The sequence below is a fragment of the Streptomyces sp. NPDC050264 genome, assembly GCF_040655895.1.
In the GTDB taxonomy this organism is placed as follows: domain Bacteria; phylum Actinomycetota; class Actinomycetes; order Streptomycetales; family Streptomycetaceae; genus Streptomyces.
This window is the reverse complement of the sequence record NZ_JBFAKV010000011.1, coordinates 199,107-303,609: the sequence shown is the minus strand read 5'-3', so window position 1 is coordinate 303,609 and position 104,503 is coordinate 199,107. Positions and strand designations below refer to the sequence as shown.

At 69.7% G+C, this 104,503-nt stretch carries 84 protein-coding genes and 6 pseudogenes (1 of these 90 running past the window's edge); 66 read left to right on the top strand and 24 right to left on the bottom strand.

All coding sequences use genetic code 11. The features are described from left to right. The first annotated feature begins 120 nt into the window (after positions 1–120). Positions 121–6,924, top strand: a complete 6,804-nt coding sequence (locus AB0J02_RS22220) for a polymorphic toxin-type HINT domain-containing protein (RefSeq protein ID WP_363195451.1) — start codon at positions 121–123, stop codon at positions 6,922–6,924. A gap of 6 nt (positions 6,925–6,930) precedes the next feature. Continuing rightward, on the top strand, positions 6,931–7,320 hold the full coding sequence (locus AB0J02_RS22215) for a hypothetical protein (protein WP_363195450.1): 390 nt from the start codon (positions 6,931–6,933) through the stop codon (positions 7,318–7,320). Between the two features lie 226 nt (positions 7,321–7,546). Here the strand turns inward: AB0J02_RS22215 and AB0J02_RS22210 are convergent. After that, positions 7,547–8,128, bottom strand: a pseudogene (locus tag AB0J02_RS22210) (site-specific integrase); the annotation flags it as partial. On the opposite strand from AB0J02_RS22210, the gene AB0J02_RS22205 reads away from it, so the two are divergent. After that, positions 8,115–8,789, top strand: coding sequence for a hypothetical protein (locus AB0J02_RS22205; protein WP_363195449.1), 675 nt, complete (start codon positions 8,115–8,117; stop codon positions 8,787–8,789). The pseudogene AB0J02_RS22210 and the gene AB0J02_RS22205 overlap by 14 nt on opposite strands. A 231-nt stretch (positions 8,790–9,020) precedes the next feature. On the opposite strand, the gene AB0J02_RS22200 is transcribed toward AB0J02_RS22205, so the two are convergent. Together AB0J02_RS22200 and AB0J02_RS22195 are read right to left on the bottom strand one after the other, a co-directional pair. After that, on the bottom strand, positions 9,021–9,152 hold the full coding sequence (locus tag AB0J02_RS22200; RefSeq protein WP_363195448.1) for a hypothetical protein: 132 nt from the start codon (positions 9,150–9,152) through the stop codon (positions 9,021–9,023). 548 nt (positions 9,153–9,700) lie between these two features. Continuing rightward, positions 9,701–10,366 (bottom strand): hypothetical protein, encoded by a 666-nt coding sequence (locus AB0J02_RS22195; RefSeq protein ID WP_363195464.1) that lies wholly within the window; start codon positions 10,364–10,366, stop codon positions 9,701–9,703. 747 nt (positions 10,367–11,113) lie between these two features. Here AB0J02_RS22195 and AB0J02_RS22190 point away from each other — a divergent pair. Further along, on the top strand, positions 11,114–11,563 hold the full coding sequence (locus AB0J02_RS22190; protein ID WP_363195447.1) for a MarR family transcriptional regulator: 450 nt from the start codon (positions 11,114–11,116) through the stop codon (positions 11,561–11,563). Here AB0J02_RS22190 and AB0J02_RS22185 read toward each other — a convergent pair. The 3 genes from AB0J02_RS22185 to AB0J02_RS22175 are packed head-to-tail and all read right to left on the bottom strand — an operon-like array spanning position 11,547 to position 15,146. Continuing rightward, a complete protein-coding gene (locus AB0J02_RS22185) occupies positions 11,547–12,629 on the bottom strand; it encodes a substrate-binding domain-containing protein (RefSeq protein WP_363195446.1) in 1,083 nt (360 codons plus the stop codon). The genes AB0J02_RS22190 and AB0J02_RS22185 overlap by 17 nt on opposite strands. A 37-nt stretch (positions 12,630–12,666) precedes the next feature. Further along, positions 12,667–13,884: an MFS transporter gene (locus AB0J02_RS22180; RefSeq protein ID WP_363195445.1), complete on the bottom strand. Its 1,218-nt coding sequence runs from the start codon at positions 13,882–13,884 to the stop codon at positions 12,667–12,669. 23 nt (positions 13,885–13,907) lie between these two features. Next, entirely contained in the window at positions 13,908–15,146 is a 1,239-nt protein-coding gene (locus tag AB0J02_RS22175) for an ATP-grasp domain-containing protein (RefSeq protein WP_363195444.1), read from the bottom strand. Between the two features lie 206 nt (positions 15,147–15,352). Between AB0J02_RS22175 and AB0J02_RS22170 the strand changes: the two are divergent. From AB0J02_RS22170 to AB0J02_RS22075, 20 genes and pseudogenes are all read left to right on the top strand, one after another. Then, positions 15,353–15,656 (top strand): annotated as a pseudogene (locus AB0J02_RS22170) (urease subunit gamma). A gap of 29 nt (positions 15,657–15,685) precedes the next feature. Continuing rightward, on the top strand, positions 15,686–15,997 hold the full coding sequence (locus AB0J02_RS22165; protein ID WP_363195463.1) for an urease subunit beta: 312 nt from the start codon (positions 15,686–15,688) through the stop codon (positions 15,995–15,997). 65 nt (positions 15,998–16,062) lie between these two features. Then, positions 16,063–17,817 carry an urease subunit alpha gene (locus AB0J02_RS22160; RefSeq protein WP_363195443.1) on the top strand — a complete coding sequence of 585 codons (1,755 nt, stop codon included), beginning with the start codon at positions 16,063–16,065 and terminating at the stop codon, positions 17,815–17,817. Positions 17,818–17,888: 71 nt separating this feature from the next. Next, positions 17,889–20,354 (top strand): PEP/pyruvate-binding domain-containing protein, encoded by a 2,466-nt coding sequence (locus AB0J02_RS22155; protein ID WP_363195442.1) that lies wholly within the window; start codon positions 17,889–17,891, stop codon positions 20,352–20,354. Next, positions 20,344–21,543 (top strand): hypothetical protein, encoded by a 1,200-nt coding sequence (locus AB0J02_RS22150; RefSeq protein WP_363195441.1) that lies wholly within the window; start codon positions 20,344–20,346, stop codon positions 21,541–21,543. The genes AB0J02_RS22155 and AB0J02_RS22150 overlap by 11 nt, the downstream gene beginning before the upstream one ends. Next, positions 21,540–23,228 carry an alkaline phosphatase family protein gene (locus tag AB0J02_RS22145; protein ID WP_363195440.1) on the top strand — a complete coding sequence of 563 codons (1,689 nt, stop codon included), beginning with the start codon at positions 21,540–21,542 and terminating at the stop codon, positions 23,226–23,228. Before AB0J02_RS22150 ends, AB0J02_RS22145 begins: the two co-directional genes overlap by 4 nt. Continuing rightward, positions 23,213–24,256 carry a hypothetical protein gene (locus tag AB0J02_RS22140; RefSeq protein ID WP_363195439.1) on the top strand — a complete coding sequence of 348 codons (1,044 nt, stop codon included), beginning with the start codon at positions 23,213–23,215 and terminating at the stop codon, positions 24,254–24,256. The genes AB0J02_RS22145 and AB0J02_RS22140 overlap by 16 nt, the downstream gene beginning before the upstream one ends. Then, on the top strand, positions 24,253–24,819 hold the full coding sequence (locus AB0J02_RS22135; RefSeq protein WP_363195438.1) for a hypothetical protein: 567 nt from the start codon (positions 24,253–24,255) through the stop codon (positions 24,817–24,819). The genes AB0J02_RS22140 and AB0J02_RS22135 overlap by 4 nt, the downstream gene beginning before the upstream one ends. After that, the gene (locus AB0J02_RS22130) at positions 24,816–25,358 is read left to right on the top strand and encodes a deoxycytidine triphosphate deaminase (RefSeq protein WP_363195437.1); all 543 of its coding nucleotides are present in this window, start codon (positions 24,816–24,818) and stop codon (positions 25,356–25,358) included. Before AB0J02_RS22135 ends, AB0J02_RS22130 begins: the two co-directional genes overlap by 4 nt. Before the next feature lies 1 nt (position 25,359). Beyond that, positions 25,360–26,361, top strand: a complete 1,002-nt coding sequence (locus tag AB0J02_RS22125; protein WP_363195436.1) for a fatty acid desaturase family protein — start codon at positions 25,360–25,362, stop codon at positions 26,359–26,361. After that, positions 26,345–27,367, top strand: coding sequence for a DUF6001 family protein (locus AB0J02_RS22120; protein WP_363195435.1), 1,023 nt, complete (start codon positions 26,345–26,347; stop codon positions 27,365–27,367). The genes AB0J02_RS22125 and AB0J02_RS22120 overlap by 17 nt, the downstream gene beginning before the upstream one ends. Before the next feature lie 33 nt (positions 27,368–27,400). Next, positions 27,401–27,931: a DUF6031 family protein gene (locus AB0J02_RS22115; RefSeq protein WP_363195434.1), complete on the top strand. Its 531-nt coding sequence runs from the start codon at positions 27,401–27,403 to the stop codon at positions 27,929–27,931. Between the two features lies 1 nt (position 27,932). Next, a complete protein-coding gene (locus AB0J02_RS22110; RefSeq protein WP_363195433.1) occupies positions 27,933–29,162 on the top strand; it encodes an aspartate aminotransferase family protein in 1,230 nt (409 codons plus the stop codon). Between the two features lie 31 nt (positions 29,163–29,193). Continuing rightward, positions 29,194–29,640: an SRPBCC family protein gene (locus tag AB0J02_RS22105; protein ID WP_363195432.1), complete on the top strand. Its 447-nt coding sequence runs from the start codon at positions 29,194–29,196 to the stop codon at positions 29,638–29,640. Beyond that, complete coding sequence (locus AB0J02_RS22100; RefSeq protein ID WP_363195431.1) at positions 29,637–30,731, top strand: SDR family oxidoreductase; 1,095 nt, start codon at positions 29,637–29,639, stop codon at positions 30,729–30,731. The genes AB0J02_RS22105 and AB0J02_RS22100 overlap by 4 nt, the downstream gene beginning before the upstream one ends. Further along, the gene (locus AB0J02_RS22095) at positions 30,728–31,924 is read left to right on the top strand and encodes a hypothetical protein (protein WP_363195430.1); all 1,197 of its coding nucleotides are present in this window, start codon (positions 30,728–30,730) and stop codon (positions 31,922–31,924) included. Before AB0J02_RS22100 ends, AB0J02_RS22095 begins: the two co-directional genes overlap by 4 nt. Continuing rightward, the gene (locus AB0J02_RS22090) at positions 31,924–33,282 is read left to right on the top strand and encodes an O-acetylhomoserine aminocarboxypropyltransferase/cysteine synthase family protein (protein ID WP_363195429.1); all 1,359 of its coding nucleotides are present in this window, start codon (positions 31,924–31,926) and stop codon (positions 33,280–33,282) included. Before AB0J02_RS22095 ends, AB0J02_RS22090 begins: the two co-directional genes overlap by 1 nt. Further along, positions 33,279–34,049 (top strand): gamma-glutamyl-gamma-aminobutyrate hydrolase family protein, encoded by a 771-nt coding sequence (locus AB0J02_RS22085; RefSeq protein ID WP_363195428.1) that lies wholly within the window; start codon positions 33,279–33,281, stop codon positions 34,047–34,049. The genes AB0J02_RS22090 and AB0J02_RS22085 overlap by 4 nt, the downstream gene beginning before the upstream one ends. After that, complete coding sequence (locus AB0J02_RS22080; protein ID WP_363195427.1) at positions 34,046–35,197, top strand: homoserine O-acetyltransferase; 1,152 nt, start codon at positions 34,046–34,048, stop codon at positions 35,195–35,197. Before AB0J02_RS22085 ends, AB0J02_RS22080 begins: the two co-directional genes overlap by 4 nt. Positions 35,198–35,296: 99 nt before the next feature. Next, positions 35,297–36,415: a substrate-binding domain-containing protein gene (locus AB0J02_RS22075; RefSeq protein ID WP_363195426.1), complete on the top strand. Its 1,119-nt coding sequence runs from the start codon at positions 35,297–35,299 to the stop codon at positions 36,413–36,415. Here AB0J02_RS22075 and AB0J02_RS22070 read toward each other — a convergent pair. Further along, positions 36,372–36,842, bottom strand: a complete 471-nt coding sequence (locus tag AB0J02_RS22070) for a MarR family transcriptional regulator (RefSeq protein ID WP_363195425.1) — start codon at positions 36,840–36,842, stop codon at positions 36,372–36,374. The two genes, AB0J02_RS22075 and AB0J02_RS22070, sit on opposite strands and share 44 nt — an antisense overlap. A 404-nt stretch (positions 36,843–37,246) precedes the next feature. Here AB0J02_RS22070 and urtA point away from each other — a divergent pair, with 404 nt between their 5' ends. The 5 genes from urtA to urtE all read left to right on the top strand — a co-directional run bounded on the left by urtA (position 37,247) and on the right by urtE (position 42,084). Continuing rightward, positions 37,247–38,500, top strand: a complete 1,254-nt coding sequence (gene urtA / locus AB0J02_RS22065) for an urea ABC transporter substrate-binding protein (protein ID WP_363195424.1) — start codon at positions 37,247–37,249, stop codon at positions 38,498–38,500. Between the two features lie 98 nt (positions 38,501–38,598). Further along, entirely contained in the window at positions 38,599–39,486 is an 888-nt protein-coding gene (urtB, locus tag AB0J02_RS22060; protein WP_363195423.1) for an urea ABC transporter permease subunit UrtB, read from the top strand. Then, positions 39,483–40,616 (top strand): urea ABC transporter permease subunit UrtC, encoded by a 1,134-nt coding sequence (gene urtC / locus AB0J02_RS22055; RefSeq protein WP_363195422.1) that lies wholly within the window; start codon positions 39,483–39,485, stop codon positions 40,614–40,616. The genes urtB and urtC overlap by 4 nt, the downstream gene beginning before the upstream one ends. Then, positions 40,613–41,386 (top strand): urea ABC transporter ATP-binding protein UrtD, encoded by a 774-nt coding sequence (gene urtD / locus AB0J02_RS22050; RefSeq protein ID WP_363195421.1) that lies wholly within the window; start codon positions 40,613–40,615, stop codon positions 41,384–41,386. Before urtC ends, urtD begins: the two co-directional genes overlap by 4 nt. Before the next feature lie 5 nt (positions 41,387–41,391). Further along, positions 41,392–42,084: an urea ABC transporter ATP-binding subunit UrtE gene (gene urtE / locus AB0J02_RS22045; RefSeq protein WP_363195420.1), complete on the top strand. Its 693-nt coding sequence runs from the start codon at positions 41,392–41,394 to the stop codon at positions 42,082–42,084. Between the two features lie 291 nt (positions 42,085–42,375). On the opposite strand, the pseudogene AB0J02_RS22040 reads toward urtE, so the two are convergent. Further along, positions 42,376–42,948, bottom strand: a pseudogene (locus AB0J02_RS22040) (SPASM domain-containing protein); the annotation flags it as partial. 311 nt (positions 42,949–43,259) lie between these two features. Between AB0J02_RS22040 and AB0J02_RS22035 the strand changes: the two are divergent. The 7 genes and pseudogenes from AB0J02_RS22035 to AB0J02_RS22005 all read left to right on the top strand — a co-directional run. Continuing rightward, entirely contained in the window at positions 43,260–44,333 is a 1,074-nt protein-coding gene (locus tag AB0J02_RS22035) for an MBL fold metallo-hydrolase (protein ID WP_363195419.1), read from the top strand. 61 nt (positions 44,334–44,394) lie between these two features. Beyond that, entirely contained in the window at positions 44,395–45,204 is an 810-nt protein-coding gene (locus tag AB0J02_RS22030) for an alpha/beta hydrolase (protein WP_363195462.1), read from the top strand. Beyond that, positions 45,201–46,007 (top strand): SDR family oxidoreductase, encoded by an 807-nt coding sequence (locus AB0J02_RS22025; protein WP_363195418.1) that lies wholly within the window; start codon positions 45,201–45,203, stop codon positions 46,005–46,007. Before AB0J02_RS22030 ends, AB0J02_RS22025 begins: the two co-directional genes overlap by 4 nt. A 62-nt stretch (positions 46,008–46,069) precedes the next feature. Continuing rightward, on the top strand, positions 46,070–47,065 hold the full coding sequence (locus AB0J02_RS22020) for an alpha/beta hydrolase (protein WP_363195417.1): 996 nt from the start codon (positions 46,070–46,072) through the stop codon (positions 47,063–47,065). Positions 47,066–47,088: 23 nt separating this feature from the next. Then, positions 47,089–47,571 carry a cupin domain-containing protein gene (locus tag AB0J02_RS22015; RefSeq protein ID WP_363195416.1) on the top strand — a complete coding sequence of 161 codons (483 nt, stop codon included), beginning with the start codon at positions 47,089–47,091 and terminating at the stop codon, positions 47,569–47,571. Positions 47,572–47,622: 51 nt separating this feature from the next. After that, positions 47,623–48,471: an alpha/beta hydrolase gene (locus tag AB0J02_RS22010; protein ID WP_363195415.1), complete on the top strand. Its 849-nt coding sequence runs from the start codon at positions 47,623–47,625 to the stop codon at positions 48,469–48,471. A gap of 107 nt (positions 48,472–48,578) precedes the next feature. Continuing rightward, a pseudogene (locus AB0J02_RS22005) lies at positions 48,579–48,692 on the top strand (DUF1275 family protein); the annotation flags it as partial. A 322-nt stretch (positions 48,693–49,014) separates the two neighbouring features. Here AB0J02_RS22005 and AB0J02_RS22000 read toward each other — a convergent pair. Continuing rightward, entirely contained in the window at positions 49,015–51,789 is a 2,775-nt protein-coding gene (locus AB0J02_RS22000; protein ID WP_363195414.1) for an AAA family ATPase, read from the bottom strand. Between the two features lie 57 nt (positions 51,790–51,846). Then, positions 51,847–54,690: an AAA family ATPase gene (locus tag AB0J02_RS21995; RefSeq protein WP_363195413.1), complete on the bottom strand. Its 2,844-nt coding sequence runs from the start codon at positions 54,688–54,690 to the stop codon at positions 51,847–51,849. Positions 54,691–55,319: 629 nt separating this feature from the next. Between AB0J02_RS21995 and AB0J02_RS21990 the strand changes: the two genes are divergently transcribed. Next, positions 55,320–55,529, top strand: a complete 210-nt coding sequence (locus AB0J02_RS21990) for a DUF6243 family protein (RefSeq protein ID WP_363195412.1) — start codon at positions 55,320–55,322, stop codon at positions 55,527–55,529. Between the two features lie 242 nt (positions 55,530–55,771). On the opposite strand, the gene AB0J02_RS21985 is transcribed toward AB0J02_RS21990, so the two are convergent. Together AB0J02_RS21985 and AB0J02_RS21980 are read right to left on the bottom strand one after the other, a co-directional pair. After that, the gene (locus tag AB0J02_RS21985) at positions 55,772–56,092 is read right to left on the bottom strand and encodes a response regulator (RefSeq protein WP_363195411.1); all 321 of its coding nucleotides are present in this window, start codon (positions 56,090–56,092) and stop codon (positions 55,772–55,774) included. Then, positions 55,995–57,215: a metallophosphoesterase gene (locus tag AB0J02_RS21980; protein ID WP_363195410.1), complete on the bottom strand. Its 1,221-nt coding sequence runs from the start codon at positions 57,213–57,215 to the stop codon at positions 55,995–55,997. Before AB0J02_RS21980 ends, AB0J02_RS21985 begins: the two co-directional genes overlap by 98 nt. A gap of 344 nt (positions 57,216–57,559) precedes the next feature. On the opposite strand from AB0J02_RS21980, the pseudogene AB0J02_RS21975 reads away from it, so the two are divergent. From AB0J02_RS21975 to AB0J02_RS21955, 5 genes and pseudogenes are all read left to right on the top strand, one after another. Further along, a pseudogene (locus AB0J02_RS21975) lies at positions 57,560–57,968 on the top strand (class I SAM-dependent methyltransferase); the annotation flags it as partial. After that, positions 57,968–58,132: pseudogene (locus tag AB0J02_RS21970) on the top strand (MerR family transcriptional regulator); the annotation flags it as partial. The pseudogenes AB0J02_RS21975 and AB0J02_RS21970, both read left to right, overlap by 1 nt. 321 nt (positions 58,133–58,453) lie before the next feature. Beyond that, the gene (locus AB0J02_RS21965; RefSeq protein WP_363195409.1) at positions 58,454–60,331 is read left to right on the top strand and encodes a phosphotransferase; all 1,878 of its coding nucleotides are present in this window, start codon (positions 58,454–58,456) and stop codon (positions 60,329–60,331) included. Continuing rightward, complete coding sequence (locus tag AB0J02_RS21960) at positions 60,328–61,575, top strand: hypothetical protein (RefSeq protein WP_363195408.1); 1,248 nt, start codon at positions 60,328–60,330, stop codon at positions 61,573–61,575. Before AB0J02_RS21965 ends, AB0J02_RS21960 begins: the two co-directional genes overlap by 4 nt. After that, a complete protein-coding gene (locus AB0J02_RS21955) occupies positions 61,575–62,552 on the top strand; it encodes a hypothetical protein (protein WP_363195407.1) in 978 nt (325 codons plus the stop codon). Before AB0J02_RS21960 ends, AB0J02_RS21955 begins: the two co-directional genes overlap by 1 nt. A 625-nt stretch (positions 62,553–63,177) precedes the next feature. Here AB0J02_RS21955 and AB0J02_RS21950 read toward each other — a convergent pair. Beyond that, complete coding sequence (locus AB0J02_RS21950) at positions 63,178–63,858, bottom strand: hypothetical protein (protein ID WP_363195406.1); 681 nt, start codon at positions 63,856–63,858, stop codon at positions 63,178–63,180. Between the two features lie 146 nt (positions 63,859–64,004). Here AB0J02_RS21950 and AB0J02_RS21945 point away from each other — a divergent pair, with 146 nt between their 5' ends. Together AB0J02_RS21945 and AB0J02_RS21940 are read left to right on the top strand one after the other, a co-directional pair. Further along, positions 64,005–64,634 carry a class I SAM-dependent methyltransferase gene (locus tag AB0J02_RS21945; protein WP_363195405.1) on the top strand — a complete coding sequence of 210 codons (630 nt, stop codon included), beginning with the start codon at positions 64,005–64,007 and terminating at the stop codon, positions 64,632–64,634. A gap of 287 nt (positions 64,635–64,921) precedes the next feature. After that, positions 64,922–66,046: an ADP-ribosylglycohydrolase family protein gene (locus tag AB0J02_RS21940; protein WP_363195404.1), complete on the top strand. Its 1,125-nt coding sequence runs from the start codon at positions 64,922–64,924 to the stop codon at positions 66,044–66,046. A gap of 562 nt (positions 66,047–66,608) precedes the next feature. On the opposite strand, the gene AB0J02_RS21935 is transcribed toward AB0J02_RS21940, so the two are convergent. Both AB0J02_RS21935 and AB0J02_RS21930 read right to left on the bottom strand, forming a co-directional pair. Further along, positions 66,609–66,791, bottom strand: coding sequence for a hypothetical protein (locus AB0J02_RS21935; RefSeq protein WP_363195403.1), 183 nt, complete (start codon positions 66,789–66,791; stop codon positions 66,609–66,611). Between the two features lie 176 nt (positions 66,792–66,967). Next, positions 66,968–67,975 carry a WYL domain-containing protein gene (locus AB0J02_RS21930; protein ID WP_363195402.1) on the bottom strand — a complete coding sequence of 336 codons (1,008 nt, stop codon included), beginning with the start codon at positions 67,973–67,975 and terminating at the stop codon, positions 66,968–66,970. A gap of 194 nt (positions 67,976–68,169) precedes the next feature. On the opposite strand from AB0J02_RS21930, the gene AB0J02_RS21925 reads away from it, so the two are divergent. Then, entirely contained in the window at positions 68,170–68,979 is an 810-nt protein-coding gene (locus AB0J02_RS21925) for an aldo/keto reductase (protein WP_363195401.1), read from the top strand. Continuing rightward, on the top strand, positions 68,976–70,079 hold the full coding sequence (locus AB0J02_RS21920; protein ID WP_363195400.1) for a winged helix DNA-binding domain-containing protein: 1,104 nt from the start codon (positions 68,976–68,978) through the stop codon (positions 70,077–70,079). Before AB0J02_RS21925 ends, AB0J02_RS21920 begins: the two co-directional genes overlap by 4 nt. Positions 70,080–70,203: 124 nt before the next feature. Here AB0J02_RS21920 and AB0J02_RS21915 read toward each other — a convergent pair whose 3' ends face one another. The 3 genes from AB0J02_RS21915 to AB0J02_RS21905 form a co-directional block, all read right to left on the bottom strand. Then, entirely contained in the window at positions 70,204–71,280 is a 1,077-nt protein-coding gene (locus tag AB0J02_RS21915) for a hypothetical protein (RefSeq protein WP_363195399.1), read from the bottom strand. A 62-nt stretch (positions 71,281–71,342) separates the two neighbouring features. Continuing rightward, on the bottom strand, positions 71,343–73,550 hold the full coding sequence (locus tag AB0J02_RS21910) for a hypothetical protein (RefSeq protein ID WP_363195398.1): 2,208 nt from the start codon (positions 73,548–73,550) through the stop codon (positions 71,343–71,345). Positions 73,551–73,620: 70 nt separating this feature from the next. Continuing rightward, the gene (locus AB0J02_RS21905) at positions 73,621–74,049 is read right to left on the bottom strand and encodes a hypothetical protein (protein ID WP_363195461.1); all 429 of its coding nucleotides are present in this window, start codon (positions 74,047–74,049) and stop codon (positions 73,621–73,623) included. 956 nt (positions 74,050–75,005) lie between these two features. Here AB0J02_RS21905 and AB0J02_RS21900 point away from each other — a divergent pair. From AB0J02_RS21900 to AB0J02_RS21865, 8 genes are all read left to right on the top strand, one after another. Then, a complete protein-coding gene (locus AB0J02_RS21900) occupies positions 75,006–76,205 on the top strand; it encodes an ATP-binding protein (RefSeq protein WP_363195397.1) in 1,200 nt (399 codons plus the stop codon). A 20-nt stretch (positions 76,206–76,225) separates the two neighbouring features. After that, on the top strand, positions 76,226–76,609 hold the full coding sequence (locus AB0J02_RS21895) for a roadblock/LC7 domain-containing protein (protein ID WP_363195460.1): 384 nt from the start codon (positions 76,226–76,228) through the stop codon (positions 76,607–76,609). Further along, entirely contained in the window at positions 76,602–76,997 is a 396-nt protein-coding gene (locus AB0J02_RS21890) for a DUF742 domain-containing protein (RefSeq protein ID WP_363195396.1), read from the top strand. The genes AB0J02_RS21895 and AB0J02_RS21890 overlap by 8 nt, the downstream gene beginning before the upstream one ends. Further along, positions 76,972–77,577 (top strand): ATP/GTP-binding protein, encoded by a 606-nt coding sequence (locus tag AB0J02_RS21885; RefSeq protein WP_363195395.1) that lies wholly within the window; start codon positions 76,972–76,974, stop codon positions 77,575–77,577. The genes AB0J02_RS21890 and AB0J02_RS21885 overlap by 26 nt, the downstream gene beginning before the upstream one ends. Then, positions 77,574–78,929, top strand: coding sequence for a cytochrome P450 (locus AB0J02_RS21880; RefSeq protein WP_363195394.1), 1,356 nt, complete (start codon positions 77,574–77,576; stop codon positions 78,927–78,929). The genes AB0J02_RS21885 and AB0J02_RS21880 overlap by 4 nt, the downstream gene beginning before the upstream one ends. 351 nt (positions 78,930–79,280) lie before the next feature. After that, on the top strand, positions 79,281–80,453 hold the full coding sequence (locus AB0J02_RS21875) for a tryptophan dimethylallyltransferase family protein (RefSeq protein ID WP_363195393.1): 1,173 nt from the start codon (positions 79,281–79,283) through the stop codon (positions 80,451–80,453). Positions 80,454–80,524: 71 nt separating this feature from the next. Further along, positions 80,525–81,898: a tryptophanase gene (locus AB0J02_RS21870; protein ID WP_363195392.1), complete on the top strand. Its 1,374-nt coding sequence runs from the start codon at positions 80,525–80,527 to the stop codon at positions 81,896–81,898. Between the two features lie 538 nt (positions 81,899–82,436). Continuing rightward, positions 82,437–83,192, top strand: coding sequence for an alpha/beta fold hydrolase (locus AB0J02_RS21865; protein ID WP_363195391.1), 756 nt, complete (start codon positions 82,437–82,439; stop codon positions 83,190–83,192). Between the two features lie 156 nt (positions 83,193–83,348). Here the strand turns inward: AB0J02_RS21865 and AB0J02_RS21860 are convergent, their stop codons facing one another. After that, positions 83,349–84,305 (bottom strand): hypothetical protein, encoded by a 957-nt coding sequence (locus AB0J02_RS21860; RefSeq protein ID WP_363195390.1) that lies wholly within the window; start codon positions 84,303–84,305, stop codon positions 83,349–83,351. Beyond that, entirely contained in the window at positions 84,302–86,056 is a 1,755-nt protein-coding gene (locus tag AB0J02_RS21855) for a CotH kinase family protein (protein ID WP_363195389.1), read from the bottom strand. The genes AB0J02_RS21860 and AB0J02_RS21855 overlap by 4 nt, the downstream gene beginning before the upstream one ends. Positions 86,057–86,455: 399 nt before the next feature. Between AB0J02_RS21855 and AB0J02_RS21850 the strand changes: the two genes are divergently transcribed. The 4 genes from AB0J02_RS21850 (at position 86,456) to AB0J02_RS21835 (ending at position 90,308) form a co-directional block, all read left to right on the top strand. Next, positions 86,456–86,983 carry a hypothetical protein gene (locus AB0J02_RS21850; protein ID WP_363195388.1) on the top strand — a complete coding sequence of 176 codons (528 nt, stop codon included), beginning with the start codon at positions 86,456–86,458 and terminating at the stop codon, positions 86,981–86,983. Between the two features lie 159 nt (positions 86,984–87,142). After that, on the top strand, positions 87,143–87,751 hold the full coding sequence (locus AB0J02_RS21845; protein WP_363195387.1) for a class I SAM-dependent methyltransferase: 609 nt from the start codon (positions 87,143–87,145) through the stop codon (positions 87,749–87,751). A 178-nt stretch (positions 87,752–87,929) separates the two neighbouring features. Next, complete coding sequence (locus tag AB0J02_RS21840) at positions 87,930–88,541, top strand: hypothetical protein (protein ID WP_363195386.1); 612 nt, start codon at positions 87,930–87,932, stop codon at positions 88,539–88,541. Between the two features lie 156 nt (positions 88,542–88,697). After that, positions 88,698–90,308, top strand: a complete 1,611-nt coding sequence (locus AB0J02_RS21835; RefSeq protein WP_363195385.1) for a Na+/H+ antiporter — start codon at positions 88,698–88,700, stop codon at positions 90,306–90,308. Positions 90,309–90,421: 113 nt separating this feature from the next. Here the strand turns inward: AB0J02_RS21835 and AB0J02_RS21830 are convergent, their stop codons facing one another. Next, a complete protein-coding gene (locus AB0J02_RS21830; RefSeq protein WP_363195384.1) occupies positions 90,422–90,802 on the bottom strand; it encodes a hypothetical protein in 381 nt (126 codons plus the stop codon). 137 nt (positions 90,803–90,939) lie between these two features. On the opposite strand from AB0J02_RS21830, the gene AB0J02_RS21825 reads away from it, so the two are divergent. The 7 genes from AB0J02_RS21825 to AB0J02_RS21795 all read left to right on the top strand — a co-directional run bounded on the left by AB0J02_RS21825 (position 90,940) and on the right by AB0J02_RS21795 (position 99,022). Continuing rightward, on the top strand, positions 90,940–91,809 hold the full coding sequence (locus tag AB0J02_RS21825; RefSeq protein ID WP_363195383.1) for an AraC family transcriptional regulator: 870 nt from the start codon (positions 90,940–90,942) through the stop codon (positions 91,807–91,809). Positions 91,810–91,974: 165 nt separating this feature from the next. Beyond that, positions 91,975–92,838 carry an ABC transporter ATP-binding protein gene (locus AB0J02_RS21820; RefSeq protein ID WP_363195382.1) on the top strand — a complete coding sequence of 288 codons (864 nt, stop codon included), beginning with the start codon at positions 91,975–91,977 and terminating at the stop codon, positions 92,836–92,838. A 123-nt stretch (positions 92,839–92,961) separates the two neighbouring features. Then, complete coding sequence (locus tag AB0J02_RS21815; protein ID WP_363195381.1) at positions 92,962–94,026, top strand: iron-siderophore ABC transporter substrate-binding protein; 1,065 nt, start codon at positions 92,962–92,964, stop codon at positions 94,024–94,026. A gap of 32 nt (positions 94,027–94,058) precedes the next feature. Beyond that, the gene (locus tag AB0J02_RS21810) at positions 94,059–96,158 is read left to right on the top strand and encodes an iron ABC transporter permease (RefSeq protein ID WP_363195380.1); all 2,100 of its coding nucleotides are present in this window, start codon (positions 94,059–94,061) and stop codon (positions 96,156–96,158) included. Between the two features lie 52 nt (positions 96,159–96,210). Next, entirely contained in the window at positions 96,211–97,311 is a 1,101-nt protein-coding gene (locus AB0J02_RS21805) for a peptidase C39 family protein (protein ID WP_363195379.1), read from the top strand. A gap of 81 nt (positions 97,312–97,392) precedes the next feature. Next, positions 97,393–98,625, top strand: coding sequence for a GNAT family N-acetyltransferase (locus AB0J02_RS21800; RefSeq protein WP_363195378.1), 1,233 nt, complete (start codon positions 97,393–97,395; stop codon positions 98,623–98,625). A gap of 16 nt (positions 98,626–98,641) precedes the next feature. Continuing rightward, positions 98,642–99,022, top strand: a complete 381-nt coding sequence (locus AB0J02_RS21795) for a hypothetical protein (protein ID WP_363195377.1) — start codon at positions 98,642–98,644, stop codon at positions 99,020–99,022. Positions 99,023–99,127: 105 nt separating this feature from the next. On the opposite strand, the gene AB0J02_RS21790 is transcribed toward AB0J02_RS21795, so the two are convergent. The 3 genes from AB0J02_RS21790 to AB0J02_RS21780 all read right to left on the bottom strand — a co-directional run bounded on the left by AB0J02_RS21790 (position 99,128) and on the right by AB0J02_RS21780 (position 103,249). After that, entirely contained in the window at positions 99,128–100,360 is a 1,233-nt protein-coding gene (locus AB0J02_RS21790; RefSeq protein ID WP_363195376.1) for a cytochrome P450, read from the bottom strand. A 283-nt stretch (positions 100,361–100,643) separates the two neighbouring features. Then, entirely contained in the window at positions 100,644–103,004 is a 2,361-nt protein-coding gene (locus AB0J02_RS21785; RefSeq protein ID WP_363195375.1) for an MFS transporter, read from the bottom strand. Between the two features lie 53 nt (positions 103,005–103,057). Further along, complete coding sequence (locus AB0J02_RS21780; RefSeq protein WP_363195374.1) at positions 103,058–103,249, bottom strand: hypothetical protein; 192 nt, start codon at positions 103,247–103,249, stop codon at positions 103,058–103,060. Between the two features lie 251 nt (positions 103,250–103,500). On the opposite strand from AB0J02_RS21780, the gene AB0J02_RS21775 reads away from it, so the two are divergent. After that, positions 103,501–104,503, top strand: partial view of a damage-control phosphatase ARMT1 family protein gene (locus AB0J02_RS21775; protein ID WP_363195373.1) — the 5' portion only. It continues 173 nt past the right edge of the window; only the first 1,003 of its 1,176 coding nucleotides appear in the window; its start codon is at positions 103,501–103,503; its stop codon lies beyond the right edge, outside the window.

Here is a 104,503-nt window from a genome sequence, read left to right as displayed (position 1 = left end):
TGGGCGCGGCGTGCGGGCGCGCGGCCGTGCTGGGGGCCTGGGGCCGGGGGTCGGCCCGGGTTTCCTTCTCCTTGTTCACCTGGGCGCCGCCGCGGCGGCGCTCCCTGGCCTGGATGACACATGCCCATACTGAGATCAGTCCGCCCGCGCGGGCGCCAGCGGCCGGTGGCAGCGACGCTGTCCACCGTGCTGATCGCCGGCCTGCTGCAGATCGTGGCCGCGCCCGCGGCCAGCAGCCTGCCGGGACTGCCCGCGTCCGAGAAGCCCGTCAAGGGCTCCCACTCCCTCAAGGTCAAGCCGCGCACCAAGGCCAAGGGGCCCCGGGTCCCCGCGACTCCCCCGCACAAGAGGTGGCCCACGGCCGGCACGGCCACCCTCACCCTGCCCGCGAGTCAGACCAAAACGGGCAGCAAGCCGGCCCTGGCCCCGGTCCAGGGACAACCGGTCAAGATCGGTGCCGCACCCGGCAAGACCGGCGCGAAGGCAGCCGTACCTCAGGCCGCACCGAGTGCGGTGACCTCGCAGGTCCTCGACCGCAAGGACACCGAGCGCGCCGGCGTGACAGGGCTGCTCGTCGCTCTCACCCCGAAGACCGCCAAGGACACGGACGCGGCGGGCAAGGTCGCCGTCAGCGTGGATTACGGCGACTTCAAGGACGCGTTCGGCGGCTCCTACGCCTCCCGCATGCACCTGGTCCGCCTGCCCGCCTGCGCGGTGAGCACGCCGGACAAGAAGTCCTGCCGCACCCAGACGGCCATCCCCTCGACGAACAGCACCACTGACAGCACCGTGACGGCCGAGGCTGTCACCCTGTCGGCCACCGCGCCCACGGTGCTGGCAGCCGTGGCGGAGGCCTCCGGCGACAAGGGCGACTACAAGGCGACGAAGCTGTCCCCGTCGGCGACCTGGTCGACCAACCTCAACACCGGTGACTTTTCCTGGTCCTACCCCCTGTCGACGCCGGACGTGCCCGGCGGTCTGGGCCCGGATCTGAAGCTGGACTACTCCTCCGGCTCCATCGACGGCCGCACCTCCAACACCAACAACCAGTCCTCGTGGGTGGGTGACGGCTTCGACCTGGACCCCGGCTTCATTGAGCGCCGCTACAAGCCGTGTGCCGACGACGGGGAGGAGAACGCGGACGGCAACAAGCCCGGTGACATGTGCTGGGACTCCGACAACGCCTACCTCACCTTCAACGGCAGGGGCGGTGAACTCGTCCCGACCAGCGACGCCGACACCTTCAAGCTGAAGAAGGACGACGGCACCCGCATCGCGCGGTTGAAGCTGACGGACACCGCCAACGGCGACGACGACGGCGAGTACTGGCGGCTGACCACCCCGGACGGCACGCGCTACTACTTCGGCCGCAACCGCGTGAGCGGCTGGAGCACCGGCGACGACGACACCAACTCGACGTGGAACGTGCCCGTCTACGGCAACAACTCCGGCGAACCGTGTCACGCCGCCACGTTCGCCGACTCCTGGTGCCAACAGGCTTGGCGGTGGAACCTCGATGCGGTCGTCGACCCGCACGGCAACGAGATGATGTACTACTACGGCAAGGAGACGAACTCCTACGGCCGTAACCTCAAGGCCAGCGACGACACTTCGTACACGCGGGGCGGTTACCTCAAGCGCATCGAGTACGGCCTGCGCAGCTACTACGGCACGCCACTGGCCAAGGTGAACTTCACCAGCGCCGAACGCTGCCTGCCCCAGACCGGCGTCACATGCGCCTCCGACACCATCAGCGATCAGTCCTTCTATTGGTACGACACCCCGTGGGACTTGAACTGCACGGCAGGTACGGACTGCGACAACGGACGCTTCTCGCCCAGCTTCTGGACCCGCAAGCGGCTCACCGACGTCACCACCCAGTCGCTGCAGAGCGACGGCACCTACCACGACGTCGACTCCTGGAAGCTGAATCACCGCTGGGGCACCGCGGACATCGACTACCAGCTTGAACTTGCCAGCATCCAGCACACCGGCCGCACCGCTGCCACCGCGATCACCCTGCCGAAGGTGACCTTCGCCTACACCCAGCTGGAGAACCGGCTGGACAAGACCGGCGACGGCTACGCCCCCTTCATCAAGGACCGGCTGTCCACCGTCGATGACGAGTCCGGCGGCCAGATCGACGTCAACTACTCCGCCCCGGCCTGCGACTGGGCCAGCCTGCCCACCGCGGCGACCAACACCACACGCTGCTTCCCGCAGTACATGGGCGGCGACAGCGAATCCGATCCCGAGCTGCAGTGGTTCAACAAGTACGTCACCACCTCGGTGACCGCCACCGACCGAACCGGCGGAGCACCGGACCAGGTCACCACATACCAGTACCTGGGCGGAGCCGCCTGGCGCTACGACGACGACCCGCTCACCAAGGACAAAGAGCGGACCTGGTCCCAGTGGCGCGGCTACGGGCAGGTGCGGGTGCAGACTGGCGGCCAGGGCGGCGCCAGCGCCATGAAGTCCCAGCAGGACTCCTACTTCCTGCGCGGCATGGACGGTGACCGCAAGGACGCCAGCGGCGGCACCAAGTCGGTGAGCCTCACCCTCGGCGCGGACGAGGGCGACCCGATCACCGACTACGACGACCAGAGCGGTTTCCAGTACAAGACCGTCACGTTCGACAAGCCTGGCGGCAAGGTCATGTCCAGGACGGCCAGCCATCCGTGGCGCTCGCAGACCGCAACCAAGACCCGGCCCTCGGGCACGCTGACCGCGGCCCTCACCGGCACCCTCAACACGTGGGGCTTTGCCTCCCTGGACAACGGCGCCGGAACCAAGTGGCGCACGACTTACACTTCTTATGGGCACGACGCCCACGGACGGGTCGTCCTTGAGCACGACGCCGGGGACACCGCCACCGGTGCCGATAACCGCTGCACACGCACCGAATACGCGACCAACACCACTGACAACATCCTCGACAAGACGTCGCGGGCGGAGACCGTCGCCGTGGCCTGCTCCGCCACCCCTGACCGGTCCAAGGACGTCATCTCTGACGTTCGCACCGCCTACGACGGCCAGGCCTACAACACCGCCCCGACCAAGGGCGATCCCACCGCAGCCGCCACGCTCAAGAGCAATGACGGCACGAAAGCCGCCTACCTGGAGACCGGCACGACGTTCGACACGTACGGCCGGCCGCTGACCGTCACCGACCTGACGGCGGACGTCACCGTCGACGGCACCAGCGCCCCTGTGCGCACCACCCGCTCGGACGGCCGTACCACCACTACGGCCTATACCCCGGCCACCGGCTGGCCCACCCAGGTCAAGACCACCACACCGCCCGCCGCCCCGCTGGATGCGACGAGTGCGCAGACGACCACCCACGACCTGGACCCGCTGCGCGGGCAGGTGATCAAGGAAACCGACACCAACAACAACGCAACCCAGACCACCTACGACGCACTGGGCCGCATCAGCAAGACCTGGCTCGCCGACCGCGCCACCAGCCAGACCCCCAACTACGAGTACACCTACACCACCACCGGCGACGCCCCCGTGGCCGTGGCCACCAAGACGCTGGACAACAACGGCGGCCAGACCACGTCGTACGCCCTGTACGACGGGTTCCTGCGCGCCCGCCAGCTCCAGTCGCCCGGCCCCGATGGCGGTGTCCTGCTGGCCGACACCTTCTACGACGACCGCGGCCAGGTCTCCAAGACCTTCGCGCCGTACTATGCCACCACCGCGCCCGGCACCCAGCTGTTCCAGCCGGACAACGCGCTGTCGGTGGAGACGCAGACACGCACCAGTTACGACGGCCAGGGGCAGACCACCGAGGTCAAGCAACTCGCCGGCAACGGCGACGGCGGCACAGTCCTGAACACCACGACCACGATCTATGGCGGCGACCGCGTCACGGTCATCCCGCCTCAGGGCGGCATCGCCACCACCACCCTCAGCGACGCCCGGGGCAACACCACCGAGTTGCGCCAGCTCCACAGCCGCGACCCGGCTGCCGCCTACGACACCACCAAGTACAGCTACTTCCCCAGCGGAAAGCTCAAGGCGGTCACTGACGACGCGGGCAGCGTCTGGTCCTACACCTACGACCAGCTCGGCCGTCAACTCACGGCGGACGACCCGGACAAGGGCACCTCGACCAGCACCTACGACGACCGCGGACAGCTGACCTCGGTCGACGACGCCCGCACCGACGTCCCCAAGCTCGTCTACGTCTACGACGGCCTGGGCCGCAAGACCGAACTCCACGAAGGAACGGCAACCGGCACCCTGCGCTCCAAGTGGGTCTACGACACCGTTACCGGCGCCAAGGGCCAACTCGCCGAATCCACCCGCTACATCAGCGGCAACGCCTACACCAACAAGGTCACCGCCTACGACCACCTCTACCGGCCCATCAAGACGGCCACCGTCATCCCCGCCAGCGAAGGAGCACTCGCCGGCACCTACCAGACCGGCGCGACCTTCAAGCCCTCCGGCCTGACCGCCAGCGAAACCTACTCCGCGGCAGGCTCCCTTCCCGGCGGCACCGTCGCCTACGGCTACGACGACCAGACCCTGCGCCTGACCTCCGTCTACGGGCAGGGCATGACCAGCAGCGTCAGCTACAGCCTCACCGGCAAGCCCATGCAGTACACGATGGGCCTCACCGGCAGCGAAAAGCAGACCCAGGTCACCAACACCTACGAAACAGGCACCCAGCGCCTGTCCAACACCCGCGTGGACCGCACCGGCGTGAGCGGCGTCGACCGCAGCCTCACCTACGGCTACGACGACAACGGCAACATCCGCTCCATGTCGGACGTCAACCGCACCGGCACCGACACCCAGTGCTTCAACTACGACTACCTCAACCGCCTGAGCGAGGCGTGGACCCAGAACACCACGGCCTGCGCCGCCACGCCCAGCAGCAGCCAGATCGGCGGCACCGCTGCGTACTGGCAGTCCTACACCTACGACGCCTCCAGCAACCGCAAGACCGAAACCCAGCACGATCCCGCCGGTGACACGGCCAAGAACACCGACCGCACCTACACCTACCCGGGCCCCGGCCAGGCGCAGGCCCACAGCCTGACCTCCGTCACCACCACCGGACCGTCCGGCACCACCACCGACCAGTACACCTACGACAAGACCGGCAACACCACCGCCCGCCCCGGGCAGACCCTCCAATGGGACGCCGAAGGCCACCTGGCCAAGGTCACCGAAGGCAACGACACCACCAGCTATGTCTACGACGCCGACGGCAACCGCCTCATCAGCCACACCCCGTCGAAGACCACGCTCGAGCTCGGCCACACCGAAGTCACCCTGGCCACCGGCGCCACCACGCCCAAGGCCACCCGCTACATCGACCTCGGAGACGGCCAGACCGCACTCCACAACGACGACGGCACTTTCACCTTCACCATCGGCGACCACCAAGGCACCGGTCAACTCGCCATCAAGGCCGCCGACCTGTCCCTCACCCAGCGCGCCACCCAGCCCTTCGGCGCCTCGCGCGGCACCAAACCTGCCAGCTGGCCCAGCAGCAAGGGATTCGTCGGTGGCACCGACGACACCGCCGACACGGGCCTCACTCATCTCGGCGCCCGCGAATACGACCCCACCACCGGCCGGTTCCTCTCCGTCGACCCGCTCTTCGAACTCGACAAACCACAAACCCTCAACGGTTACAGCTACGCCCTGCAGAACCCCGTCACCAACGCCGACCCGAGCGGCCTGGGCAACGCCGACTGCATGACCGGAGTCGTGACCGGCTGCAACAACGGCGTGCCCGTCAAAACCTCCGTCTACCACCCCGAACGCGAGAACAAGCCCCCGGCCACGACAAAGAGCGACTGGCACGCCGAAGGCAAGACGGGCAAGGACCTCAGCAACGACGGCAACATCACCCTGCTCCCCGGCGTCAACCTTCCCGAGGACTGGGGACAGGCCGACAAGTTCATCACCGTCTTCTACGCCCAGCTCAAGTACCTCAGCTACACCGGGCTGGACCTGTACGCCGACAATCAAGACCAGCTGTACGTCCAGAGCGACATCGCCTCAGCACTGCTCAACGCCTGCCAAGACACGGGCTGCCCGGCCAAGAAATCGCTCTTCTACAGCTGGGCCACCAAGGTCTTCGCCGCGGGAGTCGTCGAAGGCGGCTCCTTCAAAGCCGGCAGGGGATCCACCCGGAACGGCGGCAGTAAGAGCAGCAAGGGCAGTACCGGCTGCAACTGCTTCCTCGCCGGCACCGACGTCCTCATGGCCAACGGCACCACCAAGAACATCGAGGACATCAAGGTCGGCGACAAGGTCCGCACCACCGACCCCGAAACCGGCGAAACCCGGACCCGCAAAGTCACCCGGCTCATCCACGTCGACAGCGACAAGCACTTCAACAAGCTCTACATCGCCACCAGTCACGGCATCGCGCACCTCACCGCGACTCACGAACACCCCTTCTGGTCGCCCTCGCAGAACAAGTGGGTCACCACAGGCGACCTCAAGGCCGGCATGACCCTCCTGACGGCCAACGGCACCACCGTCACCGTCACCGCCAACCACTCCTTCACTCAGCACGTCCGCACCTACAACCTCACCATCGACGAACTCCACACGTACTATGTGCTGGCTGGGAGTACGCCAGTCCTCGTGCACAATTCCGGGCCCTGTGGAATCTCGGCGCGTAACGAGAAGGCTGGTGATATCGGTAATTACACCGATTCACAGAAGACCCGAGATCCAGCGTCGCAGTGGTATCACGAGGAACTGAGCAATAAGGAACTTCTGGACGGGATCAACAACCCTGGCGCAGGAGATGGAATTCTTGTCTCGCGTGATGGCAAGATCCTGGGAGGCCACCACCGCAAGGACGAACTCCTGGCGAGAATCAGGGACGGGCGCATCGACCCAGATACTCAAATCCGAATTGACGTCTACGACGGGGAGTAGTGCCTGATGTCACTGATCCATTCGACCGACCCTGACTTTCGGGTATGCCAGATCAGCTTCGAAACGCTGTTGGCGATCCAGCTGGAAGCGGAGGAGCGATCCTTGGCAACTCGGTGGTCCTCGGTGGACGCGCTCCGCAGTCAGGTCAAGGATGGCGCTGTCGTCCTCCAAGCACTGATGCGGGAGGAGCGAGGGGGTGCTGTGCGGGCGTACAGGTGCCTCGTATTGTTCTCGTCCGCAGACGGCAAGGAAGCCGGCGGAATTACCACGATCGATCTTGATCCGGCAAGGTTCGAATCGTTGGAACGGCTTGATCGTGACCCGGATGTCCGGAAGGCTCTTGTCCGAATGTTCTCCCTTGCGACAGGCGGGATTTCGATGCTCTCGAAGCAGTGATAGGTTCCGAGGATTTCTGCGTTTGAACCTCTCCGACTCGATGTCGAGTTGGTCAGTTCAATGGAACTCGGGGATTCGAAATCTCAATCGGAGTCTCATTCTTGAAGGGTCTCTGAATTGAAGAATCTTGAAGCACGGAGATTCTTCGCTGTGGCCCGAACGCCTCTGGGGCCCGCTGATGTTCAGCGGGCCCCAGAGGCGTTTGACGGCAACGGTGACGGCAACGTCAGCGGACGACGGCTGCGGTGGGCGGGTCGTCCGGGGCGTCGGTCTGGCTGAGGACGCCCCCGAGGGTGTCGATGGCCTGGCGCTGGAGGCGGAGACGTACGTGGGCGTAGACGCCGGCGGTGACTCCGATGTGGGCGTGGCCGAGGAGTTTCTTGATGACGACGAGATCGACGCCTTGCTCCAGGAGGAGGGTGGCGGTCGAGTGTCGGAGGTCGTGGAAGCGGATGGTCCGGAGTCCTGCGCTGTGGAGGAGGCGGCGGAAGCGGCGGGTGAGGTTGGTGGGGTCGAGCGGCTTACCCTTCGGGCTGGTGAAGACGAGGCTGTTGTCCGTCCAGCTCGTTCCGGCCGTTTGGCGTTCTTCCTGCTGTCGTTCCTGGTGGATCTTGAGGGAGCTGAGACATTCGGCGGGGAGGGCGATACGGCGCTCGGAGGCCAGGGTCTTGGTGTTCAGGACGGTCAGGCCCTGGCTGTGGGTGCGCTGGAGGGAGCGGTGGATGGTGGCAGTGCCGCCGTTCAGATCGAGGTCTTCCCAGTGGAGGCCGAGGAGTTCGCCTTTGCGGAGTCCTGTGCGTGCCGACAATTACGCCCCTGCAGGTCAGGAAGCATGTTGGTACTCGTGGAGGACGCCTGCGTGGCGTGCGGACGGCGGTGAGCACGGTACGGATCCCGGCCTGAGAGAGGATCTCGTCGATGACGGCGGGGTATTTCGCGTCGCGGTCGCGGATCATGAACTTGATGGCGGCGAGTTTCCCGGCATCTTCGAGGTCCATGACCAGGTTCTTGATTGCCTGGGTGACCCAGGCATGGGTGGGGTGGGCGGTGGTCCCGAGCACACGGACGCCTCTGTGGGCGTGGTGGATGGCGGCGAGGACGTACTGACGCTGCCCGGTGAGGGTGACGGTCTCGATGAAGTCCATCGCGAGGATCGCCTTGGCCTGGGACTGCAGGAAAGTGGCCCAGGTGACGTTCGAGCGTTGGGTTGCAGGGTCGATGCCTTCGGCCTTGAGGATTTCCCAGACGGTGGAGGGCGCCAGCTTGATGCCGAGGAGCGCGAGTTCGACGTGGATGCGCCGGTATCCCCAGGCTGGGTTTTCCGCGGCGAGGCGGAGTGTGAGGCGGCGGACGGAGGCGATGGTGCGAGGGCGGCCGGGGCGCTGGTTGCGGCTGAGACGGACGTGACGGTTATTCATGAAGTCGCGGTGCCAGCGCAGGACAGTGTCCGGGGAGACAATGAGCCGTAGCCGGCGCAGGGCGGTTCGTGGCAGCGGGGCGACGAGAGCGGCCAGGAAGGCGCGGTCGGCCGCCTGGAAACCGGGGCGCTGATTGCCGAGCCTACGTTGCAGGACGGCGAGCTGGTGACGCAGGGCGAGAATCCCGACGTCCTTGTCGTGGTCGCTCATCGGGATCAGCCGCAGGGCGCTGAAGGCGTGAGTGACGGCGATGCAGGCCAGGCGGAGGAACATGGGCATTGATCATTGCCGACCGCTGTCGTCGGCGCGATAGCGGTGCTGCACTGCACCGACGTAATATTCGGCACCCACAGCTCGGACGTCACGGGTCGCCAGCGTCCACACCGGAACGATTGTCTTGCTTTCGTCAGTCATCGTCTCCCCTTGTTCTCCCACAACAGCCTATGGCTGGCGTCCGACAGGGACGGCAGGAAACTCGTGTATCTAACTACGGGCACCGTCCTCGTGAATTGGCGATTTGACAGACGAAGCGAGCACCGGGCAGCAAGGAGTCAAGGGCTGCGCCCACGCATCGACTGGCGGGCGCAGGCGATTCCCCAAGGCCAGGTGCTGACGGAGTAACCCTCGGGGTACCCATCCAACAACTGGCCGGGCCCCTACGGCGCATCAGGAAGAATGACATGGTGGAACAGGGACTCGTCATCATCGGTCACGAGATCCTGAGAATGGACGCGGCTGTAGAGCGCAACACCAGCATGGGGAAAAGCCGGCGTACCGAGCTGAGGCACCGCCGTAGCTCCTTGTGCTGGGCCCTGCACGTCATGCTGACCGGTGATGTTTCCAGGCCCTCAGGCGCCGAGGTCGAGGCGTTCCTGCGCACTCTGAGGGACTCGGCCGATGAGTCCGGAACTGGGAGGAGTGGACGAGCACGGCGGTCAAGCGGAGGCGTCGAGACTGGCGTGTCAGCCCGGCTGCTTGCCGTAGGCGAACAACGCGACCTCTATCTGGTCCGGCAGGACGTCCGCTTGTCGTGCCTGGTCGTGGACGAAGGACAGATACCGGGTGTAGTCCGGTGTGGTCCACCCGCTTCCGTGCCACTTTTCATCGGGGTTGGCAGACCGTATTGCCCGGGCGACGACACTGTCCAGGATCAACGGCCGCCACGGTCCCGTGGGTTGCTCGTGACCGGTGAAGTACAGCACCTTGGTGAAGAACGCGGGGCCCAGGAACTTGATCCGGTGGTCGTTGTTGAAGGCGTAGTACGCCTCGACGGCTCCCTTCTCCCGCAGCACGCCGAGTACGGTCTCCAGGCGGGCGTCGATGTCCTGGAGCGATGAGTCCTGGAAGATGCGTGCGCGTCGTGCGACCGACTGTGCCTTGGTGCCGGTGCCCCAGATGAGGGCGGCGGTCAGAAGATGTCGGCGACCTTCGACGGTGTCCGAGTGGCGGGCGACAGCGAAGACCGTGCTGCGGTCGACTCTGGTACGGCCGGCCACCGTCGGACAGTCGTCGAGTTCCGGGGGCCACCAGTCGGAGTTCGGCAGGAGAGGCAGCCAGCGGGACCGGTCGAAGGGTATGGCCTGGCCGAGTACGTCCACGCGGCCGGGGACTGAAACTCCTGCGGGCATTGTCGTCACGTTGACTCCTCCATGCTTCGAATGTCTGGTGTCGCCTCGTCAACCTGTGGGGCTCGAAAAGTCATCGTTGCAGGTCAAGCCGCGTACTGGTCTTGGTTGATGACGCCAGTCAGACCCGGTCCGCGGCCCATGACGGGCCGGGATCCCAAGTTGCCGACGCAGCACAGCATTCTCATGCCTCAGCACCGGCAGTTCGGCGTCCTTGGCCCTTGGCCGTGCTGCGGCGCAGTAGGACGCCCGGCACGGATAGCAACGCCCGGGTGACCCGGTACAGCATCGAGACGATCACCGCTGCAGCATCTCAACCACCAGCCTTGGCATTGCCCACCACCCCACCGGCGGCGATGCCTTTACGAGCCCCACAGGTTCCGCAGCCGGATCCGGCACCGCATCCGGCTGCGGATACGGCTTTGAAGCCATGAGCGGACGCATGGGAAATCGCTTGTTTCCCAGGAGGGGCTCGCGTTGTGGACGGCCCGTTTCCGGGATCTCACCGACAGGCGCCGGATCGGTGCTTCGCCGTCCCGCATCCCGGTCGTGTTGTCCTGGCGCACTGCTTCCCCTGTGAAGAGCCGGACTCATGGGAAAGCATCTTGATATCAGGAGGATTTCCGGGCCTCCCGTGGTGCCGGCGGGAGGGGGCGGTGACCGGATCGTTCCATTGGAAAGTACTGTGCGGGGCGGTACTCTCGGTGGTGTGAGTTGTGTGCCAGCGGCCCTGCGGAGGAGAGGTTGACCGTGTCGCCGGAGTTGCCCCGCGATCTTCCGCAACTGCTCAGCAGCGCGGAGCGGTTGATGACCCGCCGGCTGGCTGCCGCGCTGGAGGCCGAGGACTGTTCCGTTGAGGAGTGGCGGGTGCTGTCACTGCTCGCGGACGGGCGCGGGCACGCCATGTCCGATGTCGCCGAGTACGCCCTCATGCCCGCGCCGAGTCTCACCAAGCTGGTCGACCGGCTGGTCTCGGCGGCATTGGCCTACCGTCGCAAGGACCCGGGGGACGGGCGCCGTGTCCTGGTCTATCTCTCCTCGCGCGGCCGGACACGGCACCGGGCCGTCGTCGCGCTGGCACAGCAGGTCGAGGCGCAGGTGCTGGACGGGCTGGCCGGTGTGCGGGAGTTGGCGGACGGGCTGGCGCGGCTGGAGTTCCGGCTGGGGCGGGCGTCGGACCAGGTCAGAGCTGAGCGATGATGTCGAAGTCCAGGGCGTCGGCCCGGGCGAGGTAGAGCCGTTGTTCGAGGTGGTTGCCGCGCAGTCGCAGCGCGCCGCGCGGACCCTCGTAGGAGATCGTCTCCTGCGGTCCCGGTGAGCTCGGCACGGTCAGCGACCCGTGGTGGGCCGCGAGCGCACCGAGCAGCAGGATGCCCTCGAAGCAGGACTCGCCCAGGCTCCCGGCGACCGGGGCCTCGTGGCCGAACCTCCGGGCGTACCGGTGGCTGAAGGACAGGCTCTCCGAGGTCATCAGCGAGTCGAAGTATCCGGCCGTTGCCCACAGCCCCGTGGCCGCCTCCGCTCCGGTGGCGAGCAGCAGGTTCTCGTCCATGTGGGTGCTCAGTCGGACGCAGCGCTGGTGCAGGCCCGCCGCGGTGAACGCCCGGTTGAAGCGGACCGCGTCGTCCCCGAGCAGCAGCATCAGCACCGCGTCCGCCCCGCCGGCCTCGATCCGGCGCATCACGGGGCCGTACTCCTCGGTGGCCAGCGGGATGAACAGTTCGTCCACGACGCCGCCCCCGCACTCGCGGGCGAACCGGCGGGCGGTGTGTGCGGTGACCCGGGGCCAGACGTAGTCGCTTCCCACGGTGCACCAGCGGCGGGCGCCCGTGGCCTCGGCGAGCAGCCGCATCGCCGGGGCCAGCTGCTGGATGTCCGTCTCCCCGGTGAGGAACACGCCGGGGGTCTCCTCACCGCCCTCGTACTGGGCGGTGTAGATGTAGGGCACCCGGTGCGCGATCCGCGGTGCCAGTGCCTGGCGTACCGCGGAGGTGTGCCAGCCGACGACCGCGTCGACCGCTCCGAGCGCGACCAGGCCCTCCACCTCGTCCGCGACCTGCCGCGGTTCGGCACCGCCGTCCACGACGACCAGCCGTACCTCGCGATCCAGGATGCCGCCCGCGGTGTTGAGTTCCTCCACGGCGAGCTGCGCCGAGAGTTCGCAGGCGGGGCCCAAGATCCCGGCCGGGCCGCGCAGGGGAATCACGAGCGCTACGAGCAGCAGGTCCCGTCGGTCCGAACACAGTCGTGCTGCCGTCGCGTGCACAGGGCGCCTCCGGGGGTTTCCACAGTTGACGTCGAGTTCAACCCCGGCGCCCTTGCAGAGGATCTCCCGCCTCGGCGGAGCTTAGACCGGCATACGGGGCTTCACAATCCTCGGAGGTCTGACCTGCCCGACCGGCCCGGGGCAGCAAGTAGTACAGGGCGGGCGCACTGGCCACCATCAGCACGGCGCACAGCAGCCAGGGCAGCGTCTGGTGCTGTCCGTAGACGTACACGCCCGCGGCCGGGCCGACCGCGTACCCGACGGTCTGGCACATGCTCAGGAAGGACAGGTAGACGGGTTCCTGGGAGGGCGGGGCCGCCTCGGTGGCGAAGGCGGCGGCGACCGGGGTCATGAGGACCTCGCCCAGGGTCCAGCTCAGCACTCCGACGACCAGGACGGGCAGCGAGATCCCGGCGAGGTTGACCGCGTACCCCGCGCAGATGCAGACGGTGCCGAGGATCAGGGGGGTGCGGCGCTGCCAGCGTGCGGTGTACCGGGAGAGCGGCACCTCGACCAGGATCACCAGCACCGCGTTGAGGGTCAGCAGCCAGCCGTAGACGTCGGTGGTGTAGCCCGCCTCACGGACCGCCAGGGCCAGTACTCCGGTCTGCTGGGCGTAGACCAGGGAGGCCACGCTCAGCACCATGGCGGCGGCCGCGAACCCAGGTCTCACTCTCGCCCGGACCCTCACGGGTTTCGGGCCCGATTCCGTACGGCGAGTCGTACGCGGCAGGGGCAGGACCAGGAGGGTCGCCACCGTGGCGGCGAGACCGTTGCCGATCAGTACGGCCGCGGGGGACCAGGACAGCAGCAGGGCGCCGAACACCGGTCCCGCGGCAGCCCCCACGTTGAGGCACAGACGGTAGATCGCGAACATGGCGACCCGGCGCTCGGCCGGGACCTCGGTGCCCACCACGGTCTGGGCGAGCGGGGAGTAGGCCTGCACGCCGGCGGAGACGACGGCGGCCAGGGCGACGGTGGGCCCGAAGTCCTGGAGGGCGGCGCAGGCGAACGCGCTGACCGCGGTCGTCGTCCCGGCCAGGAGCAGCGCCGTGCGGACCCCGAGGCGGGCCGCCACCGGCCCGGCGGCCGCGGCACCGAGCACGCCCGCCGTCGCGACCACGATCAGCGCGACGGTGATCTGTCGTGTCCCGTAACCCCGTTCCGCCAGCACCAGGGTGAGGAACAGGACGAAGAAGCCGCCCAGTCGGCTCACGAAGATACCGAGGCAGACCAGCGCGATCGGCTTGGTCATCCCGTCGGTGTACGGGGCAAGCCTCACTCCGACTCCAGCTTGACCAGGATCGACTGGGCCGCGGTGGAGGCGGCGGCAAGTGCGGCGGTGCTGTCGGGGCCGGTGGCGGTGACGTAGCCCAGACGGTCGTTGTTGTTGGTCGGCGGTGCGAGGACGTCGCCCGGGCCGACGTACAGGGAGACCTCCTCCACCCCCGGCACGGCACGGGCCCGATCGATGCCCTCGATGGCCACCACCCGGCCGCCGGGGCTGGGGAGGAAGACGATGGCCGCTCCCCGGGCGGGTTCCGGGATCCGGTAGGGCGGGGTGCCGAGGTACATCTCGACCAGCAGCTCGGTCGGGTCGACGTCGAGTGCGCGGTTGAGGAGATGCGTGATGCGGTCGCCTGCGGGACGGCAGTTCACCTCGATCAGCTTGGGGCCGTCGGCGGTGAGCTTCAGCTCGATGTGTCCGGCTCCGAAGACGTACCCGATGGCCTCCAGGGCCGTGGTGGCGATCCGGCGGCACTCCTGCTCGAGACCTGGTTCGAGTACGGCGGGCAGGGCGTGCCCGGTCTCGTAGAACGAGGGCGGTGGCACCGTCTGCTTCTGCGTGATCGCGAGGAAACGGGTGACGCCGTCGAAGGTGAGGGTCTCCAGGCTGATCTCGGGGCCCTCCAGGTACTCCTCGATCAGGATCTCCTCGGACATCCGCTGGTCGCGCTGGTTGTGCGTGACCTGGTGCAGCGCGGCGACGTGGGACGCCACCTCGTCCGGGCCGTTGCACAGCCGCACCCCGTAACTGCCGCCGTAGTCGACCGGTTTGACGATGCAGGGGAAGCCCTGGGCGACGGCGGCAGCGGCGGCTGCCTCCGGGGTCAGGGCCACGGCGAAGTCCGGCACCGGTACCCCCGCGCGCGAACAGGCCTCGCGCTGCAGGGACTTGATCCGGGCCGCCCGCACCGAGTCGGGCGCCTGGCCCGGCAGGCCCAGGCGGTACGCCGACTCCGCGCCGCTGATCATGTGCCACTCACCGACCGAGATGAGCGCGTCGAGCCCCGGGAGCATGGGGCGCAGCGCGGCGACCACTTGGTCCGGATCGTTGGTCTCGGTACCGACGACGTCGTCGATCAGGCGGGTGTCCAGCTGGAGTTGGCCCGGCAGGACGTACGCGTCGATGTCGCGGGTCACGAACGTGACGCGGTGCCCGGCGCGCTTGGCGGCGGCGATCGCCTCGTAGCCGCTTCCGGTGGTGTTGGTCTCCAGGAACGCGATGTGCGCCATGTGTGCCTCTCGGTTGCCCCTGGGCTTGAGGGGATGCGAGGAGATGTTTCCTGGATGAACTATTTTCTCGATGGGCGGCAACTGTCAACAAGCCGAAGTTTCCAGGAAGTTACGTTTGCTGACAGTGTCATTGAATCGTTGACACGAATTCCGGTGCCCAAATACTTTCTGCGGCAAGTACTTCTGATCGGGAACGGTGTGCATCCATGCGACTGACCGCACGAGAGCAGGAACGTCCGGTCGTCCATGCGGCCGCCGAGGTGGCGCCGCGGCGCGAGGAGCGCGGTGTGGCGCTCAACCACCCGGAGGCGATCGCCGTCCTGACCGCGCACATCCTCGAAGGCGGGCGGGACGGACGGACGGTGGCGGAGCTGATGAAGTCCGGGCGTGCGGTGCTGACCAGGGGGGGACGTGATGGAGGGCAGCGCGGAGACGATCCACGGCGTCCAGGTGGAGGCGACCTTCCCGGACGGCACGAAGCTGGTCACCGTGCACGGGCCGATCGCGTGAGTGCGGGGGAGGGGCCGGACCGCGCGCCCCTGATACCCGGCGAGGTACTGCTGGGTGAGGGTGACGTCGGACTGAACCGGGGCCGTGCGGTGACGGTGGTGGCGGTGGTCAACGCGGCGGACCGGCCGGTGCAGATCGGGTCGCACTACCACTTCGCGGAAGCGAATCCGGCTCTGTCCTTCGACCGGGCGGCGGCCCACGGGAAGCGGCTGAACATTCCGGCCGGCACGGCCGCGCGGTTCGAGCCCGGCGTGCCCGCCGAGGTGGAGCTGATCCCGCTGGGCGGGCGCCGTGAGGTGTTCGGCCTGCGCGGCGAGACGAAGGGGCACCTCGATGACTGAGCGTCAGACCTCCACGGACGAAACCTCGATGGCCGGGTATCAGGCCGCCACGAAGGGAAGCGTTGATGACTGACCGTCGGGCTGCCGGAGCCGGACCCGCGTTGACGGTGCCGCGCACGCGCTACGCCGACCTGTTCGGGCCCACCGCCGGAGACCGGATCCGGCTCGCGGACACGGATCTCCTGATCGAGATCGAGCGGGACCTGAGCGCGGGCGGGGACGAAGCGGTCTTCGGCGGCGGCAAGGTGATCCGGGAGTCGATGGGACAGTCCCGGGTCTCGCGGGCGGAGGGTGCGCCGGACACGGTCATCACCGGTGCGGTCGTACTGGACCACTGGGGTGTGATCAAGGCCGACATCGGCATCCGCGACGGCCGGATCACCGCACTGGGCAAGGCGGGCAACCCGGAGACCATGGACGGAGTCCACCCGGACCTGGTGATCGGCCCGGAGACCGAGATCATCGCGGGCAACGGGCGGATCCTGACCGCCGGTACCGTCGACGCGCACGTCCACTTCGTGTGTCCGCAGAGCGCGGCCGAGGCGCTGGCGGCGGGGACCACCACCATCATCGGCGGCGGGACCGGCCCGGCCGAGGGCAGCAAGGCGACCACCGTCACGCCCGGCAGCTGGCACCTGGCCCGGATGTTCGCGGCGCTGGACGACTTCCCGGTCAACATCGGACTCCTCGGCAAGGGCAACACCACATCCGCCGCGTCGATGCGGGACCAACTGCGCGCGGGCGCAGTCAGTTTCAAGATCCACGAGGACTGGGGGGCGACCCCGGCCGTGATCGACGCCTGTCTGCAGGTGTGCGAGGAGTCGGGCGCGCAGCTGGCGATCCACACCGACACGCTCAATGAAGCGGGTTTCGTGCAGGACACGCTGGCCGCGATCGCAGGACGGGGCGTGCATGCCTACCACACCGAAGGGGCCGGCGGCGGGCACGCGCCGGACATCATCACTGTGGTCTCGCAGCCGAACGTCCTGCCCAGTTCCACCAATCCGACCCGCCCGCACACCGTCAACACCCTCGACGAGCACCTGGACATGCTGATGGTGTGCCACCACCTCAGCCCGAGTGTTCCGGAGGACCTGGCGTTCGCCGAATCGCGGATCCGGCCCTCGACCATCGCCGCGGAGGACGTGCTGCACGACCTGGGCGCGATCTCGATCATCAGCTCGGACGCCCAGGCGATGGGCCGGATCGGTGAGGTGGTGCTGCGCACCTGGCAGACCGCCCACGTGATGAAGCGCCGCCGCGGTTCCCTGGCCGGAGACGGGCGCGCGGACAATCTGCGGGCGCGCCGCTACGTCGCCAAGTACACCATCAACCCGGCCGTGGCCCAGGGCCTGGACGGCGAGATCGGCTCGGTCGAGCGGGGCAAGCTCGCCGATCTGGTGCTGTGGAACCCGGCGTTCTTCGGGGTCGGACCGGAACTGGTGATCAAGGGCGGCCAGATCGCGTACGCGCAGATGGGCGATGCCAACGCCTCCATCCCCACTCCGCAACCTGTCCTGCCCCGCCCGATGTTCGGCGCCCACGGTCGCGCCCCGGCCGCCGGCTCGCTGAACTTCGTCACCGAGACGGCCCTGGGGGACGGGCTGCCCGAGCGGCTGGCCGGGCAGCTGGGCGTCGGCAAGGCGTTCACCGCGATCCGCTCCACCCGCGGTGTCACCAAGGACCACCTGCACGAGAACACCGCCAGGCCCGAGGTCGCCGTCGACCCCGACACCTTCACCGTCCGCATCGACGGTGAGGTGGCCGAAGCCCACCCGGCCAGTGAACTCCCCATGGCCCAGCGCTACTTCCTCTTCTGACTCTTGTGGTCCGGCCGCTCCGAGTTCCGATCCGGCCCTCGCCGAGCCCCCACCTCCTGCAAGGAGTGCTGATGATCCTTACCGGAAGCGAGATCGCGCGGGAACGCACGAACCAACGCATCACCATCGAGCCGTTCACCCCTGAGCAGGTCAATCCGAACAGCTACAACTTCCGCCTCGGCAGCCGGCTCAGGGTCTACTCGGAGATGCCGCTCGACCCGCGCCGGGAGAACGCCTGCGTCGATATCGAGATGACCGCCGACGGCTACGTCCTGGAGCCGGGCCGGCTCTACCTCGCCCATACCCAGGAGGTGCTGGGCAGCCGCCACTATGCGCCGACCTTCGCCGCGCGCTCCTCCGTCGCCCGGCTCGGGCTGTTCATCAACCTCTCGGCCAGCCTGGGGGACATCGGCTACGAGGGGCAGTGGACCCTTCAGCTCTACACGATGAACCGGGTGCGGGTGTACCCGGGCATGACCATCGGCCAGATGATGTGGTGGCGCCCGCAGGGCGAGATCGAGCTGTACGACGGCAAGTACCAGGGCGCTGTCGGCCCTCGCTCCAGTGACATCCACAAGGACTTCGACCGGCAGCTGTCCCGGCAGCGGCTGCCCGGGCTCAGCGCCGACGTGGGCCCGGCGGACGTCGGCCACAAGTTTGCCTCGCTCGCAGAGGCCTCCCGGGCGTTCCGGGTACCGACCGCCTTTGCCGTCCCCGCCGGGGAGTTCGTCCAGGCGATCGGCCCCGAGGCCCGCGGCCCGCTCCGCGCCCTGTTCGAGGAGATGCGGGCCACGGTCGGCGCGTTCTTCACCGAGGTCACGGCCGGGATCGAGGCGGCGGTGGCGGACCTGGCCATGCCGCGGGACCTGCGCAACCTGCTCACCGCCCGGCTGGCCGATGTGTTCGGTGATCCGGCGGGGGCCGAGTTCGCGGTCCGCTCCTCCGGACTCGCCGAGGACGGCACCAGCAGCAGCCTGGCCGGGATCCATCGCAGCGTGCTGGGCGTGCGCGGGGCCGACGGGGTGATCGCGGCCGTGGAGGAGTGCTGGCGTTCCTACTACGCGGGCTCGGCGGTCGCGGCCCGGGTACGGGCCGGGGACTTCGACCCGGAACCCCGGCTCGCGGTGATCGTTCAGCGGCTGGTCCGTCCGAGGCTGGCCGGTGTGGCCTTGACCGGGCTCGACAGCGCCTCGGACGCCGTGGAGATCGAGTACACCGAAGGGCTGGCCGAGGAACTGGTCGCGGGAGTGGCGGTGCCCATGCGGGCCTCGGCCGTCCCCGGCGACGTGCTCGACGAGCCGGTCCTACAGGAAGTAGCCGACGCCTGCCGGGAGTTGCGGGCCCTGCGCGGCTGCGAGGTGGACGTGGAGTGGGCCGCGGACGCCGAAGGCCTGCACATCGTCCAGGTGCGTCCGGTGACCGCCCGCCGGTCGGCCGACCACGGCGGCGCACCGGCCGTAATCTGGTCCACCAGGCTCTACTTCGAGGACCCGCCCGCCGGCACACACCTCGGTGACGTCGCAGAGGTGTACGCCGGGTACACCGCGAAGCGCGGTCCCGCGCACCGGCTGGCGGAGGAGCTGGGCCTCGCGGTCGGCGCGGGCTGGCTGATCGGTTTCACCGCACGGAACCTGTCCACCTCCGAGGGCCGGGAGCGGATACGGCGCCTGCTGGCGACCGGCGCCGGCACCGAGTGCGTCCTGGACTTCGGCGCCACGCTGCGGCAGATCGTGCTCCCCAAGGATCAGGTGCCGGACCGGCTCGACGAGATCACCCGCGGCACAGCGGCTGCGGACCAGCCGCAGGCGGTGGTGGTACGGGACTTCATCCGCGGCGAGCTCGGCCTGATCACCCGCCGGTCCGGGGCCGACCTGCTGGTCGAGTACACCCCCGACGGACTGCTCGCCCTCAACCGCGGTATGGCGGGCGCCCGTTCGTTCGTCTGGCACCCCGAGGGCGGGGAAGGCGACGTCCCGCCCGCACTGGTCGCTCATCTGGAACGGATGGCGGCTTTCACCGGCCGTATGCACGACCGGTACGGCGACGCCACGGTGGAGTGGGTGTTCGCCGACGGTGCGCCGTACTTCGTGGACTACTCGCTGCTCGCCGGAGACCTGTTGTCCGGCGAGCGCGGCACGCTGGTCTCCGCGGGGTCGGCACGCGGACCGCTGCTTTCGCTGGCCGACGACGAACTGCTCGGCCGGCTCTCGGTCGGGCCCGCGGTGAGCGTGGACCGCAGCAAGGACGTCACCGAGCACACCGAGATCACCCGTCTGCTGGAGAAGATCCAGGCCATGCCCGCCCCGCCGGTGGTGCGGGTCGGCCGTCCCTACGCGGTGCTCTCGGTCCTGATCGGGGCGGTGGCCGGCTTCGTCTTCGACGAGGGCTCGGTCCTCTGCCATCTCGCCATCCTGCTGCGCGAGGCCAAGGTCCCGGCGCTGGTCGCGGACCTCGGCGCGCTGCCGGACGGCGGCGAAGCCGTCATCAGCGACGGTGCGATCACCGTTGCCGGAAGGAGCGTTGAGGATGAGCACTGACCAACTGGGCGCCTGGGTCGTACTGGGCGGAGTCCACCTGATCAACGGCACCAGGCGGCGGGCCGACGGCGACCCGGTGGTCCTGGTGCGAGTGGCCCCGCTGGAAGAGGTCCGGCCGAGCACGACCGTGGTCGTCCGCTGGGAGGAACTCGGCACCTGCGAGGTGGTGGCCCTCACCAGCGACGGCCGTCTGCTCGGCAGTGCCCTCGCGCAGGGCGGGGAGTTGTTCCGGGACGGGCTCGCCGGTCCCGGCCTGCGGCCCTTGGTGGGCTCGGCGGGATCGGCTCTCGTACCGCTGTGCTACCTGTCCGAGCACCCCGGCGGCGGCTACCACGCGTATGCGCAGATCCGCGCTCACGCCGAGGACGCCTGCTTCGTCCGCAGTACGGCGGAACCGGTCGGCCACGGTCCGGTGGACGAACTCCACTGGCTGGAAGCCGTCCTGATGGCACATCAGCAATTTGTGCTGCCGCTCGGCAACCACCACCTCTACTTCCGCAACCACTTCAAGGGCACCGAGCTGGAGTACAAGTACACCCTCGACCCGGCCCCGGACATCTGGGAGGCCGGACTGGCGGTGCTGCGGGCGCTGCGGGCCGGTGAAATGCCCGGCTGCCGGCCGGAGTACCGCGAGGACTTCCAGATCTGGTACTACGACAACCACCTCTTCGACGTCCTCGGTCCCGAGTCCGAGCGCGGCTACGCCTCCTTCATCCCCTCCTACGACGGCAAGAACATCCTCAAGCGCAAGTGGTTCGCCGAGGATTCCTTCGCCCGGAGGGAGGAACTCACCCACGGCGTGGACGTCGCCCGCGAGGGCTTCGCCGGCCACCTGGCGGGGGAACTCGGCCTGACCGTCCGGGCCATGCCGCCGTTCCGGCGGGTCCGCTACGACGTCCAGTGCGAGTCGATGCGGACCGGACACATCTACGGCATCTTCTTCGACCACTGCCGTCTGCTCGATGCGCCCGACGTGGTGCTGTCCCAGTGCGAGGTGGAGTACCTCCGTTCCCGCAACGTCCTCGACCACGAGGAGGGCGAGGTGGTGGCGGAGATGGACCGCGTCGACGAGTGGGTGCGCGGCTTCCTCGCCGACCGCGGGTGGGCCAAGGAGCGCACCTTCTACTCCAAGCGCAGCTTCCTGCGTGACGTGGTGGCCGCCCGGCCGGAGCTGGAGCCCCGCCTGTGACGGTGTACTGGCTGGTCTGGGACGCGGCGGCGCACTGGATCGTGGAGCGGCTGACCGCGGAGGGCGCGCTGCCCCACACGGCCCGGCTGCGAGCCGCCGGGATCAGCGCGGCGGCGCGTCCGCCGGCCCCCAACTGCCAGACTCCGCCTTCGCTGGCCACGCTGTTCACCGGCAGCTGGCCGGAGCGGCACGGCGTCACCGGCTTCCGGATCCCCGGCACCGGCGGCGCGGTCGAGGAGTCGTCGGCCGCCTTCGCGCCGGGCCGTTGCGTCGCGCCGACCGTGTGGCGGACGGCCGCCGAGGCCGGGCTGCGCACCGCGGCCGTGCACGTCCCCTGGACGATCGGCGCCGACGGACGGGCCGAGCCGGGCGTCGACGTGGCGGTGGAGGCGTACGGCGACCGGATCGACCGGCAGGCCGCGCTGCCGCTCACTGGTGGTCACCAGCACTTCGCGGTCGGCCCCCACCCGCTCGACGTGGCACCCGAGGGCGACCGGATCCGGGTCGGCTGCGAGGAGCGATCCGTGACGCTGGGGGAGCGGGACACGGAGTGGCGGCCACTGCGACTGGGCACCGACAGCGGAGTCTGGCTGCGCATGGTCGCGATCGGCGGGCAACGGGTACTGCTGCGGACCGGCGCCTGGCGGCCGAGGGTGGTGGGCCGGGACCGTACGCTGACCGAGGCGCTCACCGCAGGTGAGGGGCTGCCCGTCTTCGCCGGGGAGGGAATCGGCCCCGCCTACCGGGCGAGGCTGCTCGGGCCCCGGCTCGTGGACGGCGGCGACGGCTCGGCGGAGGACCTCTTCCTCTCCTCGGTGGCCTGCGTGCACCGCTCCTTCGAGGCCCCGGCGCGCACGGTGCTGGCGCGGCACACCGCCGACCTGGTCGTGATCTATCTGCCCACCACCGACGACCTGGGCCACGAGCTGATCGGCTGGTGCGATCCGAAGAGCGCCGCGCACCGCCCGGACGTGGCGGAGCAGATCTGGCGCCGCGTCAGAACCTGCTACCGATGGGCGGACCGGCTGCTCGGAGAGGTACTCGACCGCGCCGGCGACAGCGACACCGTGCTGCTGGGAGCGGACCACGGGATCGCCGGTACGGCCTGGGCGGTGCACCCCAACGAGGCACTGATCGCGGCCGGACTCGCGGCCCGGACTCCCGACGGAGCCCTCGACCCCGGGCGGTCCTCGGTGCTCTACCACCCGGCGGACAACGGTTCGCTCTGGGTCAACCACCAGGATCTGCCCGGGGGGCTGGTCCCGCGCTCCGCCGCCGGCGCGCTGCTGGACCGGGCCGAGTCGGTGCTGCGCGCCGTGACCGAGCCGGGCGGTGGCCGTCCCGTGACCGCCGGCTTCGCCCCCTCGCCGGGCGGTGATCCGACGGTGGTGCGCCATGTGCTGTTCGACCCCGATTTCCTGCCCACGGCCGGCCTCCGGTCCGATCAGGCACTGATCGCCCCCTCCCGCAAGCCCGCCGCCCACATCACCAACAACGGCGACCCCCGGCTGCACGCGGTGTTCGCCGCACGCGGCCCCGGCCTTTCGCCCGGCGTCGACCTCGGAACCGTCGACAACACCGTCCCGGCCCACGTAGTCCTGCGCCAACTCGGTCTGAGCCCGAACGGCCGTCCCCGTCAGCCACTCTCCGAACCCACTGCGAGGCGTGTGTGCACCGCTACCTGAACTTCCTCGGCACCACTCTGCACTTCGACATCGACGGCGAGGCGGAGAAGGCCTTCGAGCCGGTGGCCCGCTTCTTCCGCCACACTCTGGGCGACCGTCCGACGAACGAACCCACTTTTCACATCACCTTCGTCCCCTACGACCCCGCCGCCCGCCCTCCGTCCGGCCGGCCCGTGGTGATCCGGCAGAGCACGGCCCCGGAGTTCACCTTCCACGCGCTCCTGTCCCGGTACGAGGACCGCCTCGTCTACGCCAACGAGCACACCCGTTTGGACGTTCCCGTGGACGCCGCGGTGGACCAGCGGTTCGAGGCCGGCATCACCGATGAATCCGTGTGCCAACTGATGGACTTCATCCGGGACCTGGTCATCCGCACCGAGGAGACCCGCGGGACCGTCGTTCTGCACGCCTCCGGGGTCCGCCGCGACGGGCGTGCCTACGCGATCGCCGGCCCCAAGGGCGCGGGCAAGACCACCACCCTGGTTTCGGTACTGAGCCGACCCGGCTGGCAGTACTTCACCGGCGACAAGCTGTTCTGCCGGATCGAGGACGGCGGCATCACCGCCACTCCCTGGCGCGACTACCCCTATGTGGGCGCCGGGACGCTGCGTGAACACCCGGCGCTCGTCGACTGGGTGCGCATCAACACGGGCCTCGACGCCGCCGCACTGCCCGACCGCAGGAAGCTGTTGTTGGACGCGGACGCCTTCGAGGCCTGGCTGGGCTCGGAGTTCACCCCCGAGCCGCACCGGCTGGCCGGAATCCTGCTTCCCGAGGTCCGCCCCGGCGAGCCGTTCGCGGCCGAGCGCGTCGAGGAGGAGCCCGCGCGCTGGATGGAGCTGAACCGGATCGTGGACCGCGCCGTCGACACCACGTTCTTCGGCTGGCAGCACTACCTGGTACCGGACTACGCGGCCTTCTACGCGACCTTGTCGACGATGCGGCCCTACCTGGCCGACCTGTCGATGCTCCGCCTGACCGGCACCCTGGACGTGGACCTCGACGTGGTGCTGGCGGAGCCGTCATGAGCGCACCTCAGCTGCGGATCGCGGTGATCGGGCATTCTGGCAGCGGCAAGTCCACCTGTGCGGCGGTGCTGCGGGAGTATGCCGCCGACCGGGGTCTCGGCTTCGCCCGGATCGCGCTGGCGCGGCCCCTGTACGAACTGCAGGACCGCGTCTACGCCGCTGCGGGCGCCCCGCTCCGGGTGGACGCCCAGGACCAGGTGCTGATGGAGGACCTGGCGGGCCATCTGCGTCGGCTCAACCCGTGCGCCCTGGCCGACGACTTCGCGGCCAGGCTCGCCCGCTGCCCGGCTGATCTCGTGGTCAACGACGACCTGCGCGACCCCGTCGTCGACGCCCCGGCACTACGAGCGCTGGGATTCCGAATCCTCCGGATCACCTGCGACGAGCAGCTGCGGCTCGGCCGGCTCACCGCCCGGGCCGACCTCACCCGCGCCGACGGCTCGACGCGGAACCTGGACCTGATCGATCCGGACGTCGTGATCGACAACAGTGAGGGGCCGGCCGCCTATCGCTCGGCGATCCATGCCACTGTCCTTTCGCTGCACGGGAGTTGTGCGCTGTGATCCTCACCGGACCGGAGATCGCCCGTGCAGTGGCCGAGGGCGAGATCCACATCGACGACTTCGAACCCGCCCGGCTCGAACCCAACTCCTACGGATTCCGGCTGGCCCCGGAACTCCTGGTGTACGACCGGGAGATGCTGGACAGCAGACGCGCCCCGGACTGCAGCACCATCACCATGGACGCCGCCGGAGTGGTGCTGGAGCCCGGCCGGTTCTACCTCGGCAGCACCATGGAGGTCATGGGCAGCCCGCACTACGCGGCCACCCTCTACGCCTGCCGTTCTGTCTCCACCCTCGGCGTGTGGATCCAGTTCTCCGCCCCGCTCGGGCACAGCGGCGCGCTCTTCCCCTGGACGCTGGAGATCACCGTCGCCAACCCGGTCCGGCTCTACCCGGGGATGTGCGTCGGCAAGCTCGCCTTCTGGGCCATGCAGGGCGAACCGCTCCTCTACGACGGCAAGTACACGGGTTCGACCGCGGCGGTCGCCTCCCGGCTCAGCGAGGACCTCGCCGTCCTTGCCACGACGGAGGGCAGCTGAGGTGGCATCAGGAACGGGCGCCCCGGGGCGGCTGCTCGGCACCGCCGAACTGCGCGAGCTGTCCCGGCGCAGGCCCGGGCGGGCCGCACTCGCCATGGCCCGGCAGTGGGCGGTGATCCTCGCGGCCGCGGCGGGAGCGGTCTACTGGGACCGCTGGTACGGGTATCCGCTCGCCGTCGTAGTCATCGCGACCCGCCAGCACGCGCTGGCGGTGCTGATGCACGACGGCGCGCACCGGCTGCTGTTCGCCGACCGAAGGGTGAACGACCTGGTCAGTGATCTGCTGCTGGCCTTCCCCCTGTTCATCAGCACGACCCTGTACCGACGGCACCACCTGGAACACCACCGCTACCTCAACACCGACCGCGACCCCGACCACGACCCGACCGCGATCGACAACACCACCCACGACTGGATCCGGCTGTTCGCGGCGGACGCGGTCGCGCTGAACCTCGTCAGGACCGTCGGCACCCTGGACCAGTTCTCGCTGCTCCCGGTCCTGCGCGGGGACCGCACGGTGGCGCAGGCGATGGGCCGTGCCCGGTGCGCCCTGTTTTTCGGCGGGCTCGTCGCACTGGCGGTGGTTCTGGTGGCGACCGGGTGGTGGCTGCCGTATCTCCTGTTGTGGATCGTGCCGATGATCACCGCGCTGAGCATGATCCTGCGGCTGCGCGACATGGCCGAGCACGTGGGCTGCGAGGAGGACGCCGGGATCGGCGGCACCCGCTCGGTGCTCGCCGGGGTCCTGGAACGGGCCCTGTTCTCCCCGTGCAGGATCAACTATCACCTGGCGCACCACCTCTATCCCAGCGTCCCCTGCTACAACCTGGCCGACCTGCACCGCCGGCTCATGGAGCACCAGGCCGTCCGCGACCAGGCCCGGATCTCGCACTCCTACCTCTTCGGCCCGTCCAGCGTGTTGCGGCACGTCGCCGAGGCCCGCGCGCTGCGGTACGCCACCCCCACCCCACGGATCGAGGAACCCGATGGCCATCACGCCTGAGACGCGACTGCGCCATGTCGACACCTTCCTGGCCTCGCGTGGACTGACCCCCGACGGACTGGAGAGCCTGCTGACCGGCAGGACCGGCCCGGCCCGGCACTTCCTGCTCACCAGTTCCCCGGTGCATGGGCTGGCCAACGCCACCAGCGACGTGGACTTCATCCGGATCCAGTCCGAACCGATGGCGGGCGCCCGCATGGCGACCCAGCTCTTCGAGGGCTCCGACCACCTCGAAGCCATCTCCTTCGCCGAGGACGAGGCCGCCGCGGCGCTCGCCGACCTTCGCACGCTGGCGGACGCCGATCCGCGCCGATCCGTGCTCGCGTATCGCGGCTGGGACACACAGCACGAGCTGCGCCGCAAGTACCTGGAGCGGATGGTCAACGGCGTGGCCCTGAACCGGACCCTGCCCTATCTGGACCACCTGCCGGAGCTGGCCCGGCTGTGGAAGTGGTCCTCCCTGCACACCGCCACCGAACAGGTCCTGTTCCTGTCGCTGGCCGAGGCGGCCGGCGAGCGCCGCGGACGCGTGGGTTACGCGGTCAACGCGCTTCTCCACCTGATGGACGCCGTGCTCTCGCACCACCTGGACGTCTACTCCAACCGCAAGTGGTTCCTGCTGCGCTGGACCCGCTTTCGCGAGCGGCACGGCACGGAGCCGGTCGTGGCCGCCGTAGACGCTCTGCGCACACCCGTTTCCGAGGCGCTCGCGGGCAAGGACGGCGGCCCGCTGGCTCCCGCCCTGACCGCCCTGCTCACCGAGGTCCACGCCGTCGCCGGTGAGGGGCACGCGCCGACGCTCACCGTGGAACCCGTCGGCGAGCCGGTCCGGCGGCGTTTCCTGCCCGGGGCCGACATGCTGCTGGGCGCGAGCACCGCCTTCCTCGGTCAGGACCCGCTGCCCACCGGCGAGATCCCCTTCGCCGATCTGCCGGAGGGTATCGGAGCCCCCGCCGACCTGTTGCGCGCCGCCCGAGCCGGTGCGGTGACGCTGCTTCCGGTCTGACCGTCCGTCGCATTCACCTGTTGAAGGAGCCTGATGGAACTCGCCCTCTTCCCCGGCGTGCGGGCCGGCCGCGGCCTGCCCCCCGAGGCCGCGGTCCGGGCCTGGGCCACCGTGGCCTGGCTGATGTCTGTCGACGGCCGTGCCTACGTCGAAGACCTCGAAGGCGGCGTGCGGCAGCCGCAGTTGCGCCAGGTCGTCAAACTCCGGCTGCTGGAGCTGCTGTCCGAGATGGACACCCGGCTGACCGGTGCCGAACCCGCCGGGGAGGGCCACCAGCTCGCCCTGGCCCTGGAGTACGGCCTGCACGAGGTCTGCCGGGCCACCGGCCCGGAGCTGACCCAACTCTTCGCCCTGGACCAGGAGTTCGGTGGCGACGACGTCGACGACACCGGAGTGCGCGAGCTCTGGGACGGTCTGTGCGAGGCCTTCCCGGGGCAGATACCCGACCCGTTGGTGGCGAGCGGACAGAGCGAGGTGCTGCGGGCCCTGCGCAACTGGTCCAAGCTGTGCACCGCCGCCGGCACCGACGCCGCGTTCCTCGAACCGTTCCTCAAGGATGCGTGAGATGGGGTTCGTCGAGCGTTACGGCGCCGCGTTCGGCCGTTCCAAGGCACTGCTGTTGCGCATGTCGGGCCTGCTGGCCGCCGAGCAGGAGGCCCAGGGCGCCTGGATCGGCGACACCGAAGGGCGCCGCCGGCTGGACTTCGGCTCCTTCGGCGTCCATCTGATCGGCCACCGCCACCCGGAGATCGTGGCGGCGGCCCGGGACCAGCTGGAGCACATGGGGCTGTCGGGGAAGGTCCTCGGCAACGCCGAGGCGACCCGGTGCGCCGAGGCACTGATCGACATCGCACCCGACGGCCTCGACCAGGTCGCCTTCGCCAACAGCGGTGCCGAGGCGGTGGAGATGGCGATGAAGATGGCTGCCCTCTCCACCGGCCGCACCGAGTTCGCCGCCCTGCGCGGCTCGTACCACGGCAAGACCGCGGGCGCCCTGCACCTGTCCGACACCTACGCGGTGCGCTCGCCGGTGCCCCTGGCGGCGAAGGTGCACTTCCTGGAGCCGGGGAACATCGACCAGGCACGCAGGGTGCTTACCCGGGGGACGGTCGCGGCGGTCTTCGCCGAACCGGTCCAGGGCGAGGGCGGGGTGCTGCCGGTCGACCCGGACCACCTCGCCGCCCTGCGCGACCTGTGCCACGAGACCGGCACCCTGCTCGCACTGGACGAGATCCAGACCGGCCTCGGCCGCTGCGGCCGGATCTGGCGCTCGGCCGACGACTGCCCGCCGGACCTGCTGTTGGTCGGCAAGGCCCTGGGCGGCGGCCTGGTCCCGACGGCAGCGGTCGTGTACTCCGGCGCCCGGATCGGCGGCGCGGCCGGCGACCCCGTGGTGCTGGCCTCCTCCTTCGCCGGCGGCGCACTGGCCGGGCGGGTCGGCGCCGCGGTGGTCGAACTGGTCCGCCAGGACGGCTTCCTGGACGATGTACGCCGGCTCGGCGAGTCCGCCCGCAAGGGGCTCGGCGAGTTGCTCGGCACCGACCCGAGGATCCGCGGGATACGCGGAGAGGGACTGATGATCGGGCTTGAGGCGGCCTCACCCGGCATCGCCGGCCAGGTCCTCCTGGAGGCCGCCAAACGCGGTGTCCTGCTCAGCTTCTGCCTCAGCGCCCCGCAGGTCCTGCGGGTCTATCCCCCCGCGGTGATCGGCCAGGACGACCTCGACCGCGGGCTTGAAACCATCGCCGCCGCGGTCGCCGCCGTATCCGACACGCCCGCGGCACAGCACAACTGACCTGCCGTCACACTTCGAGAGGGGCCGCACCGTGCCCGTAGTCCGTACCGAAGTCGAGATCGACGACGCCCCGCTGGAGCATGTGTGGACCGTACTGTGCGATTTTGAGGCACACGCGGGCTACATGGACGACGTCCTCGGCATCCGTTTCCTGGAGCGCGGGAAGGGCGCCGCGCTCAGCTCCTGGCGGGTCCTGCTCAACGGCAGCGAGCTGACCTGGGACGAGCGCGACGTCTTCACCCCCATGCGCCGGATCGACTTCGACCAGACCGACGGGGACCTGGAGGTCTTCCGCGGTTTCTGGGAACTGCAGGAGACCCCGACCGGTGTACGGGTCGTCCTGGAGATCGAGTTCGACATTGGCATCCCCTCGCTCGCCGCGGTCCTGGACCCCATCGGTATCCAGGCCATCGAGTCGAACTCCCGGAGCATGCTGGCCGCCATCCGCGACCGCCGGCCCGCCCCGGTGTCGTCGTGACCGCCCTACGGCTGCTGATCACCGGTATCGGCGGCGCGGTCGGCAGCGGACTCGCCGACGCCCTGGCGGCGGACGCTCCCTGGGCCGAGGTGGTCGGCGTCTTCAGCAGCGAACGCTCCCGGGACGCCTTCCGGTCCAGGTCCTCCGAGGCGGTGCGGGCCCGCGTCCAGCCGGTCGTCCGTGACCTCACCGACGGCCTGTCGACACTCGCGCTCGCCCGTGAACTCGCCCCGGCGCGGCGGACCGTGGTCGTCCACGCGGCGGCGAACGTGAGCTGGACCGCGTCTTTGGAAGCGGCCCGGCGCGGCAATGTGGAGGTCACCCGCAACGTCGCCGAACTGGCCCGGGCGCTCGGCGGCGACACCCGGTTCGTCTACGTCTCCTCCGCGTACACCGAGGTCGAGGGCTGGGAGTACCGCAACACCTACGAGGCCACCAAGGCCGAGGCGGAGCGCCTTCTGCGGTCCGATTACGCCGATCTGCGCCCGGTCGTGTTCTCGTGCAGCCTCGTCGTCGGACACAGCCGGACCGGTGCCATCGGACGGTTCCACGGCATCTATCCGCTGCTCGGGCTGATCGACCGGCACGAGCCGCCGCTGCTGCCGGGCGGACGTGACCGACGGATCGACATCGTCCCCGTCGACTGGGTCGCCTCGGAGCTCGCCGCGGTGGCGCACCGCACGGCACAAGGCGGTCCGTCGGCGGATGTCGTGGCGTCGTCGGGGACGGCCGCGCCGAGGTTGGAGGAGCTGGTCGCCGAGGCCGTGGCAGTGCTCAACCGGGCGCGAGCCCGGGCGGAACGCGCCCCGGTGCGGGAGCTGACCCTGGTGCCGTTCCGCCGCTGGGAGTTCCTGCGCCGCTCGCTCGACGCCTGGCAGGTGCACGGGATACCGATGCCTCCCCGGGCGTTCCTCGACCGGCTGATCGGCGTGTACCGGCCGTACTTCGAGGACGACCGGGTGCTGCAGCCGACGGGAACCGTCCATCCCTGCCCGCACTGGACGGAGTTCCTGGACCCGGCCGTCGGCTACTGGTTCGCACGGCAGCCCGCTCGCTCCAAGACGCCGCTGCGGACGGGCGGCGCGGGATGAACACCGCCGCCGCGCCGGGCCTCGCCGCCGTGGGCCTGCTCATCGTCGTCGAGGCGCGGGAGGCGCGTACACAGGTGGCCGCCGTCGCCTCGCTGGGACGTGGTACGGCGACACGCGCGGCCGTGTTGCCTGTCCTGGCACTCGCGGCGCCGGCGGGCGGGGCGGCCGCCGTCCTCGTCGTACTGCCCCGGGGCTGGGCGGAAGCGGTCGGCGCGGTCGTGGTTCTGGTGGCCGGCCTCCAGTGGCTTGTGTGGGCCGCGCGCCGGGAACTGGGAGCGGTTTCGATGCGGGACGAGACGGTGGTGTTCCACCAGGTCCGGCGGCGAACGGCCATGAATGGCATGGTCGTTGGCGGCGCGTTCACCGGGCACGGCACGGCGGCGGGTGTCGACCCGACTGTCGGCGGCGACGCGTCCAGGGGCGCCAAGTCCGTTCGCGCCACGGTGGCCGGAGCGTTGCTGCGGGCGGGCGCGGAGGTGCTGGTGGTGGCGACGGGGGTCGCGGCCGCGGCCGTACCCAGCCCGTGGCTCCCGCCGCTGGCTCTGCTCCTCGTCATCGCGGTCGTCGCTCCCGGCCTCGGGGCCTGTGTCACGTCCCCAGCCGGGCGCACGTCGTCCGGCACGCACTCCCCCAGAGGGGAGACCCCCGGCCGCGTTGCCGAAACGCCCACGTGGCTCCGCCACGAGGGCGCTCCAGCGCCTTGCGATCGCACGCACCGGACGACGTGCGCTGATCCGACTGGGTATGTGACACAGACTCTCCCCGGGCGCCGAACGGTGACCGGACCGCACGAACGTCCCGCCAAGGCCGCGATTGCGGTGCTGTTGACCGCTGCGGGGGCAACGGCCGTCACCGCAGGCGCGGTTGGCGTCATGACCGCGCTCCTCCTGCCCGCGGCCGGGCTGCTGGTCCTCGCCGGGTACCGATGCACGGCTCGCGGCCGGGATGCCCCTCCCTCACCGGCTCCGTCCGCCCCCGTCCCTCACCTGCGGACCCTGCGGGACTTCGTCCTGGGCGACGACCTGGCCGTGTGGTGGGCGGCCGCCGCGCTGGTCCTGGCCACCCGACTGCCCTGGCCCGCGTTTCGACAGGGCCCGGCCGCCGTCCTGTTGCTCACCGTCCTGCTGGCCGCCGTGATCGGCGGCGCGGCACGGCGTACCCGCGTACCGACCACCACCGGAGGAGACCGCTGATGCCGGACCATGACACCCCCGTCCCTGGCCACGCCACTCCCGTCCGTACTGACCGGAAGGCGTTCCGCACCCCGAGGTCCGCGACCATCCACGGCGGCTACGAATGGCGCCTCGGTATCACCCCGCCCGTCGTCACGCCGATCTTCCAGACCGCTGCCTTCGAGCTCCCCAGCACAGCCGCCGCAGCCGGCATATTCGATCTCCAACAGGACGGCCACGCCTACACCCGTCTCAACAACCCGACCTGCGACGTGCTGGAGGAGCGCATGGCCGCGGTGGACGGCGCCGCGGCCGGCCTCGCCGTCGCGTCCGGGCAGGCCGCCATCGCCCTGGCCCTGCTGAACCTCTGCCAGGCGGGCGACAACATCGTCAGTTCCGACGAGTTGTACGGCGGTACCTGGAACCTGTTCGCGAACACCTTCGCCCGGTTCGGCATCGAGGTGCGGACCGTCAGCCCCGGCGACCCCAAGAACTTCGTGGCGGCGAGCGACGAGCGGACCCGCTGCTTCTTCGGCGAGACCATGCCCAACCCGCGGCTGCGGATCTTCCCGATCGAGGAGGTGGCCGAGCTCGCCGAGGACCTCGGCGTGCCGCTCGTCCTCGACAACACGATGCTGCCCTACGTCTGCCGGCCGATGGAGCACGGTGCCCACATCGTCGTCTATTCGGCGACGAAGTACATCGGCGGACACGGATCGACCCTCGGCGGGCTGATCCTGGACTCGGGCCGGTTCGACTGGCAGGCGCACGCCGACCGTCACCCCCTGCTCACCACACCGGACCCGGCGCACGGGGGAGTCGTCTGGACGGAGACCGGACTGGACCTCGACAGTCCGCTCGGCCGAAGCCCGTTCCTCCTCAAGGCCCGTGAGACGCTGCTGCGCGACCTCGGCCCGTGCCTCAGCCCGTTCAACGCGTGGCTGCTGCTCCAGGGTCTGGAGACGCTGCCGCTGCGGATGCGGGCCCACGGGGAGAACGCCCGACGGGTCGCGGCGTACCTCCAGGAGCACCCGAGTGTCGCGTCCGTCCGCTACCCCGGGCTCGCCACCGGCGACGAGGCGCGACTGACCGAGCGCTACCTCGGGGACAACGGCGGGCCGTTGGTGCAGTTCGAACTCACCGGTGGCCGGGAGGCCGGCTGCCGTTTCATCGAGGCACTCCGCCTGGTATCCCACGTGACCAACATCGGCGACGTCAGATCACTCGCCACCCATCCGGCCTCCACCACGCACGCCCAGCTCCCCGAGACCGACCAACTGGCCGCCGGGGTCACCCAGGGCTCGATCCGCCTGGCGGTGGGCGTCGAGGACATCGACGACCTGCTCGCCGATCTCGAAAGGGCACTGGGGGCATCATGAACCGACCGTTCGTCGCACTCGCCTGCGCCACCGAGACCTGGGACGGCGTACCGCACGCCGCCGTCCGCCGCGCGTACGTCGCCGCCCTGGAACAGGTCGCCGACTGCTCGGTGGTGCTGCTCCCGGGCCCCGGCAGCCCGCCGGACGAGACCCTCCGACATTTCGACGGGCTCGTCGTCGGCGGGCACGAGAGCAATATCGCCCCGGATCACTACGCCGGGGCACCCTGTCGAGGCCCCTTCGATCCCGACCGAGACGCGCTCGCCCTCTCGACGGTGCCGCGGGCCGTGTCCGCCGGGTTGCCTCTGCTCGGGATCTGCCGGGGGCTCCAGGAGATCAACGTGGCCTACGGGGGCACCCTGCGCGACCTCGGCACGACGGCCCACCGGGAGGACCTCACCCTGCCCAGGGACCAGCAGTACCTGCCCGCCCACGAGGTACGGATCAGCCACGGCGGAACCCTGCACCGGCTGCTCGGGCGCACCGACCCGGTCCGCGTCAACTCGCTGCACGGGCAGGCCGTCGACCGCCTCGCACCGGGGCTGCGGGCCGAGGCCGTCGCCGATGACGGCGTGGTGGAAGCCCTGTCCGTGGCGCGGGCCGGGGCCTTCGCGCTCGGCGTGCAGTGGCACCCCGAGTGGTACGCGAGCACTGACCCACTCTCCCGCCGGATCTTCGAGGGTTTCGGCGCCGCGGCGGCGCATCATGCCGCACACGCGCGTGCAGTACCGCGGGAAGCCGTGACGACGGGGGGAGGACGGTGGTGAGCACATTCCCCGTCTCGGCCGGCCGGCATCTGCGGACCGCTGTGCTGTTCCCTCCGGAGCGGCCGCTGCGGCTGGATGCGGGTGGCACCCTCTCCCGCGTCCGGGTCGCCTACGAGGAGTACGGCCGCCCCGACCCGGAACGTCCGAACACGGTGTTTGTCTGCCATGCCCTCACCGGCACCTCCCATGTCGCCCGGCACGGCCCCGACGACCTCCCCGGCTGGTGGGACGAGATGGTCGGCCCCGGGCGCCCGATCGACACGAACCACCAGCACGTCGTCTGCGCCAACGTCCTGGGAGGCTGCGCGGGTACCACCGGGCCCTTGAGCCCGGGGCCCACGGGCCGGGCCCTCGCCGCGGACTTCCCCGACATCACGGTGGGCGACATAGTGACCGTCCACCGGCGCCTGCTGCGCCATCTGGGCAGCACCGGGCTGCGTGCCGTGGTGGGCGGATCGCTCGGTGGCATGCAGGCCCTCGAGTGGTTGCTTCGCCATCCCGGTGACGCGCGGCAGTTCCTGCTCATCGCCACCGGGGCCCGGCTGTCCGCGAACGGACTCGCCGCCCACGCCGCTGGTCGTGCGGCCATCCGTGCCGACCCGCACTTCGCCGACGGCCGTTACACCGAGGAGCCCGGTGCCCGCGGTCCCCTGGACGGCCTCGGTGTTGCCAGGATGATCGCGCACCTGACCTATATGTCCTCCGACTCGCTGGAGACCAAGTTCGGACGCCGACGCCAGCCCGCCGCGACCGGGGGGAGCCCGGCCCACGGCCCATACGCCGTGGAGCGCTACCTCGAACACCAGGCTCGCACCTTCGTGGCCCGCTTCGACGCCAACAGCTATCTGCGGCTCACGGGGCTCATGGACCGCTACGACGCCTTCGACCGCCCCGCGGCCGTCCCGGAGGCAGGCTGTGCCCCCACGGTCCAGGTGTTCAGCTTCGAGTCGGACCGGCTCTTCGGAGCGGCGGACACCAAGTACCTGGTGGCGCGACTGTCGGAGCTCGGTGTGCCGCTGACCCACCACCGTGACGGGACGTCGGAAGCAGGGCACGACGCCTTCCTGTTACGGGTTCCGGGTTACCTGCGGGCTGTCGCGGACTCACTCGGCGTCCATGAGAGCCCGCGTCTCGTCCGCCAGCCCTGACCTCCGGGCGGGGGACGGAGCTGTAGGCCATATCCCTACAAGTCGGCCTCGATTCGGGCCTCGTTTGGGCATCGGGGGCAGTGAGGCGATCATGAGGCCATGCACCGGCCGCCGCTTGGTCTCCACACTCCCGAGTGGGGCACGGCCGACGATTCGACCCTGAACGTCGCGCTCGTGTACCCGATGCAAGGGCCTGCCGGAATCTTCGGTCCCACCTGCGGGGCATGCGCACGACTGGCCGCAGAGGAGATCAACAAGGCGGGCGGCGTGCTCGGCAAGGAGCTGCGGCTGCTGGAGGTCGACGGCGGAGCGGACCCGCGGCGCGTCGCGCAGGACGTCGAGGCACTGGTGGCGACGGGTGCCGTAAAGGGTGTCACCGGCTGGCACATCTCGTCGGTCCGGCAGGCGGTGGCGCCACGGATCGCCCACCGGGTGCCGTACGTCTACACGGCCCTGTACGAGGGCGGCGAAAAGACCGAGGGCGTCTTCATGACCAGCGAGACCCCCGCCTGGCAGCTGCTGCCCGCGATGCGGCTCCTCACTGAGGCGAGGGGCGTCCGTCGCTGGTTCGTCGTCGGCAACAACTATGTGTGGCCCCGGCGTACCGCCCGAGCCGCCCGCCGCTACGCGCGCGAAAGCCGGGGCCGAGTCTGCGGCGAGGCGTACCTCCCGCTGGGCGTCGAGGACTTCCATGACGTCCTGCGGAAGATCGAGCACGCGGACGCCGACGGCGTGCTCATGCTGCTGGTGGGCAGCGACGCGGTCCGCTTCAACCGGGCCTTCGCCGCCTACGGGCTCGACCAGCGGTGTCTGCGGCTGAGCACGCTGATGGACGAGAACATGCTGATGGCCAGCGGACCCGAGGCGACCTGCGACCTGTTCAGTGCGGCCGGGTTCTTCGCGTCACTGGCCAATCAGGACACCCTGGACTTCCACGGTCGGTACGGCGCCCGGTTCGGGATCGGGGCTCCCGCCCCGGGCAGCCTCGGTGAATCCTGCTATGAAGGCGTCCTCCTGCTGGCGGCACTCATCGAACGGGCCCGCACCCTGGACGTCTCCGCGATCGGCGCCGCCGCCGACGCGGTCTCGTACGAAGGGCCGCGCGGGCTGCTCCACCTCCACGACCGGCATGTGCGCCAGCGCATCTACCTGGCGGAGGCGGACGGGCTCGATTTCAACGTGCTCGCCCAACTGCGCGCTCCCCACGACCTGTTGTAGTCCTGCCTTCCAGGGCTCCGGCCAGCCGGTCCAGCAGCGTGTGCAGTCGCTCCGCGCCGTCCTCCGGGAGGAGAGGCTCCCACTCCGCCCAGTCGGCCCGCACCGCGCGGCAGAGTCGCTGCCAACGCTGCATGCCCCGAGGGGTGAGGTGGGCCAGCACGCGGCGCCGGTCGGCGGGGTCGACGCGTCGGTAGACCAGGTTCAGGTCGACGAGTTGGTCGATCAGCTTGGTCAGGCTCGGCGCCGGCAGGAAGGCGTGGTCGGCGAGGGCCGTCATGTTGTGTCCCTGCCCGTCCGAGAGCAGGTCCAGCACACGCCATGCCTCCACCGAGCAGTCGAACTCGTCCAGCACGGACTGGACTCGGCGTACGGAGAGGCGCTCGGCCCGTGTCAGCAGGTGGAGCAGTTCCTGGGGCCGCCTCGCCATCGCACTCCTCAGCTCGAACCCTCGGCTCCCCGTGACGGGGATGCCCGGAGCCTACCGTCGATCACCGCACGCTCGATAAGGGGAACCAGGAAATAGATCCTTCCGGCGGAAAGTATTGGGTGCCGTGCCGAGATTCCGTCGAGTGTGCGTCTGTCAGTGGCGACTTCTCTCATTTGTCTTGCTTTTTTACTTCCACTGGAAACTATCTCTCAATTGTGCCGAAACGCTGTGGAAACAGTTTCCTCGCAGGCTGTGGACGCGCTTCAGCTACCAGCCCGGACACCACCCCGGAACGGCTGGGGAATTCGTGGGCCAACGCCGCCGCTTCTGAAGAGCCTCCCACCATTCCCTCCCAAGGGTTTTCAGCTTTTTTCGCATCGCCCTCCGGGGCAAGGAGGTTTCGCATGTCTGGGTTCAGCATCAGCAGACGCGGTCTGTTGGCCGGCGTATCGGCCGCCGGCGCGTCCGCCGCCCTCAGCGCCTGTGGCGCCAAGACCGGAGACAGCTCCTCCACCGACGACTCCGGGGCCAAGGCCGACACCTCCGGCAGCACGGTCAAGGTGGGTCTGCTGAACTCGCTGTCGGGCACGATGGCCATCAGTGAGGTGACGGTCCACAACTCACTGCTGCTGGCCATCAAGGAGATCAACGCCGCCGGCGGTGTACTGGGCAAGAAGCTCAAGGCCATCAGCCAGGACGGTGCCTCCGACTGGCCGACCTTCGCGGAGAAGGCGGAGGCCCTGATCACGGACGGCAAGGTCGCGGCCACCTTCGGCTGCTGGACCTCGGCCAGCCGCAAGGCCGTCAAGCCGGTCTTCGAGCGCCACAAGTCGCCCCTGTTCTACCCCGTGCAGTACGAGGGCCTGGAGCAGTCCCCGTACATCTTCTACATCGGCGCGACCACCAACCAGCAGATCGTGCCCGCGCTGGAGTACCTCAAGAAGCGGGGCCTGGTCAAGCTCTACCTCGTCGGCAGCGACTACGTCTTCCCGCGCACCGCCAACAAGATCATCAGGGCGTACGCGAAGGCCAACGGCATGCAGGTGATGGGCGAGGACTACGCGCCGCTCGGTTCCACGGAGTTCGGCACCATCGTCAACAAGGTCAAGGACTCCGGCGCGGACGCCGTTTTCAACACCCTCAACGGCGACAGCAACGTGGCCTTCTTCAAGGAGTACAAGTCCTCGGGGATGACCGCGAAGAGCATGCCGGTGCTGTCGGTCTCCATCGCCGAGGAGGAGGTCAAGAGCATCGGCACCCAGTACCTGCAGGACCAGTTGACCGCGTGGAACTACTACCAGACCACGCCCGGCGCGGCGAACACCAAGTTCGTGGCGGCGTACCAGGCCGCGTACGGCAAGGACAAGCCGACCAGCGACCCGATGGAGGCCGCCTACATCTCCGTCTACCTGTGGAAGGAGATGGTCGAGAAGGCCGGCTCCTTCGACGTTGCCAAGATCAAGGCCGCCGACGGCATCGAACTCGAGGCCCCCGAGGGCAAGGTCACCGTCGACGGAGCGACCCAGCACGTCTACAAGACGGCCCGGATCGGCAAGGTCGGTGCGGACGGACTCATCACCGAGGTCTGGAACTCGGGCAAGCCGATCAAGCCGGACCCGTACCTCAAGGGCTACTCCTGGGCCTCCGGTCTCTCCTGAGCTCACCTCGGTTCTCGGCCCTCCCGGGTGGGCCCGGCCTTCTCACAGGGCCGGGCCCACCCTGCACCCGCACCCCGTCCCCGACCCGGAGCCGCTCCATGACGGTCATCCTCAATCAATCCTTCACCGGCATCAGTATCGGTGCCGTCCTCCTGCTCATCGCGCTCGGCCTGACCCTTACCTTCGGTCAGATGGGCGTGATCAACATGGCGCACGGCGAGTTCATCATGACCGGCGCCTACACGACGTACGTCCTGCAGAAGTCCATCAGCAGCGCCGGTGTCTCGCTGCTCATCGCCCTGCCCCTGGCCTTCCTTGTGGCCGGAGCCATGGGCGCGCTGCTGGAATGGCTGCTCATCCGGCGCCTGTACACGCGGCCGTTGGACACCCTGCTGGTCACCTGGGGCGTCTCCCTGATGCTCCAGCAACTCGCACGGGACATCTTCGGCGCCCCCAACGTGCAGACCCGCGCGCCCGATCTGCTCACCGGCAACATCTCCATGGGCGGCGGCATCACCCTCGCCAACAGCCGGCTGTTCATCCTCGGCCTCGCTCTCCTCTGCGTACTCGCCCTCACGCTCATCCTGCGGCTCACGCCGCTCGGCCGGCGCATCCGGGCAGTCGTGCAGAATCGGGACCTCGCCGAGGTGTCCGGCATCGCCACCGGCAAGGTCGACCGGCTGACGTTCTTCATCGGCTCGGGCCTCGCGGGCGTGGCCGGTGTCGCGCTCACGCTGGTCGGCCCGATCGGCCCGACGACGGGCACCAATTACATCGTCGACGCCTTCCTGGTCGTCGTCGTGGGCGGCATCGGGCAGTTGAAGGGCAGCGTGATCACCGCCTTCGTACTCGGGGTGCTCCAGTCCGTGCTGGAGTACTCGACGACGGTCAGCGTCGCGAAGGTGATGGTGCTGGTCACGATCGTCGCCTTCCTCCAGTGGCGTCCCCAGGGCCTGTACACACTGCGCACCCGGAGCCTGGCATGACGACAACGACCTCCTCCTCTCCGACGACCGCCGCCGTGACGAAGCCGCCGGCATCCCGGCTGGAACGCTTCCGGGTGCCCGGCGGCTTCGCCCTCGGCGCCCTGCTCCTCCTCGGCATCGCGCCGCTCGTCCTCTCCGACTTCCGGCTCTCCCTGCTCGCCAAGTACCTGTGCTACGCGATTGTGGCCGTCGGCGTCAGCCTGGCCTGGGGCCGTGGTGGGCTGCTCGTGCTCGGCCAGGGAGTCTTCTTCGGCCTCGGCGGCTACGCCATGGCCATGCACCTCAAGCTCGCCGATGCCGCCGCGGCCCCGGGTGGCGGCCCCGGTTCACTGCCCGACTTCATGCAGTTGTACGGCACCAGCGGGTCGCTGCCCTGGTGGTGGAAGCCCTTCGCGAACCCGGGCTTCGCACTCGCCGCGACGGTCCTGCTGCCTATGGCCGTCGCCGCGCTGCTCGGCTACTTCATCTTCCAACGCCGAGTGAGAGGCGCGTACTTCGCGATCCTCAGCCAGGCTCTGGCCGCCGCTCTGGCCATCTGGCTGGTCGGCCAGCAGGCCACCACCGGCGGCACCAACGGACTCACCGACATCCAGGGCTTCTTCGGCTACGACCTCAACGACCCCGTCAACCAGCGGATGGTGTACTTCATCATCGCCGCCGTCCTGCTGCTGTTGATGGCCGTAGCCCGCCAGCTGTTCGTCAGCCGCTACGGCGAACTCCTCATCGCCGTACGGGACTCCGAGGAACGGGTCCGCTTCCTCGGCTACAACCCGGCCAACGTCAAGCTCATCGCCTACGTCGTGGCAGCGGGCATGGCTGGTCTGGCCGGCGCCCTCTTCGTCCCCGCCGTCGGGATCATCTCGCCCGCGCTGATCGGGGTCGTGCCGTCCATCGGCTTCGTCATCGGCGCCGCGGTCGGCGGCCGGTCCTCTCTGGTGGGCGCAGTTCTCGGCGCGATCGCCGTGGCCTGGGCACAGAGCACGCTCTCCGACGCCATCCCCGCCGCGTGGACCTACTTCCAGGGGCTGCTGTTCATCGTGGCGGTCGGCTTCCTGCCCGGTGGCCTGGCATCTCTTCTGTCCGTCATCCGCAACCGCCGTACCCGCACCCCCGCAGGAGAGACAGCATGAGCGGCGAGGCACTGACCATCCGTGACCTGCGCGTCACCTTCGACGGCTTCACCGCCGTCGACGGCGTGGACCTGGACATCCGGCCCGGCGATCTGCGATTCCTCATCGGGCCGAACGGCGCAGGGAAGACCACCTTGGTCGACGCGGTCACCGGACTGGCGAAGGCCACTGGCTCGGCACGCTTCGGCGACCAGGAACTCCTCGGCAAGCCCGTGCACCGGATCGCCCGTCTGAGGATCGGCCGTACGTTCCAGACGGCCACGGTCTTCGAGGAGTTGACCGTCCTGCAGAACCTCGACATCGCCGCGGGGGCCGCGCGCGGGCCGCTCACGATGCTCCGCCGCCGCAAGGGCGTACCGGAGGCGGTGACGACGGCCCTGGAGACCACCGGCCTGACCGAGCTGCGCGACCGCTCAGCGGGCGCGCTGGCCCACGGCCAGAAACAGTGGCTGGAGATCGGCATGCTGCTGGTCCAGGACGTGCGGCTGCTGCTGCTCGATGAGCCGGTCGCCGGGATGAGCCACGACGAACGCGAGGCTACCGGCGCACTGCTGCAGCGGGTGAGCGAGGACCGCACGGTCGTCGTCATCGAACACGACATGGACTTCATGCGCTCCTTCGCCCGCAGCGTCAGCGTCCTGCACGCCGGCAAGGTGCTCAGCGAGGGCACCGTCGCTCAGGTCCAGGCCGACCCCAAGGTCCAGGAGGTCTACCTCGGCCGCGCCTCCGAACCACAGCCTGTACCTGTTCCCGTCGCCGAGGAGGCGTGACGCCCATGCTGGAGATCACCACCGTCCGGGCCGGCTACGACCGCACCACCGTGCTGCACGGAGTGTCCGTCTCGGTCCCCAAGGACGGCGTCGCGGCCGTCCTCGGCCATAACGGCGCCGGTAAGAGCACCCTCCTGCGGGCCGCCATGGGCTTGCTCAAGCCGACCGGCGGGAGCGTCCTGCTGGACGGCGAGGACATCACCCGCCTCGCCCCGCACCAGCGGGTGGCCCGCGGCATGGCGTATGTGCCGCAGGGCCAGCAGTCCTTCCCGCACCTCACCACCGCCGAGAACCTCCAACTCGTCGCCGACGGCCGCCCCGACGGCAAGGACGCCATCGCCGAGGCCCTGGACCTCTTCCCCGCCCTGCGGGAACTGTCCGGCCGCCGCGCCGGACTCCTCTCCGGCGGCCAGCGCCAGCAACTCGCCATCGCCCGCGCCCTCATCACCGGCCCGAGGCTGCTCCTGCTCGACGAGCCGACCGAGGGCATCCAGCCGTCCGTCGTCGCCGAGATCGAGGAGACGATCCTGGCCCTGGCCCGGAGAGGCGGTCTGTCCGTGCTGCTCGTCGAGCAGCACGTCGGATTCGCCATGCGCGCCGCCCAGCACTACTACGTACTGGAAGCGGGACGCGTCACATCCTCGGGAGCGGGAGGGGTGGAGGCCGAGCAGACCGTACGGACCGCGCTCAGTGTGTGAGGACAGGGATTCCCATGCTCATCGCCCACGCGGGCGACCTCCACATCGGCGGCATGATCATGTTCCTCTCATCGGCAGCAAACACAACGCCGCGAACAGGTCAGTGACGGTCAGACAGGCGAGACGCAGCAGCACGCGTGCTCATCCTGCCGTACCGTCGAAGACGCTTCTGAGCCGCATGGAGGAGCCGGGAAACCTCACGTACGAGTTCTTCCGCGATGCCGAGAACCCCGCGCACATCGTGTTTTTTGGAACGGTACAGAGGCGAGGTGTGATTCTCGGCTCATCGCGCTACCGAGCACTTCGCGGCCGTCCGTAGCGAGGGGCCGGCGTCTGTCGAGTACGGCCAAGAGGGCGGCGCGGCACGATCGCGGGCGGCTCGCTGACCCGGGTGAGAGCCACAAGGGCGGAGTGGTCGGGGGAGAGGGAGCAGGCGGGGTCGGTGCGCGCGGCATCTCCGGCGAGGGCATGGGCCTGACAGCGGCAGCCGCCGAAGTCCTCGGTGCGGCGGTCGCACGTGCGGCACGGCGAGGGCATCCAGTCCGTTCCCCGGTAGGCGTTGAAGGCAGGTGACTCCTCCCATATCCAACGCAGCCAAAGGTCAACGACGTTGGGGGCGACCAGGTCGGGTATCGAGGCGGACGCAGGGCAGGGCAGGACTGTTCCGTCCGGTGTGACGGTGAGGGAGACGGCGCCCCAGCCTCCCCTGCAGGGTTTTGGTGTGCCGGAGAAGTAGTCAGGCACGACCCAAGGGATGTCGAGAACGCCGCCGAGCGCGGAGCGGTTGAGCAGGCCCCGACCGTAGAACTGCGTGTTGGCCAGTTCGATGCGGTCGGCCTGCCACTGGACGGCCAGCTCCATCACGGGACGCGGCTGCGGAAGTAGGCGAGGCCTTCCGGGACGCTGGCGCGAGGGCCAGTCGTCCAGCGGGGTCGGGCGTCACTCCGTCACCTCCCGCGCGCAGGCTTCGCATCCGGCTGGGACCCCAGCCGTGTCCCGAGGCCGGGGAGCGTCGGGACTGGGGTCATTCCACGGTTCGAGCGGACGGGGCCGGGTGGTGTCCTGTGGCAGGGCCTTCCGCCGGCCCCCTCCTGTACCGCGCGGCGCCGGCGGAGACGTCCGCCGCGATCGTCCGAGCGCTCCGCACCGCACCACCGACCCCGAAAGGCACGTCCATGAATCCGTTGCCCCGGAACGCCCTGGCGGACCGCCGGACCCTGCTGCGGGCGGCGGCCGCGCTGCCCGCTGCTGCCGTCGCCGTCGGTGCCCTGGAGGGTGAGGCCGCTGCGGCCGACGCCCCCGGCCTTCCCGATTTCGCACCGGTCCCGGCCGCCGCGACCGGGCCGAAGGTCAACGACTCGGGCTACTTCGTCGGTCGGATCGACGGAAACCTCTACTGGGTCACCGACGGCTTCTACCAGGCGATGTTCCTCAGCACCCGGGAAGGCGTCGTCCTGGTCGACGCCCCGCCGACCATCGGGCACAACCTCCTGCGGGCGATCGCCGACGTGACGCGGGTCAACGGCCGTCCCGCGAAGGTCACGCACCTGGTGTACTCGCACTCGCACGCCGACCACGTCGGGGCCGCTTCGATCCTCGGCAAGGACGTGGTGCGCATCGGTCACGCCGAATGCCGGCGCCTGCTGCTGCGCGACAACGACCCGAACCGCCCGGCGCCGACCGTCACCTTCGAGGACCACTACACGCTCCAAGTCGGCGGCGAGCGTCTGGAGTTGGCCCACCACGGCCCGAACCACAGCCCCGACAACATCTTCATCCACGCCCCGGAACACAAGACCCTGATGGTCGTCGACGTCCTGTACCCGGGCTGGGTGCCGTTCAAGAACCTCGCGGTCTCCCAGGACATCCCGGCCTGGCTCCGGGCACAGGACATAGCGATGGCGTATCCGTGGCGGACGCTGGTCGGCGGTCATCTCGGCCGGCTCGGCAGACGCGCGGACGGCGACCTCCAGCGCGCCTACATGGCCGACCTCGTAGCCTCCACACGCGCGTCGATGAACCTGGACCCCACGCCGTACTTCGACAAGTACGGCCCGCAGGGCAACTCCTGGGCGGTCTTCAAGACGTACCTCGACGCGGTGGCGGCGCAGGCCGCCGCGCCGGTGGCCGCGAAGTACACCGGCGTTCTCGCCGCCGCGGACGTGTTCACCCTCGACAACGCGGCGACCTTGGTCGAGTCCTTCCGCATCGACGCCGGGACGCTCGGCCCGTTCGGCATCCACCCCTGACCTGCGTACCCGCGTCTCCGCACACGTCCGCTGATTCCGTACCCGAGGAAGGCCGATGGCCGTGACCCACCCGATCCCCGTCCTCTTCATCCACGGGCTGTGGCTGCACAGCACGTCCTGGCAGCCCTGGATCGACCTGTTCCGCGATGAGGGCTATGCGCCGTCCGCGCCGGGCTGGCCCGGCGACCCCGACACCGTCGAGGAGGCGCGGCAGAACCCGGAGAGCATCGCCGACCGCGGCATCGACGACGTCGTCGACCACTACGCGGCGATCATCCGCGGCATGGAGACGCCGCCGATCCTCGTCGGCCACTCCTTCGGCGGCATGATCGCCCAGAAGCTCCTCGGCCAGAACCTGGCGGCGGCCGCCGTGGCGATCGACGCGGCCCAGATCAAGGGGGTCCTGCCGTTGCCGCTGTCCGCGCTGCGCTCGACGCTGCCGGTGTTCAAGAACCCGGCGAACAAGCACCGCGCGGTGTCCCTGACCGCCGAGCAGTTCCGCTTCGCGTTCGGCAACGCCCTGACCGAGAAGGAGTCCGACGCACTGTACGAGCAGTGGACCATCCCCGCGCCGGGCAAGCCGCTGTTCGAGGCCGCCGCGGCGAACTTCAACCCCTCCTCGCCGGCCAAGGTCGACACCGCGAACTCCGGGCGCGGCCCGCTGCTGCTGATGTCAGGCGGCCAGGACCACACCGTGCCGGAGACCGTCACCCGCGCCACGGTCAAGCAGTACCGGCACTCCGAGGCCGTCACCGAGTTCCTGGCCTTTCCCGACCGCGGGCACTCACTGACCATCGACAGCGGCTGGCGCGAGGTGGCGGACGAGGCGCTGGCCTGGCTGCGGCGGCAGAACCTGGAGGCACAGCGGTGACCGCTCCCGCCTCCGACCTCGGCCTGGCCGGTCAGCGCGCGGTCGTCACCGGCGCCGGCCGGGGCATCGGCCTGGCGGTCACCGAGGGGCTCCTGGCAGCGGGGGCCCGGGTGGTCGCCGGAACCAGGAACCGCACCGAGGCACTCGATGCCCTGGTCGAGAAGGGCGCCGAGCTGACCGTCGTCGAGGTCGACCTGGCCACCCCTGACGGTCCGGGCACGCTTGTCGCCGCCGCGGCCGAACTGCACGGCGGGCTCGACGTCCTGGTGAACAACGTCGGCGCGGTGCGACCGCGGGTCGACGGCTTCCTGGCCACGACCGACGCGGACTGGGACTGGACCTTCACCACCAACCTCATGACCGCCGTCCGCGCCACCCGCAGCGCGCTGCCGCACCTGATCGCCACCGGGGACGGACGCGTCGTCACGGTCTCCTCGGTCAACGCCCGGCTTCCCGACCCGCTGGTCATCGATTACAGCGCCGCCAAAGCGGCCCTGGTCAACTTCTGCAAGGCGCTGTCCAAGCAGGTCGGGCCGCAGGGTGTGCGCGTCAACTCGGTGAGCCCCGGCCCGGTCGAGACCTCGCTGTGGAAGGGCGCCGACGGCGTGGCCGCCACGGTCGGGGCCGGCCTGGGCCTGGCCCCGGGCGCTGTCGCGGACACCGCCGCGGCGGAGGCGGTCACCGGCCGTTTCACCCTGCCCTCCGAAGTGGCCGACCTGGTCGTGTTCCTGGCCGGCCGGCGTTCGGGCAACGTCACCGGCGCCGACTTCGTCATCGACGGAGGCATGACCGACACCCTCTGATCCTGACCCCCTGTCAGGGCCCGTCGGTATTTCGTCACCCACCACTCACCTTGGAGCACCGAGTGAGATTCCCCCTGCCCAAGAACCGCCGGCTGTTCGGCGTCGTCCTGGCCGCGGTCATCGCCCTGGGCACCACCACCATCACCGCGGCCCCCGCGGTCCCTGCCCCCGTGTCGGGCTCGTCCGCCGGCGAGCGGCTGCCCGCCGGGTTCAGCGAGCACAAGACCCGGGCCGCCGGCATCGGCCTCCACTACGTCATCGGCGGCCACGGACCGACGCTGGTGCTCATCCACGGTTACCCGCAGACCTGGTACGAGTGGCACGACGTCATGCCGGCCCTGGCCGAGCACTACACGGTCATCGCCCCCGACCTGCCCGGCGCCGGGCAGAGTGACGCCCCGCGCTCCGGCTACGACAAGAAGACGATGGCCGCCGACCTGCACGCCCTGCTGGTGTCGCTCGGCAAGGACAGCGACGTGCGGATCGTCGGCCACGACATCGGCACGATGGTCGCCTACTCCTACGCCGCGCAGTACCCGGCCACAGTGAAGAAGCTCGTCCTGAGCGAGGCCCCGATCCCGGACCTCAGCATCTACAAGATCCCCTCGCTGACCGCGCGAGGCCCCGGGGTGTGGAACTTCGGATTCTTCAACCTGGCCAGCGGCCTGCCGGAAAACATGATCAAGGGCCGCGAAGTCGCCTGGACCGCCGGTTTCATCGGCGGGTTCGAGGGCGTCCCCGGCGCGGTGAGCCCGGCCGACATCCGGGTGTACGCCCACTACTTGCGCGATCCCGCCCACATGAAGGCGAGCCTTGCCTGGTTCCGCGTGTTCCCGCAGGACATTCGCGACAACGAGAAGTTCCAGAAGACCCCGCTGCGGATGCCGGTGCTCGCCATCGGCGCCTCGGGCAGCCTCGGTGAGGCCGTGGGGGACCAGGTCGAGCAGTACGCCTCCGACGTCAGGGGGGTCACCGTCCCGGACTCCGGCCACTGGATCTACGAAGAGCACCCCGAGGAGCTGACCGCCATGCTGCTCGGCTTCCTCGGCCGGCGCTGACCCGCCCCACCGTCCCCGGAGCGATGATGATCAAAGATTTTCCCTCCTTCGAGGCGACCCCCGAGCGTGAGCCGTTCTGGTTCCTCGGAGGGCAGGCCCGGATCCTGCTTCCGGGCTCCGCGACCGGCAACGCCGTGAGCCTCATGGAGTTCTCGGACCCGACCGGCCACGCGCCGCCGCAGCATGTGCACGAGAACGAGGAAGAGCTCTGGTTCGTCCTGGACGGCGAGGTGTCGTTCTTCGTCGGCGACGAGCGCCACGACCTGACCCCCGGGCAGGTCGCCCACGGCCCGCGCGGCGTGCCGCACAGCTACCTGGTCCGCTCCGACGGGGGCGCCCGGCTCGCCGTCGTCTTCAGCCCGGCCCGCGTCGAGGAGTGGTTCAGGGCCAACGGGACCCCGGTCGCCGAGGCCGGCGACCTGCCGCCGGCCTTCGACCTGACGGCCGTCGTGGCCTCGGCCGCGGCCTTTCGTCTGCGCGTCACCGGCCCGCCGCCGGCCCTGTGACCCGTACCTGGTGTTCCACGACCACGACCCACGACCTCGAAGGAGATCGAGATGACCGACATCGCGCCCGCGCCGTCCCGCGGCCGGGCCCTGTGGCGCCGTAGAAGCGTCGTGATCCCCGCGCTGGTGGCAGCTCTTGTCGCCATACCGGCGAGCTCCCAGGCCACCCCGAGCACGTCGGGCGCAGCAGCCGCGCACACGGTCAAGCCGACGATCGTCCTGGTGCACGGCGCCTTCGCCGACTCATCGAGCTGGGACGGCGTCGTGGCCCGGCTGGAACACGAGGGCTACCCGGTCGTCGGCGTGGCGAACCCGCTGCGCGGCCTGGACGGCGACTCCGCCTACTTGTCCAGCGTCCTCGACACCATCCCCGGGCCGGTGGTCCTGGTCGGGCACTCCTACGGCGGCGCGGTCATCACCGACACGGCCGCGGACCACGCCAACGTCAAGGCTCTGGTCTACGTCGCGGCCTTCGCGCCCGACCAGGGCGAAAGCGCACTGGAGATCACGGGCGGGCATCCGGGCAGCCAACTGCCGTCGGCGCTCGTGGTGCGGACGTTCCCCGGCGGGCAGGACGCCTACATCGACCCGGCTTCCTTCCAGAAGGTCTTCGCCGCGGACGTACCGTCGCGCGAGGCCCGCCTCATGGCGGCCGCGCAACGCCCGGTCGCCCTGGCCGCGTTGGGTGCGCCCAGCAGCGCACCGGCCTGGCGGACCATCCCGTCCTGGTACCTGGTCGCCGGCGCCGACCGGGCCATTCCGCCGGCAGCCGAGAAGGCCATGGCCCAGCGCGCCCACGCCCGCACCGTGACCGTCCCAGGCGCTTCGCACGCCGTGGCGGTCTCCCACCCGCGGGCCGTCGCGGACCTCGTCGAAGCGGCCGCGCGGGCCACCACCTGACGCGGCGGCCACGGAGGGGCGGGACCACGCGACTACGTGTGGTCCCGTCGTCTCCTGCGGGAAGGAGGGTCCATGTCCGGGACCCGCGACTACCGGCTCCTGCCCGACTGCTCCTGGCCCTGACGGCGGCGACCGGCCTGGTCGACGCCGTCGGCTGTCTGGTTCTCGGCCACGTCTTCGTCGCGATGATGACCGGCGACGTCGCGCTCTCCGGCTTCGCCCCCCCGCGGCGTGGGCAGCGTGTCCCGACGACCCGGGACGGTGCGGTGTCCAGCTGACGCTCGTCGCCCTGCTTGCGATGTCGATGGGCATGCAGAACGCCGCGGTGCGGCGGCACGCCGTCCTCCCGACCTGACGATGACGGTGCTCACCCTGACCAACTGTCGGCCTGTTCGCCGACAGGGCCGCGCCTCGTCCGGGGGCGGCCTCGAACCCGGCGATGACGGTCGGCGCCTTCGTCGGAGGGACGCGTCGGGCCGCACCAACCGAACGGCAAACGCGGTCGGCTGGAGGAGGGCTCCGGTGGTGCGGCTTCGCCCAGCCTCAGCCCTCCTCGCTCAGCACAGAGCGCAGCCGCCGCCGCGAGGTGATGTCGAGCTTCCGGAACACCTTGTTGAGGTGGTATTCGACGGTCGACCGAGTGATGAACAACCGAGCCGCGATCTCGGCGTTCGTCGACCCAGCAGCGGCCAGGCCGGCGATCCGCCGCTCCTGCGGCGTCAGTTCGTGCTCGGTGTGCGGGGTTCGTTTCCGGGCGTGCTCGCCGGTGGCCAGCAGCTCGACCCGCGCGCGCTCGGCGAAGGCCGCCGCGCCCATGCACCTGAACATCTCGTGCGCGGTTCGCAGTTCGGTCCGGGCGTCCGCGCGTCGCCTGCGCCGGCGCAGCCATTCGCCGTAGAGCAGGTGCGTCCGCGCCAGGTCCGTCCGCACCCGCGTGCGGCCGAGCAGGGCCACGGACTCCGCGAAGAAGGCCTCGGCATGGTCGTCGTCGGCCGTCAGCGCCCGGCAGCGGGCCAGCAGCCCCAGAGCCCAGGGCGTACCGGCCAGCGGCGCGCGCTCCTCCAGCCGTCTGAGGGCCTCCTTCGCTTTACGATGCTCACCGCAGCGCACCGCGGCCTCGACGAGGTCCGGCAGCGCGCGGGGGACGGCTCCGGCGTTGTCGTTGGCGAAGGCCACGTCGGCGTGGGCCGCGGCCTCGGCGTAGCGTCCGAGGCTGAGCTCCAGCACGGTCAGGCAGTTGCGGGCCCAGTCGCCCAGGCCGCCGTGCGCATGGCGCGTCACCAGGTCGCGGACGAGTGCGTCCGCCGCGGACCGGGCCTGCGTCTCCTGGCCTCTCCATGCCAGTAACTCGACCCGGAAGGCCAGGCCCGACGGCTGGCCTATGACGGCCGCGAGGTCCTCGGCCTCGTCCAGGCAGGCCGTGGCCGTGGCGAACCGGCCGGCCCGCAGCTCCCAGGTGGACCGGACCAGCAGGGTGGACCGCAGCGCGCCCAGTGCGCCGATGCGGCGCTCGTGCACTTCAAAGAGCCTGGCGGCCTCGTCGCCTGCGTCGTCGTCCCAGATTTCCTCGGCGGCATAGAGAGCGAGCGCCGCCAGGCGTACGCCGTGTTCGGTCACCTCGCTCTCCCGGCCCACGGCGGCGAGCGCTGCCCGGAGCACGGGAACCGCCGGCGGATAGCCGCTGTGCACACGCAGGGCGAAGCCTCGAAGGAGGAGATCCGCGCCGGTCGGCGATGCCGGCCGCAGGGCCGGCGAGGCCAGGACCGCCGCACCGAACTCCTTGAGCGCGACCGTGTCGTGGTCGCTGCACAATGCCGCGAGAAGCCCTTCCATCAGCATCGACCGGGCCAGGGTGGGGTCGGAACCGGCCACTGTGTCGGCCGCAGCCATGAGCTGCGACAGGACGCCCCCGATGCGCTCGAAGTAGATGTCGGTCGTCGCCCTGGTGTGCAGAGCCCGGGCACGGAGCACGGGGTCGCCGGAGACCAGGAGCGGATCGGCCTGCTCGAGCATGGCCTGCGCCGTGGCCGGGTCGCCGAGGACGAGGTGTGCCCTGGCGGCTCCGACGAGCCGGACCGCCCGGTCCGCGACCGACAGCCGCGCCGCTCGGGCCAGGAACGCGGCCTGCGCGGCATAACCTCCCCGGGCCCGCGCCAGTTCCGAAGCCGCGTCGAGCTCATCGGCCACTTCGTCGTCGAGCCCGATCGTCGCTTCCGCCCGGTGCCAGGCCCGGCGCTCGGGGAACCGGAGCTGATCGCTGGCCGCGGCGAGCGCCGCGTGGACCCGGCGGCGCTCGGCGGCGTCGGCGCCGCTGTACACGGCCGACCGGATGAGCGGGTGGCGGAATTCGATGCGCTGGTCGTGGATGAGCACGCCGGCTGATATCGCCGCGTCCGCGGCCGTGGCGGGGACGCCGAGCTCGCCGGCGGCGCACCACAGGAGCAGCGCGTTCTCGGGCGCCGCCGCCGACAGGAGTACCAGGAAGGTCCGGGTCTCGTCGGGGAGGCCCTGGATCAGCCGCCCGAAGTGGTTCTCAAGCCGGGCTCCGACCGGGAGCGGCTCGCGCAGCGGCGCCGTTCCGGCCAGGTGGGCCGGGCTGAGCGTGTCGGCGCTCTCGATCAACGCCAGGGGGTTCCCGCCGGTATCGGCGATGATGCGCGCGGACACCGCCGGGTCCAGCCGTCCGGTGACGTTCTGGCCGAGCAGCTCGTGCGCGTCGGCGTCGCCCAGGCCGCGTACCGGCAGGACGACGAGCCCTTCGAACGCCCCGGGCCCGGGCATGTCCGCACGGCCGGCGACGACGAGACCGACGGCTTCGGCGCCGAGTCGGCGGCCGACGAACGCCAGTGCGTCGCGTGACTCGCGGTCGAGCCACTGCATGTCGTCGACCAGGCACAGAAGAGGTTGTGCCGAAGCCGCGTCGGCCAGCAGCGTCAGGGTCGCCAGACCGACGAGGTAGCGGTCGGCCGGCGGCCCGGCGAGCAGCCCGAAGGCCGAGGCGAGGGCCTCGTGCTGGGGAGCCGGCAACGTGTCGAGGCGGCCCAGGAACGGACGCAGCAGGCGGTGCAGCGCCGCGAAGCCCAGCTGCGCCTCGGACTCGACCCCGGCGGCCCGGACGACGCGCAGGTCCGCTGAGACCTCCGTCATGTGGTCGAGCAGTCTGGTCTTGCCGATACCGGCTTCGCCGACGAGGACCAGCGCCGAACTCATGCCGTCGCGGACGCCTGCCAGCAGAGTGGTCAGGACCTGCAGTTCTTCACGTCGACCGATGAGCGGAATCCGGCGGGGACGGGCGCCGACCGGGAGGTGTCCTGCCATGGTTCCCAGAGAATCACCCCGCCCCCTGGGGGACCCTAGGGACGGACCCTAGTCTGGTCACCGACGTGTCTCGGGCTGATGCGCCCGCAGCGACTCCGCCAGCTGGCGACGGGACGATATGCCCAGCTTTGCGTAAATGTTCGACAGGTGGTACTCCACGGTCTTCTGGCTGATATAGAGCTCTGCCGCGGCCTCCTGGTTCGTCCGCCCGCCGGCGACGAGGTGTGCCACGGACAGCTCCCGCTCGGTCAGGGCCAGCACGCGGCTGCGGGCCTGTGCGGGGGCGCTGAGCCCGATCGCCGCCAGGTCCGCGTCGCAGCGCTCCAGAAACGGTGCGGCCCGCAGTGCGCTGAACCGGTCGTGGGCCGACTTGAACCATTTCGCGGCCTCGCGGCGGGAGCCGGAACTGGTCGCCACCAGAAGCCTGCCGTAGCCGTGCTCCAGCATCGCGCGGAACAGGGGAGCGGTGTCACCGCCCTCATCCGGTGTCCCGGTGACGGCGTGCGCGTAGATCGCCAGCGCGTCTCGCGGCCGGCCCTGGGCTTCGGCCAGCCGGCCGCTGAGCCGGGCCAGGACGACCCGCATGTACCCGGTGCCGTCGTAGCCCGCTCGGAGGTCGTCCAGCGCGAGGGCCGCGGTGACCAGTTGTCCGGTTCCGGTCAGCGCTTCGACCAGGAGCGACTGCTGCCACAGCCAGAAGGGCTTGAACCGCAGGCGGATCCTCTCGTCTCCGCCTGCGGCCGCGCGGTCGATCAACGGCTCCAGCGACCTCAGCATGGCCGTGTGGTCGGCCCGTGCCTGCGCCAGCATCGCCTGGGCCAGCGCGGCATAGACGGTCTCCGTCGGCGGCGACCCCAGTGTCTCGGTGACCCGGCACAGGGTGTCGGCATGCCCCTGCGCGGCCTCCCACTGTCCCCGGCCGGCCTTGACGCACACGGCCGCGAACCAGGCGGCCGCGTCACCGAAGACATGGTCCTGGATCGCGGCGATCGCGAGCGCCCGATCCGTCGCGGACTCGCTGGCGTTCCAGTCGCCCGCCAGATATTCCAGGACCGCCAGCAGCGACAACGACAGATGGCCGAGTTTCGACCCTGCGCCTTGCTGATCGCGCCGCGCCACCGTCGCCAGATCGGTGCGCGCCGCGGGGAGCCGGCCCAGGAACAGATGCATGACTCCGCGGGTGGCCAGCGTGTCGAGTTGGTGGTCCGCCGCCTCGGCGGCCACGGCGGGCAGGTGCGCCACGTCCAGCAACGCGGCGCGCGGCCCCTGGTCCCACATTCGGCCGGTCGCGAGTACCGCCCGGGTCAGGTCGGACGTGGCGGGGTCGAGGTCGCCGGTGGCCAGTGTCTTGCCGGCGATGTCCACGGTCTCGGCGCCGCGGCCGTGCCGGATCGTGACGACGGTCAGGAACGTCCCCGCCAGGACGGCTGTCCAGTCCGAATCAGGGTCGGCGAGCGCCTCGTGCCAGGCCTCGGTGAGCCGGGCCTCGGCGGCGACGAATCGGCCGTCCAGCAGGTCCATGACACCGAGGACGCAGGTGCGCAGGGCTCCCGGCGCGCAGTCCTCGACCTGCGGTCTCAGCTTCACGGCGGCCACCGGCCGCATGGTGAGCAGCGACTGGGCGCAGGCGGTCAGCAGACGCCGTTCCCGGTCCGCGCGGTCGTCGGACAGCGACGAAGCCCACAGCAGGCGCGTGGCCGCCAGGGCGTTGTGGCCGATGACGGCCTCGGCATGCGCGGACTGCTCCAACTCCGCGGCCAGGGCGGGATCGGTGGACGTGGCCGCGGCGACCCGGTGAGCCCAGGCCGCGGCCGTGCCGACCGCGCCGGCGGCGGCAGCATGCAGGGTACGGCGGCGTTCCGGGGCGATGGCGTCGTAGACGGCGTCCCGTTGAAGAGCGTGCACGAGGGCGACAGGGCTCTGGGATTCGGTGGGCCACCATCGCGCGAGCCCGGCCGTCAGCGCTGGTCCGAGTGCGCGGGCCGGGTCGGGGAGCGCGGCGATCTGCGCGACGGTCACGAGGGGAAGCCGGGTGTCCAGCACCGCCATCGCTTCGAGGAGGGCCACGGAATCCGGGGGGAGGTGGTCCAGCAGGGACTCGATGCCGACCCGGAGCGTGCGGGCGATCGGCCACCGCTCCGCCGCCTCGTCCTGGAGCGTCGGGACCGGCACCTCGGCCAGAACTGTCCGGAGGTAGAGAGGATGACCTTCCGTGTAGCTGTGCAGACGCTCGACAAGTCCCGGCGCCGGACGCACATCGAGCAACCGCCGGACCATCTGCGCCACGTCGTCCTCGTCGAGCCCGCCGATCTCGACCCTCACTGCCCGATCCAGGGACCGGACCAGCCTGTCGAGGGTCTCGAGGGTGCGCTCCGCGTCCGACCGGGTCAGCAGCACGGTCAGCACCCGGTCCGCCCAGAGCCGGCGGAGCGCGAATCCCAACACCTGCAGCGACAGCGGATCGGCCCAGTGGACGTCGTCGACGACGACGGCGACCGGGCCCCGGGACTCCTGCAGCGCGCCGAGCAGCAGCAGTAACTGGCCGCCGATGGCGTGCGGCGACACCCCGGCCGCGCTGTCCTGCGCCAGCAACGGGAACTCGGCGAGCACGTCGCGGTCCACTCGCCGCATCAGTTGGCTGACCACACCGCCGGGGAGGTCGGTCTCCGACGGATCGCCGGTCGCCCACAGGACCGTGAAGTCCCGCAGTGAGGCCGCCATCCGGCGCGCGAGAGCGCTCTTGCCGATACCGGCCTCACCCTCGACTACCGCCAGCCATGCCTCGCCGTCGCGCACCTTGGCCGCACACGCCGCGAGCTGGTCGGATTCGCGGAGGCGACCAACGAACACCTCGCCGTGGCCGTCCGCGGTCGCATCCGCCGAGCTGAAGGCCCCACTCATGGTTCGGTCTCCCAAGGATGGTCGGCCGGTGGGGCGGCGCGGGTGCGAGCGAGATCATACTAATGATGATTCGCCCTGCTGGGTCGGTGACCATGCGACCGGACCGCCGACGCTCGTGGCGGCGCCGACGGGAGGCCTTGTTTCAAGCCGACGGCCGCGGCGGATCCGGCAGACTTCCGAGGGCTGTAGACGGGCCGGACGGTCAGGTCTGCGGGCCGATCGGACGTCCAGTTCGAGGATCGTCCTCGGGAATGAAGCTTCCTTCTTGATCGCGGCGCCTGTAACTGCTGCGTACCACCCTGAGTAGCGGAGTACGTGCCGCAGTGCTGCTTGGGGGACGCTGAAGGCGTTGGCGGGCCGGGCGCTTCCTCGTGTGGCCTTGGAGCGGGCGGATCGCTAGGCCGGAAGGAACGGCTGACCTCGGGCGCTCGCCGAAGGGCCGACCGACGCCGGCACTGTGCAAACTTGGTGTGAGGGGCCGACGGGACCGGGTAACGTCTTTGTCATGTTCTTCCAGACGCTGATTTATGAGTGAGAGCGTGATGGGCCCCCGCTGACGCCCTCCGACGTCGCCGTGCCCGTCCCCCACCGATGAATCCGTAAATCATTCACATCATCCGGGAGAACCCGTGAGCAAGAACATCAACAACCCTGTGGGCATGGGCGGCGGCCAGCGCAAGAAGCTGTCCCGCGCCGAACGGCAGAACAACGGTCCGCACCGCAACCTCGACCGTCAGGGTGCCGCCGACCAGAAGGCGGAGCTGGTGCGCAAGATGCGCGAGAAGGCAGCCGCAGCCGAGGACTCCGGGCAGACGAGCGACGACACCGCACGGGGCTGACGCACCGCCGCCGCAGGGCGGCACCGCCGGGCCCTCAGCCGACCATCCGGGGGAGCCGCAGACGCAGCAGCCCTGTCAGTGAGCGGACACCGCAGCGTCGCGGTCCTGACAAGTACCGACTTCGGCGGCGAGCAGAAGGCGGCCGCGGGAGTGAACAAGGCTCCCGTCGAGAGGGCGACCCGTCAGACGCGGGGGAAGCAGCAGCACAGCAGGGGCCTCGTGTCCTGGCGGCCCTTAGTTCATCACGGCCGACCACCACCTGTGCTCGGGGCGGCGGTCAGGTCCTCGACGCCGATCCAGCGCCGCATCACGGAGATCAGCTCATCCGCGTCGACAGGCTTGGCGACGTAGGCGGAGGCTCCGGACTCCAGGGCCTTTTCGCGGTCGTACTTCAGAGCCTTCGCGGTGAGCGCGATGATGGGAAGGCTTGCGCACCTCCGTATTGCACGGACGGTCGCCGTCGCGCTACGGCGAAGGGGGCCGCTGTGGGGAGCGGAGTACGAGCAGGGTGATCTCGCTGGGGGCGAAGACGCGGAACGGCGGACCCCAGAAGCCGGTGCCACGGCTGGTGTAGAGGAGGGTGCGGGCGCCGTGGCGGCTGAGGCCGGCGAGGGCGGGCTGGTCGATGCGGACCAGGTGGTGGAAGGGCCAGATCTGGCCGCCGTGGGTGTGGCCGGAGAGCTGCAGGTCGATGCCCTCGGCTGCCGCACGGTCGACGAACTTGGGCTGATGGGCCAGGAGCAGGACGGGCAGGCCGGGGTCGGCGCCGTTCAGGGCGCCGGCGAGGTGGGCGCGGTGGCCGGCCAGGCCGGAGGACTCGGCGGTGACGTCGTCCACGCCGGCGACCACGAGGGTGTCGCCGCCGCGTTCGAGCAGCAGGTGGCGGTTGCGCAGCGGCTCCCAGCCCAGCTCGTCCATCAGGTCGACCCAGCCCTGGGCCTCGCTGTAGTACTCGTGGTTGCCGGTGACGTAGACCCGGGCCCGCGTGGCCCGCACGGTGCCCAGTGGGGCGGCCTGGGCGCGGCGGCGTTCGGCCGTGCCGTCCGCGATGTCGCCGGTGTGGCAGACGAGGTCGGCCTCCAGGGTGTTCACCGTCTCGCAGACCCGTGCCGACCAGCGGGCGCGGTCGAGCGGGCCGTAATGGGTGTCGGTGATCAGGACGACGCGAGTACCGTCCAACCCGGCTCCCAGGCGCGGGAGTTGTACATCGAGCCGGCGCACCCGTGGCACTCGGCGGGCCTCGGCGTACCCCCAGGCGAGCAGCACGGCGGCTACGCCGAGGACCGCCCAGGTGACGATCCGGGCCCGGTCCTGGCCCTCGCCGGGGCCGACCACGGTCAGGGCGAGCCGCAGCAGGACGCCGAGCAGCACGGACCAGACGAACAGGACCCAGCTGATGCCCAGCAGACAGTCCCCGACGATCGCCGCCCAGTCCTGCTGCCGCTTGCCGTGGCCGCGCATCATCGCGAGTGGCATGCCGATCAGGCCGACGACGAACAGGGCGGTGCCGCCCAGTGCGACGGGGAGCGGCCAGTGCTGGCCGGTGTGGAGCAGCACCCAACAGGGCACGGCCCACAGCAGGACGGGGGCGATCAAGGGGATGTAGCGCATGAGGCGGCGCAGTCGGCTCTGCTGAGTCGCGTGCGCTGTCCTGTCAGCGGGCTGGGTCTCGCCGATGTCGGTCACGCTTCCCCCTTAAGCAAATAGGCTGCCGTCGCGCGCACTGTATCCGGTCGTCCCATGGTCGGTCGGACGGTGCCCTGCCAGGCGACGGGGTTGTCGGCGCAGACCGGCGCCGGGGAGCCGCACTTGCTCACGACTTGCTCACGCAGACAGCGATCCGGGCCCCGCACGCGGAGGGATCGTCGGTGCAATGACCCATCCGTACTCACTGGGGTCCCGCGTATCCCGCTCGCTGACACACGGCGTGGCGAAGTAGGGACTCCGGATCGTCGGCCTGGCCCGACCTGCCTCAAGTTCAGTGGCTCACGGCGCGAGGGCTGCCGACCCGGCGACCTGGAGACAACATCATGAGGTGTCGGCAGGAATTGACCGGTGGGGCGTCCGGGGACGAGTACGCCGCGCGCTTCGCGGCACTGGCCCGTAGCGGGAAGGAAGGACGTGCACGGCGAGGCGGCGTTCTGCGGGGCTCCGGTGTCTGCCGGGGCCCGTGTGCTGGACGCGGGCTGCGGTACCGGGCGGGTCATGATCCGGCTGGCGGAGCTGGGGTACGACTGTGTGGGGATCGATCTGGATGCCTCGATGCTGGACGTGGCGCGGGCGCAGGCGCCTCAACTGCCCTGGTTCCAGGCCGGTCTCGCCGGGTTCGATCCGGCCCTGCTCGGTATCGCCGCGGACTTCGATCTCGTGGTGGCCGCCGGGAACGTCCTGGCGCTGCTCACCCCTGGGACGGAGGCCACGATGGTGGTCGTCCTGTCGGTCGGCCTCTCCAGATCCCGTCCGAGCCGACCACGGTCTGTCCGGCCGTCGGCACGGCCATCGGCCCCGACGTGATGCTCGACCTGCGCGGCTCCGACCAGTCTGTCACGATCCGCTCCGCCGACCGCGGTGATCTCGCCACCTTGGCGATGCCCTCGAGCCCGACCACTCCGCCTGAGTACGACGAGGACCGCACCCATGACCGCCCCCCACCAGCCCCGACCGCATCATGGACGTCATCAGCCAAACCGTCACCGAAGGACGAGCCCGCGACGCCCCTTTCGCCCGCCCAGAAGCTTCTGCATCTCTGGCCCGTGATCGTGCAGGCCGGTCGCCGGATACGTGCGCGGGGGAACAAATGCGCTGCTGCGCAGACACGCTGACAGGGCATCAGCACATGCGTATGGTTGAAAGCGGGTGCAGGCAGGGGGTCCCGGGTCCGCCCCACCGAACTAGCGGGTTTGATCCTGTAACCGGGGGGCTCGTTGCAGATCGTCGGGAATCACGCGCACCTCTCCAGCGGCGACATCCGCCGTCTCATCGGATGCGTCGCCGCACTGTCGGGCTCCGATCCCGAGGACGAACCTGTGGCGCGCCTGCTTCCCGGCGGCTACACCGGATCTCTTGTGGCCCTTGTGTGGACCGGACACCTTGACCCACTCGTGCTGAAGGCCGGACCGCGCGAGCAGATGGTCGCCGAACACGAGAACCGGGCGGGGTACACGGGTGGCGACCCATGGCTGACCGAGCACGGACTCGACGAGGCGTTCGGGCCGGTCGAGGTGGAGATCGAGGCCCGGTCGGAACTGTGGTCCGCGGTGGTGTACCCGTATGTCGGCGGGAAGACGTTCGCGGAGATCAGCAACTTCGGTGACTTCGCCGAGCTCATCTCGACCTACCTCTGGAGCCTCAACCGGGACGAGTCCCCGTCCGAGCCGACGTTGCGCGAGTGTCTGCGCATCGTCGCACTGAATCTGGCCGCGAGTACGAGCGTCCGCGAGTCGAAGACCGCTCAGCCCCTGCTGAAGTATCTGCCGCCCCTGCGATGGGACATGGGGATACTCGCCGCTCTCAACACGGCGCGTTCCTTCTGCCCCGACCTGCCGGAACTCGCCGGATTCCGCGAGTGGTGGGAGGAGAGCATCACGTCGATCCGGGTCGCTCCCGTGCACGACGACCGACTCCTGCACGGGGACGTGCGGTTCGCCAACGTCCTGGTGGACTCCGTCCATTCGGAAGTCCACTTCATCGACTACGGCAACGGGCGCCGCGGCCACGTGTTCGAGGACTTCGCCCGCTTCGAGATCGATCTGCTCTTCCGAACCACCCCGAGGATCGACGGCGATCAGGCTCTGGACCACACGAAGCTGCTCGAAGCGGCTGCGCATCTGCTGCGGGACGAGGTCAGCCTCGGTGAAGGGTCGAGGCTCGGAAACAACCGTCAGAACAAGTGCATCACCCAGTGGCGCCAGGTGATGTACCAGGCTCTGCCTCAGATGGCACTGCCCGGGGCCATGATGATGTACCGCTGGTTCCTCCTGAGGGAGTGCCTCAAGCGGACGCGGTGGACAGCCGGCGCGGCCATGGGGCACGACGAGCCGGACGCGGCGTCCCTGATCTACCTCATCTGTGCCCTTCGCCGACGTCTGTCCGGGGCCGGGGAGTCACGTACGCGTATATCGACCGCCCCGCAGGTGCTCGCCTCCGCGCTGCGGTGCCGGGCGGCGTTCGTCCCGACCCGCGGATCGGAGCGCGTGGTGAACCAACAGCGGAACGCCGCGAAGAAGGCCGCGCTGGAGGATGCTGCCGCCCGCATCTCGACCATTCGGCTGCTCGCCGAGACCGGGCAGTCGTACCTCTCGCCACGGGGCCAGTTCAACGGAGAGATCCGGGATCTCCTCGCTGCTGGAGGCGGTCTCCAGGTCGCCGTCTGCAGCCCCCACATGCCGGAGTACTTCGGCCTCTCCATGTCCTACGCGGAGCACGACGACGGCCCCTATGTGCCCAACCCCGGCCTGGTCAGGAAGACCGAGGAGAGCCTGGGCGGATTCGATCTCCTTCGGGAGGAGTTCGGCTCGCTCATCGAGCTGCGCCTGTGCCGCTTCGCGGTGGGCGCCACTCTGCTCATCACGGAGGAGACGTCGTTCTACGAGCCCTACTTCAGGACCCCGCGCAGCAAGCGACAGAAGCTGCTCTTCGACTCGTTCGAGTTGCAGTTTGACGCCTCCGGGCTCCACAGCAGGAGCCTGATCGAGGAGACGTTCGCCTTCCACTGGAGACATTCGGACCCTGTGGACGAGACCAGGACGAAGGAGGGCGGCTACGAAGCCCTGCGCGTGGTGTTCCTGGAGCTGTGGCGATGACTCGGGCCTCCGCGCGAACCCCGGTTTCCCTGCCGCCGCTCATCGCCGAGCACGACACCTGGATCACCCTTGATCCGGTGGTCGGCTGTCCCGCGGACTGCGCCTATTGCTACCTGGGCGCCGTTGGCCTGCGCGCCACCAAACCTTTCGCCCGCGTCTCCCCGCGGGAGTTGGCCGACATGGTCCGCCGGTATCTGTACGGCCGCCGTGCCGAGGTGATCGACCCGCTGGATGACCTCACGCCGCTGTGCCTCGGGAACCACACCGACATGCTGATGAGCCCGGAGAATCGCAGGGCGACGGTTGAGGTTCTCCGGGAGCTGTCGCGGCGCGTTCCGCCACGAACGATGGTTCTCATCACCAAGGCGGTTCTGCGAGAGGACATCGTCGCCGAGATCGACGCCATTGGCTGGCCCGTGGTGTGGTTCTTCAGTCAATCGCTCGCCCACGCTTCCGGGATCCCTCTGGAAGCGGGCCGGACCGCGGACTTGGAGGGGACGCTGGCCAACGCCCGGATGGTGAGCGCATCGAAGAACCAGCACGCTGTCCACTTCTGGCGGCCGTTCGTGCGCGAACTCCACCCGGACGCAACGGGTTTGGAGACGGTCGTCGAGGCCCTCCGTACGTCGGGCATGCGCTGTTCGGTCCTGAGCGGCCTGAGGCTCGGGCCGGGCGTGCCGCAGGACGACGTGCGGCTGCGGACGCATCTGGCGGCGACGATGCGGGCCGGAGAAGGTGTGACGGAGGTCTTTGACCGGGAGCGCTGGGGCCAGCTGGTTCGCTTCGGACGAAGGGCGGAGTACCCGCTCTACCGGCACAGTTCCTGCGCCCTGGCCCTGGTCCGCTCCACGCGGGAGCAGTTGGGGACATGGAACACCACCGTTTTCGCCGATCGGTGCACCCCGTGTTCGTGCCCGGCGGGGCAGCGCCGGCTGTGTGCGGGGAGCACACCTCCGGTGGGCGGCCTGCTGGATGATCCATCTGAGCTAGAGGCAAGAATCGCGCGATTTCTGGAGATCGATCACGACCATCTTCTGGTCGACGAGGCGAGGAAGCAGCTCCATGTCGATGCCGCGGTATCGGAATTCGACTACCACACGATGCTGCACGCCCTGCGGGGTCGGTACGTGGTCGTCGCTCGCTCGATCGTATGGCGGCGGGCCTGGGAGAGCGGGTGGCCCGCGGCAGCCAGGCGGCACGCGCAGGACGGCTCGGGAAATCCCTTCGAAAGTATGGTGCCCTGATGAATGAGCTCATTACGGGAGGCAGTGCCCCTCTATGGAGGGGCACTGATTCGCGTGTCGGACGGCTCCGTCGGATCACCGGCTTCATCACCGTGTACGGAGAGGAGGATGATCCGCGGCTCGCGGTGTTCGCCCGCCTGTGGCACGTCGAACGCGTGGCTCTGGCAGCCCGGATGATGTGCGGCATCACCGGCGCGGAAGAGGTCGAACGGGTCGAGAGGCTGGTCTGGCTGCATGACCTGAACAGGTGGCCCTTCGCCCACAACGCGGAACGGGGCAACTTCGATCAGGCCGCCAATGTGGCCAACTACTTTGCCGACGACCACGGGCTTGACCGGCGCGACGTGCGTGACCTGCGGGGCATCCACGAGAAGGCCGCGTCGGTCCTGTCGTGCGAGGGCAGGACCGTCCTCCTGGCCGATGCCCTCACCGGAGCGATCGAGGACATCCTCTTCGCTGTGACGGGACTGAATCTGCACCCCCGGGTCATCCCCGCGGACGTCGAGGAACGGCTGGAGCTCTCTTTGCGCGAGAGCCAGTGGTACGGCCTGTGCGAGGGGATGGCGCGGAAGTTCCACAGTAAGGGTGAGCCTCGGGTCGCCGAGTACCAGGAGGATTTCCGGTACGTTTTCGGCGCGCTGCTGAAGGAATTCCTCGATCGCCATGGCGCGAGCGTCCTGGCGTCGGACAGCACTCGTCTGCTGGGGATCACCAGGTACGTCCGGGAGAGGTTCATCGCACCGGTGGTCTTTCCGCTGAACAATGAGAAGGTCTGCCATTCCTCGTGGCTCAGGAACGAGGTCGTCCCCTGGTACCTCCGACACGTGGAAAACGCCCGGCAGCGACTGCTGGAGATCGACGAGTACGAGTTCGTGTCGGACGTTCTGGCACGGGATTCGCCCTTCGAGGCCTCACAGTTCGTAGCGGACATCGAATACGTGTCCCGGGAGGAACCGGGGTCGGCGTTCGTCTGCTGAGAGCGTGCCGGCCCGTCACGGGCCGTTCGGGGCGATCGGTGGCCGGATGCCATCTCCGCCAAGGCGATCAGGCTGCGCCCGGCGCGGCGCTGCCTCCGCCCCAGCCATGTGAAGACGACCGCGGCCATCGTGGTGAAGGCAGCCAGTCGGAGGCGCTCACCCGGCGATTCGGCGCCGGGTGAGCGTCAGCCCGAAGCTGCGCCATTGTGGGGCTGCGCCATTGAGGATGTGCGGCTCAGGTCAGTCAGTTCACGGTGAAGTAGTCGTCGTACGACGCCAGTTGGACTCCAGAGCGTGTCGTCGCGCAGACCGCTCCCTGTAGAGAGCGCCCAGGTTGAACCAGAAGACGAGCTGGACGATCATCGGGATGGAGCGGAAGACCCAGATGTAGGTCCGGGCGCGTCCGCGGAACAGGGCCGTGCGAGAGCCGCATGAACGCGAGCACCGTGCCGAGCGAGAATCCCAACGGAGTCGCGTACAGGGTGAGTTGCAAGGTGGCACCGGCCGCGTTGGCGATCGCTTCGGACAACAGGTACGAGGTGAAGACGCGCCATTCCCGGACCGGGTTCGCGAGCAGGCCGTACGTGAACTGTGCGGTGAGCGCCAGAACAGCGAGAGAGGCGACTCAGCGGGTGTAGTGCCGAGCGCGTACTACGTGGAGCGTTTCTGGGGCGGTACAGGGCCCATGAGCGGTGTCGTCGACATCGCACTTCTGGGACTCAACTCCCTTTGGCGGGAGGTCGGTTCGGCGCGCCATGACGTACTCCTTGTCCGTTGCTACGAGTGCGGGAGTGGTCGGCGTTCCCCGGCCCGTCGTTCGTCCGGCGTCGCGAGGAGATGTTCTCGGCGGTCGCCGGGAGAGGACCGCACAGATGTACGCGGTCGCCTCAGGCCCGGGCTCCGGCCGTTGCGGACCATGTCGCCAGGCACGCGGCCAGGACGGCGGCGAGGGGGAGTAGAGCAGCAGGGCCGGTGTGCCGAGCGCGTCGGCCGGTGCGGCCCCGCCGCAGGAGCCCGCGGCGAATCCGATGGTGGTCATGCTGTTGGCCCAGCCCGGGACCTCATGGTCGACGCCCGGCGGTGCCGCCGCTCCGAGGACAGTGAAGAAGCGGGCGAAGACCGAACCGATGGCGAGACCGGCCGGAACGCTGACCGCAGCCACTGCCACCGGGCCCAAGAACATGGCCGTGCCGACCGCGCACATGCCGACGGCGAGCAGCACGAGCAGCACGAGCGGGATCGGCAGCCGGGTGACGCAGGAGCCGGGCAGCCTGCCGAGGACCGGCGCGCCGATGATGCTGCCCACGGAAAGCCCCGCCAGAAGCCAGCCGCTGTACTGCGGGCGGACACCGTGCGTGTCCGTGACGGCGGGTGACGCACAGGGCTCGGCACGGAGAGGATGGTGTGGTGCCGGCGAACGGCTCTGTGTGGCGTCGGTGCTAGCGTCCTTCCATGGGGGAACACCAGAGCGAGACCAGCGCGGCCTACGACGACGTCGTCGGGCTGTATGCGTCGATGTTCGCCAACCGGTTGGAGACGCAGCCGTTCGCGCGGAACATGCTCGGCACCTTCGCCGAGCTGGTGCGTGGGACCGGGAACCTGCGGGCGGCCGACGTCGGGTGCGGGCCCGGACATCTGACGGCCCTGCTGCACGACTTGGGTTTGGACGCCTTCGGCCTCGACCTCTCCTCGGGCATGGTCGACCATGCCCGGCGCGCCCATCCGGCGCTGCGGTTCCACGTAGGGAGCATGGAGGCGCTGCCGGTCGAGGACGGCGCGCTCGGCGGAGTGCTGGCCCACTACTCGATGATCCATACTCCGCCTGCGGAAGTGCCCGCGTTGCTCGCCGAGTTGGTGCGTGTCCTGATGCCGGGCGGCCTGCTTATGGTGTCGTTCTTCGGGACCGAGGGAGCGGAGCCGGTTCGCTTCGATCACAAGGTGGCGCCCGCCTACAGCTGGCCGGTGGATCAGCTTGCACAGTTGCTGGCCCGGGCCGGGCTCGTCACGGTTGCCCGGCTGCTCCACGACCCGGCCTCCGAGCGAGGCTTCCTCGACGCCCACGTGCTGGCCCGCCGCCCCTGAGGTCAGCGCTGATGCGATATCGGTGTGGTGCCCAGCCCAAGGCGGTGCGGTCCCCGCCCCGACGCCCTTCCGCGAGAGACTCGTCCGGCGCGACCCGGTGTCGCGGCTGTTGGGCTCCCCAGTCCGGTGGCGTGGAGCGTCCGCACCCGATGCGCGCCGAACTGGAGCCACTACCGTGCCCGTACGACGAGGTCGCCGACGCCTACCGTTGGGCGCGACCATCGGTCCGCCCGGCACCGCCGAATCCCGACACCCGAATCCGTACTCCAGCAGAGGGACGCACCGCCGTGCCGCATGAGAAGGACCACCAGAGAGAACTCTTCACCCGGCAGTCCCGCGTACGGGGAATGATGCTGGGCCTGGCGCTCGGGGAGACGGTGGGAGGGAGCCGGGGCAGCTTGTCGGCTGGGGGGCCGCTGCGGGCCGGTGTCAGTACACAGCTGGCCTGCTTCACCGCCGAGGGGGTCATCCGCGCGCAGGTGCGGGGGCACCACAGGGGGGTCTGCTACGCGCCGGGCGTGGTCCTGCACTCCTACTGCAGGTGGGCTCACCTGCAGGGCATCGAGCGGGAGAGGATGCAGCGCCGCTGGAATATGTACGGCACCTCGGTGTGGCCGGACGGCTGGCTCGCGGACGTGCCCGCTCTGGCCGAGCGGCGTGGCAGCGCACCGGCGACGGTGGCGGCCCTGTCCCGGGTGGAGAAGGGCGTGGACCTGACAGCCACTGCGAGCCGGGGCTGTCACGCGCTGACCCGGAGCCTTCCCGTCGCGGTCGCCGGACAGGGAGGGATCTTCCAGGCCGGCGCGCTGGCCGGACTCACGCACGGCGATCCGGCCGCGCAGGCCGCCACCGTCCACGCGACCGTGCTGGCGCACCACTGCCTGACCCACCCTCTTCCGGAAGGCACCACCCCGTACAACCTGTCCACCCGGTCCGGTGAGTCCGTCCGCAACGCGCTGCACGCCGGCATCACCGCGCTGCCCTCCATCGGCGGGCCCCTCACGGACGACGAACACAGCCGTCTGGCAGCGGCGTTGCGGCATGCGGTCGACGAGCCGGCGGACGCGGGACGCCTGGCGCGACTGGCGCCGGACGCCACCGCGCCCTCGGCCCTGCTGGGAGGCATCTACACAGCGGCCGCGTTCCCCGACCGCGCCGACTTCCGGGCCGCGCTGGAGTTCGCGGCGGGCGCCCCCGACGGCGAGTCGGTCGCCTGCGTCGCCGGTGCGCTTCTCGGAGCGGTCCACGGCGTCGAGGCACTGCCGGTCGACCTGGTCGCCCGACATGAACTGGCCTGGGTCTTGGACACCCTGGCCCGCGACCTGGTGCTGGAATTCGACGACTCGCCCAGCGGCAGCGAGTACGTCCAAGGCTGGGACCCGAGCTGGTGGAACCGCTATCCCGGCTGGTGACGCCCCCCGACTCTGCGCCTGGTGGTCGGGCGCGTTCGGATTCGAGCGCCGCGACCAGCACGCTGTCCAGGTCGGCGCCTGCGAAGTGGACGCACACGGCGGCGTCCAGGGTGCTCCCGTCTGTACTCGGGCGGCTGGCGGCGCGGCCCACTTGCCGCGGCCTCGTCCGTGGACCTACGCGGAGGGGTCGTAGCGGAGACCGCTCACCCAGTGACTCAAGGACACCACCAGCCGTCGACTGCCGCTCCCGACGTCGCCTGTGTCGGGGCCAGCCGACGGTGGAGTCCGACCTCGGGTACAGCACTCGATTGCGCAGAACTCGCTTGCGTACGACCACCGCGGCACCGTCACCCTTGCAACCCGTGATCAGCGCTGGTCGGGCGATCCGGACGACGGCATGGACTCGTTGATCGGTACGACGTTGAAGTACTCCTCGATGCGGTCGATGAGGCCGCGGTCGAACCGGAAGCACACCTGTCCGCCATTCCATTCCTGTACCGGCCCTCGTCTGTCCGAGGCCTTCGCCAGGAAGGTGGGCGTTCACACTGGTGTGAAGGGCAAGTCAGCTGTTGCCGGTCACCGCGTTCAGCACGGCTTCCAGGCCCGTCGGCTTGGCATGCAGTTCCTTCGCCTCTACGGAGAGTTGGGCGTGCCGCGTACGCAGAAGAGCCTCGATCCGGGGCGCGGAGGCGGGGAGTTTCCACTCCTGGACCACCGTATGGATCAGGTCGCTGGGCAGGCCCACGCCGTACAGACGCTGGATGGAGCCGACGCAGTCGGCGTCTCTGGCCTCCGGCGATGCCTCGCAGAGTTGCGCGCCTGGATGGCGGTTGTCAGCCCGGGGTGTGACTGCAGTTCCTCCTGGACTGCCTGGACTGCCTGGGTGACGCCGATGCCGACTGCGGCCGCCCCGTGCCCGGTTCACCCGTGTGAGGAAGACTCGGTCGCGGCGTCGGCGTAGTGGCGGGCCAAGTGGGCGAAGGCGTCTTTGAGTTCTGCGGGGCCGACGACTTCGATGTCGGCGTCGAACCTGCCGAGGGTGGCGGCGAGGGCAGGCCATGACCACGAGCCCAGAATGAGTCGGCAGTGGTGCGGCCCGCGTTCCTCGACGACTCCGTCGTGGACGTACGGGGCCACGTGGGAGGCGGGCAGGTCGAGGAGCACCTCGCCGCGGCAGGGCCAGTCACCGGAGCGGTTCGCCCCCAGAAACCTGTCGGCGACGAAGGCGGCCACGTCGCCCCCGGGCAGTTCGCGCGGGGAGAAGCGCGGTCCGGTGGGGGAGCGCGGGGTGATCTGGTCGGCGCGGAAGGTGCGCCAGTCCTCGCGGTCGAGGTCCCAGGCGACGAGGTACCAGCGGCCGCCCCAGGTGATCAGGTGGTGGGGCTCCGCCCGGCGCGGTGGAGGCAAGTGTGCGCTGTCGTCGCCGGTGTCCCGCGCAGATGCGGAGGCGTAGTCGAAGCGCAGCGTCTCGCGGGCGTGGACGGCGGCGCCGAGGGTCATGAGCACGGTGCTGTCGACCTGCGGGGCCGGGCGGGGCCTGGGCCGTTCGACGGCGGTGACGTGGAGGGCGTCGATCCGGTGGCGCAGTCGGGCGGGCATGACCTGTCGGACGGTGTTCAGCGCGCGGGCCGCGGCTTCCTCGATGCCGGCGCCGCTGGTGGTGGCGATCCGGAGTGCGATGGCCAGGGCGACGGCCTGCTCGTCGTCGAACAACAACGGGGGCAGCTGCGTGCCCGCGCCGAGCCGGTATCCGCCGTCCGGGCCCTTGCTGGTCACGATGGGGTAGCCGAGTTCGCGCAGGCGGTCGACGTCGCGGCGCATGGTGCGCGGGCTGATGTCCAGCCGCTCGGCCAGCAGCGCCCCCGGCCAGTCCCGGCGCGTCTGGAGCAAGGAGAGCAGCGACAGCAGCCGCGCGGAAGTCTTCTGCATGGTCTCCATGGTGTCCCGAGAAGAGGTCACACCCTGACCGCTTCTGCTGGAACTGTGGTCACCGAACCGGGCCGGAGCCGGAGCCGGAGCCGGAGCCGATGCGCCTCACGGGGCCTGGGGCCGGGACGCGTGACCAGCGATCAGTGAGCAGTGACCATCCAAATCTGTGTTTACAAGAGGCGAGGAGCCCAACCATGTCCGTCAAGGCAGTGACCCACCTGAACTTCCGTGGCGACGCCCGCGCCGCACTGACCTTCTACCAGTCCGTCTTCGACGGGCACCTGGCCGTGGTCACCTACAAGGACGCCGGCAACATCCAGGACCCGGCGGAGGCGGAGCAGGTGATGTGGGGCCAGGTCGCCGCCGAGAACGGATTCCGGGTGATGGCCCATGACGTCCCAGCGAGCCAGCCGTGGGACCAGGGCGAGGACGCGTTCTTCCTTGCGCACTGGGCGGCGGAGCGGCGCGGGCTGGAGCGGTTCCGCACCGAGCAGCCGCCCTACTCGATCCTCAACCGTGCCATCGAGCGCGAGGTACTGCCGGTCTGCGAGCGCTACGGCATGGGCACGTTGGTGTGGAGCCCGCTGGCCATGGGCCCGCTCACCGGCCGCCACCGCAGAGGACGTCCGTCCGGCGCACACGCCGCACGCATGAAGTGGGTGCCCCAGCACCTGACCGACCAGCGCAAACTGGACGCCGTCGAGCAGCTCCTCGTACTCGCCGAGCAGGCCGGTCTGTCGCTGACCCACATGGCGATGGCGTTCGCCGCCACCCACCCCGGTGTCACCGCGGCCGTCATCGGCCCCCGCACCGTGGCACACCTCGACGACCTGCTCGCGGGTGCGACGGCCACACCCGACGACGAACTCCTCGACCGGATCGACACGATCGTCCCGCCGGGCACCGATGTCGGCCCGCTCGATGTCGCCCACGTGCCACCATCCCTCGCACAGTCGGCATTGCGGCGGCGTCAGGCCGGGGAACGGGCGGTGGTGAGCGCATGACCGTCCTGACCGACAGGGAACTGGGCCGCGCGACACTCGCCCGGCAACTGCTGCTCGAACCGGCCGACATGCCGGTAGAGGACGCCGTCGCTCACCTCGGCGGTCTGCAGGCACAGGAGCCGCAGGAACCGTTCATCGGACTCTGGTCGCGGCTGCGCGCTTTCGACCCGTCGCACCTTTCCGGTCTGCTGACCGGTCGGCGCGTGGTGCGCACCCATCTCATGCGCCGCACCATCCACCTCGTCACCGCTGACGACGCCCTGGCCTGGCGGTCCCGCCACGACGCCATGCTGCGCCAGCGGGTTCTGGGAACCTACCGCCACGAGCTCACCGGCGTCGATCTCGAAGAACTCGCCGCGGCGGGCCGGGAGTTGCTGGCCGACGCCGAGCCCCGCACCATGAGCGAGCTGGTGCGGGGCGTCGAAGGGCGGTGGCCGGCGGCGGGACGGCGCGCGCTGGGCGAGATGCTGATCGCCGCACTGGTCCCCGTGGTGCAGATCCCGCCACGCGGGCTGTGGCGCACCAAGGCCGGGGTGCGCAATGTACTGCTCTCCGCATGGCTCGGCCGTGAGATCGCCCCACCCGCCCAGGACGGCTCCGACCCGGTGGGCCAAGCCCTCGTACGGCGCTACCTGGCCGCGTACGGGCCCGCCACCTCGGCCGATCTGCGTGCCTGGAGCGGCCTGGCCGGGTTGCCCGCCGCGGTGGCCGCGGTGCGCGCGGAGTTGGCCGGCTTCCGCGACGAGCGTGGAAGGGAATTGCTGGACCTGCCGGACGCCCCGCGCCCCGGCCCCGACACCCCTGCCCCGGTGCGGTTCCTGCCGGCCTTCGACAGCGCGATCCTCGGCTACCGGTATCGCGGCAGGATCATCGACGACGCCCACCGCGGCCTGTCGGTCGCCGGTGAGCGCGTCGTCCTGGTCGACGGGCGCGTCGCCGCGACCTGGAACGTCGACCGGGACGCCACCGTCACCGTCACCCCGCTGCGCCGCCTCACCCCAGCCGAACGCTCCGAGGTCGCCGAACAAGGGCAGGCACTGGCCTCGTTCCTCTCGGACCAGGACAGCGATCGCGCCGAGATCGCAGGATTCCCCGACTGACCGCGTCCTGGGCCGTGTTCGCGAACCCCGCCCAGGCGTTGGGACGACTCGATGCCGTTGCGAGCACGGCGGTGCCGGATGCCGCGGGAGCTTCCGGAATCTGCCCTCCGCCCTTCGACGCGGGCTACGGCACAGAGCCCATGTGCACATCGGCGCAGCCGCGCACTTGTGCCTCATGGCCGGCGAAAGTACTGAGCGCCGACGTGGCGAACTCGGCGGAGTGGTGAGCGATTGGATAGGTGTCGGTGTCCCCGTCGAGGAGGTGGTAGAGCACGAACACGGCGGGCTGGGTCGACTGAGGGCACTGTGCGGTGGCCCAGGAGTAGTCCTTGTCGCTGTGTGTGGGGCCGTAACCCTTTTTGAGGTTGTCGCCCTCGCTCGCGAGGAAGTCCTCGGCGGCGGCGCCGTAGTAGGCGTACAGGCCGTATCCGGGCTTCTTGTCCGGCGTCGCGAGGTAGCAGTTCACCTGTGGGGTGTGCGCGTCCGCGGGGTACTCCATGGCTTCGGGCGCACCGTTGCGTGCTGCTGTCGGCGCGAGCTTTCGCAGTGCCGTGCATGAGCCCTGCGCCTGGTCCAGCGGTGTGGCGGTGTCGGGCGTGCCCAGCCGGGAGGTGGACACCTCGGTGAGCCGCTTGCCGGGCTTCACCTGGCAGCCGTGCTTCTCGGCAGCGTTCTGCGCGGTCTCGGTGGTCACCCGGGCGAGACCGGTCAGCGTCGCGTTGTTCGCCGTGCCGGTCAGATCTCCGTAGGCGACCAGGGCCTTCTTCTTCTCGTTCACGCAGTCCAGCGCGACCATGACCTGCCAGGCGCCCTGGCGCCGGGCGATGCCGGACCACCCGTTGCCCAGAGGCACGGCCTGCGCTCGCACTCCGTTGTAGTCCTTGTTGTACCAGGAGAGCTCTCCGGAGGAGGGAGTGGCACTGCTCCAGCGCAGCGTCAGCTCCACGGCGCCGGCCTGCGCTCCCGTCTTCGCGTTGCGGACGCGGCACGCGGCCAGGTGATCGCCGTCGCCCTCGGAGTCGGCGCTCAGGCTCGACGAACGCAGAGCCGCGTCGAGCCCGTCCTGAGACAGCGTGCCGTCACATGCCTGATCGAGGGATCGGTCATCGCTCCACTGATCGAACGTACCGGTGCTGTACAGCACCAGTGCCACGATCCCCAGCGACAGAACGAGTGCCAGCGCGTACCAGCCTGCACGCATACGTCGGATTCCGGAATTCATAGGTGTCGGGCTCATTCTGTCGGGGCCGTGCCGGTGCCGGGTCAGCGATCGGAGCGGAGTGTGTTCAGTGTTCGGTCACGGCCGTGTGCGTAGTCTTCCTGGCCCGCGTGGAGGTAGTACTTCGTCCAGTCGCTGTCGATGCCATGACCGCGGCTGTCACCCCAGGCCCTGACCATTTTCTCGACATCGTTCTGACCGGCGTCGTAGGTCTTGGCGTTCTCCTTGGTGGCTTCAAGGTTCGCCTCGGCGGTGTGTTCCTTGTTGGACTCGTACGCCCACACGTCGATCGCCTTCGACGTGAGGTCTCCGGCAGGAGTGATATCGGCGACGGGGTTGAACATGAGTGCCGTGCTGAAACCGGTGCCGATCCCGTGGTTGAAGTCGGCGGCCCACTGCGTCTTCTTGAACCGTTCGTCGAAGATGATGTCCGACCGTATGCCGTCGTAGGCGCCCATGGCGCGTGAGGACTCGACGATGCGGTCATGGATCGTCTTGTCACCGGCGTCTGCGGGAATGCCGGACAACACATGGTTCGAGTACTGCTGTTCAGCTCCGTAGAGATGTCCGAAGGCCTCCGGGTCGTCGGCCACACCTCTCATGACGGCCGCGAGGCGTTGATGCCCCACCGTCATGTGCGCACCGTCCTTGTCGCTCCAGACAGAACCCGAGCTGTCCCAGTCGACGTCGTACTTCGATGACGACTCCGCGTAGATCTCGTGCGTGTCGGGGGCGTACGAAGTCAGCACGTGCGCCAGGGGTTTGGCCAGGTTCGTCGGAAGCTTCTGCGCCTGATCGTCCGAGTACAGGGTGTTGATGGTGTTCTGCAGGATGCGGGCCTGCGGCTCGGTGTGCTGTCCGGCCTCGTGGTAGCTGCCCGGGGCTTCGCCCGTCGTGGCGGCCTCCAGAGCGGCGCCGAACCCCCTGCGGACGTCTCCGTCCTCCGCCATGACCGGCATGCCCGTCGTGGTGCCGCCGGGCGGAGTCGCGTAGTGGTCGACGACGGTGTCCCAGTCCCGCCCGTGCAGCAGGTACTTCAAGTTGTCGTTGTGCGCCGGATCCAGGTACTCGGTGCTGGTCTTCGGGTCCTCGGACATGATGCCGAGGACGCCGTCGAGCGGGTCGTTGGCGAACCAGCCGCGGTCCTTGCCGCTGAAATCGTCCCGCAGCGACCAGATGGATTCGGTGTGGCCCTTGCCCGTGTACGACTCCTCCGCCTTGCGGATGTCGTCCGCGGTGTCCTCCAGGAACTGCCCGGAATAGCCGTTCCCCTGCTGCATCAGCGTGACCAGGCTCTGGTAGCCGCGGACCTTCTCGTCCGGGATCGGGCTGAGGCCGTCCACCGTGAACTGCGCGGCTCCCGCCTTCTGCATGTCCGCACGGAAGTCCTTGTAGAACGCGGAGTTCGGGTCGCGGGTCGCGGTGGCCAGCGTCATCGCCAGCCCGTGTCCGAGGTCCGTGTACCGGCCGGCGTTCTTCTTGTCGTCGTAGTGCCCGAGGCTTTCGAGGTTGTTGGACAGCTCCAGCGTCCCCCGCGCGCCGAGGTCATTGAGCAGGGTCCGACTGAACGCCTTGTCGTCCGAGTTGTCGCGGAAGAGCCGCTGAAGTTCCTTGTAATCAGCCGCAGTTGCCTTGCCCGAGTCGACGCGCGTCGCGATGTCCTTGGCCTCGTCGGCCTCGTACTTCTCGATGTCGCCCTGCGCCTGGCCGTTGAACCCGTTCGTCGTGCCGTCGGTGGCGACGGAGTCGATCACGACGGCGTTGAAAGCGATCTCGACTCCGTCGTCGGCGTCGCTCACGTCCTTCACGCACTGATCGATGCGCTGCTGCCACGAGGCGACGGACGTCCTGACGCTCTCCTGATAGTCGGGGTCGTGGGCCAGCGCCTGATGTTCGCTCTGGGTGAGCTTGCTGTAGTCGTACGTGACGACGCCCTGGTCCGACACCAGCATGCCGGCCTTGACCGCTTCGTCCCGAGACGTCTTCAGCTTCTTGTGAAGATCCACGAACTGTGTATGTGCGTCACGGAAGAGGGAGGCGATCGCCTTGCTCTCGACCTGGGCGTTCTGGAATTCCTTGAGCGTGATGTCGAAGGTGCGGTTGGCGGCATCCGCGCTCAGTCCGGACCACGTAGGGCCCATGGATATGCCGTGCACGTCCCGGCGATACGCGGTCTCCTGCTTGTGGAACTCCTTGGCCATGCCGTCCCACCGCTCGGCGGCGGTGCTGAGCGTGGACAGGTCTGTGCTCATGATCTCGTGATACGTCGGCATGATTCCCCCTGGTACGGCTGAGTCGGCAATGGAGCTGAGCCCGATGGGCTCAGAACGCATCCAGCGATGACGAGGCGCCCACCTGGGTGCGGACACCGAAGTCCGTGCCCTGCAGGACGTTGTTGGCGCCCCGCAGGGCACCCTTCTCCGATGCAAGCCTCTTCATCAGGCTTTGCACCTGCTCGTCCCACTTCTTGTGCGCCTTCTTCACCGCGGAGGAAGTCACCCAGCCATGACCGTCCTTGGCGTCGAACGCCTTGACGACCGCACCGGTCTGCTCGTCGGCGTAGTCCCCGGACTTCTTCGTGTCCGGCTCGATGTGCTGCTCGATCGCCGCGGCCGCGGCCCGCTTCTCGGCAGGCGACGAGGCCAGGTCCTTCCGACCGCCTGAAACACCAGGAGGATTCGCCGTGCCCTCGGGGTCGGCGGGAATCTGGTTGAGCTGCATCCGTGTCGAGTCGTGCCCCGTTGTGGCCATGGCTTCCACTCTCCCCCTCGAGCGATGGGCCTTGCGTCTTCATTTGGATACGTGAACTGCCCGGGTGTGGCAGCAAAGGCGGGCGGAGGCGCCGGATTTTGCCGACGGCTTCGCCCGACGAGGACTGCCGCTACCGCTGCGGGCAACACTATGCCTTTCGGCCTGACGCGGTCGCGAGGTGAAGGGCGAGGGCGCCGCTTGAACGGGGCACGGACCGGGCGCCCGGCGCCTCGATTGGCCTTGTCTGCACGGTAGTTGGGGTCGCACATGCCGCGGTACACGGTGGCGACCCCGGCCGTGAGCTGCGCGTAGGTGTCACCGTCCTCGCCTCCTCGGACGACGGTCGGCCCGACAGCGTCGCGATGCTCACCGACCGGATCCGCGCCCGCAAGGCAGCCGCGGCGGTCGTCGAAATTGAGCCTCACGACCCTCGGCCCGACGAGACCGTCGAGCGAAGGCGGATGTTCAGAAGCTCCATACGACCTGCGGGCCCCCAGAGGTCCGCGGGACGCGCGTTGCCCGGCGCTCGGGTCGGCCGAGTCGGCCGGGCGAACGCCTCGACGCCATCGATCAAAGGGGCGGTGACCCGGCACTCGCCGACGTCGTGTCAGCCCTCTTCCGGCCGGACGGGCCGTAGGAGAGAGGATGCCCGTGGCAGGCGTCTCGGTGAGGGTGATGTCCTTGCGGCGCCACCAGACGTTACGTGGCCTCCACCTCATTATCACACTTTCTCCACGATGTCCTACAGCTGTTTCTCGCCAACGAGGCTACTTCGAGGCTCACTTGACGGGGCATCATGATCGTCCGGTGATACGATTTCGGGCACATGCCACGTGGGCTTTCTCCTCGATGGTGGCTACAGCCAGGGGCTCTCCGGGTGGTGAAGGCTGCCCGTAGCCGAGGGCCCGCATGGATAGATTCCGGGAGCTGGACTCCAGCCGCTCAAAGAGAGTCACATGACGAATTTTTGGCAGGATCCGACAGTCTGGGCGCTTGCTGCCGGCGTCCCTGTCGCGACCACGGTTGTCGTTCGCCAGCGAAAAACGATCAAAGCGTTACGCCGTCAGAAGCAGGGCGTCGAGGGCGAGATAGGTGCACTCCAGGGCAGCTACGCTCACCTCGAATCCACCCTCGAAGAGCTACGGAGCGGCTACGACGAGGTTGTCCGGCAGGCCAAGGAAGAGGCGGAGAACGCCACAAACACCGTACTGAAGTCCGCGATGCAGACACTCCAGGGCCTCGCGGCGGAGCAGCAGCGGGCCATCTCCGGGCTGCAGAGCAAGTACGGCGACTCGGCCGTGCTGCAGGATCTGCTGGACGTCGACCACATGAACGCTCAGTTCAACAGGCGCGCCCAGTCGATCGCCGTGCTGTGCGGAGGGTGGCTCGGCAGGCAGCGGGAGGCGGCGTCGGTCTATGACGTGATCCGCGGCGCGCAGGGCCGCATCCGGCACTACCAACGCGTCGACGTCCTCTCGCAGGTGGACTTCGCAGTGGCCAGCCGCGCGGTCGAGCCGGTCGCGCTGACGGTCGCCGAACTGCTCGACAACGCCACCAGCTATTCGGCGCCGTCGTCCATGGTCGAGATCAACGTGCGGACGGTACCCAGGGGTATCTGCATCGTGATCGACGACGCGGGCGTCGGGATGAGCGAGGAGGAGAAGACGAACGCCTCGGTCCTCCTGGCCAGTGAGTCCGCGGTGAGCGTCGCCGAGCTCGGCAACCCTCCCGCGTTCGGTTTCGCGGTGATCGGGGCGTTGTGTGCTCGCTTCGGATTCACGGTCACCATTGACAGCACATCCCCTTATGGGGGCGTTCGCGCGGTGGTGATGGTGCCGAAGGACCTGCTGACCGATGCGCCGGAGCCGAAGAGGCCCAGTGCAGCGCTGGCGACCGACTCCGGCCCGAGGGGCAACGGTTCGGGTCCTGCGGAGACAGCCGACGGGCTGCCCAAACGAAGGAACAGGCGCGCCATGGCGCTCGTGTCCGACAAGCAGGTCGCCTCATCTCCGCCGCCCGCCCGGTCGGCGGAGGCAAGGGTGGCGGCCATGGGGGCCTTTCAGCGCGGCACTGTCGACGGCCGAAGTGCGGGGGTGCCGGCCGTCGAACACGAGTCCAGTCCTGCCGATTCACACAAAGGAACCGATGCCCCGTGAGTAGCGACGAGCTGTCCTGGATGCTCGAGGACGCGTTGGCGATTCCCAAAGCCCTGCACGCAGTCCTGATCTCTGCCGACGGCTTGCAGATGTCCCGCACGTCGGAGCTCGGTCGGGACGAGGCCGACAAGGTCGCCGCTGCCGTGAGTGGACTGCAGTCCCTCAGCCGGTCCGTCGCCTTCTTCTGCGGTGACACCAGTGTGAATTGGCGACAGACCCTCATCGAGTTCGACGGCGGCTGGGTCTTCCTGAACGCGGCGGGTGGCGGCTCCTACCTCGCCGTGGCGGCGTCCGCCGATGTCGACATGGGAGACATCACGTACCGGATGCAGCAGCTCGTCAGCCGACTGGGCAAGGCGATGTCGACAGGCCGCCGCGAAGACACGGTCGCCGCTCATGACTGACACCGGCCGTTCCGAGTCCGAGTCCGAGCCCGAGCCCGAGGCCGGAGAATTAGTCCGGCCCTACGTCATCACCCGTGGACGTAACCTGCCCGACGAGAACGAGTTCTCGCTCATCACGCTCGTCACGACGGCCACCGACCAGCGGCAGCGTCCCCAGCGGCTCTCCCCTGAGGAGCAGCAGGTCCTGGAGATGTGCTCGAGCGGCTATCTCTCGGTTGCCGAGATCGCCGCGCACTCCCAGCTGCCTCTCGGCGTCGTCAAAGTTCTGCTCAGTTCCCTCGCCGAGGGGGGCTATCTGATCACCCGTGCGCCGGTGCCCACGGCTCGTCTCGCCGACAAGAATCTTCTTCAGGAGGTGCTCGATGGCCTCAAGGCCCTCTCTGGCTGAGGACGCGTACGTGCGCAGCGGTTCGGAGCAGACCGCGGTGAAGGTCTTGGTCGTCGGGCACTTCGCGGTCGGCAAGACCACGTTGATCGGCTCTCTCTCCGAAATCACGCCGCTGTCCACCGAAGAACACATGACGAGCCTCTCCGAGAAGGTGGACGACCTCAAGGGAGTACAGGGGAAGACCACCACCACCGTCGCCCTGGACTTCGGCCGCCTGACGCTCAGTGAGCGCATCGTGCTCTACCTGTTCGGGTCACCGGGACAGCAGCGGTTCGTCAACCTGTGGGACGACATGGCCCGCGGAGCGCTGGGGGCCCTGGTCCTGGTGGACCCCGAGCGACTGGCCGACAGCTTCGAAGTCATGGATCTGATCGAGACCTACGGCCTCGACTTCGCTGTCGCCATCAATCAGTTCGACGGCGGCACGGAACACACACCCGAAGCGGTGCGGGAAGCGCTCGACCTGCTGCCCGACACCCCGGTCGTCACCATCGACGCACGCGACAAAGAGTCGTCCGTGAACGCACTGATCACCATGGTCCGCTACCTGCAGAAGCGCGCCGCCCTGGAGCACGCATGACAACGCCCCCCGTACCTCCGCCCGGCTGCCCCGCACACGGCAGCGGCCAGCGCATATCCCTCGACACACCGGAGTTCGCCGCCGACCCGCACGCGTTCTACCGGTACATGCGTCAGTTCGGCCCCACGGCGCCCGTCACCATCGCCCCCGGTGTGGACGCGACCCTCGTGACGGACTACAGCGCGGCACTCGAACTTCTGCAGGACCCGAGCACCTTCCGCAAGGACTCGCGCCGGTGGCGTGCCCTCAACGAGGGCCACATCAGCCCCGACAGCCCTGTCCTGCCCTTGCTGTCCTACCGGCCCAACTGCATGTTCACCGACGGCGCCGAGCACCTGCGGCTGCGCCAGGCCATCACCGAGAGCTTCACCCGGGTCAGCAACAGCCGGCTGAGCAAGATCGTCAACCAGGCCGCTCTCTTCCTCATCAACCAGTTCAGCGCCCGCGGTTCGGCCGACCTGCTCAGGGATTACGCTCAGCAGCTGCCCCTGTACGTGTTCAACGAACTCTTCGGCTGCCCGGCGGAGATCGGCGACCGGGTGCTGTTCGGTATCTCCGGCATGTTCGACGGAGTCAACGCCGAACAGGCCAGCCAGGTCCTGGTCCAGGCGGTCGGCGAACTGGTGGCGTTGAAGCGTGCCCAGCCGGGTGAGGACATCACGTCCTACCTGATGCAGCATCCGGCGCAGCTGAGCAACGAGGAGTTGGTGCACACCCTGGTGCTGCTCCTCGGCGCGGGCGGCGAGCCGGAGGGAAACCTCATCGGCAACGGCTTCTACACGATGCTGACCAATGAGGAGTACGCGCGCAACGGACAGTTCGACAAGGCGCTCGACGACACCCTGTGGCGCAACCCGCCCATGTCGAACTACGCGCCGCACTACCCGGTCGCCGATACGGACGTGGCCGGCGACAAGGTGCGCGCCGGTGAGCTGGTCCTGGTGAGTTTCGGTGCCGCCAACACGGCGCTGGCGGACCAGGGGGCCGATACGCGCGGGCACCTTGCCTGGAGCGCGGGCCCGCACGCCTGCCCGTCGAAGGAGCCGGCCCGGCTCATCGCCCTGACGGGCCTGGAGGCGCTGTTCAACGCGCTGCCCGACGTCGAACTCGCGGTCCCCGCGGACAGTCTCGTCTGGCGGCCCGGTCCGTTCAACCGGGCCTTGGCGTCCCTGCCCGTTCGTTTCGGTGCGGTCAAACCACGTCCCGCGGCCCAGCCCCAGCCGACGGCGGTGCCACAGCACGGTCAGGCGCACCATCCCGTCACGCCCGGACCCGCGGCTTCGCAGGCTCCCGTGGGCAAGTCGGGCCGGAGCGGCTGGAGCGGCTTCGTGAAGTGGCTGACCGGCCAGTAGCCGTAGAACCCGCTGTGATGCACGTGACACAGGCAGTTGCTGTGGCCTGCATGAAAGATCAACTACTGGGGTAGGACTGCGCGGAGTGTCTGGAGTGACACAAGATGAAGGAGAGGCAGTGGGACCCGCAGCGACCTCCGCGCAACGTTCTGCAGTCAAGCGCCCGGGCCATCGGCGCGCTACTTTCAGTAGGAACAACCCGTGCACGGGCGGTGACTCCGACAAGCCACACGGTCGGATACCCGCCTCTCCCGGCGGGTATCTTTTTGCCTCCTCGCCCGCCGGCACATTACGTCCCCCTGCCCCCGCGCTCTACGAACGCTCCCAGCACCTCGAAGCGCGAGGGACACGATGATCCCGCAGCCGGAGACCGGCATACCGACAGCCGGCTCCGGAGAGACAACGCTCGGCGACCACGTTCTCGGTCAACTGCGGCGCTTCGGCGCCACGGTGGGGCTGAGCGAGGCGGACACCGCACTGTACGGACAGGTCCTGCTCGACTCGCTCTCGGGCGCCGCCCGGCGACCGTTGTCCCTGCCGCCGGCTTCCCCCAGCTTCATCTCCGATGACCACACACCGGTCGAGTTCTCCCTGGCCTGCACGGCGGACGCCGCTCCGGTGCTGCGGGTGCTGGTGGAGCCCGGGTACGGCCACAGCAATATGGCCGACAGCGCTCGCGCCGGGCTCGAGGCCATCCGCGCGATGGCTGCCCGCTGGGACTTCGCCACCGACCAACTCGACGCACTGGAGGACCTGTTCTTCCCCGCGTCGGCCGAGGGGCCGCTGGCCCTGTGGTACGCACTCGACCTGCGCGCCGGGGGAGTACCCGGGGTCAAGGTCTATCTGAATCCCTCCGCCGCCGGACCCGAGCACGCCGCACGGACCGTGCGGGAGGCGTTGCGCCGGCTCGGCTACGACAAGGGCTTCGCGAAGCTTCCACCTGGGGCGGGGTATCCGTTCGTCGCTCTGGACCTGGGCACCTGGAAGACGCCTCGCGTCAAGGTCTATGTGAGCCACCCGCGCATGTCGGCCGACGACGCCTGTGCGCTGAGTGGTACCTCCGGGTCCGTGGAAGCCGACGTCAGGTACTTCTTCCACGCAGCTGCAGGATCGTTTCTGCAGCCCGAGGGGGATACCGAGGACACGCTGCGGCTTCTCAGGCGGCCCGCGCTCACCTGTCATTCCTTCACCGAAGGAGACGCCGACCCGAGCGGCTTCACCCTCCACATCCCCGTACGCGACTACGTCCGCGACGACGAGGAGGCCTTCGCCCGGGCCACGGCCCTGCTGACCCGGTTCGGCATGGACCCCTCGGCCCTGGGCCGGGGCCTGCGCGCCCTCACCCGGCGGCAACTCGGCGACGGGGCCGGGCTGATCGCCTACCTCGCTCTCGTGTACGAGCGAAATCGGCAGCCCCGGATCACCGCCTATCTCTCCTCCGAGGCCTACGCCGTCCGGCCGCCGCAGGAGCAGTACGCGCAGGACGAACTTCAGTACCTGCAAGACGAACTCAGCGCGTCCTGAAACCCGGGCACAAGGCCATCGGCCACGCCACTCTCACGTCACCCCCCCCATGACACACAGAAGGAAGCCACGTGGAGCCGTACCGCATCAAAGTCGTAGAACCCATCGCGTTCACCACCCGGGCGGAGCGCGAGAACGCGCTGAAGCGGGTCGCCTACAACCCCTTCGACCTGCGTGCCGACGAAGTCACCATCGACCTGCTGAGCGACTCGGGGACCGGCGCCATCTCCGCGGAACAGCTGGCCGCGGGCATGAACGGCGACGAGTCCTACGCCGGCAGCCGCTCGTTCTACCGTTGGCACGAGGTCGTCTCCGAACTCACCGGCTACCCCCACATCCTGCCGGCACACCAGGGAAGGGCCGCCGAGCGCATCCTGTTCGCCTCGCTGCTCAAGCCCGGCACGAGTGTGCTCTCCAACACGCACTTCGACACCACCCGCGCCAACGTCGAACTGTCCGGCTGCCAGGCGTACGACCTGCCCTGCGCCGAGGCGAAGGACCTCGACAGCGACTATCCCTTCAAGGGCAACATCGACCTGGTCGCCCTTGAGCACGGACTGGAGAACGCAGACCAGGCGCCCGTGGCGGCCGTGCTGATGACCATCACCAACAACGGTGGCGGTGGTCAGCCGGTCAGCATGGAGAACCTGCACCAGACCGCCGCGCTGTGCCGCCGCTACGACGTGCCCCTGATCCTGGACGCCGCACGCTTCGCGGAGAACGCCTGGCTGGTGACCCAACGCGAACCCGGCTACGAGAACCGCACCCCCCGCCAGGTCGCCGAGGAAGCCTTCCGCCTCGCGGACGGCTGCGTCGTGAGCGCGAAAAAGGACGGCATCGTACACATCGGCGGCTTCATCGGTCTGAAGGACCCCGAACTCGCCGAGCGGTGCCAGGGCCTGCTCATCGCCACCGAAGGGTTCACCACCTACGGCGGCCTGGCCGGCCGTGACCTCGACATGATGGCCCGCGGGCTCCTCGAAGTCACCGAACCGGCATACCTCGCGGAACGCGCCGACATAGCCGGCTACCTCGCCGCACGCATCCGCGAAGCCGGGGTCGACATAGTGGAGCCGGCCGGCCTGCACGCCCTCTACGTCAACGCCGGGCGGCTTCTGCCCCACATCCCACCGCATCAGTACCCCGGCACCGCGCTGGTCTGCGAGCTCTACCTGCGCGGAGGCATCCGCTCGGCAGAGCTGGGCTCGCTGTACCTCGGCGAAGAGGACGAGCAGGGCAACCCCGTCAAGACCGCGCCCTACGAACTCGTGCGACTGGCGCTTCCCCGCCGCGTCTACACCCGCAGCCACTACGACCACGTCGCCCAGACCCTGGCGGACATAGCCAAGAACCCCGAATCGGTGCACGGCTATCGCGTCGTGGGCCAGTCACCGATTCTCCGGCACTTCAGCATCAAGCTGGAGCCTGTGCAGCCCAGCAACTGATCTGCCATCGCGCCACGGCGTCAGCCGGCCCATCGCATCGCACACGGCTCAGACTCGGGCGCCCTACGCGACCTGCTGGGGCGTTGAAGTGTGTTTCGTATGTGGCCGGCACGTCGCGCAGGTGCCATTCGAAGACTCATCGCAGCTGCTCGGAGGCGCAGGCGGTCCGGTGCGCCGGCACTGCCTGCTGGAACCCTGGCCGGGTGATCGTTTCGCTGGTGCACCAGGTGCCGGCGCAGCACGGTGCCGGGCCGGACCAGTAACCGGAGTCGGCGCAGGATCTGGAAGGCGCTGGCCGAGTCCGCGGTTTCGGCCGTGCGGCAGCCCGCAGCGCCGGCACTCATGACCCGGGTCGCGGACCGTGGCACGACCGGCCGCGGGACGGCCGGGAAGGCCGGTGCGGGGCTCACGGAGCGAAGGGGACACCGTCTGTGCGTCCCAATTCGCCGCTTGGACTGGTGATTTAGCCGATGGCGCCCGGGCCCGGTCCCCCGACTCTGGTCGGACCAGGTACCCGCACCCCCGTCAGGAGGGCTCCATGGGCTCCACACCTCGTCGTTCCCCGCGCCGGTTGTTCGGCGTGCTCGCGGCCACCGCCGTCGCGCTCACCTTCTTCTCCTCGGCCTCGACGGCAGGCGCCGCCGACGCCACGGCCACGGTCGCGCAGGCCACCACCAAGCAGTCCGCCGCCGTGCAGCCGTTGTCCACCAGTACGCCGGTCGTCTTCGTCCACGGCTACACCGGCAACGCCTCCAACTGGGTCACCGCCATGAGCGTCTTCCGCGCCAACGGCTGGTCCAGCTCCAACCTCTTCGCCTACGAGTACAACTCGTACGGCAACAACATCACCAACGCCCAGGGCCTCGCCACCTACGTCAACACCGTGAAGGCACGGACCGGCGCGAGCAAGGTCGCGATCGTCAACCACTCGATGGGCGGGCTGGTCAGCCAGTACTACCTGAAGGTGCTGGGCGGCAACAGCAGCGTCAGCCACCTCGCCTCGATCGCGGGCGCCAACCACGGCACCACCTACGCCAGTGCCTGTCTGATCTACACGACCTGCCAGCAGATGTACCCGGGCTCCTCGTTCATCTCCCAGATCTCCTCCGGTGACGAGACGCCCGGTACCACCAAGTACGCCACCTGGTACTCGGCGTGCGACGGCATCATCATTCCCTACACGAGCACCCGGCTCGACGGCGCGACCAACAACAACGTGGTCTGCCAGACCCACATCGGGTACCTGACGGACACCGTCGTACTCGGGCAGATCGCCCGCTTCGTCGCTTCCTGACCGTCGTCTACTGAACAACCCGGCTCGTCATGAGGCGGCCCCGTCCCCGGCAGTGCGACGCGACTGCCGGGGACGGGGCGCGTCAGCGACGTCCACTCTCCCTGGGCGTCACGGTCGGCGGGCCGGCTCAGGTCACCACATGGTCCGCTGAGTGGTTCAGTGGTTGTTGCCCGGGATCAGGAACAGGTGGATCGACTGGTCCTTCTCGCGGAGCCGCTGGTTCCCCGCGCCCTTCTTCGCCCGGTCGGACACGATCACCACGTGGTCGGCGGAGACCCAGGACACGCCCTCCGGATTGCCGTAGACGGTACGGCCCTTGCTGTCGGTGGGCAGACGGTGGACCGTGCCTTCGTCGACCTGCCACTTCTTGGTGTCGATGCGGCTCACCCAGAGTGCGGACGAGGCCTGCGACAGGACGGCGATGCGTCCGTCGCGCACGGACACGCTGGCGTAGTCCTCGAAGGGCAGCGATGCGGGCAGCCGGATCGTGGACGTGTTGATCCAGCGCTTGCCGCCGCGCCGGAAGACCTGGATGCGGCCGCCGCCCGGCTTCCTGCCCTTCTTGCCGCCCGCGCACCGGTTTCCCTCGCACAGGGCGAGGAGGTATCCCGTGCCGGAGCGCTCGACCCACTCCAGGCCCTCCATACCCTTGTTGGGGTCCGCAAGGTCGAAGTCGAGGGGCACGGTGGATCCGACCGGGCGCAGCTTCGCGTCGTACTCCTGGACGTGGGCACGGAAACCCTTGGGCTTGACCGGTTCGGCCTCGCTCAGCGTGTAGTAGTGGTCCCGCCGCTCGTCGTGGGCGATGTCCTCGTACCCCTCGTTCGAGGCCGAACTGCCCTGTTTCTTGGCCAAGTTGGCGTTGATGACACCGTTCTCCGGTGCCTTGGGGGACAGTTCGCTGCTGACCCGGATGAGGGAGGGCAGGTTGTCGCAGACGATCAGGAAGGCTCCGTCGCGGTAGAGGACACCGCTCGCCTCCAGGCGGGTGCCGGCGCCGTCGCCGATCAGATCCTGGATCTTCGTTTCCTTGACCAGGCGCAGCTCGCGCGCCTTCTCCACCTTGGGGTCGGTCCGGGTCCCGGCCCTCCCCGGCTTCTTGGTCGCGGTCATGAGGGCAGTACCTCCGTCGCGCCTGGGAACGTCGCCCCGCTGGCTCCGTTGGGATAGGTCTTGCGCAGCTCGGCGAGCTGCTGACGTGCGTGGTCGTAACGCATGCGCGTGTAGTGGAAGATCCCGTAGGTGAACTGTGAGCCCCGGCTCAGTTCCCACTGCCGGTACCCGGCGCGGTACACCTCGTCGTTGGTGAACTGCCGTCCTGTGAAGGGCTGTCCGTGCGGGCTGGTCGACTCGCCGTACGCGGCGGACGAGACGAGCTGCCACAGACCGTCACTCCGCCCGGAGCCCTCCGAGCCGAGCAGCGCTGCGACCTGCTCGGGCCCGAACTCCGTGTCCAGGAGGTACTCCAGGTGGTCGAGGTAGTACTGGCAGAAGTCGTGGTGGCGCAGCAGATTGGTGAAGAGCGGTAGCTGTGACACCTCGTGCGGGGCGTGCGTGATCCGGCAGTAGTTGCGGGTCATCGCGGGCCAGTCGAGCAGGTCGGTGTACTGCCACTGGGTCGAGAAGAAGTCGATGCCCGAGCTGTTGTCGTAGTCCCAGGGGACGAACGTGAAGTACGGGCGGGCCATGAACCCCGTCGGGTCGCCGAGCCGGCCCGAGTTGTAGAGGTAGTAGTTCGACGGCGTGGCGAAGTAGTTGTCCCAGCTGCCCAGGAGGACATTGGCGCCGGCCCAGCGCAGGAACGCCGGCACGTTCAGGATCCGCTCGACCGCGTCGCGGAAGGCGTCGGTCGTGAACTTGGTCTGGTCGCCCGGCAGTTGCACACCGTTGATGGCGCGGATGAGAGCGGCGAGGTCGTCGTAGGTGCTGGCGGCCGGCACGTCCTCGTTCGTCTTCAGGCGGTACGTGCGGTCGTCGTCCAGGCTGCCCGCGGTGAAGTACTGCCGGCCGCTGTCGGTGCCGTCCGTGCCGGGCCGGTGCTCCAGCGTCGCGCAGCCGACGTCGCCGCAGTAGGCCTTGTAGAGGTTGCCCTCGGCGTTCTTGCCGAAGTGGTCCTTGAGGAACTTCTTGTCGACCTGCTCGATGACCGAGAACAGCCCCATGTAGCGGTCGTTGATCGAGAACGTCGCGTACGTGTGCTGGGCCGCCGGGATGCCTGCGCGCTCGAGGAGCCGCCAGGCGACGGCCTCGCGCGTCTGCGACGGGTCGTTGTACATCGCCTTGAGGTTGATCCGCTCCATGCCGTAGAGCCGGTCCTCGCTCGCGCCGACCTCGAAGTCGATTTTCCAGGAGCGCTTGGGAGCGTGTGCCGTCATATTGCCGCTGTTGACCATGGAGAACGACGGTGTCGCGAGCAGTGTGTCGTCCGCGGCGGCGCCGCTCCTCGCCAGGGTCAGCCGGGCGCCCGGCGGCGCCTCCATCACCTTGTCGGCCGTCAGGACGCCGGGCGGCCACCCGGTGACCGCGACCCGATACATGTCCTGGGCGAAGAACTCAGTTTTGCTCTCAGCGGCGTTGAGGAGTTCCTCCACGACCCGTCCGATCGCGGTGAGCTGCCCGTCCGGACCGAGACATACGAGACCGCCGTCCGCCGGGGTGCCCGGCCTGTCCCCTTGCTCGGCGAGCAGAAGGTCGTACACCGTGCCGAACTCGGCCTTCGTCCGCAGCGCGGAGTCGACCGGCCCCGCCATCGCGTTGGCCCGCTCGGCGAGGCGCCGACCCGGGCCCGGCGGCAGCGCGGACACCGCGATGATCTGGTTCTTGAACGCGTCCCGGAACGTGCCCTTGCTCATGGTCCTGTCCACGACGGCCTCCCCTTCGGTGAACCTTTCTCTCTACGCTCGGCGCCACATGACCGCCAGACCGAGAATCGGCCGGGCGCTCGTGCGGCTCGCCGGACCGAACGCCTCGTCACGGACAACGGCGCTCGCTTCCGCGCCGGCGCGAACATCGCAGTGCGGCGGACGGGTTGGTGACGGTCAGGCACCGACTGGGTCGCTCCTGTGCCGCGTGGACGACATTCTCGGCAGGCGCAGGGCCGGAGTGGAGCAGTGCGAACCTCGCTCCGAACGCTTGTCGCAGAGCTTTTCCGGTCGCACTCGCGAGGGCGTCAAATGGCGTGGACCGGTCTCTGCACATGCCGTCTACTGGTGGGGCCGATCGGGCGGTAGCACCTTTGCGGGGAGCACGGGGGAGGTCCGCACATGTCAGGGGAAGCCAAGCACCACTGGATCATCGCGTTGGACATCGAGAGTTTCAGTCCGCGCCGAGACCCCGTGCAGCGACGAATCCGGGCCGCGATGTACCGCGTTCTCGGTGGCACGATGGAGCGGGCCGGGCTCGCGGCGGCGGATGTCGTGTCCGAGGATCGCGGCGACTGCGTGCTCGTGCTCGTCCGATCGTCCGTGTCACCCGTGGTGATCGCGGGGCCGTTCGTGCGCGAGCTCGACGAAGGGCTCGGCGAATACCTGCAGGAGGCCAACGAGGATCACGCGGTCCGGCTGCGGATGGCATTGCACCAGGGTCTGGCAGCAAGCGACGAGCACGGCTGGTCGGGCGACGCGGTCAACACCACCTGCCGGATCGTCGACGCCCAGCCGCTGCGCGACGTCCTCGCCTCAGCTTCGTCGGCCCGGATGGCGTTCGCCGTGTCGGACGCGGTCCACCGCGCGGTGATCAGGCATGGCCACCTCGGTCAGAGGAAGCCACACAATGCCGTTGTTTTTGTGTGAAGCCGAATCCGTATTTGAACCTCACGCGCCACGCGGTCGCTGTGGGTGGTGTGTTCGCAGCGACCGCGAAACGGGGCCGGCCGGCGCGGCTCCGTCGACCGCTCATCTTGACAGCTCACGGCGCAAGGGCTGTCGGCCCGGCGACCTATAGTCGATCTCATGAGTCGTTGGCAGGAATTGACCGGTGGGACGTCCGGTGACGAGTACGCCGCGCGCTTCGAGGCACTGGCCCGCAGTGGCACGGACGTGCACGGCGAGGCGGCGCTCTGTGCGGCTCTGGTGCCTGCCGGGGCCCGTGTGCTGGACGCGGGCTGCGGTACCGGGCGGGTCATGATCCGGCTGGCGGAGCTCGGGTACGACTGTGTGGGGATCGACCTGGACGCCTCGATGCTGGACGTGGCGCGGGCGCAGGCGCCTCAACTGCCCTTCTTTCAGGTCGATCTCGCCGAGTTCGATCCGGCCCTCGTCGGTATCGCCGCGGACTTCGATCTCGTGGTGGCCGCCGGTAACGTCCTGCCGCTGCTCACCCCCGGCACGGAGGCCACCGTGGTCAAACGCCTGGCCGCGGCCCTGCGTCCGGGCGGCCTGCTGGTCGCGGGCTTCGGCCTGGACGCCGCCCACCTGCCCGTGCCGCCCACCATCACGCTGCCGGAGTACGACGCCTGCTGCGCCGCGGCCGGCCTCACCCTCGTCGACCGCTTCGCCACGTGGGACGCCGCTCCCTACGACGACGGCGGCGGCTACGCCGTCAGCGTCCATCGCGCCTGACCCTGTCCCGGCATGCCGGGACGGCACGGGAGCTTGCGGAGCCACGGCTGCCGGATCCACGAACGCGGACGCGGACAGGATCTGTAGCGCGACTGTTGCGACCGAGTAAGCAGGAACGGTCCGCTACTTCGGTATCTTTCCGGGGACGCGCCGGGCATGCCCGGTCCCCGGCCGTGGGGTGCGCCCCGCCCCGCCGCCGAAGAAGAGGACCGGGCTGATCGTCGCCGGGGCCGTGGTCGGGTCGCTCGCCCTGCTGGCGGTCATCGGTGCCCTGCTCCCGAACACGGACAAGGGCGATGACAAATCCGGGGCCTCCGGCTCCAGCGGTGCGGGTGGAACGGGCGGGGGCGGCGCCAAGCGTCCCGATCCCGAACCCGCGAGCTACAAGGGGATCGACCTGACCGAGGACTACTACCTCAAGCTCGGCGACAGCCCGCCCAAGCCGCTCGACGGTGGCGACACCGGGGCCATGTACATGGGCGGTGACCTCTACTACTACGACGGCATGGTCACCGGGGATCAGAGACTCGGCACCGACAACGGCAAGTTGGTCCTCCTCAACAACGCGCAGAAGGGCTCCCCGCAGAGCTGCCGCACGGAGACCCGCTACACCGACCAGATCGACCTCGACCAGCTCTCGGCCGGATCGCAGATCTGCGTCCGCAGCGACGCCGGCCACATCGCGGTGGTCACCTACCGCGGCAAGTCGGGCAGCAACGACCCGAGCAGGTACGTCACTGTCGACGTGACGGTCTGGCGCAACGCCGAAGAGCCGACAGAGAGCGACTGACCCGGTCGTCGACGTGAGGCGCGACGAGGTCGACGTGTCCGCGTGAACCTCCCGGCATGCGAAGCGGCGGTTGCCGCGAAACCTGGATGCCGAGGCACACTTCCACGGCAGCCCACGGCAGAGTGAAGGCTGCCAAGAGGTCGCAGGGAGGAACGCGTGCTGGGTCTCGAGCTTGTCGTGCTGTTGGGGATCGCCGTGCTGGTCGGCTCCGCGCTGGGCGACCGGTTGCGTATCGCACCGCCCGTGGTCCTCATGGTCATGGGCGTGCTGATCGGTCTGATCCCCGCACTCAGCAAAGTGGAACTGCCCTCCGAGGTGGTGCTGCTGCTCTTCCTGCCCGCACTCCTGGCCTGGGAAAGCCTCAACACCTCCCTGCGCGAGATCCGTCGCCACCTCACCGATGTCGCTCTGGCGGCCACCCTGCTGGTCATCGCCTCGGCGGCCTCGGTGGCGTGTGTCGCGCACGCGCTCGGCATCGACTGGGGGCCTGCCTGGGCGCTGGGCGCGGCCGTCGCACCGACCGACGCGACAGCGGTCAATGTCGTGGCGCGGCTCCTGCCCCGCCGGGACATCACACTGCTGCGCGCCGAGAGCCTCCTCAACGACGGTACGGCGCTCGTCGTCTACGGCATCGCCGTCGGCGTCACCGTCGGCACGGAGCACGTCACCGTCCCGCACGTCGGGTGGCTGTTCGTGCTCGGCTACGGCGGCGGTGCGCTGATCGGCTTCGTCACGGGGACCGTCGTGCAGTGGATGCGGGTCCGGATGGCGGAGGCAGCCGCGTTGCGCGGCCAGGTACTGATGCTGCTGGCCCCGTTCTCCGCCTACCTCCTCGCCGAGGACGTCGACGCCTCGGGTGTGGTCGCCGTCGTGGTGTGCGGGCTGATGCTCAGTCAGAGCGGGCCGCGGACCGTACGCGCCGAGGTCAGGGTCCAGGCGCAGAACTTCTGGGTGGTCGCCACCTATCTCCTCAACGGCTCCCTGTTCGTTCTGATCGGCGTCGAACTCGACTTCTCGGTCCGCGCGATGGGCGACGACGAGATCCCCCGTGCCCTCGGCACCGGATTCGCGGTGGCCGGCACGCTCATCGCCGTGCGTTTCGCCTACTACTTCGGCGTCGCCGCCTTCTTCCGGATCGCCCGCCGAGGCACTGCCCGTGCGTCGGGTACGACGTACTCGCAGCGGCGCCTGACCGTGAGCGCCCTGTCCGGCTTCCGCGGGTCGATCTCCCTTGCCGCGGCCCTCGGCATCCCCTCCCACCTCGACAATGGTGAGGCTTTCCCCTCCCGTCAGCTCATCGTCTTCGTCACGGGTGTGGTGATCGTCGTGACGATGGCGCAGGCGCTGATCCTGCCGTGGGTGGTGCGCTGGGCGAAGATCCCGCACGACCGCTCCGTCGCCCGGGAGGAATGGCTCGCCGAGTCGGCCGCGTTCGAGTCGGCCCTCGCGGCCCTGCCGGAACTGGCCGCGCGCCTGGAGACGGCGCCCGCCGTGCGCGAGGCGATCCTGCGCGCCCACCAGTTGCAGGCGGACACCGTGGCGCAGCGCTGTGCGTCGATCCCGGACGACCCCGAGGAACTCGCCGCCCACCCGCAGCGCCTCACCGACGACCACGCGGCCCTCAGTCTCGCCCTCCTCGCCGAGCGCCGCACCGTGATCGTGCGCCTGCGCGACACGGGCGACATCGACGACACGGTGCTGCGCCGCCTCCAGGGCCGCCTGGACACCGAGGAACTCCATTTGCTGGGGCACGTTCCGGTGGAGTGAGGCCTCGGCGTGGCGCCCTGCACCTCGGCGAGGGCGGTGGTGTGTTCGGCACAGTTCGGAAGCGGCCCCCTTTCGGGAGCCATGTGGCCGTGCCACACGCGAAACGCCGAAGATCAGCGCCCGCGCTGCGTGCCGCTCCCGGCCTTGTGCAGCATCTGCGCCAGCAGCAGGACGCCTCCGGTCGCTGCCCCTGCCGCTCCCGCGGCCAGGAAGCCGCGAGAGGAGCGCCAGGACAGCACTGACCACCGTGACTGCGCCGAGAACAAGGACCCCGTACTCAGCCATGATCCGGTCGAGACGAGGGACAGGGAAGAACCGATCGAGCCGACCGACAGGGCACTTCCGATCGAGCCGACCGACAGGGCCGAACCGACGGACCCCACGGACAGCACGGAACCCACTGAGCCGATCGACAACACGGAGTCCTGCGACCACAACGACAGCACTGAACCAGAGGAGGGACTGTGGGCCGACCGTACCGGCAGCTTTGGCATGAGGTCATTCTGCCGCCGGACGCTCGGTTCCGGGCCCCCTCGGCGTAGGGCAGACGGCGCGTCGCACGCCCCTCGCCGTATCCGCGCGGGCCATGGCCCCGGCACCGGTGCGCACCGGCCCGGCTAGACTTCCCGGCATGGTTCGATCGTCCCGGAGTGAGGCGACCCCCGGGATGTGGCGGCGCGAGGCGGGCACCGTGGTGCGCCGGGCCGAGCCGCTCCCGGTGCAGGCGGCGGGTGCCATCCTCGCCGGGTTCCGGACAGTCCGCGCTCCCACGGAGTGGTCGCCGCACTCGCATGCCCTGCACGAGCTCGTCTGGGTGCGCGGGGGGACGCTGACGTCCCGTGTCGGGGACCGCGTCCTCACCGTGGTCGAGGGGTACGGGCTGTGGATGCCCGCCGGTGTGGTGCACGCGGGCCGGGCGACGGCGGGCGCGGAGTTCTCCGACGCCTTCTTCGCCCCTGATCGCACGCCGTTCGCGTTCGAGGAACCGAAGGCGATCGCCATGACGCCGTTGCTGGAGTCGCTGCTGACCCATCTGTCCCGTACGGATCTTGATGTGGAGGCCAGGGCGCGGGCCGAGTCGGTCGTCTTCGATGTGATCCAGCCCTCGGAGCGTCAGTTCGCGCTGCAGTTGCCGGGCGACTCCCGGATCGACGCGATCGCCGAAGCCCTGCTGGACGACCCCTCCGACTGCAGCTCGCTGGAGGAGTGGGCGCGGCGGCTGGGGACCAGCGACCGCACGATCACACGCGCCTTCCGGCAGGCGACGGGTCTCTCCTTCGCGCAGTGGCGCCAGATGCTGCGTGTGCACCGGGCGCTGCTGCTCCTCTCCGAGGGCTTCGACGTGACGACGATCTCCGAGGTGCTCGGCTACGCGCAGCCCAGCTCCTTCATCGCGGCCTTCCGGCGGGTCACGGGAACCACGCCGGGCGCGTTCCTCGACACGTCGGACAGCACATCGGGGGATGTCCGGAATTCCGTATCGCGTGACCAGAACTCCTGATTGTCGACGTGGCAACCGGAATATAACCTTCTCGGAGTTAGGTGACCCTTAGTTGGTGCTCGCCGCGAACGGCCTGTCCGTTCGTGGGGGAGCGCGCGGCCCGGCCGGTGCAGGCCGGACGGAGGGCGCCGCAGTCCTCGCCCCTCCGATTGTCCGGACGCCTTCATGTTCACAAGCCCCTTTCGGCAGGCCGGAAGGCCCGTGGTCGACCCCGCCGCCCCGGCGGCCGCACTCAACGGGCACGACCTGGTGCTGCGCTACAGCGGCAAGCCGGTCGTCCACGGTGTCTCGGTCGCTCTGGAACCCGGCCGTGCGACCGCCCTGGTGGGACCGAACGGCAGCGGGAAGTCCACGCTGCTGCGTGCCCTCTCCCGACTGCACCGGGTGGACGGCGGCCGGGTGACACTCGGCGCCCCCGACGGACAGCCCGACCGTGACGCGGCCCTGCTCAGCCCCCGTCACTTCGCGCGTGAGGTCACGCTGTTCTCCCAGTCGAGGCCCGCTCCCCAAGGGCTGACGGTCGCGGAGGTCGTCGCTTTCGGACGCCATCCCTACCGGCGCGGCTTCGCCGGACCGACCGCCGAGGACCGGACAGCCGTCGACCACGCCATGGGGGTCACCGGAGTACGGGAGATGGCCGGCCGGCAGGTCGGAGAACTCTCCGGCGGCGAGATGCAGCGTGTCTGGCTCGCGGCCTGCCTGGCCCAGGACACCGGCGTCGTGCTGCTGGACGAGCCGACCAACCACCTGGACCTGCGGTATCAGTTCGAGACGCTCGACCTGGTACGGGATCTCGTCGAGGAACACGGCATCGCGGTCGGCATCGTGCTGCACGACCTCGACCAGGCCTCCCGTGTCGCGGACACGCTCGTCCTCATGCGCGCCGGCCGCGTGTACGCGGCCGGCACACCCGCCGATGTCCTCACCGCCGAGAACATCGGCGAGGTCTACGACATCCGCGTCGACGTGGAGGTCGATCCTCGGACGGGCCGTCTCCGCATCGACCCGCTCGGACGCCACCTGTCCTGAACACGGCGGCACGCCTCCCTGAGCGCCAGATCCGCCGCTCCGAACGGCCGCCGTGCAAGCGCCACGCATCACCTACGTGTCGCCAACGCGTCACTTGAGAAAACTTGAGAAAGAGGACCCTTCATGAACCGTGCCCGTCGCCTGGCGGCGTCCGCCTCGACCGGGATCGCCCTGCTCGCCGCAACGGCCTGCGGTACGACCGACGTCGACAAGGCCACGGCCGGCAGCAGCGCCGACGCGTCCCCCGCGTCGAAGAGCTGCGCGCAGGACACCACGACCACCTCGACGAAGCCGGTCTCCTTCAAGGACGGCGTCGGCCGCCAGGTGAAGCTCGACAAGCCCGCCAAGCGGATCGCGGTCCTCGAATGGCAGCAGGTCGAAGACGCGCTGACGCTGTGCGTCACCCCCACCGCCGTCTCCGACTCCAAGGGATACACCACGTGGACCAGCGCGGAGAAGCTGCCCAAGGGCGTGACGGACATCGGTACCCGTGAGGAGCCCGACCTCGACACCCTCTACGCGGCCAAGCCCGATCTCATCGTCGTCGAGGCCTTCGACGCCAAGGACGAGACGATCAAGAAGCTGGAGAAGAGAGGCGTCCCCGTGATGGCCACGCGAGGGGCCGACCCGAAGGACCCGATCGGGAACATGAAGAAGGTCTTCAGCATGATCGGCCAGGCGACGGGACGCACCGAGCGTGCCGACCAGGTGCTCAAGGAGTTCGACCAGCACCTCGCGACGGCGAAGCAGCGGGTCACCGACGCCGACCTGCCCACGAAGGACTTCCTGTTCTTCGACGGATGGCTCGAGGGAGGCAACCTCACCGTACGTCCCTACAGCGACGGCGCCCTCTTCACCGAGCTGGGCAAGGAACTCGGCATGACCCCCGCGTGGACCAAGGACGTCAACGCGAAGCACGGTGACGGGGGCGTGGACGCCGCCTACGGCCTCGCGCAGACCGACGTCGAGGGACTCACCGCGGTGGGCGACGCCAACCTCTTCTACGCGAACGACGAGGGCGCCGGCGGGTACGTCGCGGCACTGGACAAGAACCCGATCTGGAAGAAGCTCCCCGCCGTGAAGGAAGGCCGCGCCCACGCGTTCCCGGCGCGGGTGTGGGGCGCCGGCGGCCCGCGCTCCACCGAGCAGGCGATCGACGCCTACGTCGACGTACTCGACAAGAAGTGAACACTCCACAAGCAGCGGACACGCGACAAGAAGTGGACACGGTCCGCACAGCGGCACCTGAAGGCGGACCGCTGCCGCGCGCCGAGCGTGGCGGCGGCGCCGGGGCGGCCGTCCTCGGGACCCTCCTCGTCGCGACCGTCCTGGTGGGCATGTGGCACCTGACGCAGGGGACGTCTGGCGTCGGCGTCGGCGACCTGGTGCGCCATCTCGCCGGTCAGCACGACAGCGCCGGCGGGGCGCCGGTCGGTGAGATCCTCACCGGCTCGCGCCTGCCGAGACTGTTCGCGGGCGTCGCGGTGGGCTTCGCCCTGGGCTGCGCCGGCACGCTGCTCCAGTCCGTCACCCACAACACGCTCGCCTCGCCGGACACCCTCGCGGTCACGGCCGGGTCCTACTTCACCCTCACGCTCGTCGCCGCCTTCGGCCTCTCCGTCCCGCTGTGGGCGTCGGGCGCCGTCGCCTTCGCCGGCGGCCTCGTCGCGGCGGCACTCGTGCTGCTCCTCGCGGGCCGGGCCGCCGGCACCGCGGGCACCCGCCTCATCCTCGCCGGATCGGCGACGGCGATGGCCCTGGACGCGGCGACCGGGATGCTCCTCATCCTGTTCAACCAGAACACGACCGGGCTCTTCGCCTGGGGGAGCGGCTCGCTCGCGCAGCTGAACATCGACGCGTCGATCCGCGCCGTCCCCCTCATCGTCGTGGTGCTGTGCGTGGCGCTGGCGCTGTCCCGACGCCTTGACGTGATGAACCTCGGGGACGACACCGCGTCCACCCTCGGCGTGCCCATCCGGACCACCCGCGTGACCGCCGTGCTCTGCGCGGTGCTCCTGACCAGTACGGCGGTGACCCTCGCGGGCCCGATCGGCTTCGTCGGTCTCGGCGCCCCCGTGCTGGCCCGCCTGATCGCGGGACGGGTCCGCGCGTTGCGCCGGCACCTTCTCCTGGTGCCCGCCGCCGGGCTGCTCGGCGCGCTGCTCGTCCTGCTCGCGGACGCGTCCCTGCGTGCGGTGCAGGGGGCCGACGGGGCCGCCTCCATCCCCACCGGCGTGCCGACCGCGCTGCTCGGCTCCGTCGTGATCGTGGTCCTCGCGCTGCGGCTGCGTGACACGGGTCAGCTCCGGCAACCACCGCGCGCGCGGGTCGCCGTACGCTCGCGCCGCGCCTTCCTCCTCGTCGTGTCCGGCGCGGTGGCACTGCTGGTCGCGGCGGCTCTCGTGGCGGTCCTCGCGGGGAGCCTCTGGCTGCGTACGGGGGACATCGTGCTGTGGCTCCAGGGCGCCGCCCCGGACCTGATCGGCGCCGCGCTCGACGACCGGGTGCCCCGCGTGACCGCCGCGATCCTCGCCGGCGCGGCGCTCGGACTGGCCGGCTGCGTCGTGCAGGGCTCGGTACGCAATCCGCTGGCGGAGCCGGGGGTGCTCGGCATCACGGCGGGTGCCGGACTCGGCGCGGCGGCCGTCGCCACGTCGGGTCTGTCCGGCGGACGGCCCGTGCTCGTCACGGTCGCGGTCGCCGCGGGGCTCGCCACGTTCGCGGTGATCGCCGTGCTGTCCTGGCGCGGCGGCTTCCTGCCCGACCGCTTCGTACTGATCGGCATCGGCATGGGGTACGGCCTCAGCGCCGTCACCACCTTCCTCCTGCTGCGCGCCGACCCGTACAACACGCCCCGGATCTTCACCTGGCTCTCCGGCACGACCTACGGGCGCACGTTCCGCGACGTCGTCCCGGTCGCGGTGGCGCTGGCTCTCGCCCTTCCCGTACTGCTGTTCATGCGGGGCCGGCTCGACCTGCTCGCCGTCGACGAGGACACCCCGCGCATCGTCGGTGTCAGGGTGGAACGCACCCGCATCACCGCCCTGGCGATCGCAGCGGTACTCGCGGCGCTCAGCGTCATCGCCGTCGGCGTCGTCGGGTTCGTGGGGCTCGTCGCCCCGCACCTCGCCCGTTCCCTGGTGGGGTCCCGGCACGGTCGCGCGATCCCGGTCTCGATGCTGCTCGGCGGAGTGCTGGTGTGCGTGGCGGACGCCCTCGGCCGCACGCTCGTCGCCCCCGCCCAGGTGCCGGCGGGCCTCATGATCGCCCTGGTCGGCGCACCGTACTTCGTGTGGGTGCTCCGGAAGTCCCGCGCATGACCCCGGGCGGGCCCCCGTCCCTCGTCCCCTTCGTCCCGCCAGGAGCACCAGCATGTCGCCCCACACGCCACAAAGCATCGTCGTCCCTTACGAGCCCGATGCCCTGCCGACCCAGCTGATACGGCTCGGACACCCCGAGGTGTGGGAGCGCTGGCGCGCGGTCGACCGCTCCGCCCACGCCCCGCACATCGTGGCCGTATCCGGTGACAGCGGCGAGGACTGGACCGCTGCCGCGCTCGTCACGGCACGCCCGAACACGGCCTATCTGAAGATCGTCGATGCCGTCGGCGACGTACCGGCGGCCGTAAGCGCTGTCGTCGACCACGGCCGCCGCCGAGGGCTCGCGCAGCTCAAGTGGGAAGGGTGGACGGCAAGCCCCGAGGACGCCGCTGCAGCCGGCTTCACCGCCCTGAGCCCTCCGCTCACCCAGTCGGAGGGAGCGGCCGGACCCGATGCCGGTTACGTCCGCTGGCTGTGCGACGGCGTGGTGACCGAGCCTCCGTACTACGGGCAGACCACGCACTTCACCTGCGGCGCCGTCACCGCCCTGGTCGCGCAGGCACACGCCGGGACGCTGCCATGGGAGGCGCTCGACCGGGAGGCGGAGTTGAGGCTGTGGCGCGACGCCACCAACTTCTTCGCGTGCGAGCCCGTCGGACTGGGCGTCGCCTTGCACCGAGCCTGGCCGGCTTCCCCCGTCACGGTCCACCTCGACACGGACCGGCCGGTCCTGCTCGGCCACTACCCGGAGAACGACCAGGAGTGGCGTGCCCTGCTCCAGCGCGCCTCCCGCACGGACGCGGAACGTGAGCGCGTCCCGGTCGATCCGCGCCGCCTCTCCCTGACCGCCATCCGGGACGCGATCGGCCGGCGCGAGCACGTGCTGCTCCTGCTCTCGCTCGCCGGGATGCAGGGATTCGAGGTGCCGCACTGGGTGCTCTGCCACGGCACCGTACCCGGCGCCGTCGTGATCGAGGACCCCTGGGCCAACGCGGCGACCGGGGACACCTGGGTCGACGCCCATCTCCTGCCGGTCCCCGACCCGTCGCTCGACACGATGTCGGTCATCTCGCCGGAGGACTTCCGCGGAGCCGTGACCATCGGCGATCCGCGGCGGCGGGACATGCCCGGTACCGATCCGGCCGGCGAGTAGTCCGATGGCCGCCGGCATCCCCCGGCGTCGCGCGGGACACCATGATTCGGTGTTCCGGTACTTGGAGAAGGAGCTGCAGCGATGGAGATACGTCCCACGACCGATGAGGACCTGGACGTCTTCGTCGACACGGTCCACACGGCATTCGGGCTCTTCCCGGAAACCCCGGTCGCGGGCGGCGGGCACTGGTGGTCGGCGCTCGAAATGGACCGCGGCCTGCTCGCCCTGGCAGCGGACGGGCGGCCCATGGGCACCGCCGCCGCGTACTCCTTCGAACTCACCTTGCCCGGCCGGACCCTCGTTCCGGTCACCGGGGTGAGCTCCGTCGGCGTCGTGCCCTCGCACCGGCGACGTGGCGTGCTCAGCGCGATGATGCGGCGGCAGCTCGCCGAGGTGCGGGCCCGGGGCGAATTCCTCTCCGTGCTGCTGGCCTCCGAGGCTTCGATCTACGGCAGGTTCGGTTACGGACCGGCGACCTTCACCGCCCGGCTGACGGTGCCGCGCCACCGCGCCGCCCTCGCGGTCCCGCGGGCGCGTACGGCGGCCGACGCGCAGGCGACCGGCCCGGACGGCGGGACTGTCGAGGTACTGCGGCGCGCCGAGTGCGGTGAGCTCCTCGAAGAGGTCTACGACCGGTACCGGCGTGCCCAGCCCGGCGCGCTGTCCCGGCCGCACCGCTGGTGGGCCCTGGGAGCCGGGCAGTCGCCGGTCTCGTCGGCGCCGCGCTACGTCGCCGTCCACCGGGACGCCGACGGCGCGGCGGACGGGTACGCCAGCTACTCCATCGGCGAGCCCACCACCTTGACGGTCGACGAGACCATCGCCGACGACGACGCGGTCTTCACGGCCCTGGCCCGGTTCGTCCTCGGACACGACCTGGTCTCGCAGGTCGTGTTCCGGCACGTCCCGCCCGAGCACCCGCTGCGCTGGCAACTCGCCGACCTCCGCGCCGGCGAGGTCGGTGAACAGTCCGACTGGCTGTGGGTGCGTCTCCTCGATGTTCCGCGTGCCCTGACAGCACGCGGCTGGTCCGAGGACGGTGAACTCGTCCTCGACGTCGACGACCCGTTCCTCGGGGAGCACGGCCGCCACCTGCTGACTGTCCGCGACGGCAAGGCCGACTGCGTCCCCACGGACCGGCAGCCCGACCTGTCCTTGGACGTGCGCGACCTGAGCTCGCTCTACCTGGGCGGCATCGCCCCGAGCACGCTCGTGCGCGCGGGACACATCCAGGCCCACCATCCGGGCGCCACCGCCCTCGCGGACGCGCTTTTCCGCACTGACAGCGCCCCGCACTGCCTGCACTGGTTCTGAGAGGAGGGCGGACCGGATGGGGCTCGTGTTCTGCCCTGCGGACGGCGAAGTCACCAGCCCGGATGTCTCGTGGTCGCACCACGGGTTCAACCTTTTCAGGGAGTGGCCGGCGCGGACCGAGGGTTTCGCCCTCGCCGAGATGGCCGGCTTCGCGGGACGCCGGCCCTGGAACAGCGTCACCACCACGCCGGCACCGCTCCTCGACCATCCGGACGACGGCGGCGACATCGCACCCGCTCAATGCGCGGCCATGCTGCCACGACTGGAAGCAATCGTCAGGGAGCGGTCACAAGCCGCCGGAGATCCCGCCCTCCAGCGACGTATCGATGACACTCACCAGCTGATGGACGTCATGAAGTACTGCGTGGACAAGGACATCCCGCTCGACTTCTGCTGACCTCGGTGGCGGGTTCATCGCGTGAACTGACGAGCAGTGCGCGAGGGCGGCTCCCGGGAGGCTCGAACTGCACTGCTACGGCGCGTAGTTCAGCAAGTCGCCCGCTCAGCGGGGTGTCGGCCGCAGACGCACGGGCAGAGTCAGGTGTCCGTTGCTGATCAAGGTGGGCAGGGGCCGCAACTCTGCCGCGGGGACGGCGAGTTCGATGTCGGGGAATCGGTCGAGGAGCAGGCGCAGGGCGGTGGCGACTTCGAGGCGTGCCAGGGGTGCGCCCAGGCAGAAGTGGACGCCGTGGCCGAAGGCGAGGTGGTCCTTCGTGGGGCGGGTGACATCGAAGCGGTCGGCGGTCGGGCCGTGCCAGCCGGGATGGCGGTTGGCGGCGCCGTAGGAGGCGAGGATCGCCTCGCCCCGGCTGATCACCTGCCCGTCGGGCAGGGCGACGTCGGTGAGGGCGTAACGCAGGGGCAGGTGCTTGATCGCGGGTTCGTGGCGCAGGGTCTCCTCGACGACGTCGCTCCAGTCGGCGCGGCCGGCGCGGAGGTGGCCGAGCTGTTCGGGGTCGGTGAGCAGGGCGGTGACCGCCTGGTCGATGACGTTGACGGTCGTCTCGTAGCCGGCGCTGATCATCAGGAGGAGCGTGTCGCGCAATTCGCTGTCGGTGAAGCCGCTGCCGTCGCCTTCGTCGTCGCGGGCGGCGATGAGAAGCGAGGTCATGTCGTCGGCGGGTTCGGCGCGTTTGGCCGCGATCAACTCGTCGAGGGCCTTGTACAGGGAGGCGGTGTTCGCGGCGGCCTGTTCAGCGGTGAGAGTGGTGTCGAAGACGCCGTCGACCACGGTGCGAAAGCCCTGGATCCGGCTTTCGGGGACGCCCAGGAGCCGGCCGATCACCGCGATCGGCAGGGGGTAGGCGAAGTGTTCGCGCAGGTCCACGCTCTCCCCGGCAGGACGGGATTCGAGGTCGTCGAGGAGTGCGTGGACGATGGTCTCCACGGTCGGTCGCATGTCCTGGATCCGGCGGGCGCCGAGGACCGGAGCGACCATCCGGCGCAGTCTGCGGTGGTCGCCGCCGTAGGCGGTGAACATGCTCTCCACGGCGATCCACAGCGCCAGGGGCCAGGTGGACACGGTATCGGTGAAGGCCGGCCAGTGGGCGCGGCCGTCCTTGGAGACCTGCGGGCTGGTGAGCAGTTGCTTCAGGACGGCGGGGTCGGTGACCGACCAGACGGTCAGGCCGAGGATGTCCACCCTGGCGGCCGCGCCGCGGCTGCGCAGGGCCCGGTGCTCGGCGTGGTGGTCGGAGGCTTCGGGGTCCAGGACGAGGGTCGGCTGGTCGGGCACGGAGGGCTCCTTCAACGGCTGGCGGGCAGCAGGGCGGGAGGGGGCGCGGGGTGTGGGCTCGGTGGAAGGGGCCGGGCGTCGGTGTGGTCCGACGGGCGAGCCGACGGTCTGTGTGCCGGCCTCGTGCAACTGACCGCTCAGTGCCCGTAGTTGTGACACGAGGGTGGAAGGCATGCCGTTCTTGCTCGTGTCTTGCTCGTGTCGCTGCCGGATCTCCCGGACACAGCGCCGCGGGCGGGGCGGACATCTGCCCCGCCCGCGGCGGTGGAGTGATCGAGGAGGGTCAGTCGCCGTGGCCGAGCGCGACGTCGAGGTCGCTCGGGTTGCCGCTGGGTGCCACGGTGACCGGCGTCGACACCGGCGGGTAGCCGCTGGCGATCACGGTGTACGCGGTGCCGGACAGACCGGCGAACGCGTAGGCGCCGTCGGAGCCCGTGGTGTGGACGGCGACCACATTGCCGGCCTGGTCGAGCAGGGTGACGCGGGCATCGTTCACGGGGGAGCCGTCGGTGCCCCGCACGGTGCCGGTGAGCGATGCGGCGGAGCGCAGTACGGCGTCCTGCCGCGTGGCGGTGCCGTGCGTGACGTGGGTCTGCCCCGCGTAGGGCTGGAAGCCCTCCGCGCTCGCGGTGAACGTGTAGGCGCCGGGCGGCAGTTGGGGCAGGGAGTACGCGCCGGCCGGGTCGGTGAGTGCCGTGCCGACGGTCTCGCCGCGCTCGTCGGTGGTGACGACCAGCGCGCCCGTGACGGGTGCCGAGCCGGACTCCGCCCGCACGGTGCCGAACAGGCCGCCGTCGCCGGTGAGGACGAGGTCGAAGGTGACCGGTCCGTCCGCGCGCAGGGCGAGCGTGGCGACCCGCGGGTCGCGGCCGGGGGAGGCGCCGACGAGAACGTGCCCGGCGCCGTCGCCGGACGGGGCCGACACCGCGTAGCTGCCGTCGCCGGCGGCGGTGGCGCGGCCGACCTGGGCGCCGGCGCGGTCGACCAGGGTGACGACGGCGCCCGGAAGGGGAGCGCCGTCCCCGTCGAGGACCCGGCCGTGCACGCCCGGACCGTTCACCGCCGGGGCGGTGGCGACGACTGCGGGAGCGGCCTCAGCAGCAGCGACCTCGGCGGTGTCATCGGCTTCGGCGGCCGGGGCCGCGGCGGCCTTCGGCCGTGCGTGCGCCGTCGGACGGCCCGCGCGGTACATCAGGAGCGCGATGACGAGACCGGCCGCGAAGAACGCGGCGGCCCACCAGTACGCGGTCGCGTAGCTCTCGACGGCGGCCTGGGCCCGGCTTGCCCCCGAGGCGCCGTGGTCGGCGATGTAGTTGTCGGCGGCGGTCGCGGCCATGGTGCTGAACAGCGCCGTACCGATCGAACCGCCCACCTGCTGCATGGTGTTGACGGTCGCGGCGGCGACGCCCTGGTCCTTCGGGTCGACCCCGAGGGTGGCGAGGCTCATCGCGACGGGCATCACCATGCCGATGCCGAGGCCGATGATGATCAGCGGCGGCAGCACGTGCGCGCTGTAGGTGCTGTGCACGTCCAGGCCGGTGAGCCAGACCAGACCGCCCGCGGTGAGCCCCATGCCGACCGGGACGATCGGCTTCGGGCCGAGCTTCGGGATCAGCACCATGGTGGCGAGCTGTGCCATCACCATGAGCGAGAGGATCATCGGCAGGAACGAGGCGCCCGTCTTCATCGGGCTGTAGCCGAGGACCGTCTGCAGGTAGTACGTGAGGAACAGGAAGATCCCGAACATGCCCGCGCCGGTGATGAACACGCTCAGGTACGAGGCGGCGCGGTTGCGGTCGGCGAGGACCCGCAGCGGCAGCAACGGGTGCTTCGCCCGTGACTGCCATACGAAGAAGAGCGCGAGCAGCACGACTCCCGCGGTCAGGAAGGCCCAGCAGAGCCAGTTGCTCCAGCTGTGCGTCTCGGCGTTGGAGAAGCCGAAGACGATGCCGAAGACGCCGGACGCGACCAGCAGGGTGCCCAGAAGGTCGAGCTTGGGGCGGGCGGTGGGCGCCGGCTTGCGGATGAAGATGATCGCGCCGATGACCGCGAAGGCGGCGATGACGAGGTTGACGTAGAGCGTCCAGCGCCAGTCGAGGTGCTCGGTGAGGAAGCCGCCGAGCAGCATGCCGATGGCGCCACCGGACCCGGCGATGGCGCCGAAGATGCCGAAGGCGCGGGCGCGCTCCTTGGGTTCGGTGAAGGTCGTGGTCAGCAGGGCCATCGCGGTGGGCGCGAGGACCGCGCCGAAGACACCTTGCAGGGCGCGGCCCGCGACGAGCATCGAGAAGCCGGTGGCGGCACCGGCCAGCGCGGACGAGCCGGCGAATCCCACCAGCCCGATGAGCAGTGTCGCCTTGCGTCCGAAGAGGTCGGACAGCTTGCCGCCGAGCAGCAGCAGACTGCCGAAGGCCAGGGAGTAGGCGGTGACGACCCACTGGCGGCCGTCGTCGGAGAAGCCCAGGTCCGCCTGGGCGGACGGCAGGGCGATGTTCACGATGGTGGCGTCCAGCACCACCATCAACTGGGCGAGGCCGATGACGGCCAGGACCCACCAGCGGTGGGGGACGTGGTGCGCCGCCGGGGCGCCCGGCGGCTGCGTGACCGGGGCCGGACGCTCGCGCGCGTCGAGGGTGGTGGACATGCGTGGTCCTTCGGGCTGTGGGGGTTCGGGAACCGGGTCGGGCCGGTGGGTGGTCAGGCGTCCAGGAGCCGGGGGAGGACGACGGTGTCCACGGGGCGCTGGAGGGGGTGGCCGGTGCCGGCCGCGGGCCGTATGCGGCGGGAGGCCGCGAGCAGGCTCGGCGCGGTCGGTCTCGCCGCGGTGCGCGGCCCGCGTGCGAGCCGGGGCCGCGGTGTCCAGCGGGTGAGGGGTTCGGGAAGCCCCATACGTTCCTTGCCTGACGGTGGTGATGGTGGTGGCAGTGGTGCGTGGGTTCGCTCGCGGTGGTCGTCCGCGACTGAGCGAACCGAAACGGTTTCGTACCGCTAAACGCTACGCCCATCGATCATCGAAACGCAAACGTTTCGTTGTGCGTCGCGCTCATCCCGGCCGCGCCCGGCAGGATGGGTCACCTGGCTCCGTCCCGAGCTCCGACGCCAGACCCCCGACCGTGCACTGAACAAGAGGACCGCATCCCATGCCCGACACCCCCGATGCCCCCGTCATCCTGTGCAACGAGCCGGGATCCTTCGCCCGGAGCGTGCTCGCCGAACGGCATCCGGCACTGATCCGGAAGGTCCGCGACGCCTTTCCCTACGGCCCCGAACAGCGCGCCGCGCTCGACGCGCTCCTGAAGCAGGGCACGGAGGGCGAGATCGAGCCGCTCGGCGCGGACGCGCACGATGGCGAGCAGTGGGCGCGGTGGGGGCGGGAGTACTTCGGGCGTTCGTGGTTCGACGTGCCGTTCCTGTGGGCGGAGAGCTACTTCTACCGCCAACTCCTCGAGTCCGTCGGCTACTTCAGGCCCGGGCCCTGGCAGGGGATCGACCCGTTCCGCCCGTTCAAGCAGGCCGAACTGCACACCGCGGAGGCGACGGCGGAGCTGCGGGCTCTCGACCGGCTCGCGACGAAGTCCGTCGACGTACAGGCGCAGGCACTCCTGCACGGCTCCCTCTGGGGCAACCGCGCCGATCTCGGCTTCCGCATCGCTTCCGGCGGCGACCCGGACACCGCGGCGGACACGCCGCTCGTCGCCGACGACTCGCGGTCGCTCCGGTCGCTGCTGGCCACGGGTTCTTCGGCGACCGTCTGCGTGGTCGCGGACAACGCCGGACGCGAACTCGTCCCCGACCTCCTCCTGATCGACCACCTGCTGCGCCACAGCGGCGTCGAGCGGGTCGTTCTGCACGTCAAGCCGTACCCGTACTACGTCTCCGACGCCACCACCGCCGATGTCGTCGACTGCCTGCGCCATCTGCGCCGGGCCGAGGGCGCCGCGCGCACGGTGGGCGAGCGTCTGTGGGAGGACATGGCGCAGGGGCGGATCGCGGTCCGCGCGCACGCCTTCTCCTGCGCGCCGCTGCCGTACGCGGACATGCCCGACGACCTGCGCGGCGACTTCGCGCAGGCCTCGGTGACCGTCATGAAGGGTGATCTGAACTACCGGCGCCTGGTGGGCGACCGATTGTGGCCCGCCACCA

Excerpts from the sequence above, each read along its gene's own strand:
- AB0J02_RS21845 (WP_363195387.1), top strand. The coding sequence starts at position 87,143 with ATGAGTCGTTGGCAGGAATTGACCGGTGGGACGTCCGGTGACGAGTAC.
- AB0J02_RS22090 (WP_363195429.1), top strand. The coding sequence starts at position 31,924 with ATGCCGGACCATGACACCCCCGTCCCTGGCCACGCCACTCCCGTCCGT.
- AB0J02_RS22095 (WP_363195430.1), top strand. The coding sequence starts at position 30,728 with ATGAACACCGCCGCCGCGCCGGGCCTCGCCGCCGTGGGCCTGCTCATC.
- AB0J02_RS21885 (WP_363195395.1), top strand. The coding sequence starts at position 76,972 with ATGGCCTCAAGGCCCTCTCTGGCTGAGGACGCGTACGTGCGCAGCGGT.
- AB0J02_RS21905 (WP_363195461.1), bottom strand. The coding sequence starts at position 74,049 with ATGGCCACAACGGGGCACGACTCGACACGGATGCAGCTCAACCAGATT.
- AB0J02_RS22035 (WP_363195419.1), top strand. The coding sequence starts at position 43,260 with ATGAATCCGTTGCCCCGGAACGCCCTGGCGGACCGCCGGACCCTGCTG.
- AB0J02_RS22010 (WP_363195415.1), top strand. The coding sequence starts at position 47,623 with ATGACCGACATCGCGCCCGCGCCGTCCCGCGGCCGGGCCCTGTGGCGC.
- urtD (WP_363195421.1), top strand. The coding sequence starts at position 40,613 with ATGAGCGGCGAGGCACTGACCATCCGTGACCTGCGCGTCACCTTCGAC.
- AB0J02_RS21875 (WP_363195393.1), top strand. The coding sequence starts at position 79,281 with ATGATCCCGCAGCCGGAGACCGGCATACCGACAGCCGGCTCCGGAGAG.
- AB0J02_RS21865 (WP_363195391.1), top strand. The coding sequence starts at position 82,437 with ATGGGCTCCACACCTCGTCGTTCCCCGCGCCGGTTGTTCGGCGTGCTC.
- AB0J02_RS22075 (WP_363195426.1), top strand. The coding sequence starts at position 35,297 with ATGCACCGGCCGCCGCTTGGTCTCCACACTCCCGAGTGGGGCACGGCC.
- AB0J02_RS21955 (WP_363195407.1), top strand. The coding sequence starts at position 61,575 with ATGAATGAGCTCATTACGGGAGGCAGTGCCCCTCTATGGAGGGGCACT.
- AB0J02_RS21880 (WP_363195394.1), top strand. The coding sequence starts at position 77,574 with ATGACAACGCCCCCCGTACCTCCGCCCGGCTGCCCCGCACACGGCAGC.
- urtB (WP_363195423.1), top strand. The coding sequence starts at position 38,599 with ATGACGGTCATCCTCAATCAATCCTTCACCGGCATCAGTATCGGTGCC.
- AB0J02_RS21895 (WP_363195460.1), top strand. The coding sequence starts at position 76,226 with ATGCTCGAGGACGCGTTGGCGATTCCCAAAGCCCTGCACGCAGTCCTG.
- AB0J02_RS21850 (WP_363195388.1), top strand. The coding sequence starts at position 86,456 with ATGTCAGGGGAAGCCAAGCACCACTGGATCATCGCGTTGGACATCGAG.
- AB0J02_RS22155 (WP_363195442.1), top strand. The coding sequence starts at position 17,889 with ATGATCCTTACCGGAAGCGAGATCGCGCGGGAACGCACGAACCAACGC.
- AB0J02_RS22195 (WP_363195464.1), bottom strand. The coding sequence starts at position 10,366 with ATGCCCGCAGGAGTTTCAGTCCCCGGCCGCGTGGACGTACTCGGCCAG.
- AB0J02_RS21815 (WP_363195381.1), top strand. The coding sequence starts at position 92,962 with ATGAACCGTGCCCGTCGCCTGGCGGCGTCCGCCTCGACCGGGATCGCC.
- AB0J02_RS22160 (WP_363195443.1), top strand. The coding sequence starts at position 16,063 with ATGACTGACCGTCGGGCTGCCGGAGCCGGACCCGCGTTGACGGTGCCG.
- AB0J02_RS21890 (WP_363195396.1), top strand. The coding sequence starts at position 76,602 with ATGACTGACACCGGCCGTTCCGAGTCCGAGTCCGAGCCCGAGCCCGAG.
- AB0J02_RS21910 (WP_363195398.1), bottom strand. The coding sequence starts at position 73,550 with ATGAGCACAGACCTGTCCACGCTCAGCACCGCCGCCGAGCGGTGGGAC.
- AB0J02_RS21820 (WP_363195382.1), top strand. The coding sequence starts at position 91,975 with ATGTTCACAAGCCCCTTTCGGCAGGCCGGAAGGCCCGTGGTCGACCCC.
- urtA (WP_363195424.1), top strand. The coding sequence starts at position 37,247 with ATGTCTGGGTTCAGCATCAGCAGACGCGGTCTGTTGGCCGGCGTATCG.
- AB0J02_RS21960 (WP_363195408.1), top strand. The coding sequence starts at position 60,328 with ATGACTCGGGCCTCCGCGCGAACCCCGGTTTCCCTGCCGCCGCTCATC.
- AB0J02_RS22175 (WP_363195444.1), bottom strand. The coding sequence starts at position 15,146 with ATGGCGCACATCGCGTTCCTGGAGACCAACACCACCGGAAGCGGCTAC.
- AB0J02_RS21900 (WP_363195397.1), top strand. The coding sequence starts at position 75,006 with ATGACGAATTTTTGGCAGGATCCGACAGTCTGGGCGCTTGCTGCCGGC.
- AB0J02_RS22215 (WP_363195450.1), top strand. The coding sequence starts at position 6,931 with ATGTCACTGATCCATTCGACCGACCCTGACTTTCGGGTATGCCAGATC.
- AB0J02_RS22000 (WP_363195414.1), bottom strand. The coding sequence starts at position 51,789 with ATGGCAGGACACCTCCCGGTCGGCGCCCGTCCCCGCCGGATTCCGCTC.
- AB0J02_RS21925 (WP_363195401.1), top strand. The coding sequence starts at position 68,170 with ATGTCCGTCAAGGCAGTGACCCACCTGAACTTCCGTGGCGACGCCCGC.
- AB0J02_RS21785 (WP_363195375.1), bottom strand. The coding sequence starts at position 103,004 with ATGTCCACCACCCTCGACGCGCGCGAGCGTCCGGCCCCGGTCACGCAG.
- AB0J02_RS22135 (WP_363195438.1), top strand. The coding sequence starts at position 24,253 with ATGAGCGCACCTCAGCTGCGGATCGCGGTGATCGGGCATTCTGGCAGC.
- AB0J02_RS22015 (WP_363195416.1), top strand. The coding sequence starts at position 47,089 with ATGATGATCAAAGATTTTCCCTCCTTCGAGGCGACCCCCGAGCGTGAG.
- AB0J02_RS22070 (WP_363195425.1), bottom strand. The coding sequence starts at position 36,842 with ATGGCGAGGCGGCCCCAGGAACTGCTCCACCTGCTGACACGGGCCGAG.
- AB0J02_RS22115 (WP_363195434.1), top strand. The coding sequence starts at position 27,401 with ATGGAACTCGCCCTCTTCCCCGGCGTGCGGGCCGGCCGCGGCCTGCCC.
- AB0J02_RS21795 (WP_363195377.1), top strand. The coding sequence starts at position 98,642 with ATGGGGCTCGTGTTCTGCCCTGCGGACGGCGAAGTCACCAGCCCGGAT.
- AB0J02_RS21930 (WP_363195402.1), bottom strand. The coding sequence starts at position 67,975 with ATGCAGAAGACTTCCGCGCGGCTGCTGTCGCTGCTCTCCTTGCTCCAG.
- AB0J02_RS21825 (WP_363195383.1), top strand. The coding sequence starts at position 90,940 with ATGGTTCGATCGTCCCGGAGTGAGGCGACCCCCGGGATGTGGCGGCGC.
- AB0J02_RS21805 (WP_363195379.1), top strand. The coding sequence starts at position 96,211 with ATGTCGCCCCACACGCCACAAAGCATCGTCGTCCCTTACGAGCCCGAT.
- AB0J02_RS21780 (WP_363195374.1), bottom strand. The coding sequence starts at position 103,249 with ATGGGGCTTCCCGAACCCCTCACCCGCTGGACACCGCGGCCCCGGCTC.
- urtE (WP_363195420.1), top strand. The coding sequence starts at position 41,392 with ATGCTGGAGATCACCACCGTCCGGGCCGGCTACGACCGCACCACCGTG.
- AB0J02_RS21800 (WP_363195378.1), top strand. The coding sequence starts at position 97,393 with ATGGAGATACGTCCCACGACCGATGAGGACCTGGACGTCTTCGTCGAC.
- AB0J02_RS21920 (WP_363195400.1), top strand. The coding sequence starts at position 68,976 with ATGACCGTCCTGACCGACAGGGAACTGGGCCGCGCGACACTCGCCCGG.
- urtC (WP_363195422.1), top strand. The coding sequence starts at position 39,483 with ATGACGACAACGACCTCCTCCTCTCCGACGACCGCCGCCGTGACGAAG.
- AB0J02_RS22110 (WP_363195433.1), top strand. The coding sequence starts at position 27,933 with ATGGGGTTCGTCGAGCGTTACGGCGCCGCGTTCGGCCGTTCCAAGGCA.
- AB0J02_RS21945 (WP_363195405.1), top strand. The coding sequence starts at position 64,005 with ATGGGGGAACACCAGAGCGAGACCAGCGCGGCCTACGACGACGTCGTC.
- AB0J02_RS22180 (WP_363195445.1), bottom strand. The coding sequence starts at position 13,884 with ATGACCAAGCCGATCGCGCTGGTCTGCCTCGGTATCTTCGTGAGCCGA.
- AB0J02_RS21995 (WP_363195413.1), bottom strand. The coding sequence starts at position 54,690 with ATGAGTGGGGCCTTCAGCTCGGCGGATGCGACCGCGGACGGCCACGGC.
- AB0J02_RS21830 (WP_363195384.1), bottom strand. The coding sequence starts at position 90,802 with ATGCCAAAGCTGCCGGTACGGTCGGCCCACAGTCCCTCCTCTGGTTCA.
- AB0J02_RS22150 (WP_363195441.1), top strand. The coding sequence starts at position 20,344 with ATGAGCACTGACCAACTGGGCGCCTGGGTCGTACTGGGCGGAGTCCAC.
- AB0J02_RS21860 (WP_363195390.1), bottom strand. The coding sequence starts at position 84,305 with ATGACCGCGACCAAGAAGCCGGGGAGGGCCGGGACCCGGACCGACCCC.
- AB0J02_RS22085 (WP_363195428.1), top strand. The coding sequence starts at position 33,279 with ATGAACCGACCGTTCGTCGCACTCGCCTGCGCCACCGAGACCTGGGAC.
- AB0J02_RS21915 (WP_363195399.1), bottom strand. The coding sequence starts at position 71,280 with ATGCGTGCAGGCTGGTACGCGCTGGCACTCGTTCTGTCGCTGGGGATC.
- AB0J02_RS22220 (WP_363195451.1), top strand. The coding sequence starts at position 121 with ATGCCCATACTGAGATCAGTCCGCCCGCGCGGGCGCCAGCGGCCGGTG.
- AB0J02_RS22120 (WP_363195435.1), top strand. The coding sequence starts at position 26,345 with ATGGCCATCACGCCTGAGACGCGACTGCGCCATGTCGACACCTTCCTG.
- AB0J02_RS22200 (WP_363195448.1), bottom strand. The coding sequence starts at position 9,152 with ATGACTGACGAAAGCAAGACAATCGTTCCGGTGTGGACGCTGGCGACC.